The 114,810-nt window shown below is 53.6% G+C and carries 118 protein-coding genes (2 of these 118 running past the window's edge); 93 read left to right on the forward strand and 25 right to left on the reverse strand.

The window, feature by feature from the left end:
- From KVT34_RS00265 to KVT34_RS00290, 6 genes are all read left to right on the forward strand, one after another.
- Window positions 1-164, forward strand: the end of a protein-coding gene (locus KVT34_RS00265) for a DUF4311 domain-containing protein (RefSeq protein WP_009677250.1). 622 nt of this gene lie to the left of the window's left edge; 164 of the gene's 786 nt are visible here — the last part of the coding sequence; its start codon lies off the left edge, out of view; it ends in the stop codon at window positions 162-164.
- Between the two features lies 1 nt (window position 165).
- Window positions 166-816, forward strand: a complete 651-nt coding sequence (locus tag KVT34_RS00270; RefSeq protein ID WP_217556098.1) for a DUF4310 family protein — start codon at window positions 166-168, stop codon at window positions 814-816.
- Window positions 817-895: 79 nt separating this feature from the next.
- Entirely contained in the window at window positions 896-1,996 is a 1,101-nt protein-coding gene (locus KVT34_RS00275; protein ID WP_042228722.1) for a DgaE family pyridoxal phosphate-dependent ammonia lyase, read from the forward strand.
- Window positions 1,997-2,039: 43 nt separating this feature from the next.
- Window positions 2,040-2,759: a KDGP aldolase gene (locus tag KVT34_RS00280; RefSeq protein ID WP_217556099.1), complete on the forward strand. Its 720-nt coding sequence runs from the start codon at window positions 2,040-2,042 to the stop codon at window positions 2,757-2,759.
- A 322-nt stretch (window positions 2,760-3,081) separates the two neighbouring features.
- Entirely contained in the window at window positions 3,082-3,741 is a 660-nt protein-coding gene (locus KVT34_RS00285) for an HD domain-containing protein (RefSeq protein ID WP_217556100.1), read from the forward strand.
- 299 nt (window positions 3,742-4,040) lie between these two features.
- Window positions 4,041-4,274: a CsbD family protein gene (locus KVT34_RS00290; RefSeq protein ID WP_217556101.1), complete on the forward strand. Its 234-nt coding sequence runs from the start codon at window positions 4,041-4,043 to the stop codon at window positions 4,272-4,274.
- A gap of 159 nt (window positions 4,275-4,433) precedes the next feature.
- Here the strand turns inward: KVT34_RS00290 and KVT34_RS00295 are convergent, their stop codons facing one another.
- Window positions 4,434-5,438: a phosphatidylinositol-specific phospholipase C/glycerophosphodiester phosphodiesterase family protein gene (locus KVT34_RS00295; protein WP_217556102.1), complete on the reverse strand. Its 1,005-nt coding sequence runs from the start codon at window positions 5,436-5,438 to the stop codon at window positions 4,434-4,436.
- Between the two features lie 381 nt (window positions 5,439-5,819).
- Here KVT34_RS00295 and KVT34_RS00300 point away from each other — a divergent pair, with 381 nt between their 5' ends.
- The 4 genes from KVT34_RS00300 to KVT34_RS00315 all read left to right on the forward strand — a co-directional run bounded on the left by KVT34_RS00300 (window position 5,820) and on the right by KVT34_RS00315 (window position 9,194).
- Window positions 5,820-6,494: a chromate transporter gene (locus KVT34_RS00300; protein WP_217556103.1), complete on the forward strand. Its 675-nt coding sequence runs from the start codon at window positions 5,820-5,822 to the stop codon at window positions 6,492-6,494.
- Between the two features lie 14 nt (window positions 6,495-6,508).
- Window positions 6,509-7,045: a chromate transporter gene (locus tag KVT34_RS00305; protein ID WP_217556104.1), complete on the forward strand. Its 537-nt coding sequence runs from the start codon at window positions 6,509-6,511 to the stop codon at window positions 7,043-7,045.
- Entirely contained in the window at window positions 7,038-8,249 is a 1,212-nt protein-coding gene (locus tag KVT34_RS00310; RefSeq protein ID WP_217556105.1) for an ROK family transcriptional regulator, read from the forward strand. Before KVT34_RS00305 ends, KVT34_RS00310 begins: the two co-directional genes overlap by 8 nt.
- Before the next feature lie 102 nt (window positions 8,250-8,351).
- On the forward strand, window positions 8,352-9,194 hold the full coding sequence (locus KVT34_RS00315) for an SMP-30/gluconolactonase/LRE family protein (RefSeq protein WP_217556106.1): 843 nt from the start codon (window positions 8,352-8,354) through the stop codon (window positions 9,192-9,194).
- Between the two features lie 84 nt (window positions 9,195-9,278).
- Here the strand turns inward: KVT34_RS00315 and KVT34_RS00320 are convergent, their stop codons facing one another.
- Complete coding sequence (locus KVT34_RS00320; protein ID WP_217556107.1) at window positions 9,279-11,378, reverse strand: sulfatase-like hydrolase/transferase; 2,100 nt, start codon at window positions 11,376-11,378, stop codon at window positions 9,279-9,281.
- A 210-nt stretch (window positions 11,379-11,588) separates the two neighbouring features.
- On the opposite strand from KVT34_RS00320, the gene KVT34_RS00325 reads away from it, so the two are divergent.
- The 12 genes from KVT34_RS00325 (at window position 11,589) to KVT34_RS00380 (ending at window position 24,927) form a co-directional block, all read left to right on the forward strand.
- Window positions 11,589-11,762, forward strand: coding sequence for a cytochrome c oxidase subunit 2A (locus KVT34_RS00325; protein WP_217556108.1), 174 nt, complete (start codon window positions 11,589-11,591; stop codon window positions 11,760-11,762).
- A gap of 53 nt (window positions 11,763-11,815) precedes the next feature.
- Window positions 11,816-12,286: a cytochrome c oxidase subunit II gene (locus KVT34_RS00330; RefSeq protein WP_217556109.1), complete on the forward strand. Its 471-nt coding sequence runs from the start codon at window positions 11,816-11,818 to the stop codon at window positions 12,284-12,286.
- Window positions 12,287-12,315: 29 nt separating this feature from the next.
- A complete protein-coding gene (locus KVT34_RS00335) occupies window positions 12,316-13,989 on the forward strand; it encodes a b(o/a)3-type cytochrome-c oxidase subunit 1 (RefSeq protein ID WP_217556111.1) in 1,674 nt (557 codons plus the stop codon).
- 198 nt (window positions 13,990-14,187) lie between these two features.
- Window positions 14,188-15,408 (forward strand): NAD(P)/FAD-dependent oxidoreductase, encoded by a 1,221-nt coding sequence (locus tag KVT34_RS00340; protein ID WP_217556112.1) that lies wholly within the window; start codon window positions 14,188-14,190, stop codon window positions 15,406-15,408.
- 187 nt (window positions 15,409-15,595) lie between these two features.
- Window positions 15,596-16,597, forward strand: coding sequence for a Gfo/Idh/MocA family protein (locus KVT34_RS00345; protein ID WP_217556113.1), 1,002 nt, complete (start codon window positions 15,596-15,598; stop codon window positions 16,595-16,597).
- The gene (locus tag KVT34_RS00350; RefSeq protein ID WP_217556114.1) at window positions 16,594-17,580 is read left to right on the forward strand and encodes a Gfo/Idh/MocA family protein; all 987 of its coding nucleotides are present in this window, start codon (window positions 16,594-16,596) and stop codon (window positions 17,578-17,580) included. The genes KVT34_RS00345 and KVT34_RS00350 overlap by 4 nt, the downstream gene beginning before the upstream one ends.
- Window positions 17,581-17,828: 248 nt before the next feature.
- Window positions 17,829-18,182: a DUF1516 family protein gene (locus tag KVT34_RS00355; RefSeq protein WP_053228684.1), complete on the forward strand. Its 354-nt coding sequence runs from the start codon at window positions 17,829-17,831 to the stop codon at window positions 18,180-18,182.
- Window positions 18,183-18,259: 77 nt separating this feature from the next.
- On the forward strand, window positions 18,260-18,895 hold the full coding sequence (locus KVT34_RS00360; protein WP_217556115.1) for a KinB-signaling pathway activation protein: 636 nt from the start codon (window positions 18,260-18,262) through the stop codon (window positions 18,893-18,895).
- 40 nt (window positions 18,896-18,935) lie between these two features.
- Window positions 18,936-20,111: an MFS transporter gene (locus KVT34_RS00365; protein WP_217556116.1), complete on the forward strand. Its 1,176-nt coding sequence runs from the start codon at window positions 18,936-18,938 to the stop codon at window positions 20,109-20,111.
- 214 nt (window positions 20,112-20,325) lie between these two features.
- The gene (locus KVT34_RS00370) at window positions 20,326-22,473 is read left to right on the forward strand and encodes a DNA topoisomerase III (RefSeq protein ID WP_217556117.1); all 2,148 of its coding nucleotides are present in this window, start codon (window positions 20,326-20,328) and stop codon (window positions 22,471-22,473) included.
- A 170-nt stretch (window positions 22,474-22,643) separates the two neighbouring features.
- Window positions 22,644-23,081, forward strand: coding sequence for a Dps family protein (locus KVT34_RS00375; protein ID WP_217556118.1), 438 nt, complete (start codon window positions 22,644-22,646; stop codon window positions 23,079-23,081).
- A 160-nt stretch (window positions 23,082-23,241) separates the two neighbouring features.
- Entirely contained in the window at window positions 23,242-24,927 is a 1,686-nt protein-coding gene (locus tag KVT34_RS00380; RefSeq protein ID WP_217556120.1) for an alpha/beta hydrolase family protein, read from the forward strand.
- 417 nt (window positions 24,928-25,344) lie between these two features.
- Here the strand turns inward: KVT34_RS00380 and KVT34_RS00385 are convergent, their stop codons facing one another.
- Window positions 25,345-26,460, reverse strand: coding sequence for an NAD(P)H-dependent flavin oxidoreductase (locus KVT34_RS00385; RefSeq protein ID WP_217556122.1), 1,116 nt, complete (start codon window positions 26,458-26,460; stop codon window positions 25,345-25,347).
- Between the two features lie 303 nt (window positions 26,461-26,763).
- On the opposite strand from KVT34_RS00385, the gene KVT34_RS00390 reads away from it, so the two are divergent.
- Window positions 26,764-27,765 (forward strand): NAD(P)H-quinone oxidoreductase, encoded by a 1,002-nt coding sequence (locus tag KVT34_RS00390; RefSeq protein WP_217556123.1) that lies wholly within the window; start codon window positions 26,764-26,766, stop codon window positions 27,763-27,765.
- Window positions 27,766-27,973: 208 nt separating this feature from the next.
- Window positions 27,974-30,295 carry a fibronectin type III domain-containing protein gene (locus KVT34_RS00395; RefSeq protein ID WP_217556124.1) on the forward strand — a complete coding sequence of 774 codons (2,322 nt, stop codon included), beginning with the start codon at window positions 27,974-27,976 and terminating at the stop codon, window positions 30,293-30,295.
- Window positions 30,296-30,474: 179 nt separating this feature from the next.
- Here KVT34_RS00395 and KVT34_RS00400 read toward each other — a convergent pair whose 3' ends face one another.
- Window positions 30,475-31,287 (reverse strand): divergent polysaccharide deacetylase family protein, encoded by an 813-nt coding sequence (locus KVT34_RS00400; protein ID WP_217556125.1) that lies wholly within the window; start codon window positions 31,285-31,287, stop codon window positions 30,475-30,477.
- A gap of 389 nt (window positions 31,288-31,676) precedes the next feature.
- On the opposite strand from KVT34_RS00400, the gene KVT34_RS00405 reads away from it, so the two are divergent.
- The gene (locus tag KVT34_RS00405; protein ID WP_309244047.1) at window positions 31,677-32,990 is read left to right on the forward strand and encodes a hemolysin family protein; all 1,314 of its coding nucleotides are present in this window, start codon (window positions 31,677-31,679) and stop codon (window positions 32,988-32,990) included.
- A 99-nt stretch (window positions 32,991-33,089) separates the two neighbouring features.
- On the opposite strand, the gene KVT34_RS00410 is transcribed toward KVT34_RS00405, so the two are convergent.
- Window positions 33,090-33,182 (reverse strand): YjcZ family sporulation protein, encoded by a 93-nt coding sequence (locus KVT34_RS00410; protein ID WP_206735010.1) that lies wholly within the window; start codon window positions 33,180-33,182, stop codon window positions 33,090-33,092.
- A gap of 230 nt (window positions 33,183-33,412) precedes the next feature.
- Complete coding sequence (locus tag KVT34_RS00415) at window positions 33,413-34,048, reverse strand: DsbA family oxidoreductase (protein ID WP_217556127.1); 636 nt, start codon at window positions 34,046-34,048, stop codon at window positions 33,413-33,415.
- Between the two features lie 191 nt (window positions 34,049-34,239).
- Here KVT34_RS00415 and KVT34_RS00420 point away from each other — a divergent pair, with 191 nt between their 5' ends.
- The 8 genes from KVT34_RS00420 to KVT34_RS00455 all read left to right on the forward strand — a co-directional run bounded on the left by KVT34_RS00420 (window position 34,240) and on the right by KVT34_RS00455 (window position 42,114).
- Window positions 34,240-35,136: an MBL fold metallo-hydrolase gene (locus KVT34_RS00420; protein WP_217556128.1), complete on the forward strand. Its 897-nt coding sequence runs from the start codon at window positions 34,240-34,242 to the stop codon at window positions 35,134-35,136.
- A gap of 242 nt (window positions 35,137-35,378) precedes the next feature.
- Complete coding sequence (locus KVT34_RS00425; protein WP_042228674.1) at window positions 35,379-35,792, forward strand: Fur family transcriptional regulator; 414 nt, start codon at window positions 35,379-35,381, stop codon at window positions 35,790-35,792.
- Window positions 35,789-36,028 (forward strand): membrane protein insertion efficiency factor YidD, encoded by a 240-nt coding sequence (yidD, locus tag KVT34_RS00430; protein ID WP_217556129.1) that lies wholly within the window; start codon window positions 35,789-35,791, stop codon window positions 36,026-36,028. The genes KVT34_RS00425 and yidD overlap by 4 nt, the downstream gene beginning before the upstream one ends.
- A 453-nt stretch (window positions 36,029-36,481) precedes the next feature.
- A complete protein-coding gene (gene metG / locus KVT34_RS00435; RefSeq protein ID WP_217556131.1) occupies window positions 36,482-38,500 on the forward strand; it encodes a methionine--tRNA ligase in 2,019 nt (672 codons plus the stop codon).
- Between the two features lie 213 nt (window positions 38,501-38,713).
- The gene (locus KVT34_RS00440) at window positions 38,714-39,670 is read left to right on the forward strand and encodes a metal ABC transporter substrate-binding protein (protein WP_217556132.1); all 957 of its coding nucleotides are present in this window, start codon (window positions 38,714-38,716) and stop codon (window positions 39,668-39,670) included.
- Window positions 39,671-39,737: 67 nt separating this feature from the next.
- The gene (locus KVT34_RS00445) at window positions 39,738-40,511 is read left to right on the forward strand and encodes a metal ABC transporter ATP-binding protein (protein WP_217556133.1); all 774 of its coding nucleotides are present in this window, start codon (window positions 39,738-39,740) and stop codon (window positions 40,509-40,511) included.
- A 51-nt stretch (window positions 40,512-40,562) separates the two neighbouring features.
- Window positions 40,563-41,366, forward strand: coding sequence for a metal ABC transporter permease (locus tag KVT34_RS00450; RefSeq protein WP_217556134.1), 804 nt, complete (start codon window positions 40,563-40,565; stop codon window positions 41,364-41,366).
- Between the two features lie 34 nt (window positions 41,367-41,400).
- On the forward strand, window positions 41,401-42,114 hold the full coding sequence (locus KVT34_RS00455) for a cytochrome c biogenesis CcdA family protein (RefSeq protein ID WP_103995243.1): 714 nt from the start codon (window positions 41,401-41,403) through the stop codon (window positions 42,112-42,114).
- A gap of 23 nt (window positions 42,115-42,137) precedes the next feature.
- Here KVT34_RS00455 and splB read toward each other — a convergent pair whose 3' ends face one another.
- Window positions 42,138-43,196: a spore photoproduct lyase gene (gene splB / locus KVT34_RS00460; protein WP_217556135.1), complete on the reverse strand. Its 1,059-nt coding sequence runs from the start codon at window positions 43,194-43,196 to the stop codon at window positions 42,138-42,140.
- Window positions 43,197-43,399: 203 nt separating this feature from the next.
- Between splB and mntR the strand changes: the two genes are divergently transcribed.
- Window positions 43,400-43,834 carry a transcriptional regulator MntR gene (gene mntR / locus KVT34_RS00465; protein ID WP_217556136.1) on the forward strand — a complete coding sequence of 145 codons (435 nt, stop codon included), beginning with the start codon at window positions 43,400-43,402 and terminating at the stop codon, window positions 43,832-43,834.
- 119 nt (window positions 43,835-43,953) lie between these two features.
- The gene (locus KVT34_RS00470) at window positions 43,954-44,919 is read left to right on the forward strand and encodes a patatin-like phospholipase family protein (RefSeq protein WP_217556137.1); all 966 of its coding nucleotides are present in this window, start codon (window positions 43,954-43,956) and stop codon (window positions 44,917-44,919) included.
- A gap of 184 nt (window positions 44,920-45,103) precedes the next feature.
- On the opposite strand, the gene KVT34_RS00475 is transcribed toward KVT34_RS00470, so the two are convergent.
- On the reverse strand, window positions 45,104-45,391 hold the full coding sequence (locus KVT34_RS00475; protein ID WP_217556138.1) for a hypothetical protein: 288 nt from the start codon (window positions 45,389-45,391) through the stop codon (window positions 45,104-45,106).
- Entirely contained in the window at window positions 45,388-46,338 is a 951-nt protein-coding gene (locus KVT34_RS00480; protein WP_217556140.1) for a DUF1385 domain-containing protein, read from the reverse strand. Before KVT34_RS00480 ends, KVT34_RS00475 begins: the two co-directional genes overlap by 4 nt.
- 159 nt (window positions 46,339-46,497) lie before the next feature.
- Here KVT34_RS00480 and KVT34_RS00485 point away from each other — a divergent pair, with 159 nt between their 5' ends.
- The 8 genes from KVT34_RS00485 (at window position 46,498) to KVT34_RS00520 (ending at window position 53,733) form a co-directional block, all read left to right on the forward strand.
- A complete protein-coding gene (locus KVT34_RS00485) occupies window positions 46,498-47,055 on the forward strand; it encodes a YqhR family membrane protein (RefSeq protein ID WP_217556141.1) in 558 nt (185 codons plus the stop codon).
- Between the two features lie 94 nt (window positions 47,056-47,149).
- Window positions 47,150-47,593, forward strand: a complete 444-nt coding sequence (gene aroQ, locus KVT34_RS00490) for a type II 3-dehydroquinate dehydratase (protein WP_217556142.1) — start codon at window positions 47,150-47,152, stop codon at window positions 47,591-47,593.
- Between the two features lie 4 nt (window positions 47,594-47,597).
- Window positions 47,598-48,668 carry a M24 family metallopeptidase gene (locus KVT34_RS00495; RefSeq protein WP_217556143.1) on the forward strand — a complete coding sequence of 357 codons (1,071 nt, stop codon included), beginning with the start codon at window positions 47,598-47,600 and terminating at the stop codon, window positions 48,666-48,668.
- Window positions 48,669-48,694: 26 nt separating this feature from the next.
- On the forward strand, window positions 48,695-49,252 hold the full coding sequence (gene efp / locus KVT34_RS00500; RefSeq protein WP_042228653.1) for an elongation factor P: 558 nt from the start codon (window positions 48,695-48,697) through the stop codon (window positions 49,250-49,252).
- Between the two features lie 225 nt (window positions 49,253-49,477).
- A complete protein-coding gene (locus tag KVT34_RS00505; protein ID WP_217556144.1) occupies window positions 49,478-50,509 on the forward strand; it encodes an ABC transporter substrate-binding protein in 1,032 nt (343 codons plus the stop codon).
- Window positions 50,510-50,568: 59 nt separating this feature from the next.
- Entirely contained in the window at window positions 50,569-51,492 is a 924-nt protein-coding gene (locus tag KVT34_RS00510) for an ABC transporter permease (protein ID WP_217556145.1), read from the forward strand.
- Entirely contained in the window at window positions 51,479-52,273 is a 795-nt protein-coding gene (locus KVT34_RS00515; protein ID WP_217556146.1) for an ABC transporter ATP-binding protein, read from the forward strand. Before KVT34_RS00510 ends, KVT34_RS00515 begins: the two co-directional genes overlap by 14 nt.
- A 203-nt stretch (window positions 52,274-52,476) precedes the next feature.
- Window positions 52,477-53,733: an aspartate kinase gene (locus KVT34_RS00520; protein ID WP_217556148.1), complete on the forward strand. Its 1,257-nt coding sequence runs from the start codon at window positions 52,477-52,479 to the stop codon at window positions 53,731-53,733.
- A 166-nt stretch (window positions 53,734-53,899) separates the two neighbouring features.
- Here KVT34_RS00520 and KVT34_RS00525 read toward each other — a convergent pair whose 3' ends face one another.
- From KVT34_RS00525 to comA, 3 genes are all read right to left on the reverse strand, one after another.
- On the reverse strand, window positions 53,900-54,364 hold the full coding sequence (locus KVT34_RS00525; protein WP_217556149.1) for a DUF441 domain-containing protein: 465 nt from the start codon (window positions 54,362-54,364) through the stop codon (window positions 53,900-53,902).
- 212 nt (window positions 54,365-54,576) lie between these two features.
- Window positions 54,577-55,314, reverse strand: a complete 738-nt coding sequence (locus tag KVT34_RS00530) for a 2-phosphosulfolactate phosphatase (protein WP_217556150.1) — start codon at window positions 55,312-55,314, stop codon at window positions 54,577-54,579.
- Complete coding sequence (gene comA, locus KVT34_RS00535; protein ID WP_217556151.1) at window positions 55,304-56,149, reverse strand: phosphosulfolactate synthase; 846 nt, start codon at window positions 56,147-56,149, stop codon at window positions 55,304-55,306. Before comA ends, KVT34_RS00530 begins: the two co-directional genes overlap by 11 nt.
- 147 nt (window positions 56,150-56,296) lie before the next feature.
- Between comA and KVT34_RS00540 the strand changes: the two genes are divergently transcribed.
- The 26 genes from KVT34_RS00540 (at window position 56,297) to spo0A (ending at window position 78,470) form a co-directional block, all read left to right on the forward strand.
- Entirely contained in the window at window positions 56,297-56,563 is a 267-nt protein-coding gene (locus tag KVT34_RS00540) for a YqhV family protein (RefSeq protein WP_217556152.1), read from the forward strand.
- A gap of 81 nt (window positions 56,564-56,644) precedes the next feature.
- Window positions 56,645-57,847, forward strand: a complete 1,203-nt coding sequence (locus tag KVT34_RS00545) for a stage III sporulation protein AA (RefSeq protein ID WP_217556153.1) — start codon at window positions 56,645-56,647, stop codon at window positions 57,845-57,847.
- Window positions 57,848-57,851: 4 nt separating this feature from the next.
- Entirely contained in the window at window positions 57,852-58,373 is a 522-nt protein-coding gene (spoIIIAB, locus tag KVT34_RS00550) for a stage III sporulation protein SpoIIIAB (RefSeq protein WP_042228642.1), read from the forward strand.
- A gap of 15 nt (window positions 58,374-58,388) precedes the next feature.
- Complete coding sequence (spoIIIAC, locus tag KVT34_RS00555; protein WP_009674926.1) at window positions 58,389-58,592, forward strand: stage III sporulation protein AC; 204 nt, start codon at window positions 58,389-58,391, stop codon at window positions 58,590-58,592.
- A 10-nt stretch (window positions 58,593-58,602) separates the two neighbouring features.
- Window positions 58,603-58,995: a stage III sporulation protein AD gene (spoIIIAD, locus tag KVT34_RS00560; protein WP_217556154.1), complete on the forward strand. Its 393-nt coding sequence runs from the start codon at window positions 58,603-58,605 to the stop codon at window positions 58,993-58,995.
- Between the two features lie 51 nt (window positions 58,996-59,046).
- Window positions 59,047-60,246 (forward strand): stage III sporulation protein AE, encoded by a 1,200-nt coding sequence (spoIIIAE, locus tag KVT34_RS00565; protein WP_217556155.1) that lies wholly within the window; start codon window positions 59,047-59,049, stop codon window positions 60,244-60,246.
- A gap of 141 nt (window positions 60,247-60,387) precedes the next feature.
- Window positions 60,388-61,173 (forward strand): stage III sporulation protein AF, encoded by a 786-nt coding sequence (locus tag KVT34_RS00570; RefSeq protein ID WP_309244048.1) that lies wholly within the window; start codon window positions 60,388-60,390, stop codon window positions 61,171-61,173.
- A 43-nt stretch (window positions 61,174-61,216) separates the two neighbouring features.
- A complete protein-coding gene (gene spoIIIAG / locus KVT34_RS00575) occupies window positions 61,217-61,858 on the forward strand; it encodes a stage III sporulation protein AG (protein WP_217556158.1) in 642 nt (213 codons plus the stop codon).
- A gap of 92 nt (window positions 61,859-61,950) precedes the next feature.
- Complete coding sequence (locus KVT34_RS00580; protein ID WP_217556159.1) at window positions 61,951-62,724, forward strand: SpoIIIAH-like family protein; 774 nt, start codon at window positions 61,951-61,953, stop codon at window positions 62,722-62,724.
- Window positions 62,725-62,882: 158 nt separating this feature from the next.
- Window positions 62,883-63,377, forward strand: coding sequence for an acetyl-CoA carboxylase biotin carboxyl carrier protein (gene accB, locus KVT34_RS00585; protein ID WP_217556160.1), 495 nt, complete (start codon window positions 62,883-62,885; stop codon window positions 63,375-63,377).
- An 18-nt stretch (window positions 63,378-63,395) separates the two neighbouring features.
- The gene (accC, locus tag KVT34_RS00590; RefSeq protein ID WP_217556161.1) at window positions 63,396-64,754 is read left to right on the forward strand and encodes an acetyl-CoA carboxylase biotin carboxylase subunit; all 1,359 of its coding nucleotides are present in this window, start codon (window positions 63,396-63,398) and stop codon (window positions 64,752-64,754) included.
- 85 nt (window positions 64,755-64,839) lie between these two features.
- On the forward strand, window positions 64,840-65,250 hold the full coding sequence (locus KVT34_RS00595; RefSeq protein WP_217556162.1) for an Asp23/Gls24 family envelope stress response protein: 411 nt from the start codon (window positions 64,840-64,842) through the stop codon (window positions 65,248-65,250).
- 79 nt (window positions 65,251-65,329) lie between these two features.
- Complete coding sequence (gene amaP / locus KVT34_RS00600) at window positions 65,330-65,896, forward strand: alkaline shock response membrane anchor protein AmaP (protein ID WP_217556163.1); 567 nt, start codon at window positions 65,330-65,332, stop codon at window positions 65,894-65,896.
- Window positions 65,897-65,910: 14 nt separating this feature from the next.
- Window positions 65,911-66,141, forward strand: a complete 231-nt coding sequence (locus KVT34_RS00605) for a DUF2273 domain-containing protein (RefSeq protein WP_217556165.1) — start codon at window positions 65,911-65,913, stop codon at window positions 66,139-66,141.
- Window positions 66,142-66,245: 104 nt separating this feature from the next.
- The gene (gene nusB, locus KVT34_RS00610) at window positions 66,246-66,707 is read left to right on the forward strand and encodes a transcription antitermination factor NusB (protein WP_042228627.1); all 462 of its coding nucleotides are present in this window, start codon (window positions 66,246-66,248) and stop codon (window positions 66,705-66,707) included.
- A 148-nt stretch (window positions 66,708-66,855) separates the two neighbouring features.
- Window positions 66,856-67,728 (forward strand): bifunctional methylenetetrahydrofolate dehydrogenase/methenyltetrahydrofolate cyclohydrolase FolD, encoded by an 873-nt coding sequence (gene folD / locus KVT34_RS00615; RefSeq protein WP_217556166.1) that lies wholly within the window; start codon window positions 66,856-66,858, stop codon window positions 67,726-67,728.
- Window positions 67,729-67,731: 3 nt separating this feature from the next.
- Window positions 67,732-69,099, forward strand: coding sequence for an exodeoxyribonuclease VII large subunit (gene xseA / locus KVT34_RS00620; RefSeq protein ID WP_217556167.1), 1,368 nt, complete (start codon window positions 67,732-67,734; stop codon window positions 69,097-69,099).
- Entirely contained in the window at window positions 69,083-69,358 is a 276-nt protein-coding gene (gene xseB, locus KVT34_RS00625; protein ID WP_217556168.1) for an exodeoxyribonuclease VII small subunit, read from the forward strand. The genes xseA and xseB overlap by 17 nt, the downstream gene beginning before the upstream one ends.
- Window positions 69,359-69,366: 8 nt before the next feature.
- Window positions 69,367-70,257, forward strand: coding sequence for a polyprenyl synthetase family protein (locus tag KVT34_RS00630; protein WP_254634548.1), 891 nt, complete (start codon window positions 69,367-69,369; stop codon window positions 70,255-70,257).
- Window positions 70,258-70,351: 94 nt separating this feature from the next.
- Window positions 70,352-72,253, forward strand: coding sequence for a 1-deoxy-D-xylulose-5-phosphate synthase (gene dxs / locus KVT34_RS00635; protein WP_217556170.1), 1,902 nt, complete (start codon window positions 70,352-70,354; stop codon window positions 72,251-72,253).
- 126 nt (window positions 72,254-72,379) lie between these two features.
- A complete protein-coding gene (locus KVT34_RS00640) occupies window positions 72,380-73,222 on the forward strand; it encodes a TlyA family RNA methyltransferase (protein WP_217556171.1) in 843 nt (280 codons plus the stop codon).
- A 129-nt stretch (window positions 73,223-73,351) separates the two neighbouring features.
- The gene (locus KVT34_RS00645; RefSeq protein WP_217556172.1) at window positions 73,352-73,822 is read left to right on the forward strand and encodes a hypothetical protein; all 471 of its coding nucleotides are present in this window, start codon (window positions 73,352-73,354) and stop codon (window positions 73,820-73,822) included.
- Entirely contained in the window at window positions 73,819-74,265 is a 447-nt protein-coding gene (gene ahrC, locus KVT34_RS00650; protein ID WP_042228619.1) for a transcriptional regulator AhrC/ArgR, read from the forward strand. Before KVT34_RS00645 ends, ahrC begins: the two co-directional genes overlap by 4 nt.
- Before the next feature lie 32 nt (window positions 74,266-74,297).
- Window positions 74,298-76,034: a DNA repair protein RecN gene (gene recN / locus KVT34_RS00655; RefSeq protein WP_217556173.1), complete on the forward strand. Its 1,737-nt coding sequence runs from the start codon at window positions 74,298-74,300 to the stop codon at window positions 76,032-76,034.
- Between the two features lie 111 nt (window positions 76,035-76,145).
- The gene (spoIVB, locus tag KVT34_RS00660; protein WP_217556174.1) at window positions 76,146-77,480 is read left to right on the forward strand and encodes a SpoIVB peptidase; all 1,335 of its coding nucleotides are present in this window, start codon (window positions 76,146-76,148) and stop codon (window positions 77,478-77,480) included.
- Between the two features lie 195 nt (window positions 77,481-77,675).
- Window positions 77,676-78,470, forward strand: coding sequence for a sporulation transcription factor Spo0A (spo0A, locus tag KVT34_RS00665; RefSeq protein ID WP_217556175.1), 795 nt, complete (start codon window positions 77,676-77,678; stop codon window positions 78,468-78,470).
- A gap of 813 nt (window positions 78,471-79,283) precedes the next feature.
- Here the strand turns inward: spo0A and KVT34_RS31655 are convergent.
- Complete coding sequence (locus tag KVT34_RS31655) at window positions 79,284-79,448, reverse strand: helix-turn-helix domain-containing protein (protein ID WP_309244049.1); 165 nt, start codon at window positions 79,446-79,448, stop codon at window positions 79,284-79,286.
- Between the two features lie 115 nt (window positions 79,449-79,563).
- Here KVT34_RS31655 and KVT34_RS00675 point away from each other — a divergent pair, with 115 nt between their 5' ends.
- From KVT34_RS00675 to KVT34_RS00695, 5 genes are all read left to right on the forward strand, one after another.
- Window positions 79,564-80,400 (forward strand): SHOCT domain-containing protein, encoded by an 837-nt coding sequence (locus KVT34_RS00675; protein WP_217556176.1) that lies wholly within the window; start codon window positions 79,564-79,566, stop codon window positions 80,398-80,400.
- 297 nt (window positions 80,401-80,697) lie between these two features.
- Entirely contained in the window at window positions 80,698-81,153 is a 456-nt protein-coding gene (locus KVT34_RS00680) for a DinB family protein (RefSeq protein WP_217556178.1), read from the forward strand.
- A 209-nt stretch (window positions 81,154-81,362) separates the two neighbouring features.
- Window positions 81,363-81,902, forward strand: coding sequence for a hypothetical protein (locus tag KVT34_RS00685; protein ID WP_217556179.1), 540 nt, complete (start codon window positions 81,363-81,365; stop codon window positions 81,900-81,902).
- Between the two features lie 393 nt (window positions 81,903-82,295).
- Window positions 82,296-83,354: an Ig-like domain-containing protein gene (locus KVT34_RS00690; RefSeq protein WP_254634493.1), complete on the forward strand. Its 1,059-nt coding sequence runs from the start codon at window positions 82,296-82,298 to the stop codon at window positions 83,352-83,354.
- A 34-nt stretch (window positions 83,355-83,388) separates the two neighbouring features.
- Complete coding sequence (locus KVT34_RS00695) at window positions 83,389-87,747, forward strand: polysaccharide lyase family 8 super-sandwich domain-containing protein (RefSeq protein ID WP_217556180.1); 4,359 nt, start codon at window positions 83,389-83,391, stop codon at window positions 87,745-87,747.
- 846 nt (window positions 87,748-88,593) lie between these two features.
- Here KVT34_RS00695 and KVT34_RS00700 read toward each other — a convergent pair.
- The 4 genes from KVT34_RS00700 to KVT34_RS00715 form a co-directional block, all read right to left on the reverse strand.
- A complete protein-coding gene (locus KVT34_RS00700; protein ID WP_217556181.1) occupies window positions 88,594-89,607 on the reverse strand; it encodes an LLM class flavin-dependent oxidoreductase in 1,014 nt (337 codons plus the stop codon).
- A 6-nt stretch (window positions 89,608-89,613) separates the two neighbouring features.
- The gene (locus KVT34_RS00705) at window positions 89,614-89,910 is read right to left on the reverse strand and encodes a DUF3219 family protein (RefSeq protein ID WP_217556182.1); all 297 of its coding nucleotides are present in this window, start codon (window positions 89,908-89,910) and stop codon (window positions 89,614-89,616) included.
- Between the two features lie 206 nt (window positions 89,911-90,116).
- Window positions 90,117-91,073: an LLM class oxidoreductase gene (locus KVT34_RS00710; protein WP_217556183.1), complete on the reverse strand. Its 957-nt coding sequence runs from the start codon at window positions 91,071-91,073 to the stop codon at window positions 90,117-90,119.
- 337 nt (window positions 91,074-91,410) lie between these two features.
- Window positions 91,411-91,722: an ArsR/SmtB family transcription factor gene (locus KVT34_RS00715; RefSeq protein ID WP_217556184.1), complete on the reverse strand. Its 312-nt coding sequence runs from the start codon at window positions 91,720-91,722 to the stop codon at window positions 91,411-91,413.
- Between the two features lie 90 nt (window positions 91,723-91,812).
- Between KVT34_RS00715 and KVT34_RS00720 the strand changes: the two genes are divergently transcribed.
- Window positions 91,813-92,208, forward strand: coding sequence for a hypothetical protein (locus tag KVT34_RS00720; RefSeq protein ID WP_309244050.1), 396 nt, complete (start codon window positions 91,813-91,815; stop codon window positions 92,206-92,208).
- A 71-nt stretch (window positions 92,209-92,279) separates the two neighbouring features.
- Here the strand turns inward: KVT34_RS00720 and KVT34_RS00725 are convergent, their stop codons facing one another.
- Window positions 92,280-93,203 (reverse strand): S66 peptidase family protein, encoded by a 924-nt coding sequence (locus KVT34_RS00725; RefSeq protein WP_217556185.1) that lies wholly within the window; start codon window positions 93,201-93,203, stop codon window positions 92,280-92,282.
- A 332-nt stretch (window positions 93,204-93,535) separates the two neighbouring features.
- On the opposite strand from KVT34_RS00725, the gene KVT34_RS00730 reads away from it, so the two are divergent.
- Complete coding sequence (locus KVT34_RS00730; protein ID WP_217556186.1) at window positions 93,536-94,000, forward strand: DUF6884 domain-containing protein; 465 nt, start codon at window positions 93,536-93,538, stop codon at window positions 93,998-94,000.
- A gap of 385 nt (window positions 94,001-94,385) precedes the next feature.
- On the opposite strand, the gene KVT34_RS00735 is transcribed toward KVT34_RS00730, so the two are convergent.
- Window positions 94,386-96,218, reverse strand: coding sequence for a UbiD family decarboxylase (locus KVT34_RS00735; protein WP_217556187.1), 1,833 nt, complete (start codon window positions 96,216-96,218; stop codon window positions 94,386-94,388).
- Window positions 96,219-96,535: 317 nt separating this feature from the next.
- On the opposite strand from KVT34_RS00735, the gene KVT34_RS00740 reads away from it, so the two are divergent.
- Window positions 96,536-96,985 (forward strand): FixH family protein, encoded by a 450-nt coding sequence (locus tag KVT34_RS00740; protein WP_217556188.1) that lies wholly within the window; start codon window positions 96,536-96,538, stop codon window positions 96,983-96,985.
- A gap of 73 nt (window positions 96,986-97,058) precedes the next feature.
- On the opposite strand, the gene KVT34_RS00745 is transcribed toward KVT34_RS00740, so the two are convergent.
- The gene (locus KVT34_RS00745) at window positions 97,059-97,658 is read right to left on the reverse strand and encodes a biotin transporter BioY (RefSeq protein ID WP_217556189.1); all 600 of its coding nucleotides are present in this window, start codon (window positions 97,656-97,658) and stop codon (window positions 97,059-97,061) included.
- Between the two features lie 121 nt (window positions 97,659-97,779).
- Between KVT34_RS00745 and KVT34_RS00750 the strand changes: the two genes are divergently transcribed.
- Both KVT34_RS00750 and KVT34_RS00755 read left to right on the forward strand, forming a co-directional pair.
- Complete coding sequence (locus tag KVT34_RS00750) at window positions 97,780-98,691, forward strand: energy-coupling factor ABC transporter ATP-binding protein (RefSeq protein WP_217556190.1); 912 nt, start codon at window positions 97,780-97,782, stop codon at window positions 98,689-98,691.
- Entirely contained in the window at window positions 98,672-100,768 is a 2,097-nt protein-coding gene (locus KVT34_RS00755) for an ATP-binding cassette domain-containing protein (RefSeq protein ID WP_217556191.1), read from the forward strand. The genes KVT34_RS00750 and KVT34_RS00755 overlap by 20 nt, the downstream gene beginning before the upstream one ends.
- Window positions 100,769-100,896: 128 nt before the next feature.
- Here the strand turns inward: KVT34_RS00755 and KVT34_RS00760 are convergent, their stop codons facing one another.
- On the reverse strand, window positions 100,897-101,166 hold the full coding sequence (locus KVT34_RS00760) for a hypothetical protein (RefSeq protein WP_042228596.1): 270 nt from the start codon (window positions 101,164-101,166) through the stop codon (window positions 100,897-100,899).
- A gap of 108 nt (window positions 101,167-101,274) precedes the next feature.
- On the opposite strand from KVT34_RS00760, the gene KVT34_RS00765 reads away from it, so the two are divergent.
- Window positions 101,275-101,550, forward strand: a complete 276-nt coding sequence (locus KVT34_RS00765; RefSeq protein WP_042228594.1) for a hypothetical protein — start codon at window positions 101,275-101,277, stop codon at window positions 101,548-101,550.
- Here the strand turns inward: KVT34_RS00765 and KVT34_RS00770 are convergent.
- Window positions 101,493-101,747 carry a hypothetical protein gene (locus KVT34_RS00770; RefSeq protein ID WP_217556193.1) on the reverse strand — a complete coding sequence of 85 codons (255 nt, stop codon included), beginning with the start codon at window positions 101,745-101,747 and terminating at the stop codon, window positions 101,493-101,495. The two genes, KVT34_RS00765 and KVT34_RS00770, sit on opposite strands and share 58 nt — an antisense overlap.
- Before the next feature lie 207 nt (window positions 101,748-101,954).
- Between KVT34_RS00770 and KVT34_RS00775 the strand changes: the two genes are divergently transcribed.
- Window positions 101,955-102,161, forward strand: coding sequence for a hypothetical protein (locus KVT34_RS00775; protein WP_042228592.1), 207 nt, complete (start codon window positions 101,955-101,957; stop codon window positions 102,159-102,161).
- A gap of 144 nt (window positions 102,162-102,305) precedes the next feature.
- The gene (locus tag KVT34_RS00780) at window positions 102,306-102,671 is read left to right on the forward strand and encodes a carboxymuconolactone decarboxylase family protein (RefSeq protein WP_217556194.1); all 366 of its coding nucleotides are present in this window, start codon (window positions 102,306-102,308) and stop codon (window positions 102,669-102,671) included.
- 247 nt (window positions 102,672-102,918) lie between these two features.
- On the opposite strand, the gene KVT34_RS00785 is transcribed toward KVT34_RS00780, so the two are convergent.
- Window positions 102,919-103,179: a DUF2627 domain-containing protein gene (locus KVT34_RS00785; RefSeq protein WP_217556195.1), complete on the reverse strand. Its 261-nt coding sequence runs from the start codon at window positions 103,177-103,179 to the stop codon at window positions 102,919-102,921.
- A gap of 328 nt (window positions 103,180-103,507) precedes the next feature.
- Between KVT34_RS00785 and lpdA the strand changes: the two genes are divergently transcribed.
- The 4 genes from lpdA (at window position 103,508) to KVT34_RS00805 (ending at window position 108,484) form a co-directional block, all read left to right on the forward strand.
- Window positions 103,508-104,932, forward strand: coding sequence for a dihydrolipoyl dehydrogenase (gene lpdA / locus KVT34_RS00790; protein WP_217556196.1), 1,425 nt, complete (start codon window positions 103,508-103,510; stop codon window positions 104,930-104,932).
- A gap of 120 nt (window positions 104,933-105,052) precedes the next feature.
- Window positions 105,053-106,054, forward strand: a complete 1,002-nt coding sequence (locus tag KVT34_RS00795; protein ID WP_217556197.1) for a thiamine pyrophosphate-dependent dehydrogenase E1 component subunit alpha — start codon at window positions 105,053-105,055, stop codon at window positions 106,052-106,054.
- Window positions 106,055-106,079: 25 nt separating this feature from the next.
- The gene (locus tag KVT34_RS00800) at window positions 106,080-107,060 is read left to right on the forward strand and encodes an alpha-ketoacid dehydrogenase subunit beta (RefSeq protein WP_217556198.1); all 981 of its coding nucleotides are present in this window, start codon (window positions 106,080-106,082) and stop codon (window positions 107,058-107,060) included.
- A gap of 14 nt (window positions 107,061-107,074) precedes the next feature.
- A complete protein-coding gene (locus tag KVT34_RS00805) occupies window positions 107,075-108,484 on the forward strand; it encodes a dihydrolipoamide acetyltransferase family protein (protein WP_217556199.1) in 1,410 nt (469 codons plus the stop codon).
- Window positions 108,485-108,490: 6 nt separating this feature from the next.
- On the opposite strand, the gene prli42 is transcribed toward KVT34_RS00805, so the two are convergent.
- Window positions 108,491-108,592, reverse strand: a complete 102-nt coding sequence (gene prli42, locus KVT34_RS00810; RefSeq protein WP_016423989.1) for a stressosome-associated protein Prli42 — start codon at window positions 108,590-108,592, stop codon at window positions 108,491-108,493.
- Between the two features lie 71 nt (window positions 108,593-108,663).
- Between prli42 and KVT34_RS00815 the strand changes: the two genes are divergently transcribed.
- Window positions 108,664-109,800, forward strand: a complete 1,137-nt coding sequence (locus KVT34_RS00815) for a M20/M25/M40 family metallo-hydrolase (protein ID WP_009674394.1) — start codon at window positions 108,664-108,666, stop codon at window positions 109,798-109,800.
- 258 nt (window positions 109,801-110,058) lie between these two features.
- Window positions 110,059-111,084, forward strand: coding sequence for an LCP family protein (locus tag KVT34_RS00820; RefSeq protein WP_217556200.1), 1,026 nt, complete (start codon window positions 110,059-110,061; stop codon window positions 111,082-111,084).
- A 36-nt stretch (window positions 111,085-111,120) separates the two neighbouring features.
- Here KVT34_RS00820 and mciZ read toward each other — a convergent pair whose 3' ends face one another.
- Window positions 111,121-111,258 carry a Z-ring formation inhibitor MciZ gene (mciZ, locus tag KVT34_RS00825; RefSeq protein WP_084706561.1) on the reverse strand — a complete coding sequence of 46 codons (138 nt, stop codon included), beginning with the start codon at window positions 111,256-111,258 and terminating at the stop codon, window positions 111,121-111,123.
- 216 nt (window positions 111,259-111,474) lie between these two features.
- Between mciZ and KVT34_RS00830 the strand changes: the two genes are divergently transcribed.
- From KVT34_RS00830 to fur, 5 genes are all read left to right on the forward strand, one after another.
- Window positions 111,475-112,041, forward strand: a complete 567-nt coding sequence (locus KVT34_RS00830) for an NUDIX hydrolase (protein ID WP_217556201.1) — start codon at window positions 111,475-111,477, stop codon at window positions 112,039-112,041.
- A complete protein-coding gene (locus tag KVT34_RS00835) occupies window positions 112,041-113,270 on the forward strand; it encodes an endonuclease Q family protein (RefSeq protein WP_217556203.1) in 1,230 nt (409 codons plus the stop codon). Before KVT34_RS00830 ends, KVT34_RS00835 begins: the two co-directional genes overlap by 1 nt.
- 57 nt (window positions 113,271-113,327) lie before the next feature.
- Window positions 113,328-113,831 carry a PCYCGC domain-containing protein gene (locus KVT34_RS00840; RefSeq protein ID WP_217556204.1) on the forward strand — a complete coding sequence of 168 codons (504 nt, stop codon included), beginning with the start codon at window positions 113,328-113,330 and terminating at the stop codon, window positions 113,829-113,831.
- 186 nt (window positions 113,832-114,017) lie between these two features.
- Window positions 114,018-114,659, forward strand: coding sequence for a stage II sporulation protein M (gene spoIIM / locus KVT34_RS00845; RefSeq protein ID WP_217556205.1), 642 nt, complete (start codon window positions 114,018-114,020; stop codon window positions 114,657-114,659).
- A gap of 102 nt (window positions 114,660-114,761) precedes the next feature.
- Window positions 114,762-114,810, forward strand: partial view of a ferric iron uptake transcriptional regulator gene (gene fur / locus KVT34_RS00850; RefSeq protein ID WP_217556206.1) — the 5' end (the start) only. Its footprint extends 473 nt past the window's final position; the window shows 49 of its 522 coding nt (coding positions 1-49); the start codon lies at window positions 114,762-114,764; its stop codon lies beyond the right edge, outside the window.

Raw genomic sequence — 114,810 nt, forward strand, 5'->3', positions numbered from 1 at the left:
GTTGGAACCGGATCACGAAGACCATGCTCGTTGCCGTTATCCTGCTGTTCATCTTCAGCGGCTTCTTCCGTGCGTTTGACGTGGCGCTTCTTAAGAGCATGAGCCTGACAACGCCGCAGTGGCTTATCGACCTGCACGCATTCTTCGGATCGGTGGTGAAATAACATGGAAAACAACTTGCAAAAAGGCTTCTGGTATTCCGAGTGGGCATTTGTTTTGTTCGTCGCTTGTCTTTCTTCTGGGATTTTTGCCGGAACTCACTTATACTATGTATATCATGTAGGCGCTTTTAACGATATCGCGATCGTCGCCATGCTGGAAGCCGGTCTGAAGGGCGGCAGCTACGGGGCCGCAGCGGCATTCGGCGCAAGCTTCCTGTTCGCCCGTATTCTCGAAGCCCCTCTGGTCGGTATCCTCGACATCGGCGGCTCGCTTCAAACCGGAATCGGCATCGGTGTGCCGGCCCTTATGCTAGGCGCGGGCATGACGGCACCGCTCACGAATTTCCCGCTGGCTCTTCTGACAGGCGCCGTACTCGGCGTAGCCGTGGGCGCAGTCATCATCCTGATTCGTAAGTTTACGATCAACGCCTCGAATTCAACGTTCGGAGCGGATGTCATGATGGGTGCGGGGAACGCCTCCGGGCGTTATCTGGGCCCGCTGATTGTCATCTCCGCCGTTATGGCTTCCATTCCGGTCGGGATCGGCGCAACTATCGGCGCGGCTATTTTCTACTATTATAAAAAGCCGATCGCCGGCGGCGCGATTATCGGAGCCATGATCCTCGGCGCGATCTTCCCGATCGTAACGAAATAAAGCGAGATTGGCGAAAGTTAGCTCTGCACGACAAGATGTTCATACCATGGATTCAAATCAAGGATAGAGGAGAGAGACCATGAGTATCTTTGAGCGTTACGGTTGTAAGCAAGTCATCAATGCAAGCGGTAAAATGACTGCACTCGGAGCCAGCGCCGTCCACAAAGATGTGGCGGCGGCGGTTGCCGAGGCGGCAATGGACTACGTGGACATCAGCGAGCTGATGGTGCAGGCCGGCAAGGTCATCGCCGAAGTGACGGGCGCCGAAGACGGCTGTCCGACCACGGGCGCGGCCGGAGGCATCGCGATTTCGGTCGCGGCCGTTATCGCGGGCACAAGCCTGTCGCTGATCGAGCGTATTCCGCTCACCGACGGCCTCCGCAACGAGATCATCATCCAGAAAGGCCACTCCGTCCATTTCGGAGCGTCCATTCCGCAGATGATCGCGATCGGCGGCGGCAAAGTCGTCGAGGTTGGCCAAGCCAACCACGTGGAGAAAGACCACATCGCGGAAGCGGTCACGGACAAAACCGCCGCCCTGCTGTATGTGAAATCTCACCACGCGGTGCAGAAGGGCATGCAGTCCATCGAAACGATGGCGGCGATCGCCAAGGACAAAGGCATTCCGCTTATCGTGGACGCGGCCGCCGAAGAAGACTTCCGCAAGTACGTCGCGATGGGCGTGGAGATCGTCGTGTACAGCGGCGGCAAAGCCCTTGAAGGCCCGACGTCCGGCTTCATCTGCGGACGCGCGGACCTGATGGTTGCCTGCCGGGCGCAGTACAAAGGCGTCGGCCGTCCGATGAAGATCGGCAAGGAGGGCATCATCGGCCTCCTGACGGCGCTCCGCCGTTACGACAACCGTCCGGACGAATCCCAGCAGCAGCGTGAGCGCATGGAATGGCTCATCGCGGAGCTGAAAGACGTTCCCGGCGTGAAGGGTGCCATCACTCAGGACGAAGCCGGACGCGCCATCTACCGCGCGCAGCTCACCATTGACGCGAAAGCCGCCGGCAAAACCGCATACGAGCTCATCAAGGAGCTCGAATCCGGCAGCCCGGCCGTGTACACGCGCAACCATTACTCCAACCTCGGAATCATCAGCGTGGACCCGCGTCCTCTGCTGGAAGGACAGGAGCGCGTGATCGCGCAGAGAATCAAAGAAATTCTGCAAGCCTAGTTTTTAAAACCCCCTTAAAGATAAAGGAGATGGAGAGAACGAAATGGCACAACCGACGATTAAATTAAACGTATTAGCGAAAACGGCTGAAAACGCCAAGCAGATCGTAGAAGCGGCGGAAGGTCGCGTATATGTGGGCCTGATGGTTAAGAATTTCCCGTCCGTGGACGAAGCGGTTAAAACCGTAGAAGAGTTCCAAGCCGCAGGCGTACCGGTTTCCGTAGGTCTCGGCGCCGGCGATCCGGCGATGTGGAGCAAGGTTGTGGACGTTTCCGTCCGCACGAAACCGGCTCACGTCAACCAGGTGTTCCCGGCTGCGGGCTACACGCTGGGAGCTATGCGCGCGGTGGGCAGCGAGGATACGCTCGTGAACGCCCTGATCACACCAAGCGGAACGGCCGGTCAAGTAAGAATCGCCACGGGACCGACCAGCGTTTCTTTTGAAAACGACACGATTTCTTGTGAAGCGGCAGCGGCCATGCTCGCTGAAATCGGCGTTCACTCCGTCAAGTTCTATCCGATCGGCGGAACGAAGCATTTGGACGAGCTGGCGGCAATGGTAAAAGCCTCCGTCGCGCAGGGAATCAAAATTTTCGAACCGACCGGCGGCATCGACATCGATACCATCGGCAAAGTCGTGGAAGTTTGTGCGGAGAACGGAGCGGAAATCATCATTCCTCACGTGTACACGTCGATTATCGATTCCGCAACCGGCTTGACGCGCATTGAAGATGTGAAGGAATTGATGCGCGCTATTTCTTAATAGACGCGTTAAAAAGCCCAATACCGCATACAGGCTGAAGCCGTATGCGGTATTTTTACTGGAAATAGGGCAATTCCAAGTAAAGAGTAGATAATTGTGCCCTTTATTCGCCGAATTTATCCCTTATGAACTTTGTCTATTTATGGTGTAATAAGGGTACGGGTCAGCTTCAATTTCACACTCCACACGTTCTGGTACTCTCGCAATTCCGGGGAGTACACTTTTTTTTGTCCGGAGATTGGACCCGCTGCATATCGGAAGCAAACCGGGGCAAAATCGAGGCGTTCTTTCCACAATTATTATTAAAAAAGGATTGTATGCTATGGAACCACAGACTGTTTTGGAGAAAGCGTATCAATTGGCAGGGGAAAAGCTGAAGGACGAACCGACCGGGCACGACTGGTGGCATATTCACCGTGTAACGCGTCTCGCCAAGCTTATCGCAAAGAAAGAGAATGCAGACGAGTTTGTCTGCGAAATGGCTGCTCTACTTCATGATCTGGTTGACGAGAAACTGGTGGACGACAAGAAGAGGGAAACGGAGAAACTCGCCGAGTGGCTGGCGGACAACGAGGTGCCCGGCGAAACCATCGGGCATATCCTGGACATCATCGAAACCTTGTCTTTTCGGGGCGGCACGGGCACAAAGATGAGCACGCTCGAGGGCAGGATTGTCCAGGATGCGGACCGGATCGATGCGATCGGAGCCATCGGCATAGCGCGGACATTCGTTTACGCGGGGGCGCGAGGAAGCCTGATTTATGATCCGCAGCTCGAACCGCGTTCGGAAATGACGGCGGAACAGTACCGGGATGGCAAGAGCACTGCGATCAATCATTTTTACGAGAAGCTTCTCAAGCTTAAAGAGCGGATGAACACGGAGACCGGCAGGCAGCTGGCCGAGGAGCGGCATGAGTTTATGGAGCAGTATCTGGTGCGGTTTTATTCCGAATGGAATCTGGGAAATGGAAATGGCCTGTAATTGGGGCAGGCTAGAGCGGTAGACGTTGAACGGAATGACGCTCTCACAAGGTAACAGCGAAGCGTCTTGTTTAAGTGGACATTTGTATCCCATTCTGTAAAAATTTCCCCCTGCCGCAGCGGGAGGAAGTGTGATGTAATAAAGATAGCCGACAGCTGCTTGGATTCCAAGAGAGTCGGCTCTTTTGATTTGGATGCGAAGCCTCTTATTGTGACAGGCTCCGGGGTTTCATCAAACATCTTGCCGGGTAAGTAAGAATTGTAGAGATAACCAATAACCCTCTAAGGAGATGAGATACCATGGACAGCAACGTATTCAAAGGAAAATGGAAACAGCTCAAAGGGGAAGCGCAAAAACAGTGGGGTAAACTCACGGACGACGATATGGATGTAATTAACGGCGAGAAAGACAAGCTAGTAGGCAAGCTTCAAGAGCGTTACGGACATACGAAGGATGCCGCAGAGGACGAATATCACCGCTGGTCCAGCAGCTACCGTGATGACGCTCCCGCGGACGCCGATCGCCGTATCTAACCAGGCCGATGCATATGAAAGAAACGGAGCGAGCTCCGTTCCTATACGAAGAACCGGGTCCTCGTGACCCGGTTTCTTTGCATGTCCGGGCTTACCGCAGGGCCATTTATTTCGGGCGCAAAAAAACGGGCCGCCGGATGAGCGTACCCGTTAGATCGTTTACTTTTCAAAAACTTGAATGACAAGCGAAGCGAGCTTTTGCATAAGCGTCTCTTTAGGAGCTCCGGCAGCGGGTTTTTCCCCGGCTTGTACCACGCCGCTTGCCTGGTCGCCCGACGGCGCGGCCGATGCCGCTTTGACCGCGGTCTGTGTTTTGGCGGCCGCCGAATCCGGCGCAACCTCACGGTAAGTCAGGAAATCGGTGTAAAAGCCGTGTACGCCGATTTTTTTCAGCTTCTTGATTTCCTTCAACTCATTCACCGTATGGACATAGACGGGAACACCGAGGTTGCTCAGGCCGCCGATCATCGTAGAGGTAGCCCGTTCGACCGGCATCGCAACCGCTTTGATGTTATTTTTCTTGACCAGAGAGATGATTTCTTTTTCGGAGTAGCTGGTCATGTAAATGGAGAAAAGATAGTTTGGAAAATCATAGATTTGCTTTACTTGGTTGATCATGTCGATTTCGTACAATTCCGGAACAATGCGTTCCAGAAGAGCCGGATTTACCGCTTTTGCTTTTTGAACGATAAGCTGGAACTGTTTCTGAACGACTTGCGGATCTTCGCTTTTCGTATCGGTTACGATGTAAGCGTCCGGGTACTGCTCCAGCAGTTGAAGCAGCAGATCGAGATCAAGAGGCGTATATTTGTTCAAAATTTTGTGTCGTTTGAATTCCGCCAAGGTGACAGGTCCGTCTTTAAGATTGTCGGGAAGAGTCGGCTGCAGACGATCGGACAAATAACGGAGCCAATCGTGCCGTGCCGCGAGCTGTCCGTCCGATGTCAAGTTAAGATCGACTTCGAACAGGCGGTGACCTTTTTCGTAATTGACCAGAAAAGCCTCATATGAGTTTGTGAGAGTTTCACCGGAAATTCCGCCCATCGCATGAGCGATCAGGGTCTGATCGGTCCAAGGCCCCGCTTCTTTCGCCGATGCGTGCTGGATAGGCAGCAGCGACAGCGTAAGCAGAAGAGCCAAAACTCCCGTTAAGTGTTTTTTCACTAAAACAACCTCCTTCATGTTATTCATCTTCTGTCTCAATCCCTCAAAACGGTGATTGAGCGCATGACGTACGGGTTGTTAGAAACTAACTTTATTTACCCGGTAAATTTGGAGTGAAACAAGAAAAAAGGCAGGTAAGCTTATATTTTGTCGAAATATGGAATTTTAGTCCTATTATAAAGATCGGATTTTAGGTTTACAAAGAGAGGGAATTGACGTTAAAAATCCCAACTTTTATACAAAATGAAGGATAAGTGAGTATAATTTCAGCTTATAAACAGATGAATAAGTCTAAATCAATAGAAATACGCATAAGTTTATTCCAAAATGATAGAAAGTCGTTTAAAATGGAGATATCCACATATTCAGACACGAAAGAAGATGACTCTCTTGAAATTTTCCGCTGCCCGTTTGAAACTGCTGCTGCAATTATTCGGTTCGTTTGCCCGCATCGGGCCCGTTTCCTTTGGCGGAGGTTTTGCCATGCTGCCCATTCTCGAACGGGAGATCGTGCTGCGCCGCCGCTGGCTGGACGAGGAGGAATTCGGCGAAGTGATTTCGGTCTCGGGAGTCGCTCCCGGCGGAGTGGGCGTGAATGCGGCCGCTTTTATCGGTTACAAGCTCGGAGGTGTTCCCGGCATGCTTGCCGCCGTTCTCGGCATGATGCTGCCTACCTTCGTACTGGTGCTTATACTCGCTATTGGCTTTTCGGCGTTCAGGCAGTATCCTAAAGTTATTGCGGCAATGGAAGGCATTCAGATGGCGGTTCTGGCTCTGATCGCTTACGCGGGATTGAAGCTGCTGCGCTCTTCGGTATTTGACGGCGCCTCGCTGTCTGTCTTCGCAGGTTCTATCGCGGCTCTGCTTCTGACGGGAATCCACCCTCTGCTCGTCATGCTGGTGGGCGTTACCGCCGGCTGCCTGCTGGTGCTGATAAAAGGACATTTCGGCTTCGCCGTTCGCTTCGAGCCTAAAAAACGGAGACGGGAGCGGCCCGCTGACCCGGCCGTTCCCCGCTATCCCGAGCTCGAATGTTATTTCGGCGAAGGCATATAAGGGGGAGTGTCACGATGCTGATTACCCTTTTCTGGACGTTCCTCAAAATCGGAATTCTCTCCTTCGGGGGCGGATTCGCGATGATTCCGGCCATTCAGCATGAGGTCGAGCTGCAGGGGTGGCTGACGCCCGAGCAGTTTTCGGAGGCCGTGGCGATTTCCGGCATGGCGCCGGGGCCGCTGGCGACGAACTGCGCGATTTACATCGGCAAAATGACGATGGGGCTTCCCGGAGCGGCGGCAGCCGTACTGGGCATGGTGCTCCCTTCGGTCGTTCTGATCGCCGCCGTCGCGCGTTTTTTCTATGCCCTCCGGACGCACCGAACCGTCAAAACCGTCTTTTACGGGCTGCGTCCCGTAGTGGCCGCGCTGGTCGTCGTTGCGGCTCTGCGCTTTGGTTTTACTTATTTCCGCGCGGAATGGTGGACCTGGAAAACCGGCGTTTCGGCGGCCATTTTCCTGCTGGCGCTGCTGGGGCTTACCCGTTACCGAATGCATCCGTTGTCCGTTATTCTGCTTAGTGCGTTAGTGGGTGTGGCGATTTATGGTTAACAGTCCGATTTCCGAGCGCATCGGAAACCGCAAACAAAAAGAGTTGTTCGAGCTGATCCGCCAGGGCGGGACGGTCTCCAAGATCGAGCTGCTGGAGGAAAGTGGCTTAACCGTAAGCACACTTACCCGGCTGCTGGATGAACTGTGCGCTCAGGGTCTGATCGCGGAATCGGGGCACGGCCCGTCCACGGGCGGCCGCAGACCGGTTCTTTACCGGATTCAGGCGGACTACGGCTGCGCATTCGGCGTTGATATATCCCGTACTCTCTCCCGCCTCGTTCTGACCGATATGCAGATGAAGGTACTTGAATCAAAGACGTGGGAAATGAAGGAGGGGCTGACGCCGGACGTGCTGCTGGCGTCCATCGCCGACGAAGCGGAAGCGATGCTCCGGCGCAGAGGTTTTTCCCCCGGACACGTGCTCGGCATGGGTGTCGGAGCCGTGGGCCCGGTAAACCGCGAGGAAGGCGTCATCCTGAATCCGCGTTATTTCCCGACGCCCGGCTGGCAGGGTGTACCCATCCGGAAGATGCTGGAGGAGCGGCTCGGGATGCCCGTACTCCTCGATAACGGAGCCAATACGGCGCTTCTCGCGGAATCTTGGTCGAGGCATAAACGCTCGTTCCGTCATATGCTGTATGTACACCTGGGCGTCGGCCTCCGCTCGTCCATGCTCAGCGAAGGGAAGCTCATCTACGGGGCCGTCGATATGGAAGGCTCGATCGGGCAGATGATCATCCAGACGGATGGCGTCGCTCCCCGGTCCCAGGAGGGGAATTACGGGGCGCTGGAGTCTTATGCATCCATTTATGCCGTCGAACGTGAAATACGTGCGCGGCTCAAGCAGGGACGATCCAGTGTTCTATCCGCGCTCGGCAATCCGGATGCGCTTACGTTCCGCGAGATTGTGCAGGCTCTCCACAGCCGGGACCCGTTGGCGGTGGAAGTCATCACGCAGGCCGCCGTCTATTTCGGCATCGGGCTGGCCAATCTGCTTAATATGCTGCATCCGGAGAAGGTCGTGCTCGGAGGACCGCTTATTTCGACGAATGATTTATTCTTCTATACCGCCACACAGACCGCGATAAAGAAAACTTATTATTACCCCGACTACCAGGTGCTATTCAGCAAAGGAAGCTTTGGAGAAGAAGCCCTCGCCATCGGGGCGGCAGGACTGGTTATCCGCCAGCTGTCAGCGATCTAAGGTTGTGGCGGTTCACGATCTCAGAAAAAAAGCCGAGCGCTGATTCGGCTAGATAAGATATCCTTTAATTGGTGGAGTTGATAAAAAAAGGAGAGATCAGACATGGAGAAATTGTTCACTAGCAGTGTATTTACACCTCCGCACGGATTTACGGGTGGAATCGAAGGTCCCGCCTGCGATGCCCAAGGGAATTTGTATGCCGTTAATTATGCGAGAGAAGGCACCATCGGCAAAGTAACGCCGGCAGGCCAAAGCAGCGTGTTCCTGGAGCTTCCGAACGGCAGCATCGGCAACGGGATCCGTTTTACGCGTGCCGGAGAGATGCTGATCGCAGATTATAAGAATCATAACGTGCTGAAAGTAAACATGAAGACCAAAGCCGTTACGGTCTGGGCGCACGGACCCGGAATGAACCAGCCGAACGATATTGCGATCTCGGCTAACGATATTGTTTTTGCAAGCGATCCGAACTGGAGCAACAACACGGGCAATCTTTGGCGGGTGACCCCGGGTAATGTGACGCTTCTGGAGAGCGGGATGGGGACAACCAACGGGATCGAAGTTTCACCGGACGGGAAAAGGCTGTATGTGAACGAATCCGTTCAGCGCCGGATCTGGGTATACGATCTGAGCGAAGCGGGCGCGATTTCCAACAAGCGTCTGCTGATCGAATTTCCCGATTTCGGACTGGACGGAATGCGCTGCGATTCGCAGGGCAACCTGTACAGCACACGTTTCGGGAAAGGAACGGTCGTGAAGATTTCCCCTCAGGGCAACATTCTTCAGGAAGTCGTTCTTCACGGCAAAAACTGTACGAACCTGACCTTCGGCGGTCCGGACGGCAGAACGGTTTATGTCACGGTAGCGGACAACGGCAACGTGGAAAAGTTCCGCACGGACGCTCCCGGCCGATGCCGGGTGTTAAGCGGGGTCGTCCCTTCTTAGACCCCTTTCATCTGAATCAAAAAAAGACTTGGTTCCGTACGCTTCCCCCGGGAAGCGCACGGCCAAGTCTTTTTTTGCGTGCCGTTATTTCAGTTCATTCACTTGTTTGATCGGTGTCGTTTGGATCGGCAGGTTTTTGGAATCGATCACTTTCACCTGCAGGTTGACGGGTTTTCCCGGCTCGATAGCATCTTTCGGTACGACGGCGGAGAGCGATTGGCGGCTCTCGTACGTCGTCTTCAAGGCCTTGTCGTTCAAATAAACGACACAGCTCGGAGCAAAGTTCTTACCGCTGATTTCAACGGAAGAGTCTCCACCGCTGCCTCCGGCCGTACCTTGATGAAGCGGCGATACGCTGTCGATCGACATTTCGCCGTAGCCGAGCGTATATTTCGGATTGATGATCTTGTCGCGGAAGCCGTTAAAGCTGTACTGCTCCCCGAACAGAACATCGTATTGAAGCATCCGGTATTCCGTCACATCCTGCTCGGTTAGCTTCAACCGGTCGTAATGATTCCGGGGCGGGATCATCGGGAACTTTTTGGACAAGGAGAACAGGTAATCCGTATAAGGCGTTCCTTCTTTTTGCGCCAAATTCAAGAGATAAGGCCCGAGGAAGGAAGCGCTCATGTTGAGCTTATCTTGGTGCTTCGGCAAATAGTTATCCCAGACGACCACGGGCAGCGTGTACATCTTATCCAGCACGGCTGCGGAATCGTCATCGTCCTTCAAGTATCCGGTATCTTTGTAAGCCTGGAAGTTATTGCCCATGGCCGGAAGATGGTCGCCGAACAGCATGATGATCGTCGGCTCGCCTTTCTTCTCGTAGTGCTCCACAAGCATTTTAAGCGCGGCATCCGTATTATGAACGCCCTGGGCGAGTGTCTCGATCATGCCCTTCGTTTCCTCTGGGAAATTGCCGCTCGCTTTGATGGTGTTCTGTTTGAATTTATCCGGTGTAAACGGCGCGTGATTCTCCATCGTGTTCGCGAATACAAAGTCAGGGCCGGGCGAGCTGTCGACCTGCTCGATGATTTTGTTCATCACCGCTTTGTCGGTCAGATAAGGACCGTTGTATTCCGGTTCGAAGTACTCCTGGGAAATGAATTTGGAGAATCCGAAGTTCTGGTACACGTTGCGGCTGTTGAAAAACCAGTTATGGAACGGGTTAATGGCCGCCGTCTGATACCCTTGTCTCGCTAAAATGCTGGCCAGTGAATCGACGCGACGGTTCATGTACTGATTGTAGGCGATAGCGCCTTCCGGCAGAAAGCGGATCGAATTGCCCGAGAGCACCTCGAATTCGACATTGGCGGTTCCGCCGCCGAACTGGGGCGACAGCATGTAACCGCTGGAATAGTTCTGCTGGAGATGATGGATGAACGGAACCGGATCTTCACTGAACGTGACGTTCTTCATCCGGGTAGGATCCCAGAAAGCTTCGCCGAGAATGACGATAATGTTCGGTTTTACATTCGGATCTATGTTTGTACGGCGTTCGACCTTCTTCACGAAGTTGTCCATATTCGCCTGGCTGTAGCCCTGGGGAGCATCGATAATGATCTGCTCGATATTCATGACGGTGGACAGCATAAACCCGTTGACATGATAGTTATCGGCCTGGTTCCAAGGAATGGTGGAAATATGAAGGGCGGATTTGATAGGAACCGGTTTGTCAAAATAGACCACGCATGCGAGCGCGATGCCAAGAACACCGAGAACGATGTTCTCTTTCCAGCGGAAGCGGGAATGGGTCCAAGGAACGAAATAGAGCAGCGCGACGCTGGCCGCAAGGAAGACGATAATGCCGATTACGATCGTTTTATCGAACAAACCGTTCAAGTATTGGACGATATCGGTCGTCTCGCTGCTGAGAAACAAATCCCAGGGCAGAAGAGGCACGCCGAGAATCTTGAATTTGATTCCGCTAATAAGGCCGCAGATCAGCATGAAAGCGGCTACGATCCAGAACGCGATGCGGCTCCGGCCGGTCAAAGCGGTAAAAACAAGGAACAGGCAGAAGGTCAGCAAATAGTTCAGCACCATTTCGCCCGGACTGTGCTTGACCCAGGATAGGGCGGCCATTACTCCTCCCCGATTTAAAAACTCAATGAAGACAACGAGCAGCAGGGGCCAAACGAATAAGTGCAGCCGACGCGCTATAAAATGAATACCTTTCTGCATCACAGATCTCCTGTTCATTCAATTTACAAACATTTTACATATGATTTGCTATGCCATTATACCATGTAGAACCAGGTCTCGATACCTAAAACCTTGTAACAAAATCGTTACAATTTCATAAAGAATTTGTGATTCTTATCACATGTGGGTGCTCAGTCCGAAGGTAAGATGAAACCATGAAAAGCTTCATTGACAAAGGGGGATGCCGCTATGGCAAAGCTCGCGCCTGCCAAGGAAAAGCAGGACATTAAGCCCGCTCCGCAAAGCGGGGCGAACGAGAAGGAACCGGAACTGAAAGGCGCTTTCGCATCGGTTATGATTCTGGGCGCGTTTATTCTGATTACCTGGTTCGGCGTATTTGCTCTATATCTTATAAGAAGATAACGGGACAAATGCGCAAAAAGTTCCGCGAATCGGAAAAAAAGAGGGGATATTACATGCATATTCATCGTTTGGAGAAAATTTGGATCGTTTTCGGCATCTCCATGCTCATCGTTTTCCTGTCCGTAATCGGCGTATCGGCGTTTGCGATGGGAATGAACCCGCCGACCGGGCATGCGCACACGATCGATCCGGCGAAGGTCGATTTGACGCCGCCTTTCGATCAGCCTGGCCTCAAAAAAGTCGGGGAGAACGAATACGAAGCCGTTATGACCGCCTTCGCGTTCGGCTACAAGCCTGACAAGATGGAAGTTCCCGCGGGAGCGACCGTGCATTTTATGATCACAAGCAAGGACGTTGTCCACGGGTTTGAAATCCCGGGCACAAATGTAAACATGATGGTGCTTCCGGGTGAAGTGAATCATCTTACGTATAAGTTCGACAAGCCGGGTTCTTATCTCGTGCTCTGCAACGAATACTGCGGCGGAGCCCACGAATGGATGAAAACGACGATTGTCGTTCATTAAACCCACCGGCAGAAAGGAAGTCGTTATGTATGAACGGTACCGAAACGCAACCGGCTCGGCAAGCCGCCGCTGCCTTTAATCCGAAAGACAGCAAGCTCGTTCTCGCTCACATTTTATTCGCTTTCGGCGCTCTTCTTCTGGGAGGTATCGCCGGAGTGCTGCAGGGCCTAGTCCGCGGAGGCATGATCAAACTGCCCGCCGGAATCGGCTATTATCAGCTGCTGACGGCACATGGCGTGCTGATGGCGCTCATTTTTACGACCTTTTTCATTATCGGGTTCCTGTATTCGGGTATCTCCAAAACGCTCGGTGGCGAGCTGCTGCCGCTGCCGCGGCGCCTCGCCTGGCTCGGCTTCGGCCTGATGGCGGGCGGAACGGCGCTGGGAACCGTTTTTATCCTGCTCAATAAAGCGTCCGTGCTGTACACGTTCTACGCTCCTCTTAAAGCATCGCCGTATTTCTACATCGCTTTGACGATGGTTGTCGTCGGCAGCTGGATGAGCGGCTTCGGCATCTTTATCAATTACCGCTACTGGAAGCGGACTCATAGAGGGCAGCTGTCGCCGCTGTTTTCCTTCATGGCGGTCATTACGATGCTGCTCTGGCAGGTCGCGACCATCGGGGTGGCGGCGGAGGTTCTGCTCCAGCTGATTCCTTGGTCGTTCGGCTGGGTCGACACCGTAAACGTCCTTCTGAGCCGCACGCTGTTCTGGTACTTCGGTCATCCGCTCGTTTACTTCTGGCTGCTGCCCGCCTATATTTGCTGGTATACGATTATTCCGAAAGTGATCGGCGGCAAAATATTCAGCGACGCGCTTGCCCGGCTTTCGTTTATCCTGTTCCTGCTGTTCTCGATTCCGGTAGGGTTTCACCACCAGTTGACAGAGCCCGGAATCAGCTCGTTCTGGAAATTCCTTCAGGTTATTCTGACCTTCATGGTCATCGTGCCTTCCCTGATGACGGCGTTCTCGCTGTTCGCCACCTTCGAAACGACAGGCAGGGAGAAGGGGGCCAAAGGCCTGTTCGGCTGGTTTAAGTTTCTCCCTTGGAAAGACGTCCGGTTCTTCGCTCCGTTTATGGGGATGCTGATTTTTATCCCGGCGGGAGCGGGCGGCATCATCAATGCCAGTAACCAGATGAACCAAGTCGTGCACAACACCCTCTGGGTAACGGGACACTTTCATCTGACCGTCGCGACCAGCGTGGCCCTTACTTTCTTCGGAATCACCTACTGGCTGATCCCGGCGATCACGGGCCGGCAGCTGACGCAGAGGCTGCACAAGCTGGGAATTTGGCAGACGATTCTCTGGTGCGTCGGCATGTTCTTCATGTCGGGCTCCATGCACACCGTCGGCCTGCTCGGCTCGCCCCGCCGGACCGCGTACACGACGTACGAGAATCATCCCGACACGGTGCTGTGGATGCCGTACCACGTCGCGATGGCGATCGGCGGCATGATTCTTTTCGTAGCCGTCGTCATGATGATCTATAACGTCGTCGCGCTTATGCGTTCGCCTAAAGGCGAGACGGAGTACCCGATCGGCGAAGTGCGCGATGCATCGGAGCCGACTCCGAAGCTGTTCGAGCGCTGGGGGCTCTGGCTCGGCGTGACCGCCGTGCTGATCCTTGTTGCGTATACGATACCGGTCGCCCAAATGATGGGCGGAGATACGCCGGGCTCGATCCCTTTTGTAACCTGGTAAAAACGGAGAAAGACCGTCTGATGCGCAGATGCCGCGTCAGACGGTTTTTTCGTGCCGCCAAGCGTAAAAAAAGCCGTTTTTATAGGTAGAGGTTTCCCTAGATGGGCATAATCAAAGGTACAGCCCCTTTCAGTTCACGCCACAGAAGCCACGGCACGCGCGAATACGCCGATTTCAAACGGAAGGAGATCTGACCGTATGGACCTCATTTCAGGAGAACCTTATTGGCCTCATATTCAACCGGAAACCGCCCGGTATCCGAAACTCGAATGCGATACCGAATGCGATATTCTTATCATCGGAGGGGGAGTGGCCGGTGCGCTGGCCGCTTACAGGTTAATCCAGGAGGGATTCACTCCTATGTTGGTGGACAGCCGGGATATCGCCGGAGGCAGTACGGCAGTCAACACGGGAATTGTCCATATGTTCAACGATAAAACTTTGACCAGCTGCATTCATTCATTCGGGGAAGAAAACGGCGTCGCTTTTTACAACTTGTGCGGGGAAGCGGTACGGACTCTTGGCGAGATCTGCCGCAAGGAGAAGCTGGACGCCCACTTCAAGCAGCGGGATTCGCTGTATCTTGCTTCGGATGCGAAAGATGTGCCGCTGCTGACGGAGGAATACCGGACCCTGGTGAAATACGGTTTTCAAGTCGAATTTTTAACGCCCGAACGGATCGCGAAGAAGTTTTCATTTACAAAACCCGGAGCCATCCTGACCGGCGAAGGGGCTGCCATTAATCCTTATGCCCTTGTACACGGTTTGATAGCGGCCTCGGCGGCTAAGGGGATGAAGGTGTATACACGCACGGAAATCGTTTCCCGTGTGGATACCAAGGACGGAATCGTATTCACGACCCGGGACCGCGGCAGCATCCGTGCCCGCTTCGCGGTCTATTCCACCGGACACGAATCCCAGGATATAAGAAGGAATCCGAATGCGAAACTGCTTACCACCTACTCTGTCGTGACCAAGCCTCTTCAAGAAATAACGGGCTGGCATAAGGAATGCATGATCTGGGAGACGGCCCGTCCTTACCTCTATTTGCGTACAACCGGAGACGGAAGGATTATAATCGGCGGGGAGGATGAGCCGATGATGACAGCAGAAGAGAGAGCCGCGCGCCTGGCGGTAAAGAAAGACGTTTTGCTGCATAAAGCGAAGGAACTTTTTCCTCATCTGGATCTTCAGGCGGAATACGCATGGGCAGGTGTCTTCGGGGCGACACATGACGGTTATCCGATGATCGGAACCCAGCCGGGTTTTCCGAACAGCCTGTTTTCCCTGGGATACGGAGGGAATGGGATCGTGTACTCGGTTCTGGGGGCAGAAATCATTGCCAGCTTTGCAAAAGGACGCCGGCATCCCGGAGAATCGCTATTTCGTTTTGATCGAAACGGGTCAGGCGTTAACTAAAAGAGGGGGTGCGGTTCCGGGCCGCTCCAATCTTAGTCTTTTCTTCATACATACTGACAGTTTAGCAGGATAAGAAAAATTAATGCCTTCTTAACATACGGACATTTTATGGCTTCTTCCTATCCTATATAATGAAGGGAGCTGTGTGTACCGCACAGATTTTTGCTTCAGGGAGAGGAGAACAAACATGAAAGTCGCCGTAGTTGGCTGCGGAACAATGGGGACCGTTCACGGAACGGACTATCATCGAATGCCGGGAGTCGAATTAACCGGAGTATGCGATCTCGACCGGGACACGGCACGGGACCTGGCAGGACACTTGCAGACGAAAGCGTACTTTTCTTTCGAGGACATGATGGCGGAGGCGGAGATCGACGCCGTCAGCATTGCTCTGCCGACCAACCTGCACAAGGAATATGTCATGAAAGCGGCCGATCTGGGAAAGCACGTGATTTGCGAAAAACCGATTGCGCTGACGCTGGAAGATGCCGAAGAAATGATCGCCTACTGTCAAAAGAAAGGCGTGCGTCTGTTTATCGGCCATGTGGTCCGTTTCTTCCCGGAATACGCGGATCTCAAACGCAAGCTGGAGGCCGGCGTAACCGGGGAACCCGGGGTGGCTCACTTGAAACGGGTAGGTTCGCATCCGGGAACCGTCAAGGACTGGTACAACGATTTTGACAAAAGTCACGGCGTCATCATGGACATGATGATTCACGATATCGACTTTGCCCGGTGGGCATACGGAGAAGTGCAGGAAGTATTCGCTCTCAACCGGCGCAGCGAGGAGCAGGATTACGCCCTTGTGACCCTGCGGTTTGCAGGCGGAGCCATCGCGAACCTCGAAGGCCACTGGGGCTATCCGGGCGCTTTCGCGACAGCAGCCGAATTCGCCGGCAAAGCCGGCATTATCCGGCTGAACAGCCGGGAGACGGATTCCTTGAAGCTGCTGAGAAGCAGTGCGGCGCCGGCCGGTACACGCGGGGTGCAGGTACCGAAAAGCCCGTCGTACCAAGACCCGTACTACTACGAGCTGGAGCATTTCCTGACCTGTATCCGTGAGGACAAGGAACCTCTCGTCACGGCGGAAGATGCGCTGCGGGCTCTGGAAATCGTGCTGGCTGCCCTCGAATCCGCACGTAAGGGACAGCCTGTCCGGCTGCCGCTGAAAGGAGGCGCAAAGGGATGAGAAAGCTCAAAATCGGAATGATCAGCTTCGCCCACGGTCATGCGTTTTCCTATTTTAACGCATTGAACGCTTTGCCGGAGGTCGAGGTTGCCGGGATTGCCGACGAGGACAAGGACCGTGTCGCCAAAATAACGGACACCTATGGGATTCCGTACTACAGCGAGGCGGATGAACTGCTGAGAACCGACATTGACGCCGTTGTGATCTGTTCAGAAAATTCCCGCCATGCGGAGCTTACGATCGCTGCCGCCAAAGCCGGGAAGCACATCCTGTGCGAGAAGCCGCTCGGCATCTCCACGACGGAGATGGAACAGATGATCGCGGTGTGCCGGGAGCATGGCGTGCAGCTGATGACAGCGTTTCCGTGCCGCTACATACCGGCCGTCGTGCAGGCCAAAGAAGCGATCGACCGCGGGGAAATCGGCGAAATTATCGCCATCAAAGGAACCAATCGCGGCAGCATGCCGGGCGGATGGTTCGTCGACAAGAAGCTCTCCGGCGGCGGGGCCGTGTTCGACCATACCGTCCATGTGATGGACTTGATGCGGTGGTTCCTCGGCAGCGACGTCCGTGAAGTGTTCGCTTATGCCGATACCCGCTTCCACGAGCTGGATATCGACGATGCCGGCATGGTGCACGTGAGGTTCGAGAACGGCGTCTTTGCCGTGCTGGATCCGAGCTGGTCCCGCAGCAAATCGTTCCCGACCTGGGGCGACGTTACGATGGAAATCACCGGCACGAAGGGGGTCATTTCCATCGATTCCTTCGCGCAGAAGAACGAAGTTTTCAGCGATGTCACCGGCAAGGCCCAGTGGAGCTACTGGGGAGACAACATGGACGAATACATGATCAGAGGCTTCGTCGATGCCCTTCTAGGCGGAAAGCCGGTGCCGGTTACCGGTGAAGACGGGCTCAAGGCGGCGGCCGTCGGTCTGGCCGCGTACGAGTCGGCGCAGGCGGGCAAGCCGGTCGTTCTGGACTGACATTTTTCCGCTGCAAAACCGGACCCTTGCGTTCCGGCGGGTGCCTTGCGAAAGCAGGCGATCTGCCGGTTTCGCCAGGGTTTTTTCGGGTCTTTTTTCCGGTCAAAGTTTTGTGAACACTTTCCGACACTAGTGTCCTATTGGAGGTGTTATTGTCTCCGGGACCTTGTAAACCCTCGGACGGCTTGATATGATAAGGGCGTTGCTGCGTCTACAAGGAATACATATACGAACATGGAGGAATCGACATGTCAGACAAGTTGTTAAACATTTTTCATCAATCGCATTCGGGATCGTGGGCGTTTATCGTCATCCTGTTTGTGGTAAGCGCCATTTTTTACCGGCAGAAAATTACTCCTATGATCCTCAGATTGTTCTACCTGATTATGCTGGTTTCCGGAATCGGCATGCTGATCGGCTACGGCTTCCCGGTCAAGTACGTGGTGAAGGGAATCATCGCTATCGTTATGATCGGACTTATGGAAATGATTCTCGGACGCATGAAAAGAGGACAAGGCAAGGAATCGTCTACTAAGATCCTCTTTGTCGTCTGGGCGGTTCTGATCGTGATCGTCGTGCTGCTCGGCTACGGAATATTTTAAGTAAACGAAAAAGCGGTAGAACCGTCCCTGCCTAAATGGGGGACGGTTTTGTCCGTATCCGGTTAAGGAGAGAAATCATGTTAAAACCGATGCTGTTTCTGTTCTGGTCTACGATGTTGGGCGGACTTGTTCTCGGTATTGCCGTCTGGGGGATCGGCAAGGCCGTTTTCCCGGACTTTGTGTCGATGGATGTCGCGGTGAGCGGCGCAAGTGAATTTTCTATGATCATTATGGCGACACTTACCATGTGTATGATCAGCGTGGTCGGGTATTTCGCGTACCTGATGACCAACTATTACATGATCGGAATTCTCCGGAACCGCAAAGGCGCGTGGTCCGGTCTTCAGCTGTTCTTTATCGTCATGGCTATCGCGAACCTTTTTTTCTTGCGCTATCAGGGCTTTGCGGAAGGTAAGGAGAGCTTTGCGATGTATGCCGGCATTCCGGTCTTGATCGCCGCGGCGGCTTTGATCGTTTCGCAGGTGAAGGTGAAGCTGACCAACGCTTCCGCCAGAATACCGACGCTGTTCTTTATGATCGTGGTCACCTGCCTGGAAATGCTTCCGGCTTTCAGCATCAACGATTTGACTTCGCTGCTTTACGTCTCGCTGGTCCTGCTCGCCTGCAACGCGTGGCAGATTCTTATTTTCCATAAGCTGACGAACACGAAGAAACACCAGCAGATGAAAAAGGCGCAGGTTAAGAAAGCGTAATCTTTACACAGGTACAAGAAATTCAAAAGGGGCCGATCGTATGAACAAGCGTGTCGTCTTCATCATGCTGCTGATGTTTACCGTCTACCTCGGATTCGGATTAATTATCCCCGTCCTGCCCGAGCTGCTGCACGGAATACCGCAAGGAGAGACGCATCTGGGATGGGTTCTCTCCATATACTCCATCATGTCCTTCCTCGTCTCTCCTTTATGGGGAGGTCTCTCGGATAAAATCGGCCGCAGGCCCGTTCTGCTGACCGGAATTTTCGGCTTTATGATTTCCTTCGTCCTGCTGGCGCTGGCGGGAACGAATCTGCCGCTTCTCTATTTGTCCCGCATTTTGGGCGGCATCTGCTCGGGGGCGCTGAGCGGTGTCGCGCTGGCTTATGTCGCGGATATTACGACCCATGAGGAACGGACCAAATCCATGGGCTTCGTCGGAATGTCGATCGGACTGGGCTTTATTTTCGGTCCGGCGATCGGGGGGACCTTAAGTGTGGTCAGTTTGTCGCTCCCGTTCTGGGGAGCCGCGCTTTTGTCCGCGGGAATTTTCTGCGCGGGATTTTTGAAGCTTAAAGAATCGCTGCCGGATAACAGAGGACAGAATCAGGGGGACAAGCCGTCCCGCTGGTCTCTGCTGCGCGGAAAGCTCGGTTATCTGTATGTGATGACCTTCTTCGTCACCTTCTCGCTCGCGGGGCTGGAAGCGACTTTCCAATATTTCCAGATCTCCCGTTTCGGCGTTACGCCGCTGCAGATCGGCTTGATGTTTATGTTCAGCGGATTTGCCGATGCGCTGGTACAGGGCGGACTCGTTCGCGTCATTGCCAAGAAGAAGAAGGAAAAGCTCGCGATCCTGTGCGGATTGTTCGCCTCGGCCGCCGGCTTCCTGCTCGTGCTCGGCTCGGCCGGCTTCTGGACGGCTACGCTTGCCCTGACCGTGTTCAGCGCCGGCAACGCCATGATCCGGCCGTGCATCAACTCGCTGTTAACCCAGCGCACCCGGCACGGTCAAGGGATCACGACGGGCCTCAGCTCGTCCATGGACAGCCTGGGCCGGATCGCCGGACCGATCACGGGCACCTCGCTCTTCGGCATCCAGCACGGACTTCCTTTCGCGGCGGGCGCCGTCGTATCGGTGCTGGCCAGCCTGCTGCTGCTGCGTTTCAGCCAACTGGACCGAGAATCGAAGGACGAACTGCCGGGAACCGTATAGTCCTGCCGTTCATTCCGTCCATGATGAAAGACCCGCCTCTGCCCGGCGGGTTTTTTCCGTTTACGCGGACCCGGAATAAAGTTGCGGAAAGCGTCCTTGGTTGACGCGGCGCCGGAAACGTTTTTACAATAGAAGAAGGAAACGAGAGGAACGGTACCGGGAAACCCGCAATCGGGCATACAGGTCCGTTACCGGTTTATTAAAGGAGAATTCGATGAGCAAATCACTTGTACTGGCCGAAAAACCGAGCGTGGCAAAAGAAATCGCCCGTGTGCTCGGATGCGGTCAAAAGCATAAATCGTATTACGAAGGTCCCGGACATGTGGTGACCTGGGCGCTCGGTCATCTTGTCGGCCTTGCGGAGCCCGAAGATTACGATACTCGTTATCAGAAGTGGAATCTGGAAGATCTTCCGATTATTCCGGGCCGTATGAAGCTTAAAGTGCTCAAAGAAACGTCCCACCAGTTCCGCGCCATAGCGGATCTGGCGAAACGCAAAGACTTGGCGGAGCTGATCATCGCGACGGACTCCGCCCGCGAAGGCGAACTTGTCGCGCGCTGGATCATGGAAATGATCCGTTGGAATAAGCCGTTTCAGCGGCTGTGGATCTCCTCGCAGACCGACAAGGCGATCCGCGAAGGCTTCGCGAACCTGAAGCCCGGCAAACAATACGACCGCCTGTTCCAGTCGGCGGTCTGCCGGGCCGAGGCCGATTGGCTGATCGGCCTGAACATCACCCGCGCGCTCACGAGCAAATACGACGCGCAGCTTTCGGCCGGCCGCGTCCAGACCCCGACGCTCGGGATGATCATGGACCGCGAGAAAGAAATCCGGAACTTCCGGTCCGTGGAGTACTGGACCGTGCAGGCGGATTTCGGCGCGTTCCGCGGGACGTGGCGCCAGCGCTCCGGCGAGAGCCGCCTTTTCGAGCGCGAGCGTGTCGATGCGCTCGTACAGCGCGTTTCGGGCAAGAGCGGCAAAGTCGTCTCCGTCAAGAAGACCGAGAAGACGGAGCCTCAGCCGCTCGCGTATGACTTGACGGAGCTCCAGCGGGATGCGAACCGCCGGTTCGGCTTCTCGGCGAAGCACACGCTCTCGACGCTCCAGCGGCTCTACGAGCAGCATAAGCTCGTGACGTACCCGCGTACGGATTCGCGGTACCTTACCAGCGATATGACGGGCACGCTCAAGGAGCGGCTCCAGTCCGTTGCCGTCGGCCCGTACGCGCCGCTCGCAAAGCCGCTCATGAAGGGCCAACTGCCCGTTTCGAAGCGGATTGTGGACGATTCGAAAGTGTCGGACCATCATGCGATCATTCCGACGGACGAATACGTGAATCTGTCCGCCCTGTCTGCGGACGAGAGGAAGCTCTACGATCTCATCGTCCGGCGTTTTCTCGCCTTGTTCTATCCGGCTGCCCGTTACGAGACGACCGCGATGGTCGTCGAAGTGGCCGGCGAGCCGTTCCACGTGGCCGGCCGCGTCGTGAAGGATGCGGGCTGGCGGAGCGTGTACGGCCCGGGCACCGCCGCGGATTCCGGAGACGGCGACGAAGAGGACGGCGGTGAAGGCGCTGACCGCGCCGATCTGCAGGAACTTCCCGCGCTCTCCGCCGGGGATAACGCCGGGACGGTCCGCTGCCGTGTCGGCACGCACCGGACGCAGCCGCCGAAGAGGCATACGGAGGCGACGCTCCTGACGCAGATGGAGAAGCATCACCTCGGTACGCCGGCAACGCGGGCGGAAATTATCGAGAAGCTCGTCAGCTCCGATACGATCGAGCGCGAAGGCGGGTCCCTCCACCCGACGGGCAAAGGCACGCAGCTGATCGAGCTGGTTGCCGAGGAGCTGCGTTCTCCGGAGCTGACGGCCAAGTGGGAGCAGGAGCTTGAAGATATCGCCCGGGGGCGCGGCCGCACCGAAACGTTCCTCAGCGGAATCCGCGAGATGACCAAGCAGCTTGTAACCGGCGTAAGAACGAGCCAGACGGAATACAAGCCACACAACCTGACGAACAGCCGGTGTCCCGAATGCGGAGAACGGTTGATGGAGCGGAAAAGCAAACGCGGCAAAATGCTCGTGTGCGCAAACCGTGAGTGCGAATACCGCCGCTCCGCGGAGAAGCAGCTTGTCAACCGGCGCTGCCCGCAGTGTCACAAGAAGATGGAGCTGAAAACCGGCAAGGCGGGCAAATACGTCCAGTGCCTTCCGTGCAACGTCGTCGAAGTGCTGGGCGAAAGCACGGGAAAAGTCGCCAAGCATCAGCAGCAGAAGCTCGTCAAGCAGTACAGCAAGCAAGAAGATTTAGGGTCGAGTCTGGGGGATGCTCTTAAGGCGGCCTTGGCCAAAAAAGACGATTAAACTTTATAGATCAAAAGGGCGGGAGCGATCTCCTGCCTTTTTCACAATACTTATTTAGAATTATTATAATTAAGTATTGATTTTAAATAAGGGCGGTGGTAAACTAAATGTACGGCAACAAAAGAAGAATAATGAAACTAACATGAGCCTTATTAAGGAGGAAACAAACTATGAAAACTGTTACCCAATTAAATCATCTGGCCGCCGACTGGACGGTCCTTTCCATGAAACTGCGCAACTTCCACTGGTTCGTTAACGGGCCTCATTTCTTTACGCTTCACGCAAAATTCGAAGAGTTTTACAACGAAGCGGCTCAGCATATCGACGAAATCGCGGAGCGGGTGCTGGCGCTTAAAGGCAAACCCGTCGCGACACTCGCAGAGGCTTTGAAGCTGGCTCGTCTGCAGGAAGCTGCGGGCTCCGAAACCGCGGAGCAGATGGTAGAAGCGGTACGCGGCGACTTTGAACGGCTGGTCGGATATCTTCAGGAAAGCATTGCGGCCGCCGAAGAAGAAGGCGATGAGCCGACGGCGGATATGCTGATCGGGCTGCAGGCATCGCTTCAGAAACACGTCTGGATGCTGGGCGCCTTCTTGGGCCGCGCTTAAGTTTTTCTTGATAAAGGCAGGTTCTCCGGGACCTGCCTTTTTGGCGTACTTCCTACTTAAGTCCCGTCGACCGTTTGGAAGATTGTGCTATACTGATAGATGGCGGCTGCTAGAAAGAGGCTGCTAGATTCCCCAACTATTTCGAAATTGAGGTGACCTCATGAAAAAACATCTGCCAATCTGGCAATCTGCCGTAATTGCATCCATGCTGCTCGCCGGTGCGGTACCCGCGGCTGCGGCTTCCGTAGATACACCCGCGGCTGCCGGATCCGTCTCCGCTTCCGATACGAAGGCGGCAACCGTTCTCGCTCCTCTACGTCTTGTAAGTGAAACGGCCGGTGCCAAGGTGGCCTGGAATAACGAAGAGCGTACCGTAACCTTGTCGCTTGGGAGCGATACGATTACGCTTGCGATCGGAAAATCCACGGCCATGATCAACGATAAAGAAGTGGAGCTAGGGGCTGCGGTCCAAATCAAGGACGAAAAAGCGTTCGTTCCTCTGAGTTTTTTGACGGAGGCTTTGCACACGGCTGTCTCTTGGGACCCGCAAACCGGCAAGCTGATCATCCCGAAAGGGGACTTGAAAGCGGCGGCAAGCGCCTTTGCCAGTCACTGGCTGCAGGGAGAGAACGAGAGCGCGGTTTCTTATTTTAACGAAGACCTCAAGAAATCTCTCAACGCCAATCAGCTTCATTCCATATCGCAGTATTACACCAACATGTACGGTCCGATAACCGGGCAGCTTGGGGCCGGAACGGCAAGCAATTCCGTGCATGAAAATGTGTACCTGACCTATGAAACGCAGAGCACCGTGCCGTTCCAGATGACAGTGCGGTTCGACAAGCAGGAACGTATCGACGATTTATACATACCTCCCTACTATTCTCCGGATACTTACCGGAAACCGTCCTATGACGATTCCAGCGCTTATGTTGAAAAAGAAGTGAAGCTCGGCGAAGGCAAGCTCGTTCTTCCGGGCACGCTCACATTGCCGAATAAACCGGGACCGCATCCGGTTGTCGTCCTCGTTCACGGCTCCGGCGCCAACGACCGCGACGAGTCGATCGGCGGCACCAAGCTGTTCCGGGATATGGCGGTCGGCCTGGCCGCCGAGGGAATCGCTACTCTTCGCTACGAGAAAGTGACGCGCGAGCACCCGTTCAAATCGGCTACGCCGACTTTTACGGTACAGAACGAGACTGTGGCGGATGCCGTATACGCGGTTAATCAGCTCGCGAAGACGGAGGGAATCGACCCCCAGCGCATTTTCGTAGCGGGTCACAGCCAAGGCGGGATGATCGTTCCGCGTATTATCGACGGAGTCAAGGACGTGAAACTGGCCGGTGCCGTCGTTCTGGCCGGACCGACCAACTCCATCGAAGACGTCGTGCTGGAGCAGTCCAAGTACCAGCTCGAAGTAAGCCGGGAACGCGGACTCGATACGAGCATACTGGAGCAGCAGGTCGCCTTCTGGGAGCAGCAGCTTAAGCTTATCAAAGATCCGCAGTACTCCGTGGACAACCTCCCCAAGGATCTTGCGCTGAGCAACGCTTACTGGTGGATGGATTTCCGCAACTATTCCGCCTCCGAGATCGCTAAAAAGCAGGACAAGCCGATGCTGATCCTGCAAGGGGATAACGATGCCCAGGTGCTCGCTTATCATTTGGACAAATGGAAAGAAGCCCTTAAGGACCGTACGAATGTGGAATACAAGTTGTATCCGAAGCTCAACCATGTATTTGCCGAGGTTGACGAAAAATCGACCGGCGCGGAGTATAACGAACCGGCCAATACACCGGCTTCCGTTATTAAGGATATCGCCGATTGGGTGAAGAAAACGAAGTAAGGCGTTGTGCCGTAAATAATAAAAGCCTGTACGGAAGGAAATTTCCTCTTCCGTGCAGGCTTTTTGCGTGAATAGGCAGCTTATTTGACGATTTTAACGGGTTTCGCGATTGTATCGTCAATATCCTCGGGCTTCCTTAATCACGAACGCCGACGCAGCTGTTCGTGTGTTTTTTGAGACGCGGCGAACGCACAGCGATGTCCGGGAAGCGGCGGATGTACAACTATTTACTGCTCTCAGAGGGCAGTGTGGCGCCGCATGACGGTAGCTCCGGCTTGGGGCTATTCCCCGTTAAGGAAGTGTTTGCGATGTTTGTTAGATGTTTGTTAGTAGAAGCGGGAATGCCGGTTGCGGTCCATCTTTCTATGGGCCTGAGCGAGGTCCATTAAATTCACCGGACCGTCCGTTCACTCATCGTCAGAGCTTCTGTCCGCTCATCCGGTTCAGCACTTCGCCGGTTTCCCGCACCAGCTCTTCGATGATCTGCGCGGCTCCGCTGCGTCTTGCCAGAGATGCGGCTTGGCCCGCCCACATGGCCATATAAGCGGGATTGCCCGCTTTGGCGGCGCTTCGCCTGATCCCTTGGGTGAGGGCGTTCTGCGCGGGATAGGAGGGAAGCCGGCTGTCCAAAGGGCGCAGCTCGTCCAGCAGCGCCGTCCGGATGCCGCGGGCGTGCTTGCCGGACACCGATCGCGTAAGCACGGTGGACTCGTCGCGTGCGGCGAGCACGGCTTCCTTGTGGACGGCGTGGGCCCCGCTCTCCGCGCAGGCGAGGAACGCCGTGCCGAGCTGCACGGCGTCCGCCCCGAGGGCCAGCGCGGCAGCTATGCCGCGGCCGTCCATGATGCCGCCGGCGGCGATGACCGGCACTCGGACGAGGTCCGCGATCTGTGGCACGAGAGCCATTGTGCCGATGAGCGGCGGCTCGCCGTCGCTTTCGCCGGGAAACGTGCCGCGGTGGCCTCCGGCTTCGCTGCCCTGGGCGACGATCGCGTCGACTCCGGCTTCCTCCAGCGCGGCGGCTTCCCGCACGGTCGTCGCGGTGCCGATCGTCCGGATGCCGAGACGCGCGCATTCCGCGAGAGTAGCCGCATCCGGCACGTCGAATGTGGAGCTGAATACCGGGACCCTCTCCTCCAGGAGGACGGCGAGCTGTTCCCGGTACGATTCGCTCCACACGGCGGGAGGCCACTCCTCGCGGGTGCCCGTCTTCTCCCGCAGGGGAGCAAGCAGCCGCCACGCTTCGTCGGCTTTTTGCCGCTGTTCCTGTTCATGCGGGCCTTGCCCGGGTTCGGGCAGAATGAACAGGTTCACGGCAAAAGGGCGGTCCGTCCGGCTGCGGATTTCGCGGATGGCGGCGGAAATCTGCTCCGGCGTCATGTAGCCGGCGCCCAGTGTCCCGAGGCCGCCGGCTTCGGATACGGCGGCAACGAGGGCCGGCGTTGTGCTTCCGCCGGCCATTCCGGCTTGGATAAGGGGGTAGCGGATTTGAAAAAGCGTACAAAATCGGTTGGAACGGTTGGAAATATTCATGATCGGGAACCTCACTTTCTGAACTGTTTTTTTGCGGATACAGCTGACTTGACTGCTGATTTACTGATTGTTTTTTGCATAGTGCTTATTGTTTATTGCTGATTGGCTGCAGGGGGGGAACTTTTTAAGTAAAAGGATGGCTTTGCGTTTATCCCGGCCCCGGAGGTTAAAATTTCAAGCGGATGTTTTAAGTATACCTCGGTTGGAACAATTTTGCTGATGGGCGGCGGGCAAGCAATTGCCATCTGTGCGTGGTATACTAATACCTATTGCAGATGTTTATCAACCAGAGGAGTGATCCCGATGAAAGCGGTACAGATCAAACAATACGGCGGACCGGAAGAGCTGTATATCGGGGAAAGGCCCGACCCCGTTGCGGGCGAAGGCGAACTGCTTATCCAAGTGAAGGCCGCGGGTCTCAACCGTGCGGATCTGCTGCAGCGTGAAGGCAAGTACCCGGCGGTTCCCGGGGAATCGGATATACTCGGCCTGGAAATGGCAGGCGTTGTTATAGGCGTAGGAAGCGGCGTTACCGGCTGGAGAGAAGGCGAGCGAGTCTGTGCTCTCCTTCCCGGGGGCGGCTATTCCGAGCGGGTAGCCGTTCCTGCCGGCATGGCGATGCGTTTACCTGCTAATTTGAGTTATGCGGAAGGAGCGGCTATTCCGGAGGCATTTCTGACGGCTTATCTGAACCTCGTTAAACTGGCAGGAATGACGGAAGGGGACTATGTGCTCATTCATGCCGGCGCAAGCGGGGTCGGTTCGGCAGCAATTCAGCTCGCCCGGGAATTTGGGGCTCATGCTCTGGTGACTGCGGGTTCAAGCGAAAAGCTTGAATTTTGCCGGGAGCTTGGCGCGGCAGGCGTCTGGAATTACCGCGAAGGCTCCTTTCTCCCTTGGCTTTTGGAAGCAACAGGCGGACACGGCAGCGATATTGTCCTCGATCTCGTAGGCGCCCCGTATTTTACGGACCATCTGGCCGGCGCCGCCGTAGGCGGACGTATCGTCCTCGTGGGCATGACGGGAGGTTCCGAAGTCCCGATGGAAAGCTTTGATTTGAATCCTCTGCTGATGAAACGGATTTCCATCATCGGGTCCACGCTGCGCAGCCGCAGCCGCGAAGATAAAATCCGGCTGACCCAGCAGTTCTGGCAGCAGGCATCCTCCGGCTTCGCGGACGGTGCTCTGCAACCGGTTGTGGACCGGATTTTCCCGTGGAGCCGTGTGCGTGAAGCCCACGAGTGGATGGAAGCGAACCGGAACAAAGGCAAGGTGATTCTGGATATTACCGCGGATGCGGAATAATTACAGCGGTTTTAATCGGTGAAAACCAGAAAAGCACTCTGACTATAAAATTTAGTTGGAGTGCTTTTTGTTATATCAGTCTATTTCAATAATATTACTTAGAAATAAAATTATAGGTTATTAAGATTATATTTAAAAAATATATAGTTTATTTTATAGGTCTATAGTATTATATTTATGGAAATAAATTATCATTGGAGGAAAAGTAATGAAAACTGGAAAGAAGCTTAGCTTATTTGTTTTTCTTTTTGCGGTTATGTTGTATTCCGTTATGGCGAGCAGTTCTGTTTATGCGGCTGCAAGCAAATATAGGGGTGGTTTGTTGGACTCTGTCACATTGCAAACAGGGACTACTGTTGGACAGTCCTCGGGTGCTGGTGTAACAGTACTTACGGATGATAATCCGTCCAATTATATCTCGATGACTAAACCGGTTTGGTATTCTTTCTCAACACCTCAACAAATCAACTCAGTCATTGTAAAATCCGACGCAAGAGCTGTCGTAGATTTTTATGATGAAAACCTGAATCTACTTGACAGTTATACGACTGTAACGAACGACGGGGTTGAAACATTACCATCGCCGATAAAAGATGTTTCTACAGTGGTACTTAGGCAGGGAGCCTTTGCCTATGAGTGGAATGTTTTCACAACTCCTTCCGCCGCGCCGCTGCCGACCACGATTACTTGGATTCAAGCGGGAGACAAAAGTGTCGATATGGATTGGAGTTCCACGGGTGCTAAGTTTTACAACGTAAAGCGTTCAACTACTGCAGGCGGTCCTTATGCTGTGTTGGCCTCCAACATTTCAGGCACTTCTTACACCGATACTACAGTTACAAACAAGACGACTTATTATTATGTAGTAACAGCGGTTAATGAAGCTGGGGAAAGTGCGCCTTCACCTGAGAAAGCAATCAAACCTGATGCAACGAAATACACAGGTGGTTTGCTAGACAGAATTCCTTTAAAAATGGGGCCTTCTACGAATAACCCAACTTCAACGGTACGTCTATTAACGGATAATAATCCGTCCAACTACATTCAAACGAACAATACCTTAGTTTGGCACAATTTTACGACTCCACAAGAAATAAGCGCTGTGATTGTGAAGTCCGATTCCAGAGGTACAATAGAATTTTATGATTCGTCACAGACTCTTCTTGATTCTTACACACCTGTAACTAATGATGGCGTGGAATCTCTGCCGAAACCTATTAAAAATGTTTCTTCAGTAGTTCTGAAAAAAGGTGGCTTTGTATACGAGTGGAACGTTTTCGGCAAACCGACAACTCCGCCACTGGCTACCACAATAACTTGGATTCAAGCCGGCGATAAAACGGTTGATCTTGATTGGACCTCGACAGGTGCCAAATTTTATAATGTGAAACGTTCCACTTCACCAGGTGGTCCTTATGCTCTTTTAGCTACAAATGTTACGACTGCATCCTATACGGATACAAAAGTAACAAACAATACGATCTATTACTATGTGGTTACAGCGGTCAATGAAGCTGGCGAGAGCGCGCCTTCACCAGAGAGATCTATTAAACCAACTGCGACGAAGTACACGGGAGGACTGTTGGACAGGGTTGCTCTCAATATGGGGGCATCAACCGCTACTTCAACATCAACCACACGTCTACTGACAGATAACGATGGAGCAAATTATGTATTTACAGGTACGTCTGTCGTTTGGCATACCTTCTCTTCTCCTAAAATCGTTGAAGCCGTTATCGTAAAAGCGGATGCAAAAGCAACTATAGAATTTTACGATGCTGACAATAATTTGCTATCCTCTTACTCGCCGGTAGTGAATGATACGGTCGAAACGCTGCCTGCACCGGTTCAAAATGTAACAACCGTTGTCCTTAAGCAGGGCAAATACGTCTACGAATGGAACGTCTTCGGCAAAGCCGTCGAGCCGCCGGTTGCCGCTCCGCTTAACCTGACAGCCGCGGGCGGGGACAAAAAAATTACGCTTGCCTGGAACAGCGTAAACAATGCGACCAGTTACAACGTTAAACGCAGCACAACTGCAGGCGGTCCGTACGTAACCGTCGGTTCAGTTACGGGTGCGACGTATACGTACACCGATACAAATGTCGTCAACGGCACGACTTATTACTATGTAGTAACGGCTGTAGCTCCAGCGGGAGAGAGCGCTCCGTCCAACGAAGCGTCCGCTACTCCTAAAGCGGGAGACGTAGTCATTCCGCCGGTGGAAGAATCCGGTAACAGCGCTATTCTCGTCATTACGCTTAACAACGGAACCGAAAAAGAGTACGACCTTTCCATGAACGAAGTGAACGCGTTTATCGCGTGGTACGAAGGCCGCGCGGCCGGCAAAGGCCCGGTTATGTTCGCGATCGACAAGCACGAGAACAACAAGGGACCGTTCAAAAACCGTAAGGATTACATCCTGTACGACAAAATCATTACGTTCGAAGTGAACGCCTACGATAACGGCAAAAGCGGAAACGGCGGAACAACGCCTCCGGTTAACCCGGAAGACCCTAGCAATTATTAATCGGAACTCCAACGTAAAAAGATAAGCTTCCATAAACAAAAGCCCTTGGTCAGCTTAAACTGATCAAGGGCTTCTTGTTCAAGATAGGGCACAGTTCCCGGCGCAGTGCAGGCGCCGCATGACGATGGTGTTCACCCATTGCGCATCCGGAAATAGAGTAGAGTGACGCTCCGGTTTATTCACGGAGCCGTGTTTGGCGCTGGAGGCTTGTATAACTCGCTGATTTTAACGAAGGACAGGGTGTCCTTCAATTTCGGCAGCGTATCCTTCAGGGCCGAGGCCGTTATTTCTCCCTTGGCCCCGACGTGGCCGATGGCGATGCACGGCTGATGCGCTTTGGAGTGGGTGCCGATCAGATGAATCTGCTGGGTTACTTTGCTTTTCGTATGGATATCATCGAGAAAAAGGTGATTTTCCAAACAAGGCACGCCGACTTTTTTGGCCTCCCGGCATGCGATGCTCCGGTAATTCGTATGGCTGTCCAGAAAGAAGAGCCCTCTTTCGCGCAGCACCTCCATCACAAGCCGCATCACGCGTTCATCGCCGGTCGCTTTGGAGCCCATATGATTGTTCACCCCGATCGCGTGCGGGATATCGTCAATGGCGGCGTTGACCCGTTTGCGCACCTCGGCATCGCTCAGATCCGTGGTGATGACACCGGGACCTAGCCAGCTTTTACGGCCGCTGAGGGGTTCCATCGGAAGATGGACGATCACGTCGTGTCCTTTGCCGAACGCTTTCTCGGCATCGCTGTGCGAGGAAGGGAGAAACGGCATAACGGCGGCCGTAATCGGAAAAGGCAAATCCAGGATCGCATCGGTGCCTTTCATGTTGTTGCCGAGGTCGTCAATGATGATGGCGGCCTTTCTGACTGCTGGGGGTTCGTCCGTGTGTGCCGACGCAGCGCCTTCCAGCCCTGTAAATATGGACAAGCCTGCAAGCAATAGGGTCCAAACGAGCAGACGGCAGGACCTGAACCGGATACTAGGCATAATCGCATTCCTCCCGGCGCTAATTTTTTTTGATGCCGTTCTTTTTTTAATATGGGAATGCCTGACGAAAGTTATGCGGGGAGCTGAAAAAGGAGGCTGTAACGTGCGGAAAATGGTATAAATTCCAAGCCGCAGCGAATAGCATGGAGTAAATCCTCAAAAATTGCGAAAGGGGTGTCACAATCCGGGCGATGCTCCGGTTCGCGCCTTTATGCTGGCTATCCCTGGCTTTGACTTCAAAAACCGCGAGACGCTATACTGTAAAGTAGGAAGGACTCAAACCTTTTTTTGATCTTTCATGGTTCCACTTATTTTTCAACTTAAAAGGAGGTGTACCTGTCTGCTTCCAAGAGGCGGATAGGGATTAATTGGATAGTGACCCTTTACCAGTGTTACTGAATTTTGTACTGATTGTGGTTCTCGTTCTACTGAACGGATTTTTTGTGGCGGCGGAATTTGCGATGGTGAAAGTGCGCGCAAGCCGTATCGATGCGCTTGTCCTGGAAGGGAATGTGAAGGCGCGCTTCGCCGGCAAAATCGTTCAGAACATGAATGCGTATTTGTCCGCCTGCCAGCTCGGCATAACCTTGACGTCTTTGGCGCTCGGTTGGATCGGCGAGCCTACGGTGGCGTCTGTACTCGAACCGCTATTGGTGAACATTGGTGTACCACCTGTTATTATTCACACCATTTCTTTTATCATCGCATTCACGGTTATTACGGCGTTTCACATTATTATCGGGGAGCAGTTTCCCAAAACGTATGCGATCCGCAAGTCGGAAGATGTGACTCTCTGGGTTGCCGGTCCGGTCCTTATTTTTTACAAAATCATGTATCCTTTCATCTGGATGTTGAACGGGACCTCCAACTGGCTGCTTCGCAAATCCGGCATTGAACCCGAGGGCGACCACGATACGGTTCATACGGAAGACGAAATCCGGCTGCTGATGAAAGAGAGCCACCGGAACGGGCTGATCGACAATACGGAACTCACCCTGGTGGACAATATTTTTGAGTTCACCGAAACGAACGCACGCGAAATTATGATTCCGCGTACGGAAATGGTGTGCCTGCATGCCGCCCATTCCTTCGAAGAAAACAAGGAAATGGCCATCCAGGAGCTATACACGCGTTATCCGGTTTGCGACCCGGACAAAGATAACATTATCGGCTTTGTCCACATCAAGGATTTGTTAAAAGCAAGCGACCAGCTTGACGATATACGCAAGATTATAAGACCGCTCATGACGGTGCCCGAATCGATGCCGATCAGTACGCTGCTTAAGCTGATGCAGAAACGCAAAACGGAAGTGGCTCTGCTGATCGACGAATACGGCGGCACGTCGGGTCTTGTAACGGTAGAAGACATTCTGGAAGAAATCGTCGGCGAGCTGCAGGACGAATTCGACCATGAACGTCCCGTTATGGAGAAGAAAGACGAATATACGTACTCGATCGACGGCATGATGCTCATCGAGGAAGTGAACAATCACTTCGGTACGGAAATCGAAACCGAGCATTACGATACGATCGGCGGCTGGATTTATTCCCAGGTGGAAATTCCGCCTATGAAAAACCAGCGCATCCATCTGGGTCCGCTTCAGTTTATCATTGATGAAGTAGAACATATGCGAATCGTACGGCTGATCGTACGCAAGGAACCTCCTGAAGAACAAGTGCTGCTTCAGCAGGTCGTGTCCTAATAAACTCAAACACAAGAAAACGCCGCGTCCCCGCGGCGTTTTCTTGTGTTTGTTTTATAGTGGTGGAGATTGTGCTGGAATGGTATCCCTTATAGTCGTTTAGAATGTTGCAAGAACAATAACCAGTAAGATGTAAAGAACCAGAATGACCGCTGTGCTCGTGAACCCGATGCCTGCTCCGTAACCCGACATGTTAACGCCTCCCTGAGTTTGAGTTATGCTTTGTTTACAGAATTATCTTATGAAGGGCGGGGGCGTTTGTCATGGACGGATGCCCGGGGAGTCTCAATTTTTACGAAGAACCGTCCGGCACCGCTGTTTGTGAGGATTTGCAAAAGAGTGCAGGGGGGCGAACGGTAGGTACAGGTCAAAATCGACGTCTACTTCGTCGTCGTAATCCTGTCCGTGTCCGGCCCATCCCGCTATTCCCGGTTCTCGCTTACGCGCGTCATGATGTCCAGCAGAGCTTCGGGAGGTCTGGCTCCGGAGAAGCCGACTTTTTTATTGAGGATAAAAAAAGGCACACCGTTTATGTTCAGCCGCTTAGCGAGGGCATAATCGGCCCGGACGCTGTTTTCGACGTCTTCGTGATAAAGGCGCTTCGCGGTCTCGGCCGGTTCTAATCCGCATTCTCCGGCGATCCGCAGCAGTACGGATTCCATGCCGATGTCAAGGCCCTCTTCAAAATAGGCCCTGTAAATGCGGTCAAGGACGAGCAATTTCGAACTCTCCGGTACGGCGGCGATCAGTTGATGAGAGAGGCGGGTATCCGGCATCGACAAAATCCGGTCAAAACGGAAGGGGATGCCCGCCTGCCGACCGGCCCGCGTGACGCCGTCCAGTACGGCCTGCAGTTTTTCCCCGCTGGGATCCTGCAGCTTCCGGTTCATTGCTTCCGTAAAGGGTACGCCCTTAGGCGGGATAGACGAGTCGAGGCGAAAGGCCCTGAAACGGACAGAGACAGGCTCGCCTTTCCATAAACCGAGAGCCTCCGTTAGATAGGACTTGCCGATCCGGCACCAGGGACAGACGGTATCCTGAAAAACATCGATAATCAATAGAGTCAGCTCCTTCCGTCCTAGAATCTTTCCATGCGTTTATCGAAATAATGCATACTCATTATAGTATACTTCCTGCCGGAAACCGAAACGCTCCTCGCTGCCAAAACCCGGAAGATTGTTTGAGACCGGGAAAAAACGGCTAAAAACCTCATAGAGTTCTCAATCTAGCGAAGAGGAGCGATCTTAAGGTGGCAGACAAAAAAGACAAAGACAAAACCAGACGGGGCGAATCCGTAATCGGACAAATCGACCGCACGCTCGTTCCGGATAAGGCCATTGCGCTCTGGCATCTGGGCCAGGAAGGAATGGCTTTCAAAGCTGCGGGAATCATCGGATATATAGATCCGTATTTAAGCAATTACATAGATGACGAGTTCGGCAATTCGCCCCGCCGGTTCGAAACGCCTCTCTCGCCGGAGCTCATCGGGCACGCGGATCTCGTCCTCATTACGCACGATCACCCCGACCATCTCGACCCGGTCTCGGTACGCGCGATAGCTATCGCATCTCCGCAAGCGACATGGATTTGTCCGGCTCCGGTGGTTTCTCAATTGACTGGGCTCGGAATCGCTCCGGATGCGGTCATAGGAGCCGTGGCGGGGCAGATGATCGACTTCCGGGATATGCGGATTACGCCGGTTGCCGCCAAGCATGAAGAATTCGAAACGGATGAGAACGGGAACCACAAGTATCTCGGCTATGTCATAGAGCTCAACGGAGTTACGCTGTATCATGCCGGAGATACGATCGGGTACGCGGGTCTGCTGGAGACGCTGCGTCCGCACCGGATCGATATAGCCTGCCTGCCTATCAACGGCCGCGATATCAAGCGGTACGAAGCGAATCTCATGGGCAATATGAACTTCCGGGAAGCCGCGGATCTCGGCGTCGGCATCGGAGCGGATCTGATTGTGCCCATGCACTACGATCTTTTCGCCTTTAACACGGAGAATCCGGCGTATTTCGTCGACTATGTCCATCACACGTACCCGCACCAGAAGTTTAAGCTGTTTGTGCCGGGAGAGAGGCTGATCTATTACCGGGACGATGAGATGAAAGAAAGCGTCGGCGGGAACGGGGGTTAAACTTCCCCGTGCGGGTTCCCGGGCCGCGCCGGCTTAACGGTCTGAACGGAGCGTCCTGTCCGCCGCAAGGGTTTCGGAGCGAAGCGTACAGGCGAGCGCAGCAGCAAGGCCGGTATTAGCGACCTGAGAGGGCGTATCCGCTTCGGCGGCCTATAAGCGGGACCTTCGGCCTGCTCCCTTATTGACGCTGCTGTCCTTATAAGGCATTATTAAGAGATATGATGCAGCTTGGAGGGACCGCAGTGAAAGCCGAAGAAATTATACAGGCCATGGCCGAACAAGGGATGCGGATAACCGATCAAAGACGCACGCTGGCGGAATTGTTCGCCAAGTCCGAAGGGTATGTGACACCGAAAGCCGTGTATGAAATCATGGGAAAAACATACGGCGGCCTCAGTTTTGATACGGTCTACCGCAATTTGAGAATCATGCACGACATGGGCGTCCTGGAACAGTTTGTTTTCGAAGACGGGATTAAATTCCGTGCGCGCTGTTCGGAAATGGACCACCATCATCATTTGATCTGCCTTCAGTGCGAGAAAACGATCCCGTTCGTCTTTTGTCCGATGGATGAGGTAAAGGGATTGCCGGATGATTTCAAGGCGGTCAAACATAAATTCGAAATTTACGGGTACTGCAAGGATTGCCAGAAATGAAAAAGGTGCTCCAGGCACCCATTCATGCCTACCGTAAATACGTGTCTCCGCTCAAACCGCCTACCTGCCGGTTCTATCCGACCTGTTCCCAGTATGCGCTGGAGGCGATAGAGCGGCACGGGCCGTTATACGGATCGTGGCTGGCGGCCAAACGGATATGCCGCTGCCATCCTTTTCACCCGGGCGGGGTAGATCCGGTTCCGCCGCCGCGGGAAGAGGGGCGAAATACCGCTTGACACAATTTGCGGGATTCGCTATATTGTTGGTTAAACCTGCCTTTTCGCGGGAACAATGGAACTAGAACTAAATAATCATCACTATATGAATAGACATGTTCGATGAACGGATGAGTACGGGAGGAAGCTGCTGCAGAGAGCCGGGTCAGGTGAAAGCCGGTGCAGTCGGAACCCCGGAGTATGGTCCCGGAGAACATGCCTTCGAGCGGTCCCGATGAGGAAGGAAGTTTCTTCCGCGGCCGGGGCGTAAGGGGGCATCGCTTGTCCGGCGTTAACGGACGGAGCCGCCGGGAAACCGGCGGCTGCCGAGCTTCGCCCTCGCAAGAGGCGGAGGAATCTGGGTGGTACCGCGTGAGCACAGCTCTCGTCCCTTTGTTGGACGGGGGCTTTTTGCGATTTACGGCTTCCGCGTCTCGTTTGTATAGAACATTACGAAGAAAGAGGATGGGTAACATGGACAACAACCGCAAAACCTTTTATTTGACGACACCGATTTATTATCCCAGCGACAAGCTTCATATCGGGCATGCTTACACGACGGTGGCGGGAGACGCGATGGCACGCTACAAGCGCCTTCGCGGCTACGATGTCATGTATTTGACGGGCACGGACGAGCACGGTCAGAAAATCGAGCGGAAAGCGAAGGAAAAGGGGCAGACTCCCCAGGCGTTCGTGGATGAAATCGTCGACGGCATTAAATCCTTGTGGAGCCGGCTCGATATTTCCTACGACGATTTTATCCGCACAACGGACCAGCGGCATAAGGACGCCGTCCAGAAAATTTTCGACCGTCTGACTCAGCAGGGTGACATTTACCTGGATACTTACGAAGGCTGGTACTGTACGCCGTGCGAATCTTTTTTCCTGGAAAATAAGCTGGTCGACGGCAAATGCCCGGACTGCGGCCGCCCCGTTGAATGGGTGAAAGAAGAAAGCTACTTCTTCCGGATGAGCAAATATGCCGACAGGCTGCTTCAATATTACGAGGAAAACCCGGAGTTCATCCAGCCGGAATCCCGCAAGAACGAAATGATCAACAACTTCATCAAGCCGGGGCTGGAAGATCTCGCCGTTTCGCGGACGACGTTCGACTGGGGCATCAAAGTGCCCGGCAATCCGAAGCATGTCATCTACGTCTGGATCGACGCGCTGACGAATTATATTACGGCCCTCGGCTACGGCAGCGAAGATCCGTCCAAGTATGATCGCTACTGGCCGGCAGACGTCCATCTGGTGGGCAAGGAGATTGTCCGCTTCCACACCATTTACTGGCCGATCATGCTGATGGCCCTGGATCTGCCTCTGCCGAAAAAAGTGTTCGCGCACGGCTGGCTTCTCATGAAGGACGGCAAAATGTCGAAATCCAAAGGCAACGTCGTAGATCCGGTCACCCTGATCGAACATTTCGGCCTCGATGCGCTGCGCTATTACCTGCTGCGCGAAGTCCCTTTCGGATCGGACGGCACCTTTACGCCCGAGGCGTTTGTCGAACGGATCAACTACGATCTCGCCAACGACCTGGGGAATCTGCTTAACAGAACCTTGGCGATGCTCGGCAAATATTTCGACGGCGTCGTTCCGGACTTCCAGCCGGGAGTTACGGCTTTCGACAAGGAACTGATCGCAACGGCGAAGGAGACAGTTGAAACCGTAGAAGCACAGATGGAGAAAATGGAGTTCTCTACTGCTTTGTCGGCCATCTGGGCGCTTGTCAGACGCGCCAACAAATACATCGACGAGACGCAGCCGTGGGCTCTGGCCAAAGACGACGTGAACCACGGCACGCTGGGCTCCGTCATGTACGCCCTGTTCGAGACGCAGCGTATCGTCAGCGTGCTCCTGCAGCCATTCCTGACCCGTACGCCTGCGAAGATCTGGGAGCAGCTCGGCATCCAGGCCGGAGCGCTTACCGCGTGGGACAGCGCCCACACGTTCGGCCTGCTGCCTTCCGGCACCAAAACGGCCAAAGGCGACCCGCTCTTCCCGCGCCTGGATATGGCGGAAGAGGTCGCCTTCATCGCGGCCGCAATGAACGGCGGCCAGGCGCCGGCCGGTGAAGCCGCAGCCGAGCCTGTCTCCGCGGCAGCCGAACCGGCTCCGGCCGCGAAGACCCCGGCGGAGGATGCCAAGCCCGCGCCGGAAGCGAAGCCCGAAATCGGCATCGACGATTTCGCGAAGGTGGAGCTGCGCGTGGCGCAGGTCACGGCGGCAGAGCCCGTCAAGGGCGCCGACAAGCTGCTTCAGCTCCAGCTGGACCTCGGCTACGAGCAGCGGCAGGTCGTTTCCGGCATCGCGAAGTACTACAAGCCGGAGGAGCTTGTCGGACGCAAAGTCATCTGCGTGACGAACCTGAAGCCGGTGAAGCTTCGCGGCGTGCAGTCGCAGGGGATGATCCTGGCGGCTTCCGAAGGCGACGGACTGACGCTGGCAACCGTGCCGGATTCGATGCCGAACGGCGCCATCGTGAAATAACCCCCTTTCCCGACCCGGAAAAAATGCGGACATCTTTCGCGTTTTTCCGGGTTTTGACATGCGGAGAGGAGAATTTTTGTCAATTAATCGTAATGTTTATGATTAGTATTGACAGAAGGCGGGGCGGGTCCGTATAATCAGCAAGTAAATAAAAATAATTACGATTTACACAGCTTGATTATGGTGACAGGCTGCCGAAAGGAGTTATTTTCTATGAAAAGAAGGCGTATACTTACAGGGTTGACACTCGCGATATCTCTACTGCTGGCAGGCTGCGGAGGCGGCCAGAAGTCGGCGGTCGCGGAAGATAAAATCAATATTACGACGAGCTTTTATCCGCTTTACGATTTTGCGGTCAAGGTGGGGGGCTCCCATGTGAACGTCATCAACCTGGTGCCGGCGGGAGTGGAGCCTCATGATTGGACACCGAAAGGCCGGGACATCAAAAACATCAGCGATTCCCAGATGTTCCTCTACCAAGGAGCGGGTTTTGAAGGCTGGGTGGACGACTTCCTCAAAAGCTTGAAGGACAGTAAGGTAAAACCGGTCGTAGCGAGCACGGGAGTCGAGCTTCTTAAAGCCGGGGAAGAGGCGCACGATCACGACCACGGCAAGGATGAACACAGCCATACCGGAGAGGCAGGCAAAGATACGGACCCTCACGCATGGCTGAGTCCCAAGAACGCCAAAAAAATGTCCGAGAACATCAAAAACGCACTCGTTGAAATCGACCCGACGCACAAGAGCGACTATGAAGCGAACTATTCGGCTTACGCGGCCAAACTGGATGCTCTGGATAAGCAGTACAAGGACAGCCTCACCGGGCTGCCGAAGAAAGAAATTGCCGTGTCCCACCAGGCATTCGCCTATTTGTGCCATGACTACGGGCTGACTCAGATGGCCATTATGGGCCTTTCCCCGGATGCCGAGCCGACCGCTCAGGATATGAAGAAAATGAGAGAGTACATCGGGGAGCACGGGATCAAATATATCTTCTTCGAAGAACTGGTATCGGACAAACTGGCGAAAACGCTGGCCAAAGACGCGAAGGTCGAAACGCTCGTACTGAATCCGCTGGAAGGGTTGACCGAAGAACAGGTAAAGCAAGGCAAAGACTATATTTCCGTGATGGAAGAAAATTTGAAAAATTTGACGAAAGCTTTACAATAGAAGTGACTCATCAGTTGAAGCGACAGAAGCGAAAGCCGCCCGGCGGCGAAGGGAGCAGAAGAACGGAATGGAGACATGGAAACCGGACGGCTGCCATAACAAAATCGTGGAATTTAGCGGCATTTCCTTCTCATACGGAAGCAAGCCGGTTATAACGGATTTAAATTTTGATGTTCTTGAAAGAGATTTTGTAGGACTGATCGGTTCTAACGGAGCGGGGAAAACAACGCTTCTGAGGATGCTGGTCGGTCTGCATAAACCTACGGGAGGCGATATCCGCTTGTTCGGACAGCCGATCCGGCAGTTTCGGGATTGGGAGCGCATCGGATACGTACCGCAGAAGAATTCGCTCAATCCGCTGTTTCCGGCAACTGTCCGTGAGGTGGTTATGTCGGGGCTTTACACGAAAAAGAAGCTGTACAAGCGCCTGACCAAAGAGGATATGCGACGGTGTGACGATGCCATGGAAGCGATGCGCATCGAAGATTTGGCGAAACGCAGAATCGGGGAATTATCGGGCGGACAGCAGCAGAGGGTGTTTCTTGCGCGTGCCATCGCCAACAACCCCGAGCTGCTCATTCTGGATGAGCCGACGGTGGGAATCGATGCGGAAAGCCAGGCGGTCTTCTTTAACATGATCCGCCATATGCATCAGCATCACCACATGACCTTTATCATGGTGTCTCATGACCGGGAAATGATGAGGTCCTATCTCGGTTCGGAGCCGCAGACGCAGAGCGGGGGACTGAAGTTTTTCGTAAAACATACGCACGAACCCGAGAATTGCGAAGAGACCGACCTGACGCATTCTACGGTCAGAGAGCTTCAAACAAGTCAATAAAGGCATGCCGCCTGTTGACAGTGGATTAAGAGGAAGTAAGGGGCGAGCAGCTTGGATATTTTTACGGAACCGTTTTTTGTAAGAGCACTTATCGGAGGCATCTTGATCGGGCTGACCGCCCCGTTGATGGGTGTCTTTCTAGTGCTGCGGAGGCTTTCGATGATCGGGGATACTCTTGCGCATGTTTCAATCGCGGGGGTGGCGCTGGGATTTCTTCTCGGCGTGTATCCGATCGGCATGGGGCTTCTTTTTGCGCTTCTGGCATCGTTCGCAATCGAAAAGCTTCGCAAGGCGTACAAAACGTATGCGGAGCTGTCGATCGCGATTATCATGTCCGGCGGGGTGGCGCTGGCTACGCTGTTGTTTACGCTGGGCAAAGGGTATAATATTAATGTGATGAGCTATTTCTTCGGCAGCATCTACACACTCGATTCCAGCGACCTGTGGGTCGTTTTCGGCGTGTGCATTCTTGTGCTCGCCGTCATTGCCCTGCATTTTAAGGAATTGTTCCTCATGTTCTTCGATGAGGAGGCGGCTGGAGTAAGCGGGCTGCCACTGAAAGTGTACAACATCATGATCACGATGCTGACGGCGCTGGTTATCTCCGTATCCATCAAGATTGTGGGCGCGCTGCTTGTATCCGCGCTGCTTACGATTCCGGTCGCCTGCAGCCTTCTTGCGGCGAAGAGCTTCCGGCATTCGGTCGTGCTGTCCGTCCTCATATCGGAGATCGGTGTTGTCGCGGGACTGGCCTTGGCGGCGTGGTACGATTTTGCGCCGGGAGCGACCATCGTTCTTTCCTTGATCGTCGTCCTCATGGTTCAGTTGGTTTGGAAAACGGTCCGCCGCGCTTAAAAACGGCGGCCCAAAGCAGGAGGAATGCTTACACATGCAGCATGTTAATGTTTGGCTCGCTTTCTGGGCCGGGTTCGCCTCGTTTATTTCGCCGTGCTGTCTGCCGCTGTATCCTTCGTACTTGTCTTACATCACCGGGATTTCGGTCAGCGAGCTTAAATCGGGGCAGACGAAAGGCGCGGCCAGACTGCAGACGATGGCCCATACGCTTGCATTCATTCTCGGATTTTCAATCATTTTTTACAGCCTCGGGCTCGCGGCCAGCTCCGTCTCGGAGTTTTTTGTAACGAACCGGGATCTGCTCAGACAAATCGCGGCTCTGCTCATCCTGGTGATGGGATTGTTCCTGCTGGGAATTTTCCAGCCGAAGTGGATGATGAGAGAGCGCAAGCTTCAGCTTAAATGGAAACCTGCGGGCTATCTCGGATCGGTCCTGATCGGAATCGGTTTCGCCGCCGGCTGGTCGCCTTGCATCGGTCCGATTTTGTCGTCCATGCTTGTGATGGCCGCCGCCGAACCGGATTCGTGGCTTCCGCTGATCAGCGCTTATTCGCTCGGTTTTGCGATCCCTTTTTTCGTCCTGTCCTTTTTCATCGGATCTACCAAATGGATTTTGCGCTACTCCGCCACGATTATGAAAATAGGGGGAGGCGTTATGATTGTATTCGCCATTTTGCTGTACACCAATCAGATGTACAAAATCACCATTTGGCTGAACAACATAACGCCCCAATGGCTGCAGTTTTAAGATGATCTTTGGCAGACCGGGGATCAGGTAAAATATTCGATTTTGGCGTTCGGGAACTTATCGAAAATCTGCTCCGTAATAAATTCGCGCAGAGCCGTCGCCTGCTCATCGGGATATACATACTTGCCGCGTCCGTAGCGGCCCCATTTATACTTGCGCTTCGCCTCGTCCATCTCCAGCTTGGATTTGGGATAGCGGCGTTCGATCACGTTCTTCGCCGTCTTCGTGAAACGGTGCTGGATCAGCTCGAATGTCAAATCGTCGAGCGCTTCCGGAGGCAGGGCGTCATGGAGCTTGACGATCAGCTCCTCATAGCCCTTTTCCCAGCCGTCGTGCCAAATAATCGGGGCGATGATGAAGCCGAGCGGATAACCCGCGCGGGCCACTTTGCCGGCCGCCTCGATGCGTTCATGAAACGCCGAGGTGGCCGGCTCGAAGTTTTTAATGACATAGTCGGCGTTTACGCTGAAGCGGAATCGGGTATGCTTGTTATGCTTCGCGTCAAGCAGAGGTTCGACATGGTGGTATTTCGTAACGAAACGAAGACGGCCGAGCGGCTCTTTTGCCATAAATTCGATATATTCTTTAAGGGAGCCGGTAATATGCTCCAAACCGACGGGATCGGAGGTGCAGGCCGCTTCGAACCGCGTAATTTCGGGGGCTCTTTCTTCGATATACTGCTTGGCGGCTTGGAGAATATCGTCGGTATTGACGTATACCCGCACATAAGGCTTGCTGCCCAAAGTCGTCTGAAGATAGCAGTAATGACAATGTCCCATACAGCCTGTCGCAATCGGCATGGCATATTCGGCGGATGGCTTGGACGTATCGAACTTCAGCGTTTTCCGGATTCCCACCACAAGCGTCCGCTTCGCGATCCGGTACTTCTCCAGCTCGGTTTCGCCCGGTAAATTTGTAATCCGGTTGTGGGAAGTCGTCATGTGGATGGGCAGGCCTTTGCTTTGAGCCCACTCCAGGATACGTTTGCCCTTGGGATACAGGAGGGCATCCGGTTCGAAATAAACGAGCTCGGGCACGAACAACGCGGTGCTTCTGGTACGGGTCATCTGTTCAGTAGCCATGGCGTGCTCCTTTAAGACGGGAAGTAACGGAACAGTCCTTCCGTTCGGCTATAGTCTGCACCCGGGACAACGCTCGTAACCGTGGGAAAAGTTCGCGGAAATGGCCGCGGCGCCTTCAGTTAACTTGCTTTATTAGTTAATAAACGGTATTATACTAAAGCAAATAAGCAACTAAATTTTAGCAAAAGCAGGGGGAACTCGGGATGGCGACGCCCAGTATGGAAGATTATTTGGAACGGATCTACAAACTGATCGACGAGAAAGGCTACGCCCGTGTGTCCGACATTGCCGAAGGCCTTGAAGTGCATCCTTCTTCCGTGACGAAGATGATCCAGAAACTGGATAAAGATAAATATCTGGTATATGAGAAATACCGCGGACTCGTTCTGACTTCAAAAGGCAAAAAAATGGGCAAGCGGCTGGTGGACAGACATGCCTTGCTGGAACAATTTTTGACCGTAATCGGTGTTCAGGAAGAAAATATTTACCGCGATGTGGAAGGAATCGAGCATCATCTGAGCTGGGATTCCATTACCTGCATCGAAACGCTGATTGAATATTTAAACCGGGATCCAGCCAGGCTGGAAGAGCTCCGCAACATAAGGACGGAGCTGGACAACAGCTCGGAATCCGAATAAGACAGGAACGTTTGCCGATCTAAGATGGCGGACGTTTTTTCGTTTTTTACTGTGAAAATCACGTCTAGGAACGTCCGTTGCCGCATACATACCTAGGGAAGGTGTGCGGAGGTGGCGGAATGAAAATCAACGCGGTATTCGAAGGCGGCGGTGTCAAAGGAATCGCGCTTGCAGGGGCGGTCAGCTCGGCGCTGGATAACGGATTCGAGTTTCACGATGTCGCGGGAACCTCGTCGGGTTCAATCGTGGCGGCTTTTCTCGCGGCGGGATATACGGGGGAAGAAATCAAACGGCTCATTATCGAAACCCCCTTTCACAAATTTTTAAAGCGCTCTCCCATTTTCGATACGGGAATTGTGGGGTCGGCCGCCAGGCTGATTTGGAAAAAAGGGCTCTATTCCGGTGACGCTCTGGAAGATTGGGTGCGCCAGAAGCTGGAGGTCAAAGGAATCCGGAAGTTCGGCGATCTGCGCAAAAATCAGCTGCGAATCGTGGCTTCGGATATTTCCCAAGGAAAGCTGCTCGTTTTTCCGGACGACGTCGCCCAGTACGGAATCGATCCCGGCCGTTTTTCCATTGCCCGGGCCGTTCGGATGAGCTCTTCGATTCCGTATTTTTTCGATCCCGTGAAAATCCGGAAACCCGCGCGGCAGACCCGGCACGATGAACCGTTCCGCAACCAGTTTGTGTACATTGTGGACGGAGCGATTCTGAGCAACTTCCCGTTGTGGCTTTTCGACGAGCCGGAGCAGCATCCGAGCCGGATTCCGACTCTGGGCTTCTCTCTGGTCGGTAAAATACCGAAACATATTCATAAAATTAACGGGGTTATCTCCATGTTCCAGGCTCTGTTCACGACGATGATGGATGCACACGACACCCGGTACATCGAAGAGAACAACTACTTCCGGACGATCAAAATACCTGCGCTCAACGTAAACTCGACCCAGTTCAACCTGACCCTGGAGGACAGCGAAAACTTGTACGAGGCGGGGTACCGGGCTTCCGACGACTATTTCCGCAAATGGTCCATGCATCTGTATGAGTCCGCTTATGAAAAATACGTTTTGCGCAAGCCGGTATGAGTCGGTGTATGCCGCCGTTTAGGACGGATTCGTCCGGCGTCTGCACGTATCCCGTCAAGCTCACGGTGGGTACTTGCTTGTACCGGTATGCACACCTACCGCAGTTGCCGCGGGGAGCCGCAGTGCACCCGGACAACAAAAAAAAGCGAACCTGCAAAGGTTCGCTTTTTTGGCTTCCGCCTTCTTAGTGGTATCTCGGCGGGTCTTCCGGAGGGTCGGAAGGCTTGCTGCCTTCAATGACCCGGAACTTGGCTTTGCGCTTCCGCTCCGACACCGAGAGCCGGTCCGGTTTGCGGCCCGCGGAGCGTGTTTTGTAAGAAGTACCCTGTCCCTTCCGGGGGGCCATCTTGTACAGGACGAAAATCAGTCCGAGCACCAGGACGGGAATGAGAAACTGGTTTAAGCTGTAGGCAAGTCCGATTAAAGCGAGCGCCGCGATGACGACGGTAGCGGCCGACCAGCGGCGATTCATGCGCTTGCCTTGGACTGGGTAAGCCGGCTTTCGGCTTCACGCATCCGGTTGAATGAGGCGATAGAGACTTCCACCTGATCGTCCGTAGGCTCTTTGGTCGTCAGCTTTTGCAGCCAGAGCCCCGGATAACCGAGGAAACGGAGAACGGGCACTTCACGAAGCGAGTTCGTAAAACGAAGAACTTCGTAAGAGACGCCGATGATGACCGGCAGAAGAACCAGACGCTGTACGATGCGGTCGATCATATTGTCGTAAGTGAAGAACGAGTAAATGATGACCCCGATGATAACGGTAAAGACGATAAAGCTGCTGCCGCAGCGGTAATGAAGCGTGCTGAACTGCTGGACGTTGCGGACGTTCAGCTCGACGCCGGCTTCGTATGCCGAAATGACTTTATGCTCGGCGCCGTGATACTGGAACAGCCGTTTGATCACCGGCGTGAGCGAAATGATGTAAATATAGGACACGAGCAAAACGATCTTGATCAGTCCTTCGATGATGTTGTGCCAGATCTGATGCTGTTCGAAGAACTTGCCGAACATGACATCCTCCAGAACGGCCGGAACGAGAGTGAAGATCACCTTTCCCATCAGGAAAGACAGGACGCCGACTACGGCTACCCCGAGAATCATCGACAGGCTGAATCCCGACTTCTCTTCCTTGGCGGGGGATTTGCCTTCGCCTTCCTCTTCTTCCGCGAAGCTTTCGGCCGAGAAGTTGAGGTGCTGCGCGCCTTTGGCGCTGGATTCGATAATTCCGACGATACCGCGCAGCAGAGGGATTTTCTTCAGTTTGTTGACCCAGCCGATTTCGGTTTTGGGAACTTCAAGAAAATCGATGGTGCGGTCTTTCTTGCGGACCGCGGTGACATGAACATTCCGGCCGGCAAACATGACGCCTTCAATAACGGCTTGTCCGCCGTAAATGCTTGTATTGGATTGTGACACGTTCTATCCACCTTCTCTAAATAGCTGGTTTCTTCTCTATTTTAGCGAATTTTCCAGCAGAATGCCACCGCTTTCTATTTCGGTTAAGAAGCGGGAATTGGTACATACTAGGTTGGACGTAAAGTTACGGAAAATGGACGAGCCGGGAGGAAAAGGAACATGGTTAACCATACGCAGGGAACAGCCGCGGCAGGGAATGGAAATACGGCACGCGGCCAAAGAAAGTCGTTTTCGCAAAACGGAGGAGCGGCCGGAGACGAGAAGAAAACGAACCGGGCTTTTTTCGCCCTGTATCTGGGGCTTTTCGCGGGGATAATCTGGGGAGCCGTTAAAATCATCGAGTACATATTCAAATTTACGAGTATTATTCCCGCCTTTCTGGCCGAACCGTTCTACCGGCACGATTTTCTCCTCACCTGGCAGGGGACACTGGTGGGTTGGCTGTTTTTTATCGTTTTCTCGATTCTCGCGTCTTTCATCTATATGTTCCTGTTCGGGAAAGTAAGAGGGCCTTGGATGGGAGTCGGATACGGAATCGCGTGGTGGTGCCTCCTCTATCTGGCGATCGGCCCCTGGACGGGCATGATGGGCTGGATGTATTTCAGCGACTGGAACACGATCCTGACCGATTTTTGCCTGTTTCTGGTTTGGGGGTTGTTCATCGGCTACTCGATTGCCTTCGAATTTACGGAAGAGCACAGCCGCAAACCCGCTTAGCAAACTACCTTTTCCAAACAACTTATGGTAAAATGGCTACGGTAAAGCGAGAAGCCGGAGCACGTTCGGCCGGTTACGAAGGAGGCGCCTAAGCGTGAATAAAGTGCTGGTCCTGAACGGGCCGAACTTGAATATGCTCGGTATACGGGAGCCGGCCGTTTACGGAAGGATGTCTTTGAAAGACATCGAAACGGCAATGACGGAAATAGCGGGAACGCTGGATCTCCAGCTGACCTTTCACCAGTCCAATCACGAGGGCCAGTTGATCGACTGGATTCACGAAGCCCACGGGACGATGGACGGGATTCTGATCAATCCCGGGGCTTTTACCCATTACAGCTACGCCATTCGCGACGCGATCTCATCCGTCGGACTTCCCGCCGTGGAGGTGCATTTGTCGAACATTCACAAGCGTGAGGAGTTCCGGCACCGTTCCGTTCTGGCCGCCGTGATGGTAGGGCAGATTGCGGGCTTCGGGTCTTTCGGCTACGAGCTCGGATTAAGAGCGCTTCATCAACATTTTGTGGAGGCTAGGTGATATTATGCAGGACAAGCGTCTGGAACGTCTTCGCCGGCAGTTGACCGAGCAGGGAATCCCTGCGGTACTCGTTACGAACCCAATCAATCGCAGATACCTGACGGGCTTTACGGGCAGCGCGGGCATCGTATTGGTAACCGGCGGAAGAGCCGTACTGATTACGGATTTCCGGTATATGGAGCAGGCTCCGAAAGAAGCCGCGGGTTATGAAGTCATCGACCATAAAGGTAAAATCGGACGGACCATTCTGGATATTCTCGGCAAAGAGTCCATCAAGCAGCTCGGATTTGAAGAAAATGACTTGACTTATTCCGCTTATTCCGGCTATACTGGCGATTTGCAAGGGGTTGAATTGATCCCGACGGGCGGTATTGTGGAGAAGCTCAGGATCGTCAAAGACGAGTCCGAGCTGAAAATCATGCAGGAAGCCGCAGATCTGGCGGACCGGACTTTTTCTTACATACTAACGAGATTGAGAACGGGCGTGACCGAGAAGCAGATCGCGCTGGAGATGGAAATTTTCATCCGGGAGAACGGAGGCACATCCTCATCGTTCGACACGATCGTCGCTTCCGGCGAAAGATCGGCTCTTCCGCACGGTGTGGCGAGTGACCGGGTGCTTCAGCCAAACGAATTCGTCAAACTGGATTTCGGCGCCTTGTATAAGGGCTATTGCTCCGACATTACCCGCACCGTCGTGCTGGGTCAGCCCTCGGACAGGCACAAAGAGATTTACGGCATTGTTCTCGAAGCCCAGCTGAACTGTGTCGGCAGCTTGAAGCCGGGCATGACGGGAAGCGAAGGCGACGCGCTGTGCCGCGATATTATTGCGCGCTACGGGTACGGGGACAACTTCGGCCATAGCACGGGACACGGCCTCGGGATGGAAGTCCACGAGCAGCCGCGGCTTGCCAAAGGCTTTGCCGGCGTTCTCGAACCCGGCATGGTCGTAACGGTGGAACCGGGAATTTATATTCCGGGCTTCGGCGGAGTCCGCATCGAGGATGACGTCGTCATCGAGCAGAGCGGCATCCGCCTGCTGACGCATTCCACGAAAGAGCTTATCACCATTTGATTTATTTCCAGGAGGGAACTTGAGACGTGATTTCAGTTAACGATTTCAAAACAGGTTTGACGATTGTAGTAGATAATGATTTATTCAGCGTTATCGATTTCCAGCACGTGAAACCGGGTAAAGGCGCCGCGTTCGTACGCTCCAAGCTGAAGAACCTGCGCAACGGCAACGTTGTGGAGAAAACATTCCGCGCAGGCGAGAACGTGGGCCGCGCTCATATCGAAAACCGCGAAATGCAGTATCTCTATGCGAGCGGTTCCGAATACACGTTCATGGATACGGAAACTTACGACCAGATTTCCCTGGAAGAAGCGCAGTTGAAATGGGAGCTGAACTTCCTCAAAGAAAACATGAACATCCACATCATGAGCTACCAGGGAGAAATCCTCGGGATCAACCTGCCTAACAGCGTTGAGCTCAAAGTGGTTGAAACGGAGCCGGGCGTTAAAGGCAACACGGCTCAAGGCGCAACGAAGAACGCGAAGGTGGAAACCGGCCTGAACGTTCAAGTGCCGCTTTTCATCAACGAAAACGACGTTCTTCTGATCGATACGCGCGAAGGCAAATACATCTCCCGCGCTTAGTTTACAGGCTCGATTTGCCCCTGATTCCCGCCGAGGAACCGGGGGCTTTTTGCGCTTTGGCGAACATCGGGAAAAGGGCACGAAAAATATCGTTTGGGGGATGAAACGTTTTCATTGACGACTTTAGGAGAGCGGGTTATTATAACAATAACGCTTTGCAGGTTTTATGCTTTCATGCGGTAAAACATTAATTCAACCGATGGTTAATTTTAGGGGGAAAACAAAATGAAAATGAAACCGTTCGTTACTCTTATACTGGCGGCTTCTTTGGTCACCGCCGCGGGCTGCGGCAAACAGGCGGCACCGGAATCAAACGGCGGCGGGGCCTCCGCGGCTCCCGAAGGCAAAAAAGTGAAAATCGGCATTATGCAGATCGTCGAGCATCCGTCTCTGGACGCCGCCCGTCAAGGGTTTATCGCCGCACTCAAGGATAACGGCTATGAAGACAAGAAGACGGCCGATATCGACTATCAGAATGCGCAGAACGATATGAACAACAACACTTCGATTGCCCAGAAATTCGCGGCGGACAAAAAAGACCTCGTACTGGGCATTGCGACACCTTCCGCGCTTGCTGCGGCGCAGACCGTCCAGGACGCGCCCGTCCTGTTTACGGCTGTGACGGATCCCGTCGACGCGAAGCTCGTCAAAAGCATCGAGAAGCCGGGCGGCAACGTGACGGGCACTTCGGACCTGGATCCCAAGGCCGTCGACCAACTGACGCAGTTTGTGGGCAAGCAGTTCCCGAACGTGAAGACGGTCGGAATCATAGCGAACGAAGGGGAGCGCAACTCCCAGGTGCAGGTGAAACAGGCGACGGAAGCGTTCGCCAAGCATAATATCAAAGTCGTCAAAGCATCGCCTTCCAACAGCTCCGAGGTGAAGCAGGCGGCGGAATCGCTGATCGGCAAAGCCGACGCGCTGTACGTGCCGCTCGACAACACGGTCGTTTCGGCCTTGAATGCGGTGATCCAGGTCGCGGAGCAGGGCAAGAAGCCCCTGTTCGTAGGCGAGAACGATTCCGTTAAAGCCGGCGGTTTTGCGGGCTACGGTTCCAACTACTACGATTTGGGATATACGACAGGTCTTCAAGCCGTCGAAATTTTGAAAAACGGCAAAAAGCCTGTGGACATTCCGGTCGGATATCCGAAAAAACTCGATCTGGCCATCAATATGAAAGCCGCTAAAAATATGGGCGTTGAAGTCACGGACGCAATGAAAGCGGAAGTGAAAGAAAAGGCCAACCTGTTTGAATAAGATGGGGGCGGCTTCGGATTGCGAAGCCGCCTTATGATTGAACACGAAACGGAGTGAGCATGATGACCATCGACTGGGGAGCGGTCGTGCAGGGATCGTTTGAGCAAGGGCTGCTTTTCGCGATTATGGCGCTTGGCGTATACCTGACCTTCCGCATTTTGGATTTTCCGGATTTGACCGTGGACGGAAGTTTTACGACGGGAGCATCCATCGCGGCGATCATGATTACCAACGGGATATCGCCTCTGCTCGCCACATTGGCTGCATTTGCGGGAGGAGCGGTTGCCGGGCTTATTACCGGTCTTCTGCATACAAAAGGCAAAATCAACGCCCTTTTATCCGGGATTCTCATGATGATCGCCCTGCATTCGATCAATCTGAGAATTATGGGCAAAGCGAACACCTCCTTGTTCGGTAGCGAGGTTCTGATCAGCAAGGAATCGCTGCTGTATATTATGCCGATCATCGTAGTTGCCCTCAAACTGGCCTTGGACTGGTTTCTTCACACGGAGCTGGGACTTGCGCTGCGGGCCACGGGTGACAACAAACGGATGATCCGCAGCTTCGGCGTCAATACCGATAACACGATTATTCTCGGGGTTTCCCTTTCGAACGGACTGGTGGCGTTATCCGGCGCACTGGTCGCCCAATATCTCGGTTTTGCGGATATGCAGATGGGCGTAGGCATGATCGTCGTCGGCCTGGCTTCCGTCATTATCGGGGAGGCGCTTTTCGGGTCTAAAACGATTATCCGGGCCACCCTGGCTGTTGTACTCGGTGCAATCGTCTACCGGTTCGTCGTGGCGATCGCGCTGCAAGTCGGTCTGGAATCGACAGACATGAAGCTGATGACCGCACTAATCGTCATCATCGCGTTAACGCTGCCGAAAATCCAGAGTTCGCTGAAACAGAAGGCGATTATCCGCAAACGGAAAGCGCAACTTGCGGAGAAGAGCGGAGGTGTGGAACATGCTTCACATTGACCGCGCATCGAAAATATTCAATCCGGCTACTCCGGATGAGAAGGTCGCTCTTTCGGAGATTCAACTGCATCTCGCTCCCGGCGATTTCGTCACGGTCATCGGCAGCAACGGGGCCGGAAAATCGACCCTCATGAACCTCATTTCCGGCGTCATGCAGCCTGATTACGGCGTCGTCCGGATTGAGGGCAAAGACATCACATCGCTCTCCGAGCACAAAAGAAGCCGCTGGATCGGCCGTGTTTTCCAGGACCCGATGGCGGGCACGGCACCGACCATGTCCATCCAGGAAAACCTTGCCATGGCGCATGCCCGTGCCGGCAAAAGAGGCTTTGGTCTCGGTGTGACCAAGCAGAAGAAACTCGCGTTCAAGGAACATCTGGAGCGGCTTGGCATCGGTCTGGAAAACCGGCTGAACGCCAAGGTCGGCCTTCTCTCCGGGGGGGAGCGCCAGGCGCTCAGCCTGCTGATGGCGACCTTCACGCAGCCGAATATTCTTCTGCTGGATGAGCATACGGCGGCTCTCGATCCGTCGCGTGCGGAGCTTATTACCCGGCTGACGAAGCAGATCGTGGAGGAGTCCAAGCTCACGACGCTGATGGTGACGCACAACATGGAGCAGGCCATCCGGCTCGGCAACCGGCTGATCATGATGGACAAAGGCCGGATCATCCTCGACATCCCGGCGGCTTCGAAACAGGATCTGACCGTGGAGAAACTGCTTCGGGAATTCGAAAAAATCCGCGGCGAGAAGTTCGTCGACGACCGGGTGGTACTGGGCTGAACGTCAAGGAAAGCGTGTCTGCTTCCGTACAACGGAGCGGGCAAGCTTTCTTTTTTTAGAGACAAACAGCACGGGATTTCCTTCATTTCTTCTAGGGATAAGGGGAAATGTCGGAAAGTGGAGTTTTCCGCTCCCACAATTCCGAACGTTTATGCTATAATGATCTACAATTATTCATTTGCAAGCATAGGGAGTGAACAGGGTTGTCTTTAATTGTGATGAAATTCGGCGGCAGCTCCGTTGGCGATGCCGAACGGATGAAACGCGTGGCCAAGCGGATCGTGGACCGCAAAAGAGAAGGACACCGCTGTGTCGTGGTCGTTTCCGCGATGGGCGACACGACGGACGATCTCATTGATTTGTCCAAACAGTTGTATGACGGCGCTCCGCCGGCAAGAGAGATGGATATGCTGCTTACTACCGGAGAGCAGGTTTCGGTTGCGCTTTTATCGATGGCGATCCAAAACCTGGGCGAACCCGCCGTTTCTTACACCGGCTGGCAGAGCGGCATGATCACGGAAGACCTGCACGGCAAAGCCCGTATCACCGACATTCAGCCGCACCGGATTCACACGGCGCTTGAGAAAGACAACGTCGTGATCGTGGCCGGCTTCCAGGGCATGACCGAAGACGGCGAGATCACGACGCTCGGCCGCGGCGGATCCGATACGACCGCTGTAGCGCTGGCCGCGGCGATTCATGCCGATCTATGCGAAATTTACACAGACGTAGACGGGATCTACACAACCGACCCCCGTGTTGTCAAAAATGCGCGAAAATTGAAAGAAATCTCGTATGACGAGATGCTGGAGCTTGCCAATCTGGGAGCTGCGGTTCTGCACCCCCGTGCAGTGGAATATGCCAAAAATTACAATGTGGCGCTTGTCGTTCGTTCGAGTTTCACTCAAAACGAAGGCACGTATGTCAAGGAGGAAGCGGAGATGGAACAAGGAATTGTCGTAAGAGGCATCGCCTACGATAAAAATATCGCAAGAATCAGCATTCTGGGCGTACCGGACAAACCGGGCCAGCTGGCCAAAGTATTTACGTCCCTGGCGGCTGAGCAGATTGACGTGGATATTATCGTACAAAGCGGCGTGCTGAACGGCCTGGCCGATTTCTCCTTCTCCGTCTCGCTCTCCGACCGCGACAAGGCGCTTCAGACCATCGAAGGCATCCGCGGCGAGATCGGTTTCCGCGAAGTAACCTCCGAAGGCGATCTCGTTAAAATTTCGATCGTCGGCGCAGGAATGGTCAGCACACCGGGAGTGGCGGCCAAAATGTTCGACGAGCTTTCGAAAATCGGCGTCAGCATCAACATGGTGTCCACGTCGGAAATCAAAATTTCCTGCGTGATCGACGGCAAGCAGCTGGCGGAAGCCGTGCAGGCTCTCCATACGGCTTACGGGCTCGACGCCCAGGAGCAGGTATTCGTGGGCGGTCCGCAGGACAGACGTTAATTCGTCGCTTAGGGTCAGGTTAGTCGTCCCGCAACCCCAGCCTTTTAATCCACATGCGAATAACCAAAATAAAACCGGCCTCCCAAGGCCGGCAAGGCGCTGAACTGTCCGAAGACAGTTCGGCGCTTTTTTATTTACAGGCTGCAGAAATCCGGACGTTCGGAACTCAGGAGATCCGGTCGGCGACGAACGTGAATATTTTCAGCAAAACGGCTGTAATGCCTGCCGCCATCAAAGGACCGACGGGAATGCCCCGCATAAAAATAATGCCGAAGATAGAGCCGATCACGAGCCCGACGATTAATTGCGGATCGATTTTTAATAAATCGAGCCCTTTGCCGTTCATGTAAGTGGCGATGGCGCCGCCGGACAAAGCGAGAATGCCGGGCCAAGTCGTAAATACCGTCAAGATATCTTTATACGAAATCCGTTCGCTCGCGAAAGGGACGAGCACGCCCATCGTCAAAAACAGCAGTCCGAGCTCCAACCCTCTTCGTTCGATGGAGGGCAGGTAACGGTCCAGGCTGATCAATTTGACGACGAGCAGGACACAAGCCGCCGTTGTAATGATGGGGGAGCGTCCGATCAGGCCGACAATGATCAGAATTACGAGAAGCAGATCTCCGTTCATGAGAAAACCCCTTGTACCAGTCTCCCTTTATTGTATGAGCGGGGACAAGTTTTAGAACGGGCTTTCCGATACGGAAACGGCCAGGCGGTATGAAGCGCGAAGCACTAGGCTAAGCGTCGATCAGTATGCCATGCGGAAAGCATTATGCGGCAAACGGCCGGAGGCAAGTCCCTAGACGCCGGGACTGTCATCGGGCATTCCGTATCCCGCATTCAGCTGGGAAGATGCACTCTGACCGGCGCCAAGGGGACGAGGATGCCGTCTTTCAGCAGGGGGACGACGTCCGAGGCATTCACGCGGGCTGCGAAGGCGACGTCCGCTTCGCAGCCGATGGAAGCCAGCCTGTGCCCGCTGTCGCATGCCGCCAGCGGCGCTGCGGGATCGTCCGCATGCCGCTCGTAGCAGGCCGCGAGGCTGCGGCCGAGATCGCTGACGTCGGCGGCGCCCCCGCAGAGCCGCTGCAGCGCGGAGACGACGAGCCCGGCGCAGAGGCCGTCCTCGAAGCAGAACGACCCGGCCGTTCCCGCGCAGAGAAGCGCGACGTCGCGCTTCCACCCGGCGGCGGCCGTGGCGCACGCTTCGCCGTTCAGGAGGGCGGCTGCCACGATTCTATCCGCCGGAGCGGCCTTCTGCAGCGCCCGCGTGCCGTTGGTCGTGGTCAGCACGACCCTGCGGCCGCCTACGGCTTCGGGCGTGTACTCCAGCGGCGAGTTACCGAGGTCGAAGCCGGGAATGCGCCGGCAGCGGCGTTCCCCGCCGAGCACATCCCGCTTCCCGCGCAGCATGACCGCCTGCTGGACGGACTCGGCGGCAAGGACGCCGTCGCTGCCGCTTTCCAGCGCGGCAACGATCGTGGTCGTCGCCCGGAGCACGTCGATGACGATAGCGGTCCGTCCGGCCAACAGCTCGCTTCGCACTTCGCTTAGGGAAGGGATGACGTCAATCCGCATGGACTTCGATGCCTTCTTTCCGGGCGTTTTTTCTGAGCCGTTCTCCGAAGTGAAACGTATCGGAGCGCAGGCCGCGGCGCAGCGCTTCCAGGGCGATCACATCGGCCGGAGCGACGTTGCCCAGGTGAACGTCCGGACCCAGCAGCTCCAGCAGGTGAACCTGCTGGTTTTTGAGCGGAGCTTCCCAGAGAAGAATATCGGGGCTGGGAACCGAGCGGAGTACACCGTTCAGCTCCTCGTCTTTACAGGCGCCGTTCTCGTCGAAGATACCGACTCCCATCCCCGATTCCCGGGCTTCGATCGTCACCAGCTCCGCGCCCATTTCCGCATCCCCGGTTACCGTAGCGACCAGCGCCTCCGCTTCTACCGAAGACCCCCAGCATTTTTTGCCGTATTCTGTGATCACCTTGAGCCCGGTCTCGATTCCGCGGACGATCAGCTCGCTGCGGAGGCTGCGGTCCAGCTCGATCGTTCCGTCCGATATTTCGACGCAGGTGAAGCCCAAAGCCGCGACGGTGTCGAAATAAGACGAAATAAGTCCTTCTTGAACCGCCACCTCCAAAAACGTGCCTCCGGGATAGACGTCGATCCCCAAGGCCTTCGCCCGTTCAATCTTGTGCCGGAGCAGCTCCCGCGGATAGAGCGGGGAAGTGCCGAAGCCCAGCTTTATATAGTCCACATGTTCTCCGGCGGCCTGAAGCAAATCGTCGTAAGCGTTCAGGCCGAGGCCTTTATCCATCACCATCGTTTTCCCGAGTGCCCGGGGTTTGCTCTGACGGCACCCTGTCGGATCGGCGAGAGTCGGATGCCACTTTTTGCAAGAAGACTCTTCCATAACGTCCTCACCTCAGTACTTTCCGGTGGAGTAAATTTCGTAGTCATCTTATGCGGGCGCTTCTGGGTAGGTGCCGCGTATGCCTAAAATCAGACAGGCCCGCATATGGTGAATCGAATAGCTGCAAAAAAAGGAGAGGTGACGGCTGTGATTAACAAAATCGTGCTCACCATGGCGTCTTTGCGTCTGCTGTCGGGATCGCTGGAAATTATTGCGGCGCTGTTGATGATCCGTTTTAACCAGATTGAAAAAGCGCTCTTGGTCAATACGGGTCTGGCCATGGCGGGGCCGCTGATTCTTCTGGCGACGACTACTATTGGATTGGTCGGCATTGCGGAGAAGCTTTCCTTCGGCAAGATGCTCTGGGTCGTGGCGGGCGTGAGCTGCATTTTTATCGGCATTCTCAAAAAGTAAATCAAAAAGTAAACCGACATATTCACTGCACCGGGACATACATATAAAGATAAAGGACCAGACAATTCCGGAGGTGAGGCTGTGCTTGCGTCCGTATTCGCCCATCTGCCCCCCTCCATACGCGGGATACTGGAATCACTGCCGGTGAACCTGCGTTCGGGGCTGGAAGAAATCCGGGTCCGTCAGGACCGTCCCCTTGAGATCGTATTTGACCGGCGCTGCGCGTTCGTTACGCGTGAAGGGCTGACGGACGCCGACGCCTCGCGGGCGTACAGGCCGTCCCGTGAAGAGTGCAAAAGTCTGCTTGAACTGTTGACCCGCCACTCCTTCTATTCTTTCGAGGAGGAACTGAAGCGCGGCTTTATCACGATTCCGGGTGGTCACCGGGTAGGGCTGGCGGGGCGGGTCGTCCTAGAAGGGGGAAGCGTCAAACATATCCGCGATGTCAGCTCGTTTAACATCCGGATCGCAAGAGAACTCCCCGGAGCCGGTAAACCGGTTCTGCCTCATCTTCTTGACCGGGAGGCGGACACGGTTCACCATACGCTCCTGATTTCGCCTCCCCAGCTTGGGAAAACGACACTGATCCGCGATCTGGCGCGGATGATCAGCAGCGGCGAAGCGGCATTTCCGGCAGCCGGCCGCGAGGGCGGTCCCGGCGGCGGTTCCCGAACCGGCACAAGCTGCGGGCCTGGCTTGACGGGCGGAACAGGCGGCACCGGGATTTCACCGACCGGTGGCGGTCCCAAAGCCGGGAGCCAGGAGCCTATCCCAAGGTCGGCTGCGCAGCACAGTCCGCGGAGGAGCGCCGGCTGGAAAGTCGGCATCGTCGACGAACGCTCCGAAATCGCCGCTTCCGAGCGGGGGGTGCCGCGTTTCGACCTGGGGCCGCGCACGGATGTGCTGGACGGCTGTCCGAAAGCGGAGGGCATGATGATGATGATCCGCTCGATGTCCCCCGAGGTGCTGATCGTGGATGAGATCGGGCGCCAGGAAGACGCCGAGGCTATCCGCGAGGCCCTTCATGCGGGCATCCGGATCATCGCCACGGCACACGGACGGGACCTGGGCGATGTGTTGCGCAGACCGGCCCTGCGGGAGCTGCTCGAAAGCGGCGTTTTCGGCCGCTACGTGATTCTCGGCCGCTCGGCCGCAGGCGGGCGCCTTGTGCAGGTGCTGGACGGGGACGGCCGCCAGCTTGCCGTCTTCGGCGCTTATCGTGCTCCGGCCGAAGAGAAGCCGAGCGGCTGGGAGACTATATTTTCAACCGGCGGAAGGGGATGAAGGGATGTGGGTCAAACTTGCGGGAGCCGCTCTCGTGCTCGGAGCCGGAGCGGGCTTCGGGTTCGCCAAAGCGAGAAGGTACCGGAGACGGCCGCAGCAGATCCGGGAAGTGATTCAGGCGCTCCAGCGGCTGGAAACCGAAATCGTCTACGGCTCGACGCCGCTGCCCGATGCGATCGCAACGCTGAGCGAGCAGACGCGGGCGCCTCTGGCGGGCGTGTTCCGCGAGGTGGCGGACCGCCTGTCGGAGCCGCAAGACGACACGCTGAGCGCCGTCTGGCGCGACGCTGTGCAGCACGGCTGGCGGAACTCCGCGATGAAACCGGCCGAGTTGCAGGTCGTCCTCCGGCTCGGGCAGACGCTCGGGGCCAGCGACCGCAGCGATCAGGCCAAGCATTTGCGCCTGGCGGTTCTTCAGCTCCAGGCCGAAGAGACGACGGCTGCGGAAGAGCAGAAGCGATACGAAGCGATGTGGAAGAGCCTGGGCGTCCTGGTGGGAGCACTGATCGTTATTTTGATGTATTAAAGTGGGGTGCCGAACATGAACGTAGATGTAAACGCCATTTTCCAGATCGCCGGGATCGGGATTATTATCGCCATGATCCACACGGTGCTGAAGCAGATGGGGAAGGAAGACATGGCCCATTGGGTAACCGTCATCGGTTTCGTCGTCGTGCTGTTTATGGTGGTGAGGCTGCTCGATAATTTGTTCCAGGAAATCAAAACCATCTTTTTGTTCCAGTAGGGGGGATGACGTGGAGATTATTCAAATCGTCGGACTCGGCCTGATCGCCACTGTCCTCATCCTCATTATCAAGGAACAGAAGCCGATGTTCGCTTTCCTGCTGGCGGCGTTTACGGGCATCCTGATTTTTCTTTTTCTGATCGGCAAAATCGCTTCGGTCATTGAAGTGCTCCATAATCTGGCGCAGCAGTCCGGCGTCAATATGGTGTTTTTGAAAACGATCCTCAAAATCATCGGCATCGCGTACATAGCGGAATTCGGGGCGCAGATCGTAAGGGATGCCGGGCAGGAATCAATCGCTTCGAAAATCGAGCTTTCCGGCAAGATTCTCATTATGGTCATGGCCATTCCGATCATCACCGTCATTATCGAAACCGTGATTAAACTGTTTCCGGCGACCTGATCAACCGGACAAGCGTGTGCCGGAAGCGAACCGGATAGGGAGTGGAGAGCATTGGCGCAGCAGCTGTCGCACCGGACGTGGACAACCCTCGTCTTATTCGTCGCACTATTTCTGGGCTTCCTCAGCCACACGGAGGCGCAAAAACTAAACCCCGCAAACCCGATCGATACCCTTGTAAAAGAGCAGACGAACCAGCTTGACACGGAGTCCGTCGAGAAATTTTGGGACAAGCTGATGAAAGAATACGGGGGCTATTTTCCCGATAACCGGCCACCGAGCTTTTCCGACCTGATTGCCGGGACCAAAACGTTCGATTTCTCCAACCTGTGGAAAGGGGCGCTGAAGTACCTGTTTCACGAGATTGTGGTCAACGGGAAGCTTCTCGTGTCGATTGTGATCCTGACGGTATTCAGCATGCTGCTGGAGACGCTGCAAAGCTCGTTTGAACGCAACAACGTCAGCAAGGTCGCTTTCGTCGTGTCCTATCTCGTGCTGCTGATCATAGCCGTGAACAGTTTTCAGGTGGCCATCGAATACGCCAACGGCGCGATCTCGTCCATGATCCAGTTTATGATCGCCTTGATGCCTCTTCTGCTGTCCCTGCTCGCTTCATCGGGGGGGATCACGTCGGTGGCCATTTTGCATCCCCTGATCGTGTTCATGATCCATACCATCGGTACGGTGATCTACGTATTCGTGTTTCCGCTGCTGTTCTTCTCGGCGGTTCTTCATATCGTCAGTTCCATGTCGGACAAGTATAAAGTAACCCGGCTGGCGAGGCTTCTTCAGAAAATCGCCATCGGCACACTTGGGGTATTCGTGACCGTGTTTTTGGGCGTCATCTCCGTGCAGGGAAGCATGGGGGCGGTAACCGACGGCGTGACGCTGCGGACCGCCAAATATATCGCGGGCAATTTTATTCCGATCGTGGGCAGGTTGTTCTCGGACGCGACGGAAACAGTGCTGGGAGCCTCGCTGCTTGTGAAGAATGCGGTCGGCCTGACCGGGGTCGTCATTGTGATTCTGCTGTGCGCGTTCCCGGCGATCAAAATTTTGGTGCTGGCCCTGATCTATCACATTTGTGCGGCGGTTATGCAGCCTCTGGGAGACAGCCCCATCATCGCCTGCCTGTCCACGATCGGCAAGAGCATGGTGTATGTGTTCGCGGCCTTATCGGCCGTAGGCCTTATGTTCTTCCTGGCCCTGACGATTATGATAACGGCCGGGAACATCGCCGTGATGGTGCGCTAGATCGGGATGACCGCAGGCTTCCGTCAAAAAAGTTGGTATATCCCGAGACGCGAACGAATATATACAAGCATAGGCGAACAAGCTCAAACAACCTGGAGCAGCCGGATGGGGGCTTGTTCGCCTAAGAAGGAGGCTTGCCCCGTGGAGTGGCTAGGCGGTTGGCTTAAGACGGTCGTCGCCCTGATTCTGCTCGCCACGTTTATCGAGCTGATGCTCCCGACGAACAAGATGCAGCGGTATGTCCGGACGGCGATGAGCCTGTTCATCCTGCTGACGCTTCTCTCGCCCGTGCTGCAGTTGGCCCGCAAAAGCTGGGACCCGGGGAGGCTTCTCGCCGAGGCTCAGTCGGGGCGGCAGCTTGGGGGCGGCGGCGCGGCAGGCGGACGTCAGGCGCCCGCAGGGTCCGGTCCTTCCGGCCAGCCGGCATCGCTGCAGGCAGTCATGGAGCAGGCGGACCGGCTCCAGGCGGGCAGCCGGGAACAAGCGGTCCGCCTGCTGGAAGAGAAGCTTGCCGCCGAGATGAGGCAGACGCTGCAGAAGGAAACGCCCTACCCCATCCGGGATATCCGGGTGAAGACGGCGGTGGACGGGCAGGGCGCCGCATCGGTAGCAAGCGTCGAGCTGACGCTGGACGACGCGGCATCTCCGGCTGCGGAACCGGACGCCTACGGCGGCACCCTCGCGGGTGAAGCCGAAGCATCCGGCATGACGCCGGTCGCGCCCGTCGCGCCTGTGGCACCCGTGGATGTCCGCATCGGCGGCGCAAACGGCCCGGGCGGCAGAGCCGTTCCCGCCCAGACCGGGGAACAGCCGAGCCCGGCGCAGCGGGAAGCGGAGCGGAAGCTTGCCAAGGCGGCGGAGCTTGGCTGGAAGGTTGACCCGTCTCACATTTCAGTGCAATGGACGAAGGAACAGTCGAAGCTTTAGCAAAACCAGAAGAAGCGGCAGGGAGCGATGGTGAGGTGAGCGGATGGGCTTTTGGAAGCAGTGGAGGAGTAAATGGTTCGGGACAGGCGAGGACGGCAAACGTTCCAATTCCTTTCTTTGGATTGTACTGCTCGGTCTGGTCGGTGCCGCCTTGATGATTTTAAGCTCGTTTCTCAATTTCAAAGAAGTGGAGCCTGCCGGCGACAGCCGGGCGTCTCCCTCGACCCAGCAGGGCAAAGAGACGTTTATGGGCGGAGCGGCCAAGGACAAGACGCCTTTCCGGGAGTACGAGGAAGCCTACGAATCCCGGCTCCGGGATATTCTCCGTAAAGTAGTCGGCGTAGGGGATGTGGAAGTGCTGATTACGATCGAATCTACGGAAGAAATCGTCGTGGAGAAGGATTCGAAGGAAAATCAGCAGCTGACGACGGAAAAAGATACCAATGGCGCCAACCGGAATATTTCCCAGGTTACGAAGGAAGGCAAAGTCGTGCTTTATCAGGTGTCGGGCGACCAACAGCCCCTTGTCGTCAAGACGATCAAACCCAAAGTGAGCGGCGTGCTTGTAGTCGCCAAAGGGGCCGAAGATCTGACCGTCAAGAAAATGATGATCGAAGCCGTCGCCCGGGGCATCGACGTTCCGGTTCACCGGATTTCCATTCTTCCGAGGAAAACAGCCGAATAGCGGGGCTTGCAAGGAGGACTCCGCATTCCGGCATAAGTGTAAAGCTTTACAGCCATCCCATTACTTATTAATCCGTTAGGAGGAATTATTCCATGAATGCCAAAAGACAAACAATATGGCTCGTTTCCATGCTGAGCCTGATGGTCGTACTGTCCGCTTATTACCTGTTTACCGAGGATGTCAGCAAGGTGGACGTCGCTTCCACGGCTCCTAAAGCGGACGAAGTGAAGATCGATCTCAGCCAGGTGTCACCGGAGCAGGCCGTCGCCGATGCGGGTAAAGCTTCCGCAGACAAAGCGGCAGATGCGAAAGCGGACGGGACGAAGACGACAGCGGATGCCAAAACCGATGCGAAAACCGACACGAAAACCGATGCGAAAGCGGAGGCCAAGGCAGGCGACGCCAAGGCGCAGGACTCCAAAACGGGCGCAACCGCCTCCAAAGACGGCAAAGATGCGGCGGCCGCTCCGGCTTCGGCGGAAGCCAAAATCAGCCAGCAGACGCAGGCCAGCAGCAAATCCGGCCGTGACTACCTGACGAAGCTTCAGCTCGACCGCCAGGACGCCCTCTCCAAGAAGACCGAAGAGCTGCTGACGCTCATCACCGATAAAAATCAGTCCTCTGATGCGGTGAGCAAAGCGCAGCAGGAGCTTCAGCAGATCGAAGACACGAACACCCGCGTGACGAATGTGGAGGACGTTCTCTCCAAAGACTATCCGAATGCGGTGCTGACCCAGGACGGAAGCAAGTGGAAAGTGACCGTACAATCGGATAAACTGGAGAAAAGCCAAGCGGTTTCCATCGTCGAAACGGTGATGAAAGAACTGAAGGTCGGACCCGAAATTTCGGTCCAGTACGTGAAATAAGCGGCCTTAAGAAAAGCCCGTCCGGCCGCATAAACCGCATATTAATCAAGAGTGGAAAGAGTCCGGACAAACTGGACTCTTTCCATTTCTTGCGGTTGTGATATAATACATACGTCGTATTACGGCATCGGTTCACCATTTTTGAAGGAGTGACATGGATGTTCAAGCTGAGCGAAATTAAAGAATTAATGAAACTAATGGACCAGACGTCCCTGCAGGAACTCGAAATTGAAAACGAAGGTGCGCGTTTGTCGATACGCAAACCTAACAAAACCGAGTCCGTAGTCGTTACGGCGGCTCCCGTGCAGCAAACGTACGCGCCCGCCATTGCTCAAGCGGTACCCGGAAGCGCTCCCGCACATGTGGCAGCAGAAGCTCCGAAAGCGGATGAACAGAAGGAATCGGATTCTACCTTACATAAAATCGTATCGCCTATGGTAGGCACATTCTACCAGGCTTCCTCTCCGGGATCTGCCCCGTTTGTTTCGAAAGGTTCTAACGTGAACGAGAAATCGGTCGTCTGCATCGTGGAAGCAATGAAGCTGATGAATGAGATCGAAGCGGAAGTAAAAGGCGAAATCGTTGAAATTCTGGTCGAGAACGGCCAACTTGTCGAGTACGGCCAGCCTCTGTTCTTGGTGAAGCCGGAGTAATTGAACGGAGGGAACAAAATGGGTTTTCAGAAAGTCTTAATTGCAAACCGCGGTGAAATTGCCGTGCGGATTATTCGCGCCTGCCGTGAACTTGGCATTCAGACGATTGCCGTCTACTCGGAAGCGGACCGGGACGCTCTTCACGTCCGTCTTGCCGATGAAGCGTACTGCATCGGACCTACGCCTTCCAAAGACAGCTATTTGAATTTTACAAATATCATGAGCGTGGCCACGCTTACGGATACGGACGCCATTCATCCGGGTTACGGGTTTCTGGCGGAGAATGCGGATTTCGCGGAAATCTGCGAAAGCTGCAACATCACGTTTATCGGCCCTTCCCCGGAAGCCATTACCAAAATGGGGGACAAGGCAGTCGCGAAGCAGACGATGAAGGAAGCGGGCGTTCCCGTTATTCCCGGCTCCGACGGACTGATCGAGGACCTCGACGAGGCCATCGCGCTCGGTCGTGACATCGGCTACCCGCTGATTATCAAAGCGACGGCCGGCGGCGGAGGCAAAGGCATCCGGATCGCCGAGAGCGAGGATATGCTGATCCAGCATATTATGACGGCCCAGCAGGAGGCTCAGCTGAACTTCGGCAACTCCGGCGTTTACCTGGAGAAGTACCTCACGGGCATGAAGCACGTCGAAATTCAGATCATTGCGGACAAGCACGGCAACGCGGTCCATCTGGGCGAACGCGACTGCTCGGTGCAGCGCCGCCGCCAGAAGCTCGTCGAAGAAGCGCCTTGCCCGACCTTGACGCCGGAAATCCGTCAGGCGATGGGGGAAGCGGCCGTTCGCGCAGCGAAGGCCGTCGACTATTCCGGCGCGGGCACGCTCGAATTTTTGCTGGGACCGGACGGGAACTTCTATTTCATGGAAATGAATACCCGTATCCAGGTCGAGCATCCCGTCACCGAATTCGTAACGGGCGTCGACCTGATCAAGGAAATGATCCGTGTCGCCGAAGGCAACCCTCTTCCGTTTACACAGGAAGATATTCAGATCAACGGCTGGTCGATCGAATGCCGAATTAACGCGGAAGATCCCGAGCGCAACTTTATGCCGTCGCCGGGACGCATTAACTTCTACCTGCCTCCGGGCGGTATAGGCGTCCGCGTGGACAGCGCGGCTTACCCGGGTTATGTGATTCCTCCGCATTACGATTCCATGATCGCCAAGCTGATCGTATGGGGAGCGACCCGCGAGGAAGCCGTGAACCGGATGAAGCGTGCTTTGGCCGAGTTCGAAGTCGATGGCGTCCATACGACGATTCCTTTTCATTTGAAGCTTTTGAATCATCGCAAATTCCTGAGCGGAGATTTCGATATTAAATTCCTGGAAGAGCACGACGTGAACGACCCGGAATCCTAAGCGGGATTCATTGTCATAAAAATTCCGGAATGGTATAGTATTAAATTAGTGGGCTTATCCCAAACGTGCAGGAGGTGTGCATAGGATGACGATGATTGCAGCGGATTATGAAAAGACAGATATGGGCACCATTCAGATCGCTCCTGAAGTCATAGAAGTGATTGCGGGACTCGCTACCGTCGAGGTGGAAGGCGTGGCCGGCATGAGCGGAGGTTTTGTCAACGGCATTACCGAGCTTCTCGGACGCAAAAATTTTGCCAAAGGCATCAAGGTGAACGTCGGTCAGCGCGAGGCGGCGATCGATGTCTCTATCGTGATGGAATTCGGACACCGGATTCCCGAAGTGGCCGGCAAGATCCAGCAGAACGTGAAATTGGCAATCGAATCGATGACAGGGCTGAGTGTCGTGGAAGTAAACGTTCACATTCACGACGTCCAATTCAAGACGGCCGAGAAGCCGGTTGAAGAGGAATCAGCCGCACTGCGCGTAAAATAATAAATAGCAGCGGCTACACATTGACCCCCAACCGCTAAGGACGGGGGTTCCTCACTTATTTCGGAAGGAGCCATTTGCTGTGGTCAAATTATTGGACAGACTCCTGTTATTTCTATTCAGCCTCGCGATCATGTTCCTATCCGCCATCGCCGTACTCGCCGTTTTTCAGCTCATTCCGATGAGAGCGACCGATTATTTTCTCCAGGATGTATTTGACAGCGGTTTTACCGTATCCAAGGCATGGGTGATCGGTGCCGGAATCGTTATTTTTCTGATTAGCATCCGCTTTTTTTACATATCCGTACGCAGAAGCCGCACGCAAGCGCCGTCTATCGACCAGCGCAGTGAATACGGGGATATCCGGATTTCGGTGGAAACGGTGGAGAATCTGTCGTTGAAAGCGGCCGGAAGAAGCCGCGGAGTTCGCGATCTGCGTGCTCGTGTGAAGGTGAGCGAAGCCGGACTCGAGATCGGCATTCGTACCGTAGTGGACGGGGAATCCTCCATTCCGGAACTTACGGAGGAAATACAGTCCGCGATCAAGAATCACGTGGAAGAGATTACGGGAATCCCGGTCTCCGGCGTATCCGTCTATGTGGCGAATATCGTGCAGAATACCCCAACGTTTAAAAGCCGGGTAGAATAGAGGTGGGTCCTCTCATGTGGAAAAAATTGTGGCAGGAACACCCCGGAACGATAACCGGCGGAGGAGCCGGACTTGTTCTGGGCCTGGTCTATCTGTTTTTCGGCTTCTGGAATATGCTGATCTTTGCATTTATCGTGTTCCTGGGGTATTATATCGGCAAAAAAGTAGACCGGGGAGAAGATCTTTTGCTCCCGTTCCAGAACCTTTGGCAATTTCTTACGCAAAAATGGAGAATGTTTCGCTGAAATCCTGGGTTCATCCTTGGATTTTTTTGTTTGGGTTGGATTTAAAATGACGTATACTAGACGTAGACGAACGAACTAGCGGTTTAAGATGTGGGAGGCATACAATGAGGCGTAGAGTAGCCAGAGAAATAGCTTTGCAGAGCTTGTATCAGATCGATATGAACGGGGTCTCGGCGGCGGAAGCGGTGAACGTTGCCGTACATGAGGCGGAGAACGATAACGAAGCCCAGGTGGATCATAAGGAAAAAATCATGCCGGAGTATATCCGTGAACTCGTGGACGGTACGTTAAACAACCGGGACCGGATCGATCAGCTTCTGGCCGGTTACCTGAAAGGCTGGAAAATGGACAGGCTGTCCCGCGTAGACCGTGAAGTGCTGCGCCTGGCCGCATTCGAAATGCTGTTTCAGGAAGATGTTCCGCCGAAGGTTGTCGTTAACGAGGCCATTGATCTGGCGAAGCATTTCGGTACGGACGATTCCGGCAAATTCGTGAACGGCGTACTCGGCAAAATGATTAAAGACGTAGATACGCTGAGGGAACATATCCGCAGCGGCAAAGAGTAATGAAACGGGCGCACGGTTGTCGGGACTTCTGAGAAGTCGTCCGGACAGCTTTGCGCTATCTGCTTATAGCGGGATACAATAGGGAAACAACACGCACAACAGGAAAACAAAGAAAACCATTAACGGATAACTAGGGAGGAGAACCGTCATGGCAGCAGAAGTGATTAACGGCAAAGAAATCGTCCGTTCCATCCGGGAAGAAATCAAACAGGAAGTCGAGGAACTTTCCGCCCGGGGTACGACCCCCGGACTCGTGGTGATTATCGTAGGCGATGACCAGGCTTCCCATGTCTATGTCAATAACAAGGAAAAGGCTTGTGCCCAAGTCGGCATCCAGTCTCATGTGCACCGTCTTCCGGCGGACACTACCCAGGAAGAGCTTGTCAAGCTGATCCATGAGTATAACCGGAATCCGGAGTTTCACGGTATTCTTGTACAGTCTCCGCTTCCCGGCCACATCAACGAGGAGCAGGTTGTGGATGAGATAACTCCGGAGAAAGACGTGGATTGTTTTCACCCGGTTAACGTGGGCAATCTGATGATCGGCAAAGAAGGCATGCTTCCTTGTACGCCGGCCGGCGTTATGGAAGTTTTGAAAAAAATCGGGGTGTCCCCGGCAGGCAAACACGCCGTCGTCGTCGGAAGAAGCAACATCGTCGGCAAACCGATGGCGATGCTGCTGCTCCGCGAGCATGCGACGGTTACGATCTGCCACTCCCGCACGCCGAATCTTCAGGATATTACACGCCAGGCGGACATTCTGGTTGCCGCGGTAGGCAAAGCCGGCGTGATCGAGGACCGGCACGTGAAACCGGGTGCGGTCGTGATTGACGTCGGGATGAACCGGAACGCCGAAGGCAAGCTTTGCGGGGATGTCGATTTCGATGCCGTTAAAGAAATCGCGGGCTACATCACACCGGTTCCGGGATGTGTAGGTCCGATGACCATTACGATGCTGCTCAAGAATACGCTGAGCTCGGCCCGCCGCGCGTCTAATACGGGTACAGAAGCGGGCGTGTAACGCATGAGCGAGCGCGCCGTATTATCCATTAAGGATCTCAACCGCTATATCAAAATGAAGCTGGAAGGCGACAATCGCCTCCAGGACGTTTGGGTGCGCGGGGAGATTTCCAACTTTACGCATCATTCCAGCGGTCATATGTATTTTACGCTGAAAGATAAAGACAGCCGTCTCAAAAGCATTATGTTCGCGTCGTACAACCAGCGGCTTCCGTTCCGTCCGAAGGAAGGTACGATGGTGATCGCCCGGGGAAACGTTTCCGTCTACGAACGGGACGGGCAGTACCAGTTCTACGTGACGCAGATGCAGCCCGACGGAATCGGCGGCTTGTACCTCGCGTTCGAGCAGCTTAAGCAGAAGCTCGATAGCGAGGGCTTGTTCCGCACCGAGCGGAAGAAGCCGATTCCCCGGATGCCGAAAGCCGTCGGCGTGATCACTTCGCCGACGGGAGCCGCGATCCGGGACATCATCATCACCCTGCAGCGGCGGTTCCCGAATGTGCCGATTCTGCTGCATCCGGTACTGGTGCAGGGCGCTCAGGCAGCCCCGTCCATCGTCCGCGCGATCGAGACGATGAACAACCTCGGTGAAGTCGACGTGCTGATCGTCGGCCGCGGAGGGGGATCGCTGGAGGAGCTGTGGGCGTTCAACGAAGAAATCGTTGCCCGCAGCATCTTCGCCTCCGCGATCCCCATCATCTCGGCCGTCGGCCACGAGACCGACTTCACCATCGCGGATTTCGTCGCCGATCTCAGGGCGGCGACGCCTACGGCCGCGGCGGAGCTGGCGGTGCCTCACCATCTGGAGCTGAAGCAGCAGATGGCTCATCTCGGCCAGCGCCTGCACCGGGGCCTGCTGCAGCAGCTGCAGCGCCGTCAGGACCGGCTGGAGCGGCTCCGCCGCTCGCCTTATCTGACGAATCCGCACCGGCAGCTTCTGCAGCATTCGGCCCAGCGTCTGGATCGGCTGGGCGAGCAGCTTTCTTTCCGCATGCGTCAGCTTGTCGGCCGGGCCGGCGACCGCCGCATGCGTCTGGAACGCACCCTGTCGGGCTTCAACCCGCAGGAGCAGGTACGCTACGCCCGCAAACGCGTCGAAGGCGCAGAGCGGGCGCTGACGCTGGCGATGCAGGGCGTCGCCAGGGGACGCAGGCAGCAGCTCGTATCCACGCTGCGCCATTTGGATGCGCTGAGCCCGCTTAAAGTGATGCAGCGGGGGTACAGCCTTGTTTACGACGAGAAAGAAAAACGCGTATTAAATTCGATCGAGCAGGTTCAGATCGGCGACATGGTCCGGGTTCAGTTGACTGACGGACGGCTCGATTGCCACGTCTGGGCGATGGAGGAGAAAACAAATGGGGAACGAAAGTAATCTGCAGGAAGAAACCGCCATCAGCTTCGAGGAAGCGATGGACAAGCTGGAGGGAATCGTTGCGAAGCTGGAGAGCGGGGATGTCCCTCTCGAGCAGGCGATCGAGCTGTACCAGGAGGGCATGAAACTGTCCCACCTGTGCGGCCAGAAGCTTGAAACGGTGGAGAAGAAGATCGAAATGCTCGTGGAAAGCGAAGCCGGCCTATCAAAGAAGCCGTTCGGAGCCAATATGATCGAGGATAAAGGGGAATCCCGTTGAACACAGACATGAACATCCAAGAATATATCGCTTCCTATGCGAAAGAAGTCGAGGGAGAGCTTCAAGAGCTGTTCCCCCGGCTTTGGGACATTCCGGATGTGCTGCGGCAGTCCGCCCAGTATTCGATCGATGCGGGAGGCAAGCGGCTTAGGCCGATTCTCGTTCTTGCGGCGGCGGAAGCGCTGGGGGGACGCAAGGAAGCCGCTATGCCGGTAGCCTGTGCCATTGAAATGGTGCATACGTACTCGCTGATCCACGATGATTTGCCTGCTATGGATAATGATGACTACCGGAGGGGCAAACTAACCAACCATAAAGTTTACGGAGAAGCGATGGCGATCCTAGCGGGTGACGCTCTGTTGACGCAGGCGTTTTACAGCGTTTCACAGGCGCGCCGGCACGGTGTTCCGGCCGAACAGGTTCTGAACATCGTCGAGGAACTCGCCGAATATTCCGGAGCCCGGGGAATGGTGGGCGGGCAAGTGGCCGATATGAAGGGCGAGCAGGGCATTACGGAGCTTAGCGGCCTGGAATATATCCATCAGCACAAAACGAGCGATCTCATCATGTTCTCTCTCCGCGCGGGGGGAAGGGTTGCGGGCGCGGACGACAAGCAGCTTGAAGCGCTTACGGACTTCGGCCGCTCGATCGGGCTGGCGTTCCAGATCCAGGACGATATTCTGGATGTGACCGGCACGCAGGAGAAGCTGGGAAAAGCCGTAGGCAGCGACGAGAAGCAACAGAAGGTGACGTATCCTTTTTTCATCGGGCTGGAGGAATCGGAGCGGCGGGTCGCGCAGCTGACGGACGAAGCCAAAACGGCCATCGCAGGCGGGGTTCTGCCGAAACCGCAAAGGCTGCTGGAGCTGGCCGATTACCTAATGAAGCGTGACCGCTGAAATTATGGTATAATGGTGAAATCAAATACACGAACACATGAACGTATTTCATAAATTTTGCTAATTTTCACCTTTGGAAAGCGAGGAAATTAATGTGCTGCTCGATCATATTAACCAGCCAGAGGATTTAAAGAGGTTGTCTACGGCGGAGCTTGAACAGCTGGCAGAGGAAATCCGGCAATTTCTCGTAGAAAAGCTGTCTGCTTCCGGCGGGCACCTCTCCTCCAATCTGGGCATAGTGGAGCTGACCATCGCGCTGCATACGCTGTACGACAGCCCCCGGGACAAATTTATTTTCGACGTGGGGCATCAGGCGTACGTGCACAAAATTTTAACCGGGCGTAAAGACCGTTTCGATACCCTGCGCAAGTACAAGGGGATGTGCGGCTTCATCAAGCGGGCGGAAAGCGATCACGATGTATGGGAAGCGGGACACAGCAGCACCTCGCTATCGGCTGCGATGGGGATGGCCATGGCCCGGGATCTGAAAGGCGAAGACTTCCGTGTTTTTGCCGTGATCGGGGACGGAGCCATGACGGGCGGTATGGCGCTTGAAGCGATGAACCATATCGGCCACGAGAAGAAGAATCTGACCGTTATTCTGAACGACAACGAGATGTCTATTGCCCCGAACGTGGGCGCGATCCACAATTATTTGAGCAAGATCCGGTCCGACAAGCACTACCGCAAAGCGAAAGAAGAAGTCGAAAGTCTCCTTAAGAAAATCCCGGCTATCGGAGGGACTCTGGCCAAGACGGCGGAGAAAGTCAAGGATAGCCTGAAATATTTGCTTGTTTCCGGTGTCTGGTTCGAGGAACTCGGCTTCAACTACATCGGTCCGGTTGACGGTCATAATCTGCCTCTGCTGCTTGAAACGTTGAAGCAGTCGGAGAAAGTGGAGGGCCCCGTGCTCATCCACGTCATTACGACCAAGGGAAAGGGGTACTCCCCCGCCGAAATGGATTCCCACAAATGGCACGGAGCGAGCCCGTACAAGATCGAATCCGGCCAGTTTCTTAAAGCCGTGGGCAATCCCATGTATACCGAAGTATTCGGCAATACGCTTATTGAGTTTGCCGAGAAAGACGAGCGCATAGTGGCGGTCACGCCGGCCATGCCGGGAGGATCGGGGCTGATGAATTTCGCCGCCCGCTTCCCTGAGCGCATGATTGATGTAGGTATCGCCGAACAGCATGCCGCTACATTATGCGCAGGCATGGCGGCGGAGGGGATGAAACCGGTATTTGCGGTTTACTCTACTTTCCTCCAGCGTGCCTACGACCAGGTCGTGCATGATATTTGCCGTCCCAAACTGAATGTCATGTTTGCCATTGACCGCGCAGGCTTCGTAGGACCCGACGGAGAAACGCATCAGGGCGTATACGATATCGCCTTCCTGCGCAGCTTGCCGAATATGGTGCTTATGATGCCCAAAGACGAGAATGAACTCCGCCGCATGATGCGGACGGGGATTGACTATAACGAAGGGCCGATCGCCGTCCGATATGCCCGCATCAACGGGCTAGGCATCCCGATGGATGAGAATCCGCAGCCGATTCCGATCGGCACCTGGGAGACGCTGACCGAAGGAGAGACGATGGCGGTGCTGGCCGTCGGCCCGATGAACCAGATCGCTCTGGAAGCCGCGGATATGCTGAGAAAAGAAGGCATCAACCTGCGCGTTATCAACGCCCGGTTTATCAAACCGATGGATGAGGCCATGCTTCTCCAGCTTGCCAAAGAGCACATGCCGATCATCACGATGGAAGAAGGATCGGAACAAGGCGGCTTCGGCAGCGCGGTGCTCGAATTTTACGCGAAACAGGGCATTGAAGGCATGCGTGTCCGCACGATGGGCGTGCCGGATTACTTCGTGGAGCATGGTTCGATCAAAGAACAGCGCCAAGAAGTCGGCTTAACCGCCGAGCACCTGATTACGCAGGTGCACACGCTGCTGCCGCGCAAACGCCAGCGTTCCGCCGGCCTGAACGCCTAACGCCGCACAAGGAACCGGCGGGCAGGGCCCGGCTTGGCATCACATGATGAGGTCAACCACGGGAACCAGCTTACACGTGCCGGCGGCAGCCGGCCCAAACGACGAACGATAACAGGAGCTTATGGAATGGCGACAGATAAAGAACGAATTGATGTACTGCTCGTCGAACAAGGCTATTTTGAAAGCAGAGAAAAAGCCAAGGCCGCCATTATGGCTGGCCTTGTTTTTGCTGATGAGGAGCCTGTCGATAAGGCGGGAATGAAAATTAGCCGCGCGGCCGCCTTGAAAGTAAAGGGTGCGGTGCATCCATACGTAAGCCGCGGAGGTTTAAAACTGGAAAAAGCGTTAAAACAATTTAACATCGACGTAAAAAGCGCGGTTATGCTCGATATCGGTGCTTCTACCGGCGGTTTTACCGACTGTGCGCTTCAGAACGGGGCCTCGTATGTATACGCGATCGATGTAGGATATAACCAGCTCGACTGGTCGCTTCGTCAGGATGAGCGTGTCCAGGTGATGGAACGCACGAATTTCCGTTACTTGACGCCGGAGGAATTGACCGGTCCGCCCCCGTCTTTTGCCACGATCGATGTATCTTTCATTTCCTTGAAAATCATTCTGCCTCCGCTGAAAACGATGTTGGGTGTAAAAGGGGAGACGGTTGCCCTCATCAAGCCTCAATTCGAAGCGGGACGCGAGAAAGTCGGCAAATCCGGGGTGATCCGGGATTCGGAAGTGCATAAGGACGTATTGGAAAGTGTTCTCGGATTCGCGAAGGAAATTGGTTTTTACTTAAAAGGACTTACGTTTTCCCCGATTACCGGCGGCGAAGGAAACATTGAATTTCTTGCGTATTGGACCTGCAATCCCGAAGATCCGGATAAGCTGGAGGAACCTCTTCAATCCCTGATCGATCGTGTCGTTCCCGAGGCTAAGGCCATGTTCGCCAAACCGGAAACCCGGTATTGACAGTAGGGCGGTTTTAATAGAAAGCCGGGTTTGCCGCAAGTAAACACAGGAAAACACTTGGAAAAAGACGTCACAGTCAAAAGGAATCCCCGCCTCGCTTAGCGAATAGGTACGTCGAGGTGATCCGGTATGCAGCACGGGGATACGCTTATCCTAATTTTGCTCTTAGGACTTCTCGCAGCATGGGCCGGCATAAGTTTCCGAAAGTGGCTGTATGAGCCTTACGCTGATTCGTTCCAACCTATCCGCATTACGGACTATAACGAAGTTCCGGAAGACGATGATGTCGTCGAACTTCTGATCGGTGCCGGGTTTGACGTGGTGGGAGGGAAAACCAAAATCCCGATTTCGATGACCCTGAATCAGAAGGAAGAGCTGTACAGCCGCCTGTTTATCGACTATTTTGCTGAAAAAGAGGACAATCTGTATCTCGTCAAGGTGGCGCGCGAACGCAAGCCGCTCGAGATGACAGGAAGCGCTATCCGCGACATGCTGCTGGTGTACTCGCTCCTCGTGCCGGAAGCGGCCGGAGTGCTGTACGTGGACATGAACGGACGCAAGATTAAACAAATTACGTTTCACATTGAGGTGTTCGAATGAAAGGGCAACGCCACGTTAAAATCCGGGAAATCATTACGGGCCAAGAGATCGAAACTCAGGACGAGCTGGTGGAATCGCTGCGCACTGCGGGTTTCAACGTGACTCAGGCGACGGTTTCCAGGGACATCAAAGAACTGCATCTGATCAAGGTCCCGCTTGATGACGGAAGATATAAATATTCGATGCCGGCTGATCAGCGCTACAATCCGATGCAGCGGCTCAAACGGGCGCTAAGCGATCATTTTATCAACATCGATTTTACCGAAAATCTGGTTGTCATGAAGTGTATGCCCGGAACGGCAAACACGATCTGCGCTTTGATCGATAATTTGGAATGGACTGAAATCATGGGGACGATATGCGGGGATGACACGATTCTGATCATCTGCCGGACGAAGGACGTCAGCCAGAAAGTCGTGAATCAGATTATGTCGCTGATCTGACTCGGTCATGCAGCGAATTCAGGGGAGGACCTATGCTCACAGAACTGTCTATCCGCAATTTGGCGGTTATCGAATACGTTCACATCGGATTTAAATCCGGCTTTCATGTTCTGACGGGTGAGACCGGCGCCGGTAAATCCATCATTATCGACGCGCTGAGCCTGATTGTCGGCGGCCGGGGTTCCTCCGAATTGGTCCGCTACGGCAGCGAGAAGGCCGAGATCGAGGCTGTTTTCGAAATCGGCGAAGGACACCCCGTATGGACGACGCTTGCCCAGCTCGGCATCGAAGCCGAGGGGGAGGAGCAGCTGCTTATCCGCCGCGAAGTCACGGCAAGCGGCAAAAGCTCCAGCCGGATCAACGGCCAGCTCGTCAATTTGACGATGCTGCGCGAAGTCGGCGGATGGCTCGTCAATATTCACGGCCAGCATGAGCATCAGTCTCTTCTCAAATCGGACGAACACATCCACTGGCTGGATGCTTACGGAGATAAAGAGGTGGGTCCTAATCTGGCGGCGTATCGCGAATCGTACGACCGCTACACGAAGCTCCGCAAAGAGCTGAGGGCGCTCCAGGAAACGAGCAAGCAGTCCTTGCAGATGATCGACCTGTACCGTTTCCAGGTGGATGAAATCGCCGCGGCTTCCTTGAAGGAGGGCGAGGACGTCACGCTGGCGGAGGAGAAAAGCAAGCTGGCGAACGCCGAGAAGCTGTATTCGAGCGTGGCGGCCTCCTACGATACGCTGTACGGCGCGAGCAACGGGCTGGAAGCCATAGGCAAGTCCATTGCCCGCATTCAGGACGTGGCGGCCATTGACAGCGCGGGAATCGCTCCTCTGCTGGAGCAGATGCAGAGCGCTTTTTACCAGCTGGAGGATGCCGCTTACCAGCTCCGGGATTACCGCGACGACATCGAGTTTAACCCCGAGCGGCTGGACGAAATCGAGCTGCGCCTCGATATGATCGCTTCGCTGCGCCGTAAATACGGCGACACGATTGCGGAGATTTTGGCGTACAGCGAGAAAGTAAGCGGAGAACTCGCCACGATCGAGAACAAGGACGAGATTATCCAGAAGCTGCAGGAGAAGCTCGATCGTGAAATCGTCCAGCTCACGAAAGCGGCCCGGAAGCTGTCCGATTCCCGCAAAAAAATCGCGGACCGTCTGGCCGGTGAAATCGAAACGGAGCTCCGCGACCTCCATATGGAGCGCACGCAGTTCCGCGTCCAGGTGTCGCATACCCCGGTTCCCGCGGGTGGCGGAGGGCTGGAGATCGGCGACGAGCCCGTTAAATTCACCCGGGACGGAATCGACCTTGTCGAGTTCCTGATGGCGCCGAACCCCGGAGAGCCGCTCCGCGGACTCAGCAAAATCGCATCGGGCGGGGAGCTTTCCCGGATCATGCTCGCCATGAAGAGTATTTTCGCCCGGCTGGACCAGATCCCCGTACTCGTCTTCGACGAAGTGGATACGGGTGTCAGCGGACGTGCGGCTCAGGCGATCGCGGAAAAGCTTTCGCTGCTTTCGCGCAGCTGCCAGGTCTTTAGCATTACGCATTTACCGCAGGTGGCATGCATGGCCGACGTACATTTTTACATTCATAAAGAAGTACAGGGCGAACGCACGTTTACCCGCGTGACCGATCTGGACCGCCGCGGACGTATCGAAGAGCTGGCACGGATGCTCGGAGGCGTGGAAGTGACGGAAACGACCCTTCACCACGCTCAAGAAATGCTTGCTTTGGCGGATGAAAAAAAGTCAAGGAACTAACTGAGGGCTCTAGAAGCATTTGCAGTTATAAAACGAATGGAGGGAGGATACCTTAAGGGTACGCATTTGACGAGGGTTCGTCAGGGCAAGAAAGCAGAAGGAGGGTGTCTTGTGAAATCGAATCGTCGTAGAAGATTCATTGGTCTCCTGCTCGTTTTCTTCGTTTGTATCCTAAGTGTATCCGCCCCTTTCCAAAGCTTCGCCTCCTTCCCCGATGAGCTCCGGCTTTTTAGCGGGCAAGCCAAAGAACTCAGGCTTTCCATGCCGGTAAACGCCATGCTTACGGTGGAAGACCCCGAAATAGTCAAGGTTAACGGGAACTCCCGGCACTCATTTCGAGTTAATTTGAAAGATCCGATTTCCCTCCAGTCCCAACAGCAGGGCTACACCGAGATGAAACTGAAGCTGTTCGGAGCCATTCCTCTGAAGACCGTTAAGGTCAATGTCGTGCCGGATCTGAAAGTCATTCCCGGCGGGCAAACCATTGGCGTCAAAATCAAGTCAGCCGGCATTCTGGTTGTAGGCCATCATCTGGTTGCCGTGACCGAGAAACAGAAGATCTCGCCGGGGGAAGAAGCGAAGGTGCAGGTCGGTGATTTGATTGTTGCGATCAACGGTAGTCCCTCTGCGGACGTGTCTAAGGTATTCGGTCTCGTCAATAAAGCCGGTCAAAGCAAGAAGCCGCTGGAACTGACGGTTCAAAGAGGTCAACAGCGCTTCGAACTGAAGCTGAAGCCCGCGTATGACGTCGTGGATAAGTCGTACCGGCTCGGCCTGTACATTCGCGATTCCGCGGCCGGAGTGGGCACCCTGACCTTCTACGCGCCCGAGCAGAACGTTTACGGCGCCTTGGGTCATGTGATTACCGATATGGACACGCAGACCCCGATTGTGGTCGGCAGCGGCGAAGTCGTTCACTCCAACGTGACGTCGATTGCCAAAAGCCAGAACGGCGAGCCGGGCGAGAAGCATGCGCAGATTTTCCGGGACAGCAAGGTGATCGGGACGATTGAGAAAAATACTCCGTTCGGCATTTTCGGCAAAATGGATGAAGCGCCTGATTATAGTTTATCCCGAACGCCGATTCCGGTCGCATTCGCGGAAGAGGTAAAAGAAGGACCGGCTCAAATTTACACGGTCGTGAACGGACAGAAAGTGGAGAAGTTCGATATCGAGGTTGTGCATGTAGCCAAGCAGGGAAGCCCCGCAACCAAGGGGATGGTCATCAAAGTAACCGACAAGCGGCTGCTTGAGAAGACCGGCGGTATCGTGCAGGGGATGAGCGGAAGCCCGATTATCCAGAACGGCAAAATGATCGGAGCGGTCACCCACGTATTCGTGAACGATCCGTCCAGCGGATACGGCTGCTTTATCGAATGGATGCTCCAGGATGCAGGCATTCTGCTCCGGCCCGAATCGGATGCGAAAGGACTGAAGGCGAGCTAGCCTTTGGTTCTTTTTTTGTAAACGATTTGTCGAAAAATGTTGAAATACCAAAATAAAACTCTATTATAAAATAACGGCTCACAAAAATAAAGAAAATAATTTTTCGACAGAAGGAATTTGATTTGGCGTGTCGAAATGATAAAGCAAGGAATTAGAAAACCCTCGATTTTTTTACAAATAAAGGAGGCTTTCAAGTTGCAAAAGATTCAAGTTTTGTTAGCGGACGACAACCGAGAGTTTACACATTTACTTTCCGAATTTATCAGTGAACAGGAAGATATGGAGATTGCAGGCATCGCCTATAACGGAAACGAAGTGCTCCGTTTTATGGAATCGCAGAAGGATGTGCCTGATATTCTCATTTTGGATATTATCATGCCTCATCTGGACGGCCTGGGTGTACTCGAGAAGCTTCGCGAAATGAACTTAAATCCGGCTCCGCGGATCATTATGCTCACGGCCTTCGGCCAGGAGAATATTACGCAGAAAGCCGTGCAGCTTGGCGCCTCCTATTATATTTTGAAGCCGTTTGACATGGAGGTTCTCACGAACCGCATCCGTCAACTGGTGGGCAACCAGCCGGCTGTCACGTCGTCCAGTTCCATCAAAGCGAATGTCGTTCAGATGCCGAAAAGCAAAAATCTGGACGCTAACATTACGACAATCATACATGAAATCGGCGTTCCTGCGCATATTAAAGGATATCAATATCTGCGCGAAGCGATCACGATGGTGTACAACAACATCGAAATTCTCGGCGCCATCACCAAGACGCTATACCCCGCCATTGCGGAAAAATATAAAACCACCCCGAGCCGCGTCGAACGCGCCATCCGTCACGCGATTGAAGTCGCCTGGACGCGCGGCAACATCGACAGCATCTCATTTATTTTCGGCTACACCGTGAATATTAGCAAATCGAAGCCGACGAATAGCGAGTTCATCGCGATGGTCGCGGATAAGCTGCGGATTGAGCATAAGGTGTCGTAAACTGCGTAATGACGCGGGTTTTGAGACGCTGTCCAAACGATCGTTCGCATAAACTTTCGGCCATTGGCGCGGAGATTCCGAAAAACTTTACGTTGCGCCTCCGTTTCTTTGCAAAACTTTAACGGCGTATAGACACGCTTATTGCTATACGATAAACTTTATGTTTACAATCGCCCTTGACCGAGATTCTCGGAAGAGGGCGTTATTTATTACGAAGAAATTCTAGCTAAAGCGCCAGGTTTAGCGATATATCAATCGTGCTGACGCTCTTTCTTTATATCCAAAATATTCCTTCTCGTAAATGAACAGATGGCAGCTATTTTACTATATAGGTCTATGATAACTACTGGGGATGAAAGTAAAGCTGCCGAGGTAACTGAGCGCTTTGCAAAGGCCAGAAAAGGTATTAGGGAATATCATTATAAATTAGGGCCTTCGCGAAAAAACACGGTCTAGAATATAACGCAAATTTAGTTTAGTTGACGCTGCTCAACGGATTTATCCGTAATGGGTGGCGTTATTTTTTGTCTCCGTGTGCGAAAACGTCCCGGTCGGCAACGTCATGAGTAAAATACAAAGGAGGTACTAGGAGTCGAAACCTAGCAAGTAAGACGCTGGTGGGTTACGAGCAAACTTAAAAGTTGTTTGGTGTTTACTTGACTTCCTCGACCTGTCTCCCTGCTTCCAACGAGGTTAGAGCTTGCATTATCTTCTTCTTATCAAATCGTTCTTCAAGTGTTTTCATTACCCCCGAATCTAATACATCGACGGGATTTACTTCTAAAGCGACAATCACTTTCTCCAACGTTTCCATCAAATGTTTCGTTCGCCGCGCTCAATATCTGAAATATATGTAATATATATACCGGATTTTTCCGATAAAGATTCTTGTGTGTAGCCCTTCACTTTACGAAACGTTCTGATGCGTTCACCGACGAGTTTTAGAAAATCAGATGACATTAGCTCACGCTCCTTCATTAAAAGCGAAGGTTAGGTAGGCCACACTGTAACAGGGTTGCGGATTTTATTGAAAAAATTCGTATATGAACGATAGTACAAAAAGTATTTAAAACAACAACTTGGAGGTCATAATATGTATGGGGTTCTTAGTGGTATTTCAGCAATCTTCGCATTTATTTTCTTTTTTGTAATTCTTGCAACTCGCGGCGGTGGCAACTATCCAATTTTAGCATGGGTACTGTTTATTGGATTTGGAATTGGTTCGTGGTACTGCTATAAGAAGAATAAAGAACTTGAAGAAGAGAAAATAGCACAGATGCGGTATGAAACGGATGATAGGTTAAAGCGTATTCCCAACTACAAATCGTCACAACAGTACACATCGGCAAACGGAGATGTTACATTATCTATCGACGAGACGAACAAGCAAATATCATTCGTATCCCTTAAGTTATACAAAGATAGAGTTTACAGCTATCATGATATTTTGAAATCTGAGATTTTGACTGATGGTATCAGTGTTACTTCTACGAATAGGGGCAGCCAATTAGGAGGAGCGTTGTTAGGCGGTTTGCTTGCTGGCGGAGTAGGGGCATTGATAGGAGGACTTTCTGGCTCGACGACAAGCCAAGAAAAAGTGAAGAAGATTGAGTTGAACGTGATTGTTAATGATACAGCAAACCCGATATGTAAAATTGCATTTTTAGATTCGGAATATTCCGCATATGCAAAGGACAGTCAGGCATATAAAGATGGCTACAACACAGCATATCATTGCCATCAATTAATCGGTGTGCTAATCAGGCAAGCCGACGAGGAGGATAAGCGAAAAGAGACTTCAACGGGTAGCAATAATTCTCAAGGGAATATGGCCGTTGCTGATGAACTTAGAAAACTTGTCCAGCTAAGAGATGAGGGAATAATCAGCGGAGATGAGTTTGAAGCACAGAAGAAAAAGTTGATAGGTTAAAGCGAATAAACCAGTAACAGAAGAAGATCTGTTACTGGTTTATTATTTTATCAGGCGATGTATGATTATTGTTTGATTAGCTCTCTTAACTGCCTGATGATTTCCGTATCATCCCAATCATAATACTTCTCGCCGCATTGAGAGCATCGTGCGCCTTTCAATGCGTGTTTCGCCTTGGAAGTGTTATAGCAACTAGGAATTCACCCAAAAAAAGGTTGTTTTAGTTCATTCAAATGTTTAAACTAACGGATAACAGCAGGTTCAAGTAATCGATGAGACGAAGAGGGGGAAACCGAAATGAAGACGATCAAGTCCATGATGGACCACCTGTACTGGGCAGACGGACGTATTCTGGACGCGCTCGAAGAGAGTGAGACGAAGAACAAGGACCTTCTGAAGCTAGTTCGACACGTCGCGGTCGCGGAACGAGTCTGGCTGTCCCGATTGCAGGGCAAGGGCAGCGCGCAGTATTCGTTGTGGGAGGAAGCGGAAGACCTGACGGCGATCCGGACGATGTTTGAAGAAAACGCCGAGCAATATCGCGTCTATATCGAAGGGCTCGAGGAATCCGAGCTGGACGAGATGATCGACTATGCGAGCCTGATCGGGGATCCGTTCCAAACGTCCGTCCGGGACATCCTGTTGCAGGTCCTCTTACATGGGCAATATCACCGGGGACAGATCAACCGGGCACTTCGGATCGAATCGGCAGAACCTGTCCAAGTCGATTACATCACGTTCGCGAGGCTCTAACGGGGCCTAATAATCACCGTTACTCGGAATGGGATTGGCATTGGACTAACGGTAAACGTTAGTTCATTTAAACATTGTATACCCGGCCTATATCATAGCTGGGTATGCTGCATTTTGGAGAATCCTGCAAGGTAAGAAAATCACAAATGTTAATAAGAAAATATTTCTTGAATTATTCCATGATAGTACCTATGAGGAGGATAGGGGTTATGTTTTCTGCACCCAATAAACTCGATGGGGCAACGGTTTTAGCGTATACATTCATGAAGACCAAAGAATTAGGTTATGTTTGTTTTCAAGATGAAAATGGACTAATGCATGATGTTTTAATCCAGGCACTTTCTATAGCACAGTACGATAACGACAGAAGCTATAATAAGTATTATTTATTTTCATGCGATGAAAATTGGAACGTCATAGGGGATTCCCTACATTATTCGTTAGACGAAGTTTTTAAGTGTGCTGAAAATTCTTATGGTATTAGTCCGAATCAATGGATTCATGCAAAGTATATGCCATATTCATATGAAGATTTAGAAAGAGATTTAGCTATTGGGCGTGAAGTGGAATTTAAATATATGGGTAGAGAATATTCAATAACTAATAACAAAGCTGGATGGTACTTGTCAGAGCCTAATTCCAAATACCAAATGTTTACAGATGCAATTAATTTGCTCGAAAAAGGAAAAATGGATGGGAAGCACTTAAAAGATATTTGGAATGATGTTGAAGTTACAACCATTTTCTAAATAAAAGAGAAATTTCATCATCGGCTATCCGCACTCAAATCCTTACAGCTAGAAGAGAGTCAGCAATTCTACGCCGATAAACTTCTATGTACCCTACCAACCAATACCGTTATTTATTGGGTTTACAAAAATCCGATGAAGGGCGGTATTTTTTATGATGACAACTCTCAAAAAACAAGTACAAATGAGGAAGTAAAGAAAATTTAATCAGGTCATATGAGTCCTGTTAAATTGCTAAAGATGCCAGCCTAAGGTAAAAAATCGACATAATAAAGTCAAAATCGTTCACGATAGAGCAAAAAAATGAACTATGAGGTTGCTAAATAGTTCTCTATGATGGTTGAGAGGAATTTTTTTTCTTGTACATTCAGAATGAGAGAGGAGCAAAGTGGAATGACTTCGATGAGCAAAAGAATCTCTGTATTTCTGGTTTTTTGCTTTATGATGCAGGCGCTTTCATTTGGGACGACAGTCCATGCAAGCGAACTGCAGCCGGATTTGGTTTCAAATGGGGGATTTGAAAGCGTAAAGTCTGGGGCAGGAAAGTGGGAAGCCGGAGTTGAACCCGTTGGTTGGGGGTTATGGTTAGCAAGCGGAACAGGAAAGGTCTCTGTGACCAAGGATGTTTACCATACAGGGACTCAAGCGGTCCAGCTTGAACATGCGGCACTGAGCAGAACGGGTCTTTCTCAAGATTTACCGATTACGGGTGGACAAACCTATAAACTGAGCGTTTGGGTAAAAACGAAGGATGTCAATTCGGGCATCGGCGTATTTGTTAGAACGCAGTTTTTTAAAAGCATCAAAGGTCTTGACGGGAAAACACAGGATGACAAGATAGGGCCCGGGCCCTCGACGGAGGAATTAACGGGAACCCAGGACTGGATGAAGCGGGAAGTCATCCTATCCGCTCCAGTGGAAGCGAAATATATCCGGCTGGAACCGTTTTTCGAAACGGGGACAGGCACGGTATGGTTTGATGATATTTCTTTAGTCAAATGGAACAGCGTGACGGGCCTGACGTTGGACCAAACGAACGTAACGCTGGAAAAGATGCAAACTGCCGTCTTAACGGCCAAGGTGACGCCTGAAAATGTAAGCGGTTTATCGCTCCAGTGGCGTGTAGATAACAAAGATGTTGTGCAAGTGGAGGCTCAAGGTCCTCTTGCTGTTCTGACCGCTCTGAAGCCGGGGAAGGCGATCGTAACGGTGATGACAGATGACGGTGCTTTTGCGGCGACAAGTGAAATTACAGTAAAAGAAGCAAGCATCCCGGGTGATCTTACGAACGATGGAAAAATAACCGTCGGTGATTTAGCCATGGCGGCCGCACATTTCGGTAAAAATGCTAGCAGCCCGGATTGGGATACGGTAAAGGCTGCTGATGTGAATGGAGACCATAAAATCGATCATAGTGACCTGATGTGGTTCACGGAACGGATTTTTCCATAAGTCAGTTAGATGAACGAAAGGAGTGTTTATTTGCATGAAAAAATCCATTTTACAGGTTGCAGTCATTGCTTTAACGATAGTGGCGCTCATTTTTACCTCTTATCCCGTTTCTGTTCAGGCCCAGCAGCCGGACCCGATTGATTCCATGAGGGAGAAGTGGCTTGCGTTTTTGACGGGCGGCCAGCAAATCGATTTGAACGATGAAGATATCCGTCAAGCGGTGGAGACCAACGCCAAAAAGGTAACCAACGACCAAAAAAACGGCTTTTGGGACCTGCTCCTTAAAGACCCGGCCCGCAAATCGTTGTGGGCGGATTATGCAAGTACGACGGATTCGAGCCATATTACCCTTTCTTATAACCGGTTGAAAGACATGGCGATTGCTTACTCGACTCAAGGCTCGAACTTGTACCGCAATGAGCAGCTAAGACAAGATATTATTGCGGGTTTGGATTGGATGTATACAAATCGTTTTAATGAGAATAAAGCGAAATACAATAACTGGTGGGACTGGGAAATCGGATCCCCGCTGTCTCTCGGCGATATCATGACTTTAATGTATGATCACCTTTCTCCTGAGCAAGTTGCCCGTTATACCCGAACGATTGACAAATTTATACCCGATCCCACCTTACGGCTGGGCAGCACATTGAAAGAAACAGGCGCAAACCTTTTGGATAAAGCACTGGCGGTACTGATTCGAGGCGTTATTGGCAAAAGTGAAACGAAAATCGTTCAGGCGCGCAGCTCCATTAGCCCGGTATTCCCGCCGGTAACAAGCGGCGACGGTTTTTATTCCGACGGTTCTTTTATTCAGCATAACAATATTGCGTATACCGGAAGTTACGGAAGCGTTCTGCTTGGCGATATGGCTAAGCTTTTGACGATATTGAATGATTCGCCTTGGCCGATTCAAGATCCAAACTTGGCGAATACATACGATTGGATCACCAATTCGTTCGAGCCGCTCATTTACAACGGACATATGATGGAAATGGTTAGCGGGCGGGCGGTATCGCGGTTTAACAACAATACCCGCGGAACGGCGTGGACCATTAATCGGATGTCACAATTTGCTCCTCCTGACCTTGCGGCCCGTTACAAAAGCATGGTCAAAGAATGGGTTTTATCGGATACGAGCGTGTCCAACAAATATGAGGGCATGCCGATTCGGGATCTTGTTCTTTTCAAAGCCTTAATGAAAGATACTTCTGTCGTGCCTCGCGGGGATTTGATTGTTCATCATCAGTTTTCGGCGATGGACCGTGTTGTTCATGCGCGGGAGGGATATGCCTATGCGATTAGCATGTCGTCCTCGCGGATTTCCAACTATGAGGGGGGAATCAACGGCGAGCATACGAAGGGCTGGTACACGGGCGACGGCATGACGTATTTGTACAATAACGATGCCGCTCAGTTCAGGGACGCGTTCTGGCCGACGGTGGATTCCTATCGGATGCCGGGAACAACCTCTGACGGCTTGCCAAGGACAGGCAGTAAAGTAACCTCTAAAAGCTGGGTCGGCGGAGTATCGATGGACCAGTTGTATGGTGCGGCAGGAATGGACTTGGCTCCGCCAGGCAGTAAATTAACGGGAAAAAAATCGTGGTTTATGTTCGATAACGAGATTGTTGCGTTGGGAGCGGGAATCACAACCTCCGATAGCCGTAAAGTCGAAACGATTGTTGAGAACCGGATGATTAATTCGGCAGGAGATAACAAGCTGATTGTGAACGGCGAGACGATGCCGAGTAATCTGGGCTGGTCCAAGAATCTTACAGGAGTGAAATGGGCCAACTTGCAAGGTACGGCAGCCGGAGCCGATATCGGCTACTATTTTCCCGAAACGGCAAATGTCAGCGCTTTACGGGAGGCGAGAAGCGGATCGTGGAGAGATATTAATCCAACGGGCCCGACGGACACCATCACGCGTAATTATGCAAGCTTAGCGATTGATCATGGAATCAAGCAGACCGATCAATCTTACTCCTACGTGCTGCTGCCTACTTTAAATGCGGCGACTACCCAATCTTATAGTGAAAATCCGGATGTGCGTATCTTGAGCAACACGGCGAAAATCCAAGCGGTTCAAGAAACCAAATTGGGCTTGACCGGCATTCACTTTTGGGAACCGGGGACGCTGGATCGCGTACGCGCTTACCAGCCTGTTTCGCTCATGATGAAGGAAAAAGGCGATGAGCTTACGATCTCGGTGTCAGACCCGACGCAATCCCAGTCCAAGGTGAAAGTGGAGCTTGCGGCCGCCGCCTCGCAGGTGCTTGCAAGTGATCCTAGCGTTAAAGTATTGCGGACGCTGCCAACCCTGCAGCTGGAAGTGGATACTAGAGGGTCTTTGGGAAAAAGCCATACGATTCAATTGAAAATTAACCCGGATCAGGAAGTGGAGCTTCCCGGGGAAACCGATTATGAGCCTGACCCGGCCGCAAAGGTTCGAATTCCGGTCACGGAAGATACATTCGTCAATGGCGGGACGGATGCGAACAACAATTTCGGAACAAGAGGATTTCTGAATATTCGAAACGGAAGCGGCAACACGGACCGCAAAGTTTTTCTGAAATTTGCGCTGCCTTCCTCTATGCAGGAAATTCATTCTGTGAGCCTTAATGTATATGGGGAGACGAAAGACGGAAGCGGTAATATCTCGGATATTGGCGTTTATGAGGTGCCTGACGATAGCTGGTCAGAAACAACCTTAACTTTTGCGAATAAGCCGGCCCCAGGTAAACAAATTGATGTGGCTACGTTCACAACACCGGAGCAATGGCGTAAATTCGATGTGACTCCGTTCGTGACGGCACAACAGCAAGGGGACAAAGTGGCAAGCTTCGCTTTACAGCAGGTCGGAAGCAACTTGGCTTCAACGATTCGAAGCCGCAAAAGTGAAGAAGGCAAATACCAAGCTTATTTGGAAGTGCTTCTTAAAGACACGAAAGCGCCTACAACCTCCGTGCGTGTCGATGGAAATAGCGGAGCCGATCAAGAGAATTACAAGGACGTGACCCTACACTTTACCGCGGTGGACGATCCGAACGGTTGGGGTGTTTTGAGGAGCGAGTATCGAATCAATGGCGGGAAATGGATGGCAGTCAAAGCAGGTCAAGTCATTATTCGAGAAAAAGGTGTGCAAAACATCGAATATCGCTCGATAGACAAAGCCGGCAATGTGGAAGAAGCACAAAAATTGACCGTCGTCCTAGCCAATGCGGATACTGAATTGAGCGGAAATCAATCCGTAGTTAAGGGTGAGCCGCTGATTGTGACCTACCGAATCAAAAAAGCTGTGAGCGATATGTATGCCCACGACTTGACGCTCGATTTTGATGCTCAAGTGCTGGAGTTTGTGTCCGCCGAGTCTATGCAAAGAGGCGTCTCCATACTCAAGTCGAAGGCGGAAGATACCGGACGCTTGAGGCTTGCGGTTGCCGGCGAGGGACAAGAAATTCAAGGGAACGCCGATTTATTGAAACTTACATTTAAAGTAAAAAAAGCAACGGATGCTGTAAACGGCAAGATTGAGGTAGTCCAAGCGATCCTTGCCGATAAACAGGGAAGCGAAATGACGGTGACACCGAGTTCCCTTCATTTTAGCGTCCAGGCTTCAACGGAAGGGCCTGGTCCGGTTAAACCTAACCCGGGCGATAACGGAAACGGAACTGATAACGGCAATGGTAACGGTACCGATAACGGTAACGGAAATAGCAACGGTAACGGAAATGGTAATGGAACTGATAATGGTAATGGCAACGGAAACAGCAACGGAAACGGTACTGGTACCGGTACCGGCACGGATAATGGAGGACATGTACAGCCCGAAATTCCAACGGACAACACAGAAGCAGTTGTTTTAAATGATTTGAAGGGTCATTGGGCAGAAGAAAAAATACAAGAAGCTGTTAAAAAAGGGTTGATTTTAGGATACCCGGACGGATCATTCCAGCCGGACAAGAAAATCACGCGCGCCGAATTTACCTCCTTGCTCGTTAGAGGATTAAAGCTGAAGGAAGAGACCGAGCTTACGTTCAGCGATCACGATCTAATTAATCATTGGGCAAAGTCGGACATCGCGAAGGCGGTTAAAAAGGGAATTATCTCCGGTTATGAAGACAACACATTCCGTGCTGAAAAGGATATAACGAGAACAGAGCTTACGATGATGGCGGTGAAGTCTTTGAATTTGGCGGAAGAATCTCCAGAGTTAATATCCTTCGTTGACCAAGCCGATATTCCCGTCTGGGCACAGGGATGGGTAGCAGCCGCAGTAAGCAAAGGCCTCGTTACAGGTCGGGATAACCAGACATTCGCCCCTTTGGCACCGGCAACTCGTGCGGAGGCGGTTGTCATTCTTCTGAATTTATTATCCTTGAGGAAGTAGTTCAGACTCGAAAAGAGCAATTTATATTGAAAAAGAGAAAGTGGAACTTCTCACGTAGATTTTTACGATGGTAATATCCCCTTACGGTAGACAACGAAATGAAGACCTCTGCCAAGATGTTCTTTATGTTGTCTACCGTAAGTTTTTTTATGGGTAAACAAGGTCGTACGAATATCGCGAAGTTGCCTCAAGAGCAAGTCAGATGAATTTGGAAAAGTTGAATAGGTTACATAGCGGGCTCAGTAAAGAGTTGGAACGGGCGAACAATCGAAGATATAAGCTAATCTTGGATCAAACCGATAACGGACCCAGAATGCCCCAGTCCATATATAACCTGAAGCTTCGTTGTACGCTACACTAATTGGATAGAACCAGAATCTCTCTCCAGTCCAGAGCTGGACATAAGTTAGTTTATATAAGCAGGGATTTGGTTGTACGAATGCAGGAGGATAAGGAGGCGGCGGGGGTTGTAAAAATGACAATTGATTACACTCCTTTGATCAGGTATTCATTAAAAAATCATAGTTCAAGATATGTAGGTGAATAACTATTGACTATGCTGATGCCTATTGACAGTCCCGAATTTTGAGTTCCGTAAGCCGCTAGAATTTATTTATATATTTTTAAATAAACAAGTAAATGCTCTTACCCAATTTACTTATTACACCACACGAAACTTTATAGTCTATAAGCTTCTTTTAAATTAAAAAAAGTCGATTCTCACGTTTTGAGAATCGACTAGTTTCCTCGTAATAGTTGTTTTTATTCTCCATTTATAAAATTTCCGTATACGGCAAGCTCCCCCAAGCTCAAGAGTTTTGAGTTATCATTTTCCTTTTGCACTTCCTATTCAAAGGTTTTCTTCGCAAATATCTCTTTTGCAATTAGTTTATAGGATTGAATCCGATCTTTCGGAGAGTACGTAATTGTGTTGATCATGATTTCATCTGCCTGATATTTAGATTGTAACTCCATTAATTTCCGTTTCACCTCATGAGGATTGCCGATGATCATGTTCTGTCTCATTCTGTTTAACGAATCCGTTTCTTTTTCAGTTATCTTGTATTGCTTAGCTTCTTTAATCGAGGGAACACGTTGATGTCCCTCCCCTTTATCTGTTTGCAAAGACCAGATGAGAAAGCTTTCTGCAATTTCTTCTGCTTGTTCCGTAGTTTCTCCGCAAATGGCTGAAACAGTTACGATGACTTGTGGAGCCTGTGCTTCCTTTCTTGGTCTAAAAGCATCTCTATATGCCTGGATGATAGCTATCCCATCATTGTCGCTCATAAAATGACCAAACGTATACGACATGCCATTTCTTGCTGCAAGTAACGCACTTTTTTCGCTTGTACCAAGAAGCCAAGGCACAGGCGGATTTTCAGGTATGGGAAACGCGGAAATCTTCGAATACTCGTGATCTGCTGAAAAATCATCCTCTAAAAAATAGATTAATTCTTTCACTAACGCAGGTAACTCCCAAACTTTTTGCAAAAAGTTGTCAGATAAAGCGTTCGTCGCTTCAGCTGATCCACCCGGCGCTCGTCCTATCCCTATGTCAATCCGATACGGAAATAGAGTAGCTAACATATTAAATACTTCTGCAACTTTATAGGGTCGATAATGAGGTAACAAAACAGCCCCAGAGCCAATTCGGATTCGATTCGTGTTAGCCCCGATATAACTTAACATCACTTCAGGTGCAGAGCAGGCAAGTCCAGGTAAACCATGGTGTTCGGCAATCCAATATCTTGTATATCCTAGTGCTTCTCCAGCTTGCGCTAACTTCATTGATTCAATCAATGCATCATTAGCTGTTTGATTTGAAGATATGGGGGATTGATCTAATATACTTAATCTCATTACAACTCAGCCCTTTGCTTCATGACCTACTTCCATCAAAGTCAATTTATATTGTCCGACTTGGTCCTTTACGTACAAATTAGTAAGGGAAGTAGAATATTCATAAATGGTTCCCCTAAATGTTAAGTCTCTCTCGGGAATCTCCACGTCAAATGTTCCGCTATAGAGCAAAGTCGAAATGTCATGATATTCTTCACTTGTTACGTTAAAATCAACTGAAACTTTATACAATCCATTTGTTTTTTCTTCCTGATAACTACGTAAATAAATCAAAGTGCCATTCAAGAACATCTTTTTCACCAAAAAAAACACTCCTTCTTCAGTTAACATTAAAAATACAAAATTGGATAAGAAGTATATTGATTTATTCAAAAACTCTAACATTAATTGAAACTGAACATTATATGTTTTTTCTGTTAAATACACATATAATGTCCAGTTGATCCTCGTAGCCTTTTTATCGTGCCGCTCGCTGATTTAAGCCATTTCTCGTAACTAACAGAAAAACTTTATGCTTCTTTATTGGATAATGCCGGGAAGAATGGAACCACTTCCTCCCCTAATTCTTGGATTACCTCTTCAACCGGCCGCTGACCATATTTCAAGTTGAATGTAAGATGGTTTACACCGATTTCTTTTAAAGCATTGAGGTAGTCAATTAAAAATTGATGTCCAGTTCTGAATCCTAAGTGTATAGGAGTGGGATCTTCATTCGGGTTCTCTGATAAATCTATATATAAAGACTGACTAAACGGCTTAAATATATTTGTTAATGTACGCCATTCTTTAATAAGCGCTGCTTGATTATTTATATTTCGTGGGTAATAAAACCAGCCATCACTGTTTTCTGCTATCCATTTTGGCGTCTGCGTCGAATGACCCGTTACAAAAATTGGAATAGCTTTCAATTCCGGTTTGGGTAACAAATCGCCACCCTGAAGGTTCAGACTTGGTGAATGAATTTCCGGAAATTCTTCATTCCACACTTTTCTCATGACATGCAAAGATTCTCGAAATAAATTACTCCGTTGTTCTCGGTCTACTGAAAACGCTGAAAACTCGCTAGGGCGATCACCCGTGGCAATTCCAAGAACAAGTCGTTTCCCAGAAATTCGATCAACAGAAGCTGCTGCTTTTGCCACGTGCAGCGGATGGCGTAGCGTTGTGACAATACTTCCGGTACCCAATGAAATCTGTTTTGTATGGGCAGCCAAGTAACCAAGAAAAACCCATGGATCGTATAGCTGTCCTGCATCTCCAAAACTTGGGACATTTAACGGCACATCTCTAACGAATAATGAAGCAAAGCGCGCTTCTTCTGCTTTTTTTGCCAAGTTCATTTGATGTTCCAAATCCATCTCCGCGATACTTCCCTCATAAGACTCTAAAGGGAAATACAACCCGAGAGTAAGTTCCTTCTCTTTAAACATGTTTGAATAGCCAATATGTGAAGCAAATTTATCCATTTTTCTTATCCTCCGACCATGAATGTAGTTAGTCAATAAAGCAGAAAGCACAAAAGTACACATAATGAATCAACATATTACGAATTGATGATATGAAACAAAATAATAATATGCACTCCTACACATTAACAAATTTAAATATATCAATATATTGGGTGAATAAAAGAGGATGTCCCTTTATGATTCCAACCAAGACTCCCAATTAAAGCACCGTATTTTATTTTTTCATTACTCATTATTTATACTCCTTTCTAAATTTATAGAATTATATTGTTATATTGCAAATTGTGAATATTTTCTTTGAAAAAAATACTGAAAACAGATTTGAAACCTGGATTCAGTTTTTTTTAAATTCTTTTTTCAAAGATAACCCTACTTGATTGATTGCATCTTCGTTTCTTCTGTAATAAGTCCATTTGCCAATGCGAGTAGCTGTAATTAGACCAGCTCGTTGTAATATTGCAAGGTACTGAGAGGCTGTCGACTGATTCATACCTAATTTCTCCGTGATTTGACTTACACAGACCCCAATTTCTTCAAGATCAATCCCTTCTTGGGGAGAGAAATATACTGCCGGATTCTTTAACCATTCTAAGATTTGCAAACGAGCCTCATTTGATAATGCTTTAAATATTTCAATTTGCTCCATAGGGACATATTACACTAACATATTGCAATTTGTCAATGCAATGAACAATCCTTTATTCGAATTGATTCCATACAGCCTGAAGTGGATGAAGTGGCTCAAGATTATATCAGCATAGAAGATGAGGAAAATATCCGCTTGGCGTTAAAGTATTTTAATTATACGATGTTATTTATAGCCGATGAACCGGAAAACCAGCAGACCAAAAACTTTACGCTCAAACAATATGTGGATTTTGTCAAAAAGAAGGCCGCTATTTCTAACGAAGATATTGAGGAAAAACTTATGACAGTGTTCGGATTTGACGCTGTGCAATTGACTTACAAAAACCATCTTGACTGGGACAGCAGAACCGATACTCTAATTGTATTCAAATCGAATCCCAAATTTTATACGATCAGGAACTCATCCTATACGGATACTTATAAAAGTTCGCTGGAGAATTTTGAGCAATTAATGGAGACGATGAAATTTAACGAAAAGCAGTAGATACTATGGAACATGGAACAAAACACAAAAAAGCTCACTCCCGCCCTTGCGGCGGAGTGAGCTTTTTACGTTCAGTACCTTACAGCCGCCTCCAGCAGCGTTAGCGCTGCGGCCGACGCGTTCAAATTCACATTGGCGCCGATCGGGATGGCGGCTTTGTAGAGGCCGTGCGCGGAGGCAAGGTTGGTCAGCAGCGGTTTTCCCAAAGGGACGATCACTTCGGTGATCAGGTCCTCGTATGTCTTGCCGTAGGCGGCCTCGCAGTTGGTGCATTCGCCCATGACGATACCGGCGCAAGCCTGGAGCTTACCGGCCAGCCGAAGCTGGTCGACGTAGCGGTACACGCTGTTGACCGGCTCGTGCGTTTCTTCCAGAAGCAATATTTTTCCCGTGGTGTCGACTTCAAAAGGCGTTCCCAGCGACCCCACCAGGGAGGTGAGGTTTCCACCGATGATCGGGCCGGAGACGTTACCGGGAACTCGCCCGATTAAAGGGGTGCCCGGAGGGTTCTCGATGGGGCGCGGGGCCGTAAGGGAGGATGTCGCCGTAAAAAATTGCTCGAAATTGTACGACGGCGTGTCCGGTCTGAAATCAATGAGCAGCAGGCTGTGAAACGTAATCAGATCCGCCAGCTTGTAGAGGGCGTTGAGCAGGACGGTTATGTCGCTGTAGCCCGTCACGATTTTGGGATTTTGCCGGATAAAAGCATAATCCAGGTACGGCAGGATGTCCGCGACGCCTACGCCGCCTCTTGTCGGCAGGATCATTTTCACGCGGGGATCGGCGTAGACCGACATAAAATCTTCGGCGCGTTCCCGGTCCGTTCCGGCGAGATACCCGTTTACGGAGTACACGTAGCGGCCCAGAAGAACGTTTAGCCCCAAGCTTTGCAAATAGGCAATCCGTGCCTGAATGGTTTCGGCGCTCAGCGGACTGCCCAGGGTGACGATTCCGACTGTATCGCCGGGCAATAGTGCGCCTGGCTTGATCGCCATAGAACCGCCTCCTTTCCCGCTCGTTTATTACTAACGTATGAGAGAGGGAGGGGGAATAGGCTAGCAACTTGGGTGCAGCCGTATGTTTACATCCGAAGGGTAGAGGCCAAGCGCCCTATAGTCTTCTGACGCTGTATCATACACGGGCATCTTCACGCGTTGAGAAGACCACTGCGCATTTCTGTACAATATGGCGAAACGTAAATTCCGTCTGCCTCTGTACGGTTGTCTCTGTACGGTCAATTCGCCTGAACTGATCCGATTTCGGGGGCGCCGGAGGATGATCTCTGATACACTTAAGGCAAACTCACCTGAATGGAGAAGCTCAGACTATGCAATCCGACACCTTGTGCATTATCCCTCCCGGCAAAAGAAAAATATGGGAACGGGATGCGACCCACGGACCGGCATCGGCGAGAGACGCTTACACCGGGACCCTGAACCGGAAAGCGCGTGCTTACGCGGAAGCGAGCGGCTGCGATTGGGTCATTTTATCCGCTAAATACGGCTTCCTGACGCCTGCGGATACGGTGCCCGGCAATTACGACACGGATTTCGGAACCGCGAATGCCGGCATCATCTCTTCGGACGAACTGGCCCGGCAGTGGGAAGAGAAAGGCCTTCACACCTACAGCCGGATTGAAGTGCTGGGCGGCAAAAAGTTCCGCCCGATTATCGGGGCGCTGGCAGGTACGGCAGCCGTTTATTTTCCTCTCGAAAACAGCCGCGGAATCGGAGATATGCTGCACCTGCTCGATGCTTGGACAGAACGGCTGCTGAAAACGGATGACGAATAACGCGGACGTGGAATGAAAGTCCCATGAACGATTCAGGCGATGACATGCGTATCGAAAAAAACCGAAGAATAAAGCCGGCCGAAGGAAAAACTGCACCACAAAAGTAACCCGAAAGAATGAAGCGTCTACCGAAAAACTCCGAAGTTGGACGCTGTTATTTTTCGCGATTGTCCTGGCCGAATACGGTTGAGCTGTTAGTCCCGCTGATATGTTCCCTTCTGAACATAAAAACACCACAGACCCAGGCCTGTGGTGCTGCACATAAACGGTGTTTCGCTGTGGTCGGTTGACCACACGGTTTGCTGCTTATATGCAGCAAACCAATGTGAAAACCGAAACGGCTTTCAGGTGCGGTCGCATGAACAGTTGAGCTTGCCGCTACCGATCAGCCCTTAACGACTCCGCCCAAGCTTGCTCCCGGAGCAAACAGCCGCCGGATATTCCTCTCGACCTCCGGATCGGGAACGAGAGGCGGGGCCTGATGCGGCTTAACACGGGCGTCGATGATGACGTTGTCGCAGGCCCAGTGCTTATATTCATAGGCGCTGTTCACGCCGTATATATCGTGCGACGGGTTGCTGCGCGTAAACGTGGCCCACAGAAAATTGGCGAAGTCCGCGCTCAGGAACTCGCTGTCGTCGCACAAAACGATCATCGGGCAGCTTGGGAGCGGTCCTTTGCCCGCAATGGCGCCGCACAGATGCTCCAGCTCCGACGAAGCCTTCTCGTACGTCTCGAAGGCAGGTCCCCGCATCGCGACAACCCCCGGCATGATGAGCCTCGCCTCTGCGAACGGAGAAAGTTCCGTCAGAGCAGGGGGGACTTCCGTGCACAAGTCCCTTTTCTTATCCCCGTAAGCGGCAAAAAGCACCTTGCTTCCGGTATTCAAGCCCGTACCCGAATAATCGAGCGTATCGATAGTGGTGTTCGTGTAAAAATGAATGTCGCGCCTCAGATCGATCCGTTCGAGGATGTAGGCGAGAAAATCTTTTTCTTTATGGGTATCAAGCGGCTGCTTGTCTTCCGCCGTCATAAACAAATACTTGGCGAGGCTCAGCTGACCTGTGCCGAGCACCCGGTTGGCCAGCGTTAGAATTTCCGCAGGCTGCTTGACCTGCTGATAGGGCGTGTACCGTTCGCTGCCGATCGCAAACAGAAGCGGATGCACACCCGCCGCATCGACGGCATGAACTTCTTTGACGCCGGGAATCTCCTGCTTGATCGCATCCCCAGTCAACTCGTGTATGAGTTCACCGAACGAGGTGTCCTCCTGGGGAGGACGTCCGACGACGGTAAACGGCCAGATGGCGTTTTCCCGGGCGTACACTTTGTGCACGCGCAGAACGGGAAACGGATGCGTCAGGCTGTAGTAGCCGAGATGGTCGCCGAAAGGCCCCTCCGGTTTCGTTTCGCCGGGATGAATTTCCCCGGTAATGACGAAGTCCGCATCGTGGCTGATGCAGTAGCCCTCCGCATAACTGTAGCGGAAGCGGCGTCCGGCAAGCAGGCCGGCAAACGTCATTTCGCTCAGGCCCTCCGGCAAAGGCATAACCGCCGACAGCGTGTGAGCGGGAGGTCCGCCGACAAAGATGCTTACTTTTAAAGGAGCGCCCTGTTTGTTGGCCTTATCTTGATGAATGCCGATGCCCCGGTGAATCTGGTAGTGCAGGCCGATCTCCTTGTCCGTTTCGTAATCGTTGCCGGTGAGCTGGACGCGGTACATCCCCAGATTGGAGTTCATGATGCCCGGTTTCTCCGGGTCCTCCGAATAAACCTGCGGCAGAGTGACGAAAGCTCCGCCGTCCATGGGCCAGTGCTGAATCAGGGGAAGATCGGAAATCGAGATTTCCCTGAAGTCCGCGGGAAGGCCGGATTTTTTTAACGGAAGAGCCTTAAAAGCGGCCAGGCCGTTGCCCGCGGTTTTGAACGGCTGCTTAAGCGCCTTGACGGGATCGTTGCGGAGGGCGATGATGTTTTCGGCATCCTGCCATGTATGTCTGAAAATAAATTTGCTTCGTTCCAGCGTGCCGAACAGGTTGGAAACCGCCTGGAATTTCGAGCCTTTGACCTTTTCGAACAGCAGGGCGGGACCTCCGGCTTCATAGACTTTTAAATGAATGGCCGCCATTTCCAGGTAAGGATCGACTTCTTCTTTGATGCGGATCAGGTGTCCGTTTTTCTCCAAATCAGCTATGCAGTCTTCTAAATGGGCGTACATGGTCGATAGTCTCCGTTCTCTTGAGGTCGGCTGTTTACGCGAGAGACGCCAGCCTTTAAAATCAGTTAAAGCCAATTTCGCGCGGGTGTCAAATGAATCCGTCCGGATTTTCGGAAACGGGTGGAAATAGTCACTTTTCATCTGGTTTTAAAGTTTTTTTGTGTTTGCTGTAATAAAAGTCGTTCCGTGTAACATTTTGTAAAAAAAGCTTGTTTAACAGGCTTAAATCTCCTATTCTAAAAGAGTGAGAACGCGTGGATACGAATAGAAGGTTACCGCGGCCCGTCAAGCTAAACGGATAACCGGAGGCGTCTACTATGAAAAAAATACTCGCATTAACCGCTCTGGCCGCTTCATTGGCGCTATCGGCCTGTTCGCAGACGGCAAGCACTTCTGGCGGGACCAAGCAGGAATCGGCGGACGCGCTAACCGTGACCATCATGGCGCCGGAAAAAGTGCCGCTGAACCAGGAAACCGTTCTGAAGGTAGAGGTCAAGCAGGGCCAGGAGCCCGTCAAAGATGCGGGAGATATCCAGTTCGAAATCTGGAATATCAAGAACGTCGATACCGCCGTAAATGTGGTTGCAACCTACGAGGACAAGGGGGTCTATAGCGTAAAAAACACGTTTAAAGAGGACGGGATTTATTTTGTCCGGACTCATGTAATCGCTCGCAATCAGCACATCATGCCCAAGCAGAGAATTATTGCCGGCAACGTGTCCGACGAAGAGATCAAGACGTTTGAAGAGAATGTGAGGAAAAAATAGCAGTGCATGTAAAAAAGCCGGATCTGCGGAAGCAGACACGGCTTTTGCTGTGCAACGCGGGGCCTTGGCACCGTTATCTGGAAGCCCATGCGCTCTCCGCACCGACCAGACGGGAAACGGGATACATTCTCCGGACGGGAAGGACGATCAAAGCCCCGATAAACGCTTTTACCGCATCGCCGGGGAGATAAGGGATGCAGCCGACGGACAAAGCCTTTGTCAGGGTCATGTTGGAAACGACGTGGGCCATCCAGGGCACACCGGTAACGTAAAGCAGCAGCGAACCGAATACGAAGAGAGTCACGAAAGTAAGCACGAAAGCGGTGACTCCGCTGCCTTTGATACGCGGAACAATGAGGCCGATGAACAGAGCGGCGAAAGGATAAGCCCAGATAAACCCGCCTGTCGGACCGAGAACCAGATCCAGCCCTCCTCTTCCGTGCAAGAGCGGAAGTCCGAGAGCCGTTAAGCCTACTACAAGGGCGATGCTGAAAAAGCCGTAGCGGGCGCCCAGCAGAGCCCCTGCGAGCATGATGGCGAAATTCGCAAGCGTAAAAGGAACCTGGGAAAAGCCGAATTGAATATTGACGAAGCTTAGCGCAACAAGCAGGGCCGCAAACATGGCGCTGAACGTAATCCCGCGTACGGTGAATGACGAACGTTTCAATTGCATCTTCTCCAATCATTTGTTAACTTTGTATTATGTATTTCGGTTGACAATCCGCATTGTAGCATAGCAAGGGCGGTTTTGTGAATAGGTTGTTTGTGAACAGGTTGGAGGTATTGCACGGGAAATGGAATACGAACACGAGAAGCATACGCAATCCCCCTATAGCATGCACGAAGTGTCCGTCGTCAAAAGAGGAGAGTTTGAGGAAGGCGTTTCCGCCGCGGATCAAACACTTCTGAACGAAATAAATATGGAGCTGCACAAAGGCGAGTGGCTCGCCGTCGTCGGCCGTAACGGAAGCGGCAAGAGCACCCTGGCGAAAGTGATGGCCGGGCTCATTCCGGCGGCGGGCGGAACTATCGAACCCGGCTGGACGGCAGGAGAGCGGATGCGCATGGTGCTGCAAAATCCGGATACCCAGCTTATCGGGGAGACCGTGTATGAAGATTTATGCTTGGGAATGGAAAACGCCGGAATAGATCCCGAACGAATGCCGGAAACAGCCCGTCATGTATTGGGGCTCGTCGGTTTGGCGGATAAGCGCGATGACAGCTGCGAAGCTTTATCGGGCGGCCAGAAGCAGCTGACGGCTGTGGCGGGAGCGCTGGCTGTCGGCGCTTCCGTTCTGCTGATGGATGAAGTGACCTCGATGCTGGATTCCTTTTCGCGCAGCCTGGTGCTCGGAGCGCTTTCGCAGCTTCACGAACAGGGCGTGACTATCGTCTGGATCACCCAGAGGCTGGATGAACTGGCGCTCGCCGATAAGGTTATCGTTGTGGACGAAGGAAAGACCATCTATTCGGGCGATGTACGGGATTTTTTCTATGGAAGTATGTCGGATGACGGCTCTCGCGATAAAAGCGGGGGGAACAGCGCGGCCGCTTCTCCTTGTCTGGCGCTGGGATACGAGCTCCCCTACACGGTAGAGGTCACAAGGGAGCTTTACAGGCTGGGGGCCCTCGGCCTTAAAGAGCGGCCGGTCACGCCGGGCGAATTGATGGAGGTTTTGAACCGATATGGACTGTCTGCACGTTAAAAACCTTTCGAAAACCGTCGGCGGGCCGGACGCTGCTTTTGCCGTCCGGGACGTATCCTTCACGGCGGTTCCCGGGGAGATCACGCTGCTCATCGGCCGGAGCGGAGCGGGGAAATCGACGCTGCTGGATATGCTGGGAGGGCTGTCCGTTCCGGACGAGGGCGTCATCCGGTACGGGGATACCGGGCTGTGGCCGGGCAGCAAGCAAAGCGTCAGGGAGGCGAGGCGGAAGCTGGCGCTTGTTTTCCAGCACCCGCACGAGCAGCTTTTCGCGGCAACGGTCCGGGGGGAGTTTTACTATACGCTGAGACCGTTCAAGCTGAGCAGAGAGGAGCGGGAAGCCCGCACAGCCGAAGCGCTGGAGCTGTTCGGCCTCGGCCCCGAGCTGCTGGACGAGCGCCCTCACGAGCTCAGCGGCGGCACGCAGCGCAGGGCGGCCCTCGCGTCCGTGTTCGCGTCCCGGCCCCGCTGGCTGCTGCTCGACGAGCCGACAGCGGGCCTCGATCACGAGGCGGCGGCGAGGCTCACGGGCACGCTGCGCGACTGGACGCGGCGGACCGGCGGCGGCGCGCTCGTCGCGACGCACGATCTCGATGCGTTCCTGCCGGTGGCGGACCGCATCGTGATGCTCTCGCAGGGCACAGTCGTGCACGACTGCACCCCTGCGGAGCTGGCTGCGCGTCCCGCCATGCTGGGGGACGCGGGGCTGCTGCTGCCGGAAGCGCTGGCGCTCGGCAGCCTGCTTCGCCGGCACGGCGTGGACGTGCCGGCAGGGCTGCCCGCGCCGGAGGAAACGGCGCGGGCGATTGCCGCCGCGCTGGCGGCGGGAGCGCGGCGGGGGTACGGCGCGGACGCAGCGGCGGGTCTTTCCGCGCCGGACGAGCGTGCGGCGCCAGCGGAAAGCGCCGCCGCCTCCGCGCATGCGTCCGCGTGCGGCGGAAGCGCGTCCCGCGAGGCCGCGCTTTGCGGCCGCGTCGGCGCGTCTGCCGCTTCCGGCAGCCGGGCCGCCTCAGCAGGTGCAGTTTCGGCCGGTCCGCTTGAATGCGGCAGACGAGTCACTCCGGCTATACGGGATGACTCGTCTGCCGTGCAGACAGTACGGGCAGGCACCCCGGAAGAGGCGCTGTCACCGGACTCCGGCACACAGTCTTCCGCCGCCGCAAGCGGCACGTCTGTCCTGGAGACCGTACCGGCAGGCACGTCGGGCGGTGACCGGTCTTCTGCTCGCGTCAGCCGGCCGGCCAACGCCGCAGACGGCGTTCCGGCGATCCCCGCAATCAGCGGCTCATCCCCGGAAGCGGCCCCCCGTCCACGCGCCCTGACGGTCGGACGCCTGTTCGATCCCCGGACCTTCTGGATCGGGTATGTGCTTTTGTCGGCGGGAATTCTGCTTCAGCATTCGCTGATCGGCCTGGCTGTATCCGCGGCAGTGACCTTGGCAGCCGTTCTGCTGTCGCAGGTACCTTTCAGGGCCGTCTGGAAGCCTCTGCGCGCTTTTCTGATTTTTACGGGCCTATCGGCTGTAATTGCCGGACTGACGATTGGAGCCGGTCAAGGAGGAAGCCCCGTAGGCTTCGAACCGCAAGCGGCCCTTTCGGCGGTACGGGCGTTATCGAACCTGATGCTGGTGCTCGTCCTGGGCGTCCTCTTTCCGCTTACGGTGGGCTATTTGCGGATGAAGCAGGGAGTGGAGCAGGGGCTGGCCTTTCTCGGGAGGCTGAAGTTCCCCGTTGAGGCCGTTGCGCTGACGGCTTCGCTCATGTTCCGGTTTATCCCGCTTATCGGCGGGCAGTGGAACCGGTTCAGCCGTATCGCCAAAGCCAGGGGACAGGGGCGCAGCGGCAAAATCGGGATAGGCCTTGCCGAGTTCCGGATTATGGCGCTGCCGTTCATGTTCTCTCTGATCCGCATGGCCGACGAGTTCTCGACGGCTTTGGAGATCAGAGGCTACAGCCGGACGGGAGGCAGAAGGACCCGAAGCCTGACACTGCGGATGAACCTTCGCGATTATGCCGCGATGGGTGTTTTCCTCCTTGTGTTCCTCTGCCTGGCCGCCCTGGCCGGCATACTCGGATAAAGACACCGGCTTTTCCGCAGTTCAGGCGGACGCAGCGCCCCTGAACCGTCTCATACGCCCGGTATATAAAAAGCCTGCAGAACGGATGAACGTTCCACAGGCTTTTTATGCTTCCTTCCGGGGAAGGGTTAGGATTCGATTTTTTGAAGGGCTTGGCCGGAGATGTTGTCCAGGTACCGATCCAGGCAGTTGCAAAGGAAATCTTTGCGGCAGATCGGGCATGGCTCCTTCAGAAGCCGGGAAATACGGGATGCTTTAATTTCTCCGGATTCCAGATTGCGTTCGAAGAAAATACGGCCGTGTGTACGGTCTTTCAGAACGACAACGACTTCAAACAAGCCGTTTTTCGGGTTATCGCTTACTTTGGTTGCTTCAACAACCTGCGGATCATATGCCATGTTTCTTCCTCCTTAGTCACTCCTGCGTCTTCGGACAAAGACAGGCAGTGGATTTTTATATTATAATAAATTCAGCACGTTGTATTCAATAGAAAGGTTGGAGGCCCTTTGGAGATCGATTATGCGGAAGTGATTTCGGCGGAAAACGAACTGAATCTTGCCGTCGGCGTTCATTTCGAAGACGAACCGGATTCCTACTACGTCGTGGATATTCTGGCTTCGCCGGAAGGACGCATCCGCAGCCTGGAGCTGCTGTTTAACGGTTTTTCGTGCAAATACACCTTCAAGCCGGACGAGAAGGAGCAGCTTGTCCGTTACTTAAACGCTCATAACCCGCTTGCTCTGCCCTGGGTGATCCCGGATGAAGAAGCCGGCGTAAAATAATAAACGGAACCGTCCTCCGTATGCGGGAACGAGTTCCGTTTATGTTTGTGCGCGACTCTTCTTTTTTTCTCCTGCAGAGTCGGTGTGGATTTGGTGACGGGTTGAACGCCGTCCCACGATTTCCGTTTGATTGCGGGATCGAGTTTTCCTTCGCGGATTTGTTTGTCCCGCAGCTTGCGTGCTCGGCTGATCGCCATGTCGGATTGGCCTCCTTTTAAGTCTTCGCAGACTTTTGAATACTTTATCTAGTATACTCCTTAAAGCGCCGGATTGACAATGAATAGTGCCGGCAGAAAAAGCCGGGAACTGAAGCGCGGCCGGGCAAGCGGAAGTGGCGGGCAGGAAACTGACGGACGCTCGTTATCCTGCAAAAACCGCGAACATAGAGGGAGGTGCCGGGAAGCGTGAAAATCAGAATAGATCTTTCCGTAGGCGGCGAGAACATAAAAGAAGCTTTTCTTCAGATAGAGGATCGTAAAGTGGATCATTTAACGGAGGAAGAACTGCTCCAAGCCGTTGAGATCAATATCCGCAGTTGGGCGGACCGGGAAATCGGAATTTCCTGGGAAATCGTGGAGTTTCCCGTGCGGCCCGAGGAAGAAGAAGGCTAAAACGCAGCGGCCGGTATTCAAGCTGTTAGGATGCGGAAGCACGGAACGGTGCCGACGCCGCCTTATTTGCTTTTTCGTATGGGCGCAAGGCGCTTGGGGTACTCTACAGGAGACCAAACGGAATCTGCCAGTGGGGTGAATACAATGAGTTCTGTAACACATGCGGGCGGCGGGGCGATGGACGCCAAGATTGGCGCCTATAAAACCGGAATTTCACAGCTGCAGGAGCAGCTTCCGTCGGTAGCGAACGCTTATCATCAGTTTACGGGCGAATGTTTCAAAGACGGCGCGCTTCCCGGGAAAACCAAGCAGTTGATCGCACTGGGCATGGGGCTTTTTGCCAACAATGAGGTCTGCACGTTCTACCACGTCCAAGAAGCGCTGAGCGCAGGGGCGAACGCCGAGGAAATCAGAGAAACGGTAGCGGTCGCGGCCGCAATCGGCGGAGGACACGCCATGTCCCAGGGAGTTACACGGGTCGAGCAGGCTCTCCAAGGTGTCGTTCATTAACGATGGATGATTTTTTACGCGGCATAAAAAAACAGCTCCCTGCTGAAAGGATTACCTTTCGGGCGGCGGAGCTGTTTGTCTGTAGCGGGGGCTGGAAAGGTGCCTGCCCCCGATCTTAACGACCGGAGCGAATGAATCTGAACCGGACGAGTGATCTCGGTTATGTGTCATGTGTCATGCGATGCCAAACCGGTAGCCCGGGAGCGGAGGATTCTTTTGTGCCGGGCGGGCCGGACGGACGTACGGATTACTGCCGTCTGCGCTTCGCTTTGAACCGGGGTGCGACGTAATTGCGCTTGCGGTCCCGGAAGAAGGTCCAGCCCCCGATAAAGGCGACGCCGAGACCGAATAGAATGAAACCGAGGACGAATTTACCCCAATGCATATAGCCTTCCGCCTCGAATTGATGGAAAAACGCGTCTTTCATGGACAGAAAACCGTAGGTCGCCATAACGCCGGGAATAACGAGAAGCATGATCGCGACAAAACGGCTTAATTTATCTTTCATAATGCGGCTCCTTTACAAATCAGAGAAGAGAATAAGTGAGGGCTCAGCGCCTTTATTCCCATGATACCGTGTCCGGATGGTTCTGTCTATTTTGGATGCCTACTATATTTTAAGGGCGTACAGGGGTTACAATGAACGGGACGGGGATCGGCCGTACCGGGGCACGTGCCTGCCCGGCAGCCGGCTTTTACGGAAGGCCCTTGTACGTTGTACAATGAGGACGAATCAACCCTGCCATACATAACAGGTTCATACACATACAAGCATGAAAGACCATGAAAGATCATGAACGACCCAAGGCTTCGTAAAAGAACAGGAGGAACATAACATGAGTGGACAAGCGTACGATATCGTAATTTTGGGAGGCGGAACGGGCGGTTATGTCGCCGCTATCCGTGCGGCCCAGCTCGGCAAGAAAGTGGCGCTGGTGGAGAAAGACAAACTGGGCGGAACCTGTCTGCACCGCGGCTGTATCCCGAGCAAAGCGCTGCTTAGAAGCGCGGAGGTTCTGGCGACAACGAGGCAAGCGGAAGAGTTCGGCGTTATTGCACCAGAAGTTTCCCTGGACTTCACCCGTGTGCAGTCGCGTAAAGACGGGATCGTGGCTCAGATCCACAAGGGCGTGCAGTATCTTATGAAAAAAAATAAAATCGACGTGTTTAACGGAATCGGCCGCATTATGGCTCCGTCGATTTTCTCTTCGAGAAGCGGGACGCTTTCCGTCGAAATGCCGGACGGCAGCTTCGAGACGCTGATTCCCGAACACCTTATCCTCGCCACGGGATCGCGGCCGCGCGTCCTGCCCGGTCTGGAGCCGGACGGCGAACACATTTTGACCAGTGACGAGGCTCTGGCGCTCGAAGCGCTGCCGGATTCCCTCATCATTGTCGGCGGGGGTGTTATCGGCGTCGAATGGGCTTCGATGATGAACGATTTCGGCGTGGACGTAACCGTTGTGGAAGCGGGCCCCCGCCTCGTGCCGACCGAGGACGAGGAAATCTCCCGCGAGCTGGACCGGCTGCTCCGCAAGCGCGGCGTGAAGGTGCTCACGAACGCAAGCGTGCTCGCGGACACGCTCCGCAAGGACGCTTCCGGCGTCACGGTCGCCGCCGAGCAGAAAGGCGAGCGCGCGGAGCTCGCCGCCGCCAAAATCCTCGTATCGGTGGGAAGAGCGCCGAACGTGGAACAGTTCGGACTGGAGAACACCGATGTGAAGATCGAGCGCGGCTTCATCCGCGTGAACGGGCATATGCAGACGAACATCCCGCACATCTACGCCATCGGCGATGTGATCGGCGGTCTGCAGCTGGCCCACGCGGCCAGCCACGAAGGCGTCGTCGCGGTCGAGCACATCTGCGGTTTGGAGCCGCACACACACGAGGCGTACCGCATCCCGAGATGTGTCTACACACGGCCGGAAATCGCGTCCGTGGGCTGGACGGAAGCGGAAGCCAAGGAGAAAGGCTTCCGGATCAAAACCGGCAAGTTCGGCTTCAAGCCGCTCGGCAAAGCCATCGTGTACGGGGAGAACGACGGTTTTATCAAAGTCGTGATCGACGCGGACAAGAACGATTTGCTCGGCGTTCACATGATCGGACCTCACGTCACGGACTATATCGCCGAAGCCGCACTGGCTCAGCTTTTGGAAGCTTCCCCGTGGGAAATCGGCAGCACGATTCATCCGCATCCGACGCTTTCGGAGGCGTTCGCGGAAGCGGTTCTCGCCGCCGAAGGACGGGCCATCCACATTTAACCAGAGGTTGAAAACGGCTGTCTGTGCCAAATGTCCGTTGAATTGGACAAGAATACCGTTTATAATAAGCATATAGTGTCTAGTATTAAGACCAGGTAACAAAAAGGAGGCACAGCCCCAATGTCCATCGGTCAATACGTTAAACATCAGCAATTAGGACTTTCCGATGAAAGAGTCATTCAAATGTATACATCCATGCTGCTCGCGCGCAAATTCGACGAGCGGTCCCTGCTTCTGCAGCGTTCCGGCAAAATTGCCTTTCACGTATCGGGCGTAGGCCAGGAAGCGGCTCAGGCCGGAGCGGCATACGCTCTCGACGCCGAGAAAGATTATTTCCTGCCTTATTACCGCGATTACGCGTTTGTTCTTTCGGTGGGCATGACCATGAAGGAACTGATGCTTTCGGTATTCGCGAAAGCGGAAGATCCCAACAGCGGCGGCCGCCAGATGCCGGGCCACTTCGGACACCGCAAGCACCGGATCGTGACGGGCTCCAGCCCGGTTACGACGCAGGTGCCTCATGCGGTCGGTATTGCCCTGGCCGCCAAGATGAGGGGCGACGAACTAGTTTCCTTCGTGACTTTCGGAGAAGGCTCCAGCAACCAGGGAGACTTCCACGAAGGCTGCAACTTCGCCGGCGTACACAAGCTGCCGGTCATTCTCATGTGCGAGAATAACCGGTACGCGATTTCGGTTCCCCACCACAAGCAGGTTGCGGGCAATATCGCCGACCGGGCGATCGGCTACGGTTTCCCCGGCGTGAAAGTGGACGGCAACGATCCGCTGGAAGTGTACCGCGTGGTGAAGGAAGCCCGCGAGCGCGCTCTGCGGGGCGAAGGCCCGACGCTGATCGAGGCGGATTTGTACCGGGTTCCTCCGCATTCCACGTCGGATAACGATCTTTTGTACCGCACGAAGGAAGAAGTGGAAGAGAACCGCGCCAAAGACGGACTGCCGAAATTCCGTCAATATCTGATCGACTGCGGGATCTGGAGCGAAGAGAAGGATCAGGAGCTGCTGACTGCGATTCAGCAGGAAATTAATGAAGCGACAGCCTATGCGGACGCGGCTCCTTATCCGACAGGCGAAGATACGCTGAAGCACGTATACGCCGAGGCGTAAGTGTAAGAGCAGAGGAGGCAGCAACGTGGCAGTAATCACCTATTTGGAAGCAATCCGTTCGGCGATGCAGGACGAAATGCAGCGCGACGAAAATGTATTTGTCTTGGGAGAAGACGTCGGCAAAGGCGGCGTGCTCAACGCGACGAAAGGTCTGCGTGACCTGTACGGCGAGAGCCGTGTCCTCGATACGCCGCTGGCCGAATCGGCTATCGTCGGAACGGCGATCGGAGCCGCAATGTACGGGATGAAACCTATCGCGGAAATCCAGTTCGCGGACTTTATTTTTCCGGCGACGAACCAGATTATCAGCGAAGCGGCCAAAATCCGCTACCGCTCCAACAACGACTGGAGCTGCCCGATCGTCATCCGCGCCCCGTACGGAGCGGCGGGAGGCGGAGCGATTTATCACTCGCAGTGCCCGGAATCGGTATTCTTCGGAACGCCCGGCCTCAAAATGGTCGCGCCGTCGAATCCTTACGACGCCAAAGGACTGCTTCTGGCGGCTATCCGGGACCCGGACCCGGTCCTTTATTTTGAGCATAAGAAATGTTACCTCTCGCTTTCGGCGGAAGTGCCGGAGGGCGACTATATCGTACCGATCGGCAAAGCCGAAGTGAAACGCGAAGGCACGGATCTGACCGTGATCGCGTACGGAATTGCCGTGCACTACGCTTTGCAGGCGGCGGAAGAGCTGGCGAAGGAAGGCATCAGCGCCCACGTGCTCGATCTGCGCACGATCCAGCCGCTTGACGTTGAGGCGATTCTGGAAGCGGCGGCCAAGACGGGCAAGGTTCTGATTGCCCACGAGGATAACAAAACAGGCGGGATCGGGGCCGAAGTTGCGGCTATCGTAGCCGAAGAGCTGCTTTACGATCTCGATGCGCCGATCCGCCGGTTATGCGGCCCGGATGCTCCGGCCGTCGGAATGAACCCGCCGATGGAGAAGTTTTTCCTGCTTAACACGGACAAATTAGCGGACGCGATGAGAGAACTCGCGCAGTTTTAATGGGGGAACGCGATATGAGCGAATCAAAATTCCGGCTGGCCGAAGTGCCGGTGCCTCATCTGGCGGAAAGTCTCGTTTCCGCTACGGTCGGTACCTGGCTGAAGCAGCCCGGTGACTATATCCAGCAGTACGACGTGCTTTGCGAGCTGTACACGGACAAAGTCAACGTCGAAATGCCCAGCCCGATCGAAGGCCGGCTGGTCAAAATCCTCGTCGGCAGCGGCGAGACCGCAGCCGTAGGAGACCCGATCTGCCTCCTGGAAGTGCCGGAGTCGGCGGAAGCGGCTACCGCGGGCGCAAGCGGCGGTCCCGCATCGCAGGGAGACTCCGCGGCGGCAATCGCGGAAGACAGCGCCGACCAGAGCATGCGAGGCCGGTACTCGCCCGCCGTGCAGCGTCTTGCCGCGGAGAACGCCGTGGATCTCGGCCGCGTCAAGGGTACGGGATTCGGCGGGCGCATCACGCGCAAGGACGTCGAAACCTACATAGCGCAGGGCGGGGCACAGGCGGCTCCCAGCGGCGGCAGCCAAGCAGGTGCACCGCTTGTTCAGACGCCGGCCGTGCCGCAAGCTCATGCCCCGGCCGCACCGGCGCATCAACCGTCTGCGGAAGCGCCGGCTGCTAATCCTTACAGGCCGGAGCCGCAAATTCCGGTGCGCAGCAGCGGCATTCACCTTTCGCAGAACCCGCCGACGCCGCTCGAATTCGACGCGAATTCGGATTCGCGGGGGGAAACGTTCATCGATGTGACGCCGATCCGCAACACGATCGCGAGCCGCATGCGCCAGAGCGTATCGGAAATTCCGCACGCCTGGACCATGATCGAAGTGGACGTAACGAATCTCGTGACCCTGCGGAGCAAGGTGAAAGAAGAATTTATGCGCCGCGAAGGGATCAATCTTACCTATCTTCCGTTTCTTCTGAAAGCTGTGGTCAACGCCATCAAAGACTACCCGATCATGAACTCCGTCTGGGCGGTCGATAAAATCATCATCAAGCGGGATATCAACCTCGCGCTTGCGGTCGGTACGGAAGAATCCGTTCTGACGCCCGTGATCAAGAAAGCGGATCAGATGAATATCGCGGGGCTTGCCCTCGAAGCGGACACCCTAACGAAAAAGGCCCGCGCCGGCAAGCTGTCGTTAAACGACCTGCAGGGGGGCACTTTTACCGTGAACAACACGGGCTCCTTCGGTTCCATCCTTTCGCAGCCGATTATCAACTATCCGCAGGCGGCCATTCTGACCTTCGAATCCATCGTGAAAAGGCCGGTCGTGATCCAGGATATGATCGCGGTCCGTTCGATGGTAAACATCTGCCTGTCGCTGGACCACCGGATTCTGGACGGGGTTATCTGCGGACGCTTTTTGCAGCGCGTGAAGGAAAATATGGAAGCCTACAATCTTGAAACCAAGCTGTATTGAGGCGTATTATGAGGTAGTCAGGAAGCTGAGGGAGACCATCAAGGTCGAAGCGACCATGCTGAATAGCATGATATACACGACGATTTTGAACAGACGGTTGCGTTTCATACCAATCACTCCTATTCGGACAAACTTTTCGCTGACTCTATTGTAAACCATAGCAACAACGGAGGGAACCCATGATCCAGCAGGAACGGTTAATAAAAGAATTTATCGAGCTTGTGCAGGTCGATAGCGTTACGCAATACGAGCAGGAGATCAGTGTAGTCCTGCAGACGAAATTCAAGGAACTCGGTCTTTCCATCCAGACGGATGATGCGGCCGAGAAAACCGGCCACGGGGCCGGCAACCTGATTTGTATGCTGGAAGCCAGCGGCGCTCCGGAATCGACCCCGTGCATTTTCTTTACGAGCCATATGGATACGGTGGCTCCGGGCAACGGAATCAAGCCGCAAATCGGTGAAGACGGAATTATCCGCAGCGACGGAACCACGATTCTCGGAAGCGACGACAAAGCCGGCATCGCGGCGATGTTCGAAGCGATCCGGGTGCTGAAGGAGCAGAATATCGCTCACGGTCCGATCCAGTTCGTGATCACGGTAGGCGAAGAATCCGGGCTCAAAGGCGCACGCGCGATGGACCCGTCCGTCATGAAGGCCGAGTTCGGCTATGCGCTGGACTCTAACGGAGAGATCGGCGAAATCGCCGTTGCGGCTCCGGCCCGCGCCGAAATCAAGATCGTCATGTACGGCAAATCCGCTCATGCGGGTGTGAACCCGGAAGACGGCATCTCGGCCATCCAGGTGGCAAGCAAAGCGGTATCCCGCATGAAGCTGGGCCGCCTGGATTCGGAGACGACGGCCAACATCGGCAGCTTCTCCGGCCTCGGTCCGCTCAACGTGGTCTGCGACCGCGTGCTTCTCGAAGCGGAAGCGCGCAGCATCGTTCAAAGCAAGCTGGAGGCACAGCTGGCCGCGATGGAGCAGGCGTGCAAAGACACGGCGGCCGATTTCGGCACGACGTGCGATTTCGAAGCGGATATCGTGTATCCCGCTTTCATGCACGACGAAACATCGCCGGTGGTGAAGCTGGCCATGAAGGCCCTGGAAGGCATGGGCTGCAAAACCAGCACGTTCCACTCCGGCGGAGGAAGCGACGCGAATATTTTCAACGGCATGGGGATTCCTACGGTGAACCTGGCGGTAGGTTACAAGGAAATTCACACCACCAATGAACATATCGCCGTATCCGATCTCGTGAAAACAGCCGAAGCGGTCGTGGCTATCGTCCGCGAAGTAACGGAACAAGCGAAATAAGCGGTCCGAACTCAAGAACCTCCATCCCGACAGGCCTAACGGCAGTCCGGATGGAGGTTTTGTTTTTTAGATTCCGTTCTGCCCGTTTTGTCGGCAAAGATGTATTTCTCCTCAGGGAGCCGTACGTCTTTGTTTTCGACTCACAAAGTTTCCCGCTTTCTACAGAAGATGTTAGGGGCGGGGATCTTTTTTTTGCCGGCGGTTTCCCCATACTACGGATATTGCACATTTGCAGAATCGGGGGGTGAAACGGAACGGATGAAACGAGAACGCAGAAGAAAACGGTTCTGGCTCTGGGCTGTGCTGCCGCTTGCCCTGCTGCTCGCGGTCGGCGGTTATTACGCGTGGAACGCTTATCACAGCTGGAATCTGGTGTACAAAGAACGGACCGACACGGGAGTTCCGCAAACGACACCGGTTAACCCTGCGCCGGTCCGTGAAACCCTTGCCAAGGAGACGTATGTGTTTCTTATGCTGGGGATAGACTCGGGGAACGTGGAGCAGGGGCGTTCGGATACGAACATGCTGGCCGTTGCCGATTCTTCAAGTCAGAAAATAACGCTGCTTTCGATCCCGCGGGATACCCGGATCCGCATTCAGGGCCACGGCAAAGAGAAACTGGCCCACGCATACGCTTACGGGGGAGCGGATCTGGCCGTGAAAACCGTCGAAGCGTTTTTCGGCATCCCGGTCGATTACTATGTGGCTTTTAATTTTAACGGAGTCAAAGAATTCGTGGATACGCTCGGGGGACTATCGATTGATGTGGAGAAAAATATGGACTTCGACGACCGGATCACCCACCGTCATGTGTATCTCAAGAAAGGCAGGCAGACGCTGAACGGTCAGCAGACGCTTAATTATGCCCGGTACCGTGGGGATGCGGACGGAGATTTCGGCAGAATGCGCCGCCAGCAGCAGGTTGTGCGCGAGCTGCTTACCCAGACGGTTCAATACCGCAACGTGGCCAAGATCAATAACCTTCTTAAAATTATGGGTGGCAATGTCCGCATGGACATACCGGCCCGAACCATTTTCCAGTTTGCAAGCACATTTTCGGCTCTTACCGGAAACGATGTGGTTACTATGCCGCTTGAAGCTACCACAGGGATGATCGGGGGAGTATCGTATATGAATATAACGGAGAGCGAGCGAAGCCGGGTTGCGGCCGAATTGCAGAGGCTCATCCGTAAACAGCCGGAAAATACGACGGCGCCTTTACAATCTTACGGGATTTACGACTTGATTGATCCAGGGGTGGGAGACCGGTTCGGAAGGCCGTAACCGTTTTATGCTCGCCAGGGAGAGATCGGCGCGGGTTCAACCGGATTTTTGTTCCAAAAAGACGACGAGAGGCAGATCGCGTCCGCCTTTCTGAACGGCAAGCTGAAGAAATTGTTTAATTTCCCATGCCTTTCCGACGAGACAGAGGCTTTCGGAAGCTGTATAATTTTTCATGATTCATTCCTCATTTCCGCAATTAGTTTAGGTTAAAACCTATGCGAGTAAGGGACGAGTTATGTCAGCTGTTAAAATAAGGCACAAAACCCTGTATTCATTCTTTCCCCGTTTTGCCATAATTCAACACAGGGTAAAGACGTTTTTTTTCAGCCATTTGTTATAATAGGGGAGAAAACAAGCGTTTCCGGGATTCACCCGGGGGAGGAGCAGGACATGTCAGCAGATCAGAATAATCGGAAATTTGAGGAAGTTACGATAAAAACCGAACCCATCTTCGAGGGCAAAATCATTACGCTGCAGGTGGATCATGTCCGCCTGCCGAACGGGGAAACGGCCACGCGCGAGATCGTGAAGCATCCCGGTGCGGTGGCCGTTCTGGCCTTAACGGACGACGACCGGATGATCGTGGTGGAGCAGTACCGCAAGGCGCTGGAAAAAAGCCAGGTGGAAATTCCGGCCGGCAAGCTCGATCCCGGCGAAGAGCCGATCCGGGCGGCGATCCGCGAGCTGGAGGAAGAAACCGGCTACAGTTCGGAGTCGGTCCGTCCGGTCTGCTCCTTTTATACGTCTCCGGGCTTTGCCGATGAAATTCTTCATCTGTTCGTAGCCGAAAACCTGGTCCGCGGGGAAGCGAGGCCGGACGAGGACGAATTTCTGGAGTGCGATGCGATCACCCTCCAGGAGGCGAAAGAGCTGATTGCGCGCGGGAGCATCAGCGACGCCAAAACCATCACGGCCGTATATGCCTGGCAAGCGTACAAGCTGACGGGCTCGTTCTGATGCTGCGGACGTACTACGCGGATCTTCACATTCATATCGGCCGGACGGAGAAGGGAGCCGCAGTCAAGATCAGCGGAGCCCGGAACTTGACGTTCTACAACATTGCCCGCGAGGCGTCCGACCGCAAAGGAATCGAGATCGTCGGCATCATCGACTGTCATTCGCCGGCTGTACAGGAAGAGATCGAGCACTATCTCGCTGCCGGCGAAATGAAGGAGCTGGACGGCGGAGGCATCCGGTATCACCAGACCACGGTTCTGCTGGGAAGCGAAATCGAGGTGCGCGATCCGGGTATGGGCCCCGTGCATCTGCTTGTTTTTCTCCCGAAGCTGGCCCAGATGAAAGAGTTCACGGAGTGGATGCGACCGCGGATGAAAAATGTGGAGCTGAGCTCCCAGCGCATGTATGTCACGGCCAGGGAACTTCAGGCCGAGGTGCTCAGGCGGGGAGGCATCATGATCCCCGCGCACATTTTTACGCCCCACAAAAGCATCTACGGCAGCGGATCGACCCGCATGGAGCATATGCTGGATCTGGACGGGCTGGCGGGTGTGGAACTCGGCCTCAGCTCCGATTCGGAGATGGCGGGCTATCTGCCGGAGCTTGACCGCTACACGTACGTCACGAATTCGGATGCCCATTCGCTCGGGAAAATCGGCCGCGAATACAACGAGCTGCGGCTGGCGGAGCCTACGTTCGCGGAGCTTCTGCTCGCTCTCCGCAGAGAAGATGGCCGTGCGGTTACCGCGAACTACGGTCTGAATCCGCGGCTCGGCAAATATCACCGCACCTACTGTCTAAGCTGTGAAAGCATCCTGGACGAGAGCGAGGCGGCCGTTGGAAGATGCCTCTACTGCGGCAGTCCCAAAGTAGTCCGCGGCGTTATGGACCGCATCATGGAGCTTGCGGGCCGCGAGGAGCCGTATGTGCCGGATTACCGGCCGCCTTATTACTACCAGGTACCGCTGGAATTCATTCCGGGACTGGGCAAAAGAAAGCTGGACGGGCTGCTGGCCAGATTCGGCACCGAAATGAACATCCTGCACCGGGCGACACGGGAAGAGCTGGCGGAGACGGTGGGTGACGACATTGCCGGGATGATTTTGGAGGCCCGCACGGGCGTTCTCGGTCTCCAGGTGGGCGGCGGAGGCACTTACGGTAAAGTCAGAGCGCCGGAGAAAGCGAAGCCGGCTGACAAGGGAACGACCGGGAACCGCGCAAAGCGATAAACACGGGCCCGTAATAGAAGCGATCTAATTCCCGCAAAGGGAGAGGGGAATCTGGACATGTTGAAAAAATGGGGCCTGCTCACGGCGACCCTTCTGTGCGCGAGCATGCTGGCAGCCGCCTGCGAAAGCGGCGGAGCCAAGCAGGCGGCGCAAGGTGACGGCGCGGCGCATCATGCCGCCAACGGAGACTTGCAGGAGAAGACGGCTTCGTCCGCCGTCCTGCCGAAATTTCTGAACAAGCAGCGCGAAGAAATCCGCCTTGTTTACGAGCTAGCGGGCAAAAACGCGGACTTGCTGCAGTCCATGCCGTGCTACTGCGGCTGCGGCGAAAGCGCCGGCCACAAGAGCAACCAGAACTGCTTCATCCGCGAAACGAATGCGGACGGTTCCGTCGTCTGGGACGATCACGGGACGCGCTGCGGCATCTGCATGGAGATCGCGGTAAAGGCCATCTCGCTTAAGAAGGACGGCAAAACGCCGCTGGAAATCCGCAAGCAGATCGACGAGACCTATAAAGGCACCGCGGGCAAGCCGACCGATACGCCTCTGCCGGAGGCGTAGGACAGAAACGCGGGAAACCGCTTCTGCCGGATGACCGGAGGTTGCTGATTCGTAAAAAGCAAAAGCCCTCAACTCAAGAGGGTTTTTGCTTTTTTGCTTTTTGTACATTGCCGTACGGCTTGGTCTATCCCGGTTATCCGCCGCATATACTGCCTATAGTGAACAAGCGGACAAGGAGGACTTATCATGCCGGCTATGCAGACCTTGAAGCAGTATTTCAAAGAACAGTTTACGCTCTTTCTATTCGTCTCGGTCCTCTTCGTTGTGGGTGTCGTGTTCGGCGCCGTCATGGTCAATGCGCTGTCTCTCGAACAGAAGCAGGAACTGGGACGCTATCTCAGTTCGTTCTATCGGACGATACAGGACGGGGCTCAGGTGGACGGGAAGCAGTCGATGCTGGCGGCGTTCTCGCTTCATATGAAATGGATTCTGCTCATCTGGACGCTCGGGCTGTCCGTTATCGGACTGCCGCTTATTCTCGTGCTGGATTTTCTAAAAGGCGTTCTGATCGGCTTCAGCGTAGGCTTTATGGTCGGGCAGCTTTCCTGGAAAGGCGTCGCTTTCGCCCTTGTTTCCATCGCGCCCCCGAATCTGATCGTGGTTCCCGCCATTCTGATCTGCAGCGTCGTTTCCATCAGTTTCTCTCTGTTCATTATCAAAAACAGGCTCGTCCGCCGGAGCGGAACCATCTACCACCCGTTCATGCGTTACTCCGGCGTTACGCTGGCGATGGGCGTCTGCATGTTTGGGGCGGCGCTTTTGGAAGCATTCGTATCTCCGACGATGATGAAGTGGGTTACGCCGATGCTGGCGGCTCTTACTAACTAGAATAATTCTAAATAGTCGTTTGACTTTCGTGACTCCCTCCCTCTATAATGAAAAAAGGGAAACTATCGCGCCGTTTAGACGCGTTGTAAGAGGGGGAGGAGTATGGAAGCACGTATTGAGAAGATCAAGCAGCAGCTGCAATCCCAAGGTT

This window comes from Paenibacillus sp. GbtcB18 (genome assembly GCF_019091125.1).
GTDB lineage: Bacteria > Bacillota > Bacilli > Paenibacillales > NBRC-103111 > Paenibacillus_F > Paenibacillus_F chitinolyticus.

Bases quoted from the DNA above. Each gene is read 5' to 3' on its own strand.
- spoIIM (WP_217556205.1), top strand. From the start codon at position 114,018: ATGCCGGCTATGCAGACCTTGAAGCAGTATTTCAAAGAACAGTTTACG.
- mciZ (WP_084706561.1), bottom strand. From the start codon at position 111,258: ATGAAAAATTATACAGCTTCCGAAAGCCTCTGTCTCGTCGGAAAGGCA.
- KVT34_RS00735 (WP_217556187.1), bottom strand. From the start codon at position 96,218: ATGTACGCCCATTTAGAAGACTGCATAGCTGATTTGGAGAAAAACGGA.
- KVT34_RS00820 (WP_217556200.1), top strand. From the start codon at position 110,059: ATGAAACGAGAACGCAGAAGAAAACGGTTCTGGCTCTGGGCTGTGCTG.
- KVT34_RS00785 (WP_217556195.1), bottom strand. From the start codon at position 103,179: ATGAAAGATAAATTAAGCCGTTTTGTCGCGATCATGCTTCTCGTTATT.
- KVT34_RS00580 (WP_217556159.1), top strand. From the start codon at position 61,951: ATGAATGCCAAAAGACAAACAATATGGCTCGTTTCCATGCTGAGCCTG.
- KVT34_RS00485 (WP_217556141.1), top strand. From the start codon at position 46,498: ATGGTTAACCATACGCAGGGAACAGCCGCGGCAGGGAATGGAAATACG.
- KVT34_RS00290 (WP_217556101.1), top strand. From the start codon at position 4,041: ATGGACAGCAACGTATTCAAAGGAAAATGGAAACAGCTCAAAGGGGAA.
- KVT34_RS00270 (WP_217556098.1), top strand. From the start codon at position 166: ATGGAAAACAACTTGCAAAAAGGCTTCTGGTATTCCGAGTGGGCATTT.
- KVT34_RS00410 (WP_206735010.1), bottom strand. From the start codon at position 33,182: ATGTCGGGTTACGGAGCAGGCATCGGGTTCACGAGCACAGCGGTCATT.
- KVT34_RS00770 (WP_217556193.1), bottom strand. From the start codon at position 101,747: ATGGCGATCAGCCGAGCACGCAAGCTGCGGGACAAACAAATCCGCGAA.
- KVT34_RS00275 (WP_042228722.1), top strand. From the start codon at position 896: ATGAGTATCTTTGAGCGTTACGGTTGTAAGCAAGTCATCAATGCAAGC.
- KVT34_RS00595 (WP_217556162.1), top strand. From the start codon at position 64,840: ATGACGATGATTGCAGCGGATTATGAAAAGACAGATATGGGCACCATT.
- KVT34_RS00375 (WP_217556118.1), top strand. From the start codon at position 22,644: ATGAAAACTGTTACCCAATTAAATCATCTGGCCGCCGACTGGACGGTC.
- KVT34_RS00760 (WP_042228596.1), bottom strand. From the start codon at position 101,166: ATGGCATATGATCCGCAGGTTGTTGAAGCAACCAAAGTAAGCGATAAC.
- KVT34_RS00645 (WP_217556172.1), top strand. From the start codon at position 73,352: ATGCAGCACGGGGATACGCTTATCCTAATTTTGCTCTTAGGACTTCTC.
- KVT34_RS00390 (WP_217556123.1), top strand. From the start codon at position 26,764: ATGAAAGCGGTACAGATCAAACAATACGGCGGACCGGAAGAGCTGTAT.
- accB (WP_217556160.1), top strand. From the start codon at position 62,883: ATGTTCAAGCTGAGCGAAATTAAAGAATTAATGAAACTAATGGACCAG.
- xseA (WP_217556167.1), top strand. From the start codon at position 67,732: ATGAGCGAGCGCGCCGTATTATCCATTAAGGATCTCAACCGCTATATC.
- KVT34_RS00725 (WP_217556185.1), bottom strand. From the start codon at position 93,203: ATGGCGATCAAGCCAGGCGCACTATTGCCCGGCGATACAGTCGGAATC.
- KVT34_RS00280 (WP_217556099.1), top strand. From the start codon at position 2,040: ATGGCACAACCGACGATTAAATTAAACGTATTAGCGAAAACGGCTGAA.
- KVT34_RS00795 (WP_217556197.1), top strand. From the start codon at position 105,053: ATGTCCATCGGTCAATACGTTAAACATCAGCAATTAGGACTTTCCGAT.
- KVT34_RS00530 (WP_217556150.1), bottom strand. From the start codon at position 55,314: ATGCGGATTGACGTCATCCCTTCCCTAAGCGAAGTGCGAAGCGAGCTG.
- nusB (WP_042228627.1), top strand. From the start codon at position 66,246: ATGAGGCGTAGAGTAGCCAGAGAAATAGCTTTGCAGAGCTTGTATCAG.
- yidD (WP_217556129.1), top strand. From the start codon at position 35,789: ATGAAAAAGGTGCTCCAGGCACCCATTCATGCCTACCGTAAATACGTG.
- KVT34_RS00360 (WP_217556115.1), top strand. From the start codon at position 18,260: ATGTTAAAACCGATGCTGTTTCTGTTCTGGTCTACGATGTTGGGCGGA.
- KVT34_RS00350 (WP_217556114.1), top strand. From the start codon at position 16,594: ATGAGAAAGCTCAAAATCGGAATGATCAGCTTCGCCCACGGTCATGCG.
- KVT34_RS00680 (WP_217556178.1), top strand. From the start codon at position 80,698: ATGAAGACGATCAAGTCCATGATGGACCACCTGTACTGGGCAGACGGA.
- KVT34_RS00695 (WP_217556180.1), top strand. From the start codon at position 83,389: ATGAAAAAATCCATTTTACAGGTTGCAGTCATTGCTTTAACGATAGTG.
- KVT34_RS00505 (WP_217556144.1), top strand. From the start codon at position 49,478: ATGAAAATGAAACCGTTCGTTACTCTTATACTGGCGGCTTCTTTGGTC.
- KVT34_RS00690 (WP_254634493.1), top strand. From the start codon at position 82,296: ATGACTTCGATGAGCAAAAGAATCTCTGTATTTCTGGTTTTTTGCTTT.
- KVT34_RS00525 (WP_217556149.1), bottom strand. From the start codon at position 54,364: ATGAACGGAGATCTGCTTCTCGTAATTCTGATCATTGTCGGCCTGATC.
- KVT34_RS00840 (WP_217556204.1), top strand. From the start codon at position 113,328: ATGTTGAAAAAATGGGGCCTGCTCACGGCGACCCTTCTGTGCGCGAGC.
- KVT34_RS00740 (WP_217556188.1), top strand. From the start codon at position 96,536: ATGAAAAAAATACTCGCATTAACCGCTCTGGCCGCTTCATTGGCGCTA.
- KVT34_RS00715 (WP_217556184.1), bottom strand. From the start codon at position 91,722: ATGGAGCAAATTGAAATATTTAAAGCATTATCAAATGAGGCTCGTTTG.
- KVT34_RS00455 (WP_103995243.1), top strand. From the start codon at position 41,401: ATGCAGCATGTTAATGTTTGGCTCGCTTTCTGGGCCGGGTTCGCCTCG.
- KVT34_RS00470 (WP_217556137.1), top strand. From the start codon at position 43,954: ATGAAAATCAACGCGGTATTCGAAGGCGGCGGTGTCAAAGGAATCGCG.
- KVT34_RS00605 (WP_217556165.1), top strand. From the start codon at position 65,911: ATGTGGAAAAAATTGTGGCAGGAACACCCCGGAACGATAACCGGCGGA.
- KVT34_RS00315 (WP_217556106.1), top strand. From the start codon at position 8,352: ATGGAGAAATTGTTCACTAGCAGTGTATTTACACCTCCGCACGGATTT.
- KVT34_RS00300 (WP_217556103.1), top strand. From the start codon at position 5,820: ATGACTCTCTTGAAATTTTCCGCTGCCCGTTTGAAACTGCTGCTGCAA.
- KVT34_RS00495 (WP_217556143.1), top strand. From the start codon at position 47,598: ATGCAGGACAAGCGTCTGGAACGTCTTCGCCGGCAGTTGACCGAGCAG.
- KVT34_RS00355 (WP_053228684.1), top strand. From the start codon at position 17,829: ATGTCAGACAAGTTGTTAAACATTTTTCATCAATCGCATTCGGGATCG.
- prli42 (WP_016423989.1), bottom strand. From the start codon at position 108,592: ATGAAACGCAACCGTCTGTTCAAAATCGTCGTGTATATCATGCTATTC.
- mntR (WP_217556136.1), top strand. From the start codon at position 43,400: ATGGCGACGCCCAGTATGGAAGATTATTTGGAACGGATCTACAAACTG.
- comA (WP_217556151.1), bottom strand. From the start codon at position 56,149: ATGGAAGAGTCTTCTTGCAAAAAGTGGCATCCGACTCTCGCCGATCCG.
- KVT34_RS00445 (WP_217556133.1), top strand. From the start codon at position 39,738: ATGGAGACATGGAAACCGGACGGCTGCCATAACAAAATCGTGGAATTT.
- KVT34_RS00805 (WP_217556199.1), top strand. From the start codon at position 107,075: ATGAGCGAATCAAAATTCCGGCTGGCCGAAGTGCCGGTGCCTCATCTG.
- KVT34_RS00730 (WP_217556186.1), top strand. From the start codon at position 93,536: ATGCAATCCGACACCTTGTGCATTATCCCTCCCGGCAAAAGAAAAATA.
- KVT34_RS00755 (WP_217556191.1), top strand. From the start codon at position 98,672: ATGGACTGTCTGCACGTTAAAAACCTTTCGAAAACCGTCGGCGGGCCG.
- lpdA (WP_217556196.1), top strand. From the start codon at position 103,508: ATGAGTGGACAAGCGTACGATATCGTAATTTTGGGAGGCGGAACGGGC.
- metG (WP_217556131.1), top strand. From the start codon at position 36,482: ATGGACAACAACCGCAAAACCTTTTATTTGACGACACCGATTTATTAT.
- KVT34_RS00340 (WP_217556112.1), top strand. From the start codon at position 14,188: ATGGACCTCATTTCAGGAGAACCTTATTGGCCTCATATTCAACCGGAA.
- KVT34_RS00400 (WP_217556125.1), bottom strand. From the start codon at position 31,287: ATGCCTAGTATCCGGTTCAGGTCCTGCCGTCTGCTCGTTTGGACCCTA.
- ahrC (WP_042228619.1), top strand. From the start codon at position 73,819: ATGAAAGGGCAACGCCACGTTAAAATCCGGGAAATCATTACGGGCCAA.
- spoIIIAG (WP_217556158.1), top strand. From the start codon at position 61,217: ATGGGCTTTTGGAAGCAGTGGAGGAGTAAATGGTTCGGGACAGGCGAG.
- spoIIIAC (WP_009674926.1), top strand. From the start codon at position 58,389: ATGAACGTAGATGTAAACGCCATTTTCCAGATCGCCGGGATCGGGATT.
- KVT34_RS00640 (WP_217556171.1), top strand. From the start codon at position 72,380: ATGGCGACAGATAAAGAACGAATTGATGTACTGCTCGTCGAACAAGGC.
- KVT34_RS00835 (WP_217556203.1), top strand. From the start codon at position 112,041: ATGCTGCGGACGTACTACGCGGATCTTCACATTCATATCGGCCGGACG.
- KVT34_RS00320 (WP_217556107.1), bottom strand. From the start codon at position 11,378: ATGCAGAAAGGTATTCATTTTATAGCGCGTCGGCTGCACTTATTCGTT.
- KVT34_RS00440 (WP_217556132.1), top strand. From the start codon at position 38,714: ATGAAAAGAAGGCGTATACTTACAGGGTTGACACTCGCGATATCTCTA.
- KVT34_RS00395 (WP_217556124.1), top strand. From the start codon at position 27,974: ATGAAAACTGGAAAGAAGCTTAGCTTATTTGTTTTTCTTTTTGCGGTT.
- KVT34_RS00750 (WP_217556190.1), top strand. From the start codon at position 97,780: ATGGAATACGAACACGAGAAGCATACGCAATCCCCCTATAGCATGCAC.
- KVT34_RS00370 (WP_217556117.1), top strand. From the start codon at position 20,326: ATGAGCAAATCACTTGTACTGGCCGAAAAACCGAGCGTGGCAAAAGAA.
- KVT34_RS00815 (WP_009674394.1), top strand. From the start codon at position 108,664: ATGATCCAGCAGGAACGGTTAATAAAAGAATTTATCGAGCTTGTGCAG.
- KVT34_RS00675 (WP_217556176.1), top strand. From the start codon at position 79,564: ATGTATGGGGTTCTTAGTGGTATTTCAGCAATCTTCGCATTTATTTTC.
- folD (WP_217556166.1), top strand. From the start codon at position 66,856: ATGGCAGCAGAAGTGATTAACGGCAAAGAAATCGTCCGTTCCATCCGG.
- KVT34_RS00385 (WP_217556122.1), bottom strand. From the start codon at position 26,460: ATGAATATTTCCAACCGTTCCAACCGATTTTGTACGCTTTTTCAAATC.
- KVT34_RS00365 (WP_217556116.1), top strand. From the start codon at position 18,936: ATGAACAAGCGTGTCGTCTTCATCATGCTGCTGATGTTTACCGTCTAC.
- recN (WP_217556173.1), top strand. From the start codon at position 74,298: ATGCTCACAGAACTGTCTATCCGCAATTTGGCGGTTATCGAATACGTT.
- KVT34_RS00310 (WP_217556105.1), top strand. From the start codon at position 7,038: ATGGTTAACAGTCCGATTTCCGAGCGCATCGGAAACCGCAAACAAAAA.
- KVT34_RS31655 (WP_309244049.1), bottom strand. From the start codon at position 79,448: ATGAAGGAGCGTGAGCTAATGTCATCTGATTTTCTAAAACTCGTCGGT.
- KVT34_RS00710 (WP_217556183.1), bottom strand. From the start codon at position 91,073: ATGGATAAATTTGCTTCACATATTGGCTATTCAAACATGTTTAAAGAG.
- splB (WP_217556135.1), bottom strand. From the start codon at position 43,196: ATGGCTACTGAACAGATGACCCGTACCAGAAGCACCGCGTTGTTCGTG.
- KVT34_RS00305 (WP_217556104.1), top strand. From the start codon at position 6,509: ATGCTGATTACCCTTTTCTGGACGTTCCTCAAAATCGGAATTCTCTCC.
- xseB (WP_217556168.1), top strand. From the start codon at position 69,083: ATGGGGAACGAAAGTAATCTGCAGGAAGAAACCGCCATCAGCTTCGAG.
- KVT34_RS00685 (WP_217556179.1), top strand. From the start codon at position 81,363: ATGTTTTCTGCACCCAATAAACTCGATGGGGCAACGGTTTTAGCGTAT.
- KVT34_RS00630 (WP_254634548.1), top strand. From the start codon at position 69,367: ATGAACATCCAAGAATATATCGCTTCCTATGCGAAAGAAGTCGAGGGA.
- KVT34_RS00325 (WP_217556108.1), top strand. From the start codon at position 11,589: ATGGCAAAGCTCGCGCCTGCCAAGGAAAAGCAGGACATTAAGCCCGCT.
- KVT34_RS00515 (WP_217556146.1), top strand. From the start codon at position 51,479: ATGCTTCACATTGACCGCGCATCGAAAATATTCAATCCGGCTACTCCG.
- KVT34_RS00830 (WP_217556201.1), top strand. From the start codon at position 111,475: ATGTCAGCAGATCAGAATAATCGGAAATTTGAGGAAGTTACGATAAAA.
- KVT34_RS00335 (WP_217556111.1), top strand. From the start codon at position 12,316: ATGAACGGTACCGAAACGCAACCGGCTCGGCAAGCCGCCGCTGCCTTT.
- accC (WP_217556161.1), top strand. From the start codon at position 63,396: ATGGGTTTTCAGAAAGTCTTAATTGCAAACCGCGGTGAAATTGCCGTG.
- KVT34_RS00345 (WP_217556113.1), top strand. From the start codon at position 15,596: ATGAAAGTCGCCGTAGTTGGCTGCGGAACAATGGGGACCGTTCACGGA.
- KVT34_RS00700 (WP_217556181.1), bottom strand. From the start codon at position 89,607: ATGAGATTAAGTATATTAGATCAATCCCCCATATCTTCAAATCAAACA.
- KVT34_RS00475 (WP_217556138.1), bottom strand. From the start codon at position 45,391: ATGAATCGCCGCTGGTCGGCCGCTACCGTCGTCATCGCGGCGCTCGCT.
- KVT34_RS00285 (WP_217556100.1), top strand. From the start codon at position 3,082: ATGGAACCACAGACTGTTTTGGAGAAAGCGTATCAATTGGCAGGGGAA.
- KVT34_RS00380 (WP_217556120.1), top strand. From the start codon at position 23,242: ATGAAAAAACATCTGCCAATCTGGCAATCTGCCGTAATTGCATCCATG.
- KVT34_RS00780 (WP_217556194.1), top strand. From the start codon at position 102,306: ATGAGTTCTGTAACACATGCGGGCGGCGGGGCGATGGACGCCAAGATT.
- KVT34_RS00330 (WP_217556109.1), top strand. From the start codon at position 11,816: ATGCATATTCATCGTTTGGAGAAAATTTGGATCGTTTTCGGCATCTCC.
- KVT34_RS00510 (WP_217556145.1), top strand. From the start codon at position 50,569: ATGATGACCATCGACTGGGGAGCGGTCGTGCAGGGATCGTTTGAGCAA.
- spoIIIAB (WP_042228642.1), top strand. From the start codon at position 57,852: ATGTGGGTCAAACTTGCGGGAGCCGCTCTCGTGCTCGGAGCCGGAGCG.
- KVT34_RS00745 (WP_217556189.1), bottom strand. From the start codon at position 97,658: ATGCAATTGAAACGTTCGTCATTCACCGTACGCGGGATTACGTTCAGC.